This window comes from Eisenibacter elegans DSM 3317 (assembly GCF_000430505.1).
In the GTDB taxonomy this organism is placed as follows: Bacteria; Bacteroidota; Bacteroidia; order Cytophagales; family Microscillaceae; genus Eisenibacter; species Eisenibacter elegans.
This window is the reverse complement of the sequence record NZ_AUMD01000011.1, coordinates 1-115,343: the sequence shown is the minus strand read 5'-3', so window position 1 is coordinate 115,343 and position 115,343 is coordinate 1. Positions and strand designations below refer to the sequence as shown.

Annotated in this window: 110 protein-coding genes and 7 tRNA genes (1 of these 117 running past the window's edge); 68 read left to right on the top strand and 49 right to left on the bottom strand. The window is 47.3% G+C overall.

The genetic code is table 11. The annotated features are described in order from the left end of the window. Positions 1-316: the 5' portion of an NUDIX domain-containing protein gene (locus tag G499_RS0101155; RefSeq protein ID WP_035726229.1), read on the bottom strand. It extends 185 nt beyond the left edge of the window; the window shows 316 of its 501 coding nt (coding positions 1-316); its start codon is at positions 314-316; its stop codon lies beyond the left edge, outside the window. Positions 317-468: 152 nt separating this feature from the next. On the opposite strand from G499_RS0101155, the gene trxA reads away from it, so the two are divergent. From trxA to G499_RS0101040, 22 genes are all read left to right on the top strand, one after another. After that, a complete protein-coding gene (trxA, locus tag G499_RS0101150; protein WP_026998417.1) occupies positions 469-789 on the top strand; it encodes a thioredoxin in 321 nt (106 codons plus the stop codon). A gap of 362 nt (positions 790-1,151) precedes the next feature. Beyond that, positions 1,152-2,582 carry an MBL fold metallo-hydrolase RNA specificity domain-containing protein gene (locus G499_RS0101140; protein WP_026998415.1) on the top strand — a complete coding sequence of 477 codons (1,431 nt, stop codon included), beginning with the start codon at positions 1,152-1,154 and terminating at the stop codon, positions 2,580-2,582. An 89-nt stretch (positions 2,583-2,671) separates the two neighbouring features. Further along, on the top strand, positions 2,672-2,935 hold the full coding sequence (locus tag G499_RS0101135; RefSeq protein ID WP_026998414.1) for a hypothetical protein: 264 nt from the start codon (positions 2,672-2,674) through the stop codon (positions 2,933-2,935). 149 nt (positions 2,936-3,084) lie between these two features. Next, a tRNA-Tyr gene (locus G499_RS0101130) sits at positions 3,085-3,170 on the top strand. 32 nt (positions 3,171-3,202) lie between these two features. Continuing rightward, a tRNA-Gly gene (locus G499_RS0101125) sits at positions 3,203-3,275 on the top strand. 32 nt (positions 3,276-3,307) lie between these two features. Then, positions 3,308-3,379: transfer RNA gene (locus G499_RS0101120), tRNA-Thr, on the top strand. A gap of 51 nt (positions 3,380-3,430) precedes the next feature. Next, positions 3,431-4,618: an elongation factor Tu gene (gene tuf / locus G499_RS0101115; protein WP_026998413.1), complete on the top strand. Its 1,188-nt coding sequence runs from the start codon at positions 3,431-3,433 to the stop codon at positions 4,616-4,618. A 91-nt stretch (positions 4,619-4,709) separates the two neighbouring features. Continuing rightward, positions 4,710-4,783 (top strand) — tRNA-Trp (locus G499_RS0101110). Between the two features lie 12 nt (positions 4,784-4,795). Continuing rightward, positions 4,796-4,987, top strand: coding sequence for a preprotein translocase subunit SecE (secE, locus tag G499_RS0101105; protein ID WP_026998412.1), 192 nt, complete (start codon positions 4,796-4,798; stop codon positions 4,985-4,987). Between the two features lie 23 nt (positions 4,988-5,010). Further along, entirely contained in the window at positions 5,011-5,565 is a 555-nt protein-coding gene (gene nusG / locus G499_RS0101100; protein WP_026998411.1) for a transcription termination/antitermination protein NusG, read from the top strand. Positions 5,566-5,719: 154 nt separating this feature from the next. Further along, complete coding sequence (gene rplK / locus G499_RS0101095; protein ID WP_026998410.1) at positions 5,720-6,166, top strand: 50S ribosomal protein L11; 447 nt, start codon at positions 5,720-5,722, stop codon at positions 6,164-6,166. Positions 6,167-6,185: 19 nt separating this feature from the next. Next, on the top strand, positions 6,186-6,884 hold the full coding sequence (gene rplA / locus G499_RS0101090; RefSeq protein ID WP_026998409.1) for a 50S ribosomal protein L1: 699 nt from the start codon (positions 6,186-6,188) through the stop codon (positions 6,882-6,884). Positions 6,885-6,910: 26 nt separating this feature from the next. Further along, entirely contained in the window at positions 6,911-7,453 is a 543-nt protein-coding gene (rplJ, locus tag G499_RS0101085; protein ID WP_026998408.1) for a 50S ribosomal protein L10, read from the top strand. A 60-nt stretch (positions 7,454-7,513) separates the two neighbouring features. Next, complete coding sequence (rplL, locus tag G499_RS0101080) at positions 7,514-7,894, top strand: 50S ribosomal protein L7/L12 (protein ID WP_026998407.1); 381 nt, start codon at positions 7,514-7,516, stop codon at positions 7,892-7,894. Between the two features lie 185 nt (positions 7,895-8,079). Continuing rightward, positions 8,080-11,946 carry a DNA-directed RNA polymerase subunit beta gene (rpoB, locus tag G499_RS0101075; RefSeq protein WP_026998406.1) on the top strand — a complete coding sequence of 1,289 codons (3,867 nt, stop codon included), beginning with the start codon at positions 8,080-8,082 and terminating at the stop codon, positions 11,944-11,946. A 115-nt stretch (positions 11,947-12,061) separates the two neighbouring features. After that, a complete protein-coding gene (gene rpoC, locus G499_RS0101070) occupies positions 12,062-16,372 on the top strand; it encodes a DNA-directed RNA polymerase subunit beta' (protein WP_026998405.1) in 4,311 nt (1,436 codons plus the stop codon). An 82-nt stretch (positions 16,373-16,454) separates the two neighbouring features. Then, on the top strand, positions 16,455-16,781 hold the full coding sequence (locus tag G499_RS0101065) for a DUF3467 domain-containing protein (RefSeq protein WP_026998404.1): 327 nt from the start codon (positions 16,455-16,457) through the stop codon (positions 16,779-16,781). Positions 16,782-17,141: 360 nt separating this feature from the next. Further along, positions 17,142-19,589 carry a phenylalanine--tRNA ligase subunit beta gene (pheT, locus tag G499_RS0101060; protein WP_026998403.1) on the top strand — a complete coding sequence of 816 codons (2,448 nt, stop codon included), beginning with the start codon at positions 17,142-17,144 and terminating at the stop codon, positions 19,587-19,589. Positions 19,590-19,763: 174 nt separating this feature from the next. After that, positions 19,764-20,189, top strand: a complete 426-nt coding sequence (locus tag G499_RS21970) for a hypothetical protein (RefSeq protein WP_161627663.1) — start codon at positions 19,764-19,766, stop codon at positions 20,187-20,189. Between the two features lie 10 nt (positions 20,190-20,199). Then, entirely contained in the window at positions 20,200-20,748 is a 549-nt protein-coding gene (locus tag G499_RS0101050; RefSeq protein ID WP_026998401.1) for a GNAT family N-acetyltransferase, read from the top strand. Between the two features lie 21 nt (positions 20,749-20,769). After that, positions 20,770-22,638: an asparagine synthase (glutamine-hydrolyzing) gene (asnB, locus tag G499_RS0101045; RefSeq protein WP_026998400.1), complete on the top strand. Its 1,869-nt coding sequence runs from the start codon at positions 20,770-20,772 to the stop codon at positions 22,636-22,638. A 4-nt stretch (positions 22,639-22,642) separates the two neighbouring features. Then, a complete protein-coding gene (locus tag G499_RS0101040) occupies positions 22,643-23,263 on the top strand; it encodes a NeuD/PglB/VioB family sugar acetyltransferase (RefSeq protein ID WP_026998399.1) in 621 nt (206 codons plus the stop codon). A gap of 2 nt (positions 23,264-23,265) precedes the next feature. Here the strand turns inward: G499_RS0101040 and G499_RS0101035 are convergent, their stop codons facing one another. Both G499_RS0101035 and G499_RS18270 read right to left on the bottom strand, forming a co-directional pair. Next, positions 23,266-24,072, bottom strand: a complete 807-nt coding sequence (locus tag G499_RS0101035) for an XRE family transcriptional regulator (RefSeq protein WP_026998398.1) — start codon at positions 24,070-24,072, stop codon at positions 23,266-23,268. A 259-nt stretch (positions 24,073-24,331) separates the two neighbouring features. Next, positions 24,332-25,102, bottom strand: coding sequence for an alpha/beta fold hydrolase (locus tag G499_RS18270; protein ID WP_035726225.1), 771 nt, complete (start codon positions 25,100-25,102; stop codon positions 24,332-24,334). Positions 25,103-25,423: 321 nt separating this feature from the next. On the opposite strand from G499_RS18270, the gene G499_RS0101025 reads away from it, so the two are divergent. Beyond that, positions 25,424-25,915, top strand: a complete 492-nt coding sequence (locus G499_RS0101025; RefSeq protein ID WP_051295809.1) for a YceI family protein — start codon at positions 25,424-25,426, stop codon at positions 25,913-25,915. Between the two features lie 303 nt (positions 25,916-26,218). Here G499_RS0101025 and hisS read toward each other — a convergent pair whose 3' ends face one another. The 19 genes from hisS to G499_RS0100925 all read right to left on the bottom strand — a co-directional run bounded on the left by hisS (position 26,219) and on the right by G499_RS0100925 (position 46,288). Continuing rightward, positions 26,219-27,604 (bottom strand): histidine--tRNA ligase, encoded by a 1,386-nt coding sequence (gene hisS / locus G499_RS0101020; RefSeq protein ID WP_026998396.1) that lies wholly within the window; start codon positions 27,602-27,604, stop codon positions 26,219-26,221. 267 nt (positions 27,605-27,871) lie between these two features. Then, positions 27,872-28,522 (bottom strand): carboxypeptidase-like regulatory domain-containing protein, encoded by a 651-nt coding sequence (locus G499_RS18265; protein ID WP_161627662.1) that lies wholly within the window; start codon positions 28,520-28,522, stop codon positions 27,872-27,874. An 87-nt stretch (positions 28,523-28,609) separates the two neighbouring features. After that, positions 28,610-28,843 carry a 4a-hydroxytetrahydrobiopterin dehydratase gene (locus tag G499_RS0101010; protein ID WP_026998395.1) on the bottom strand — a complete coding sequence of 78 codons (234 nt, stop codon included), beginning with the start codon at positions 28,841-28,843 and terminating at the stop codon, positions 28,610-28,612. 192 nt (positions 28,844-29,035) lie between these two features. Then, the gene (locus G499_RS0101000; protein WP_026998394.1) at positions 29,036-29,290 is read right to left on the bottom strand and encodes a hypothetical protein; all 255 of its coding nucleotides are present in this window, start codon (positions 29,288-29,290) and stop codon (positions 29,036-29,038) included. A gap of 34 nt (positions 29,291-29,324) precedes the next feature. Beyond that, entirely contained in the window at positions 29,325-29,876 is a 552-nt protein-coding gene (locus G499_RS0100995) for a DUF420 domain-containing protein (RefSeq protein ID WP_026998393.1), read from the bottom strand. Positions 29,877-29,888: 12 nt separating this feature from the next. Then, the gene (locus tag G499_RS0100990; protein ID WP_026998392.1) at positions 29,889-30,626 is read right to left on the bottom strand and encodes an SCO family protein; all 738 of its coding nucleotides are present in this window, start codon (positions 30,624-30,626) and stop codon (positions 29,889-29,891) included. Positions 30,627-30,697: 71 nt separating this feature from the next. Then, positions 30,698-31,024 (bottom strand): cytochrome C oxidase subunit IV family protein, encoded by a 327-nt coding sequence (locus tag G499_RS0100985; RefSeq protein ID WP_026998391.1) that lies wholly within the window; start codon positions 31,022-31,024, stop codon positions 30,698-30,700. Between the two features lie 32 nt (positions 31,025-31,056). Next, entirely contained in the window at positions 31,057-31,827 is a 771-nt protein-coding gene (locus G499_RS0100980) for a cytochrome c oxidase subunit 3 (RefSeq protein WP_026998390.1), read from the bottom strand. A 10-nt stretch (positions 31,828-31,837) separates the two neighbouring features. After that, complete coding sequence (locus G499_RS0100975; protein ID WP_051295807.1) at positions 31,838-32,452, bottom strand: cytochrome c oxidase subunit 3; 615 nt, start codon at positions 32,450-32,452, stop codon at positions 31,838-31,840. 4 nt (positions 32,453-32,456) lie between these two features. Then, positions 32,457-33,386, bottom strand: a complete 930-nt coding sequence (gene cyoE / locus G499_RS0100970; RefSeq protein ID WP_035726217.1) for a heme o synthase — start codon at positions 33,384-33,386, stop codon at positions 32,457-32,459. A 6-nt stretch (positions 33,387-33,392) separates the two neighbouring features. After that, positions 33,393-34,487, bottom strand: a complete 1,095-nt coding sequence (locus G499_RS18260) for a COX15/CtaA family protein (protein WP_035726210.1) — start codon at positions 34,485-34,487, stop codon at positions 33,393-33,395. Beyond that, positions 34,471-36,357 carry a cytochrome c oxidase subunit I gene (locus tag G499_RS0100960; RefSeq protein ID WP_026998387.1) on the bottom strand — a complete coding sequence of 629 codons (1,887 nt, stop codon included), beginning with the start codon at positions 36,355-36,357 and terminating at the stop codon, positions 34,471-34,473. The genes G499_RS18260 and G499_RS0100960 overlap by 17 nt, the downstream gene beginning before the upstream one ends. Positions 36,358-36,393: 36 nt before the next feature. Continuing rightward, a complete protein-coding gene (locus G499_RS0100955; protein ID WP_026998386.1) occupies positions 36,394-37,488 on the bottom strand; it encodes a cytochrome c oxidase subunit II in 1,095 nt (364 codons plus the stop codon). 61 nt (positions 37,489-37,549) lie between these two features. Continuing rightward, positions 37,550-38,869, bottom strand: a complete 1,320-nt coding sequence (locus G499_RS0100950) for a hypothetical protein (RefSeq protein WP_026998385.1) — start codon at positions 38,867-38,869, stop codon at positions 37,550-37,552. 49 nt (positions 38,870-38,918) lie between these two features. Continuing rightward, positions 38,919-39,629 (bottom strand): c-type cytochrome, encoded by a 711-nt coding sequence (locus tag G499_RS18255; protein ID WP_081413619.1) that lies wholly within the window; start codon positions 39,627-39,629, stop codon positions 38,919-38,921. 31 nt (positions 39,630-39,660) lie between these two features. Then, positions 39,661-40,206: a DUF3341 domain-containing protein gene (locus tag G499_RS0100940; protein ID WP_026998384.1), complete on the bottom strand. Its 546-nt coding sequence runs from the start codon at positions 40,204-40,206 to the stop codon at positions 39,661-39,663. A gap of 36 nt (positions 40,207-40,242) precedes the next feature. Next, positions 40,243-41,697 (bottom strand): NrfD/PsrC family molybdoenzyme membrane anchor subunit, encoded by a 1,455-nt coding sequence (gene nrfD / locus G499_RS0100935; RefSeq protein WP_026998383.1) that lies wholly within the window; start codon positions 41,695-41,697, stop codon positions 40,243-40,245. A gap of 89 nt (positions 41,698-41,786) precedes the next feature. Further along, positions 41,787-44,945 (bottom strand): TAT-variant-translocated molybdopterin oxidoreductase, encoded by a 3,159-nt coding sequence (locus G499_RS0100930; RefSeq protein WP_026998382.1) that lies wholly within the window; start codon positions 44,943-44,945, stop codon positions 41,787-41,789. 65 nt (positions 44,946-45,010) lie between these two features. Next, on the bottom strand, positions 45,011-46,288 hold the full coding sequence (locus G499_RS0100925; protein WP_026998381.1) for a c-type cytochrome: 1,278 nt from the start codon (positions 46,286-46,288) through the stop codon (positions 45,011-45,013). 432 nt (positions 46,289-46,720) lie between these two features. Here G499_RS0100925 and G499_RS21640 point away from each other — a divergent pair, with 432 nt between their 5' ends. Continuing rightward, a complete protein-coding gene (locus tag G499_RS21640) occupies positions 46,721-47,002 on the top strand; it encodes a hypothetical protein (protein WP_154658267.1) in 282 nt (93 codons plus the stop codon). Here the strand turns inward: G499_RS21640 and G499_RS0100915 are convergent. Together G499_RS0100915 and G499_RS0100910 are read right to left on the bottom strand one after the other, a co-directional pair. Further along, on the bottom strand, positions 46,952-48,259 hold the full coding sequence (locus G499_RS0100915; RefSeq protein ID WP_026998380.1) for a right-handed parallel beta-helix repeat-containing protein: 1,308 nt from the start codon (positions 48,257-48,259) through the stop codon (positions 46,952-46,954). The two genes, G499_RS21640 and G499_RS0100915, sit on opposite strands and share 51 nt — an antisense overlap. Positions 48,260-48,330: 71 nt before the next feature. Further along, complete coding sequence (locus G499_RS0100910; protein ID WP_026998379.1) at positions 48,331-49,239, bottom strand: toxin-antitoxin system YwqK family antitoxin; 909 nt, start codon at positions 49,237-49,239, stop codon at positions 48,331-48,333. A 240-nt stretch (positions 49,240-49,479) separates the two neighbouring features. Between G499_RS0100910 and G499_RS0100905 the strand changes: the two genes are divergently transcribed. Next, a complete protein-coding gene (locus tag G499_RS0100905; RefSeq protein ID WP_026998378.1) occupies positions 49,480-49,710 on the top strand; it encodes a hypothetical protein in 231 nt (76 codons plus the stop codon). A gap of 39 nt (positions 49,711-49,749) precedes the next feature. On the opposite strand, the gene G499_RS0100900 is transcribed toward G499_RS0100905, so the two are convergent. After that, a complete protein-coding gene (locus tag G499_RS0100900) occupies positions 49,750-50,091 on the bottom strand; it encodes a translation initiation factor (protein ID WP_026998377.1) in 342 nt (113 codons plus the stop codon). Between the two features lie 6 nt (positions 50,092-50,097). Continuing rightward, positions 50,098-51,339, bottom strand: coding sequence for a vWA domain-containing protein (locus tag G499_RS0100895; RefSeq protein WP_026998376.1), 1,242 nt, complete (start codon positions 51,337-51,339; stop codon positions 50,098-50,100). A gap of 299 nt (positions 51,340-51,638) precedes the next feature. Between G499_RS0100895 and G499_RS0100885 the strand changes: the two genes are divergently transcribed. The 3 genes from G499_RS0100885 (at position 51,639) to G499_RS21635 (ending at position 53,117) form a co-directional block, all read left to right on the top strand. Further along, positions 51,639-52,076, top strand: coding sequence for a GNAT family N-acetyltransferase (locus G499_RS0100885; RefSeq protein ID WP_026998375.1), 438 nt, complete (start codon positions 51,639-51,641; stop codon positions 52,074-52,076). Beyond that, positions 52,073-52,819 (top strand): YqjF family protein, encoded by a 747-nt coding sequence (locus G499_RS0100880; RefSeq protein WP_051295806.1) that lies wholly within the window; start codon positions 52,073-52,075, stop codon positions 52,817-52,819. Before G499_RS0100885 ends, G499_RS0100880 begins: the two co-directional genes overlap by 4 nt. A 145-nt stretch (positions 52,820-52,964) precedes the next feature. Next, positions 52,965-53,117, top strand: a complete 153-nt coding sequence (locus tag G499_RS21635; protein ID WP_154658266.1) for a hypothetical protein — start codon at positions 52,965-52,967, stop codon at positions 53,115-53,117. A gap of 54 nt (positions 53,118-53,171) precedes the next feature. Here the strand turns inward: G499_RS21635 and G499_RS20790 are convergent, their stop codons facing one another. Further along, positions 53,172-55,193, bottom strand: a complete 2,022-nt coding sequence (locus tag G499_RS20790) for a M56 family metallopeptidase (protein WP_051295805.1) — start codon at positions 55,191-55,193, stop codon at positions 53,172-53,174. Further along, positions 55,190-55,585, bottom strand: a complete 396-nt coding sequence (locus G499_RS0100865) for a BlaI/MecI/CopY family transcriptional regulator (protein ID WP_035726208.1) — start codon at positions 55,583-55,585, stop codon at positions 55,190-55,192. Before G499_RS0100865 ends, G499_RS20790 begins: the two co-directional genes overlap by 4 nt. Positions 55,586-55,835: 250 nt before the next feature. Between G499_RS0100865 and G499_RS0100860 the strand changes: the two genes are divergently transcribed. The 6 genes from G499_RS0100860 to G499_RS20785 all read left to right on the top strand — a co-directional run bounded on the left by G499_RS0100860 (position 55,836) and on the right by G499_RS20785 (position 61,526). Further along, positions 55,836-56,360, top strand: a complete 525-nt coding sequence (locus G499_RS0100860; RefSeq protein ID WP_026998372.1) for an NADPH-dependent FMN reductase — start codon at positions 55,836-55,838, stop codon at positions 56,358-56,360. Between the two features lie 99 nt (positions 56,361-56,459). Next, positions 56,460-57,047: a hypothetical protein gene (locus tag G499_RS0100855; RefSeq protein WP_026998371.1), complete on the top strand. Its 588-nt coding sequence runs from the start codon at positions 56,460-56,462 to the stop codon at positions 57,045-57,047. A 298-nt stretch (positions 57,048-57,345) separates the two neighbouring features. Further along, complete coding sequence (locus G499_RS0100850) at positions 57,346-57,759, top strand: hypothetical protein (protein ID WP_026998370.1); 414 nt, start codon at positions 57,346-57,348, stop codon at positions 57,757-57,759. Positions 57,760-57,803: 44 nt separating this feature from the next. Beyond that, complete coding sequence (locus G499_RS18245) at positions 57,804-58,574, top strand: 3'-5' exonuclease (RefSeq protein ID WP_051295873.1); 771 nt, start codon at positions 57,804-57,806, stop codon at positions 58,572-58,574. A 41-nt stretch (positions 58,575-58,615) separates the two neighbouring features. Then, positions 58,616-59,434 (top strand): purine-nucleoside phosphorylase, encoded by an 819-nt coding sequence (locus tag G499_RS0100840; protein WP_425387247.1) that lies wholly within the window; start codon positions 58,616-58,618, stop codon positions 59,432-59,434. A 262-nt stretch (positions 59,435-59,696) separates the two neighbouring features. Further along, positions 59,697-61,526: an ATP-binding protein gene (locus G499_RS20785; protein WP_026998367.1), complete on the top strand. Its 1,830-nt coding sequence runs from the start codon at positions 59,697-59,699 to the stop codon at positions 61,524-61,526. A gap of 61 nt (positions 61,527-61,587) precedes the next feature. Here the strand turns inward: G499_RS20785 and pth are convergent, their stop codons facing one another. Beyond that, positions 61,588-62,154, bottom strand: coding sequence for an aminoacyl-tRNA hydrolase (gene pth / locus G499_RS0100825; RefSeq protein WP_035726203.1), 567 nt, complete (start codon positions 62,152-62,154; stop codon positions 61,588-61,590). Positions 62,155-62,321: 167 nt separating this feature from the next. Here pth and G499_RS0100820 point away from each other — a divergent pair, with 167 nt between their 5' ends. Together G499_RS0100820 and G499_RS0100815 are read left to right on the top strand one after the other, a co-directional pair. Continuing rightward, positions 62,322-62,525, top strand: coding sequence for a hypothetical protein (locus tag G499_RS0100820; protein ID WP_026998365.1), 204 nt, complete (start codon positions 62,322-62,324; stop codon positions 62,523-62,525). Between the two features lie 82 nt (positions 62,526-62,607). After that, on the top strand, positions 62,608-62,829 hold the full coding sequence (locus tag G499_RS0100815) for a hypothetical protein (RefSeq protein WP_035726196.1): 222 nt from the start codon (positions 62,608-62,610) through the stop codon (positions 62,827-62,829). A gap of 154 nt (positions 62,830-62,983) precedes the next feature. Here G499_RS0100815 and G499_RS0100810 read toward each other — a convergent pair whose 3' ends face one another. After that, positions 62,984-63,421 carry an organic hydroperoxide resistance protein gene (locus G499_RS0100810; protein WP_026998363.1) on the bottom strand — a complete coding sequence of 146 codons (438 nt, stop codon included), beginning with the start codon at positions 63,419-63,421 and terminating at the stop codon, positions 62,984-62,986. Positions 63,422-63,573: 152 nt separating this feature from the next. Here G499_RS0100810 and G499_RS0100805 point away from each other — a divergent pair. Further along, positions 63,574-63,647 (top strand) — tRNA-Arg (locus G499_RS0100805). Between the two features lie 287 nt (positions 63,648-63,934). Here G499_RS0100805 and G499_RS0100800 read toward each other — a convergent pair. The 4 genes from G499_RS0100800 to G499_RS0100785 form a co-directional block, all read right to left on the bottom strand. Continuing rightward, positions 63,935-64,011, bottom strand: a tRNA-Asp gene (locus G499_RS0100800). Positions 64,012-64,073: 62 nt separating this feature from the next. Further along, positions 64,074-64,150 (bottom strand) — tRNA-Asp (locus tag G499_RS0100795). Positions 64,151-64,309: 159 nt separating this feature from the next. Then, the gene (gcvT, locus tag G499_RS0100790) at positions 64,310-65,401 is read right to left on the bottom strand and encodes a glycine cleavage system aminomethyltransferase GcvT (protein ID WP_026998362.1); all 1,092 of its coding nucleotides are present in this window, start codon (positions 65,399-65,401) and stop codon (positions 64,310-64,312) included. Positions 65,402-65,456: 55 nt separating this feature from the next. Next, positions 65,457-66,884: a hypothetical protein gene (locus G499_RS0100785; protein ID WP_026998361.1), complete on the bottom strand. Its 1,428-nt coding sequence runs from the start codon at positions 66,882-66,884 to the stop codon at positions 65,457-65,459. Between the two features lie 193 nt (positions 66,885-67,077). On the opposite strand from G499_RS0100785, the gene rbfA reads away from it, so the two are divergent. The 6 genes from rbfA to G499_RS21630 all read left to right on the top strand — a co-directional run bounded on the left by rbfA (position 67,078) and on the right by G499_RS21630 (position 71,709). Next, on the top strand, positions 67,078-67,449 hold the full coding sequence (rbfA, locus tag G499_RS0100780; protein WP_026998360.1) for a 30S ribosome-binding factor RbfA: 372 nt from the start codon (positions 67,078-67,080) through the stop codon (positions 67,447-67,449). Between the two features lie 311 nt (positions 67,450-67,760). Continuing rightward, entirely contained in the window at positions 67,761-68,843 is a 1,083-nt protein-coding gene (gene mutY, locus G499_RS0100770; RefSeq protein WP_051295804.1) for an A/G-specific adenine glycosylase, read from the top strand. Between the two features lie 130 nt (positions 68,844-68,973). Beyond that, on the top strand, positions 68,974-69,429 hold the full coding sequence (locus G499_RS0100765; RefSeq protein WP_026998358.1) for a single-stranded DNA-binding protein: 456 nt from the start codon (positions 68,974-68,976) through the stop codon (positions 69,427-69,429). 26 nt (positions 69,430-69,455) lie between these two features. Continuing rightward, positions 69,456-70,829, top strand: coding sequence for a gliding motility-associated protein GldE (gene gldE, locus G499_RS0100760; RefSeq protein ID WP_026998357.1), 1,374 nt, complete (start codon positions 69,456-69,458; stop codon positions 70,827-70,829). Further along, a complete protein-coding gene (gene gldD, locus G499_RS0100755; RefSeq protein ID WP_026998356.1) occupies positions 70,816-71,412 on the top strand; it encodes a gliding motility lipoprotein GldD in 597 nt (198 codons plus the stop codon). Before gldE ends, gldD begins: the two co-directional genes overlap by 14 nt. Positions 71,413-71,550: 138 nt before the next feature. Continuing rightward, positions 71,551-71,709, top strand: coding sequence for a hypothetical protein (locus G499_RS21630; protein WP_154658265.1), 159 nt, complete (start codon positions 71,551-71,553; stop codon positions 71,707-71,709). Here the strand turns inward: G499_RS21630 and G499_RS0100745 are convergent. Continuing rightward, a complete protein-coding gene (locus tag G499_RS0100745; RefSeq protein WP_154658264.1) occupies positions 71,699-72,892 on the bottom strand; it encodes a glycosyltransferase family protein in 1,194 nt (397 codons plus the stop codon). The genes G499_RS21630 and G499_RS0100745 overlap by 11 nt on opposite strands. A 121-nt stretch (positions 72,893-73,013) precedes the next feature. On the opposite strand from G499_RS0100745, the gene G499_RS0100740 reads away from it, so the two are divergent. From G499_RS0100740 to G499_RS0100730, 3 genes are read left to right on the top strand one after another with little or no spacing between them, the layout of a single operon-like run. Continuing rightward, the gene (locus G499_RS0100740) at positions 73,014-73,688 is read left to right on the top strand and encodes a DUF697 domain-containing protein (protein WP_035726193.1); all 675 of its coding nucleotides are present in this window, start codon (positions 73,014-73,016) and stop codon (positions 73,686-73,688) included. Between the two features lie 23 nt (positions 73,689-73,711). Further along, positions 73,712-74,410, top strand: a complete 699-nt coding sequence (locus tag G499_RS0100735; protein WP_026998353.1) for a ComF family protein — start codon at positions 73,712-73,714, stop codon at positions 74,408-74,410. Positions 74,411-74,442: 32 nt separating this feature from the next. Next, entirely contained in the window at positions 74,443-74,991 is a 549-nt protein-coding gene (locus G499_RS0100730; protein ID WP_026998352.1) for a hypothetical protein, read from the top strand. 36 nt (positions 74,992-75,027) lie between these two features. Here the strand turns inward: G499_RS0100730 and G499_RS0100725 are convergent, their stop codons facing one another. Together G499_RS0100725 and serA are read right to left on the bottom strand one after the other, a co-directional pair. After that, complete coding sequence (locus G499_RS0100725; protein WP_026998351.1) at positions 75,028-75,531, bottom strand: hypothetical protein; 504 nt, start codon at positions 75,529-75,531, stop codon at positions 75,028-75,030. 151 nt (positions 75,532-75,682) lie between these two features. Further along, on the bottom strand, positions 75,683-77,569 hold the full coding sequence (gene serA / locus G499_RS0100720; protein WP_026998350.1) for a phosphoglycerate dehydrogenase: 1,887 nt from the start codon (positions 77,567-77,569) through the stop codon (positions 75,683-75,685). A 464-nt stretch (positions 77,570-78,033) separates the two neighbouring features. On the opposite strand from serA, the gene G499_RS0100715 reads away from it, so the two are divergent. Beyond that, positions 78,034-81,153 carry a SusC/RagA family TonB-linked outer membrane protein gene (locus G499_RS0100715; RefSeq protein ID WP_026998349.1) on the top strand — a complete coding sequence of 1,040 codons (3,120 nt, stop codon included), beginning with the start codon at positions 78,034-78,036 and terminating at the stop codon, positions 81,151-81,153. Positions 81,154-81,186: 33 nt separating this feature from the next. Next, positions 81,187-82,662 carry a RagB/SusD family nutrient uptake outer membrane protein gene (locus G499_RS0100710; RefSeq protein WP_051295803.1) on the top strand — a complete coding sequence of 492 codons (1,476 nt, stop codon included), beginning with the start codon at positions 81,187-81,189 and terminating at the stop codon, positions 82,660-82,662. 96 nt (positions 82,663-82,758) lie between these two features. Here the strand turns inward: G499_RS0100710 and G499_RS0100705 are convergent, their stop codons facing one another. After that, positions 82,759-83,748, bottom strand: a complete 990-nt coding sequence (locus G499_RS0100705) for an aspartate-semialdehyde dehydrogenase (RefSeq protein ID WP_026998347.1) — start codon at positions 83,746-83,748, stop codon at positions 82,759-82,761. 348 nt (positions 83,749-84,096) lie between these two features. Between G499_RS0100705 and G499_RS0100700 the strand changes: the two genes are divergently transcribed. The 7 genes from G499_RS0100700 (at position 84,097) to G499_RS0100665 (ending at position 90,957) form a co-directional block, all read left to right on the top strand. Beyond that, positions 84,097-85,335, top strand: a complete 1,239-nt coding sequence (locus tag G499_RS0100700) for an ABC transporter permease (RefSeq protein WP_026998346.1) — start codon at positions 84,097-84,099, stop codon at positions 85,333-85,335. Between the two features lie 267 nt (positions 85,336-85,602). Further along, positions 85,603-86,544, top strand: a complete 942-nt coding sequence (locus G499_RS0100695; RefSeq protein WP_026998345.1) for a hypothetical protein — start codon at positions 85,603-85,605, stop codon at positions 86,542-86,544. Positions 86,545-86,684: 140 nt separating this feature from the next. After that, positions 86,685-87,281 carry a translation initiation factor IF-3 gene (gene infC / locus G499_RS0100690; protein ID WP_026998344.1) on the top strand — a complete coding sequence of 199 codons (597 nt, stop codon included), beginning with the start codon at positions 86,685-86,687 and terminating at the stop codon, positions 87,279-87,281. A gap of 197 nt (positions 87,282-87,478) precedes the next feature. Further along, entirely contained in the window at positions 87,479-87,871 is a 393-nt protein-coding gene (locus tag G499_RS0100685) for a hypothetical protein (RefSeq protein WP_026998343.1), read from the top strand. After that, complete coding sequence (locus G499_RS0100680) at positions 87,868-88,980, top strand: hypothetical protein (RefSeq protein WP_026998342.1); 1,113 nt, start codon at positions 87,868-87,870, stop codon at positions 88,978-88,980. Before G499_RS0100685 ends, G499_RS0100680 begins: the two co-directional genes overlap by 4 nt. A 127-nt stretch (positions 88,981-89,107) precedes the next feature. Further along, positions 89,108-89,884: a hypothetical protein gene (locus G499_RS0100670; RefSeq protein WP_026998341.1), complete on the top strand. Its 777-nt coding sequence runs from the start codon at positions 89,108-89,110 to the stop codon at positions 89,882-89,884. 44 nt (positions 89,885-89,928) lie between these two features. After that, a complete protein-coding gene (locus G499_RS0100665) occupies positions 89,929-90,957 on the top strand; it encodes an acyl transferase (RefSeq protein ID WP_245576622.1) in 1,029 nt (342 codons plus the stop codon). A gap of 88 nt (positions 90,958-91,045) precedes the next feature. On the opposite strand, the gene G499_RS0100660 is transcribed toward G499_RS0100665, so the two are convergent. Beyond that, positions 91,046-91,663, bottom strand: a complete 618-nt coding sequence (locus G499_RS0100660) for a deoxynucleoside kinase (RefSeq protein WP_051295802.1) — start codon at positions 91,661-91,663, stop codon at positions 91,046-91,048. 199 nt (positions 91,664-91,862) lie between these two features. Continuing rightward, positions 91,863-92,915, bottom strand: a complete 1,053-nt coding sequence (queA, locus tag G499_RS0100655) for a tRNA preQ1(34) S-adenosylmethionine ribosyltransferase-isomerase QueA (protein WP_026998338.1) — start codon at positions 92,913-92,915, stop codon at positions 91,863-91,865. A 195-nt stretch (positions 92,916-93,110) separates the two neighbouring features. Between queA and G499_RS0100650 the strand changes: the two genes are divergently transcribed. The 8 genes from G499_RS0100650 to G499_RS0100615 all read left to right on the top strand — a co-directional run bounded on the left by G499_RS0100650 (position 93,111) and on the right by G499_RS0100615 (position 102,906). Continuing rightward, a complete protein-coding gene (locus G499_RS0100650) occupies positions 93,111-94,361 on the top strand; it encodes an ABC transporter permease (protein ID WP_026998337.1) in 1,251 nt (416 codons plus the stop codon). Between the two features lie 308 nt (positions 94,362-94,669). Beyond that, positions 94,670-95,878, top strand: a complete 1,209-nt coding sequence (locus G499_RS0100645; protein WP_211231573.1) for a DUF4271 domain-containing protein — start codon at positions 94,670-94,672, stop codon at positions 95,876-95,878. Between the two features lie 65 nt (positions 95,879-95,943). Beyond that, entirely contained in the window at positions 95,944-96,738 is a 795-nt protein-coding gene (locus G499_RS0100640; RefSeq protein WP_026998335.1) for a uroporphyrinogen-III synthase, read from the top strand. A gap of 192 nt (positions 96,739-96,930) precedes the next feature. Next, positions 96,931-97,920 (top strand): PorP/SprF family type IX secretion system membrane protein, encoded by a 990-nt coding sequence (locus G499_RS0100635; protein ID WP_051295801.1) that lies wholly within the window; start codon positions 96,931-96,933, stop codon positions 97,918-97,920. Between the two features lie 173 nt (positions 97,921-98,093). Next, the gene (porK, locus tag G499_RS0100630) at positions 98,094-99,287 is read left to right on the top strand and encodes a T9SS ring complex lipoprotein PorK/GldK (protein WP_026998333.1); all 1,194 of its coding nucleotides are present in this window, start codon (positions 98,094-98,096) and stop codon (positions 99,285-99,287) included. Between the two features lie 115 nt (positions 99,288-99,402). Next, positions 99,403-100,245, top strand: coding sequence for a type IX secretion system motor protein PorL/GldL (gene porL, locus G499_RS0100625; RefSeq protein WP_026998332.1), 843 nt, complete (start codon positions 99,403-99,405; stop codon positions 100,243-100,245). 54 nt (positions 100,246-100,299) lie between these two features. Further along, entirely contained in the window at positions 100,300-101,895 is a 1,596-nt protein-coding gene (gene porM, locus G499_RS18235; RefSeq protein WP_081413579.1) for a type IX secretion system motor protein PorM/GldM, read from the top strand. Between the two features lie 96 nt (positions 101,896-101,991). Further along, positions 101,992-102,906 (top strand): hypothetical protein, encoded by a 915-nt coding sequence (locus tag G499_RS0100615; RefSeq protein WP_026998331.1) that lies wholly within the window; start codon positions 101,992-101,994, stop codon positions 102,904-102,906. A gap of 188 nt (positions 102,907-103,094) precedes the next feature. Here the strand turns inward: G499_RS0100615 and G499_RS18230 are convergent, their stop codons facing one another. Next, entirely contained in the window at positions 103,095-103,976 is an 882-nt protein-coding gene (locus G499_RS18230; RefSeq protein ID WP_154658263.1) for a type 2 periplasmic-binding domain-containing protein, read from the bottom strand. A 22-nt stretch (positions 103,977-103,998) separates the two neighbouring features. Then, positions 103,999-105,198 carry a lipoprotein N-acyltransferase Lnb domain-containing protein gene (locus tag G499_RS0100605; protein WP_026998330.1) on the bottom strand — a complete coding sequence of 400 codons (1,200 nt, stop codon included), beginning with the start codon at positions 105,196-105,198 and terminating at the stop codon, positions 103,999-104,001. 380 nt (positions 105,199-105,578) lie between these two features. Between G499_RS0100605 and G499_RS0100600 the strand changes: the two genes are divergently transcribed. Together G499_RS0100600 and G499_RS0100595 are read left to right on the top strand one after the other, a co-directional pair. Further along, positions 105,579-106,175: a thymidine kinase gene (locus G499_RS0100600; RefSeq protein ID WP_026998329.1), complete on the top strand. Its 597-nt coding sequence runs from the start codon at positions 105,579-105,581 to the stop codon at positions 106,173-106,175. A 266-nt stretch (positions 106,176-106,441) separates the two neighbouring features. Then, positions 106,442-107,152, top strand: coding sequence for a 2-phosphosulfolactate phosphatase (locus G499_RS0100595; RefSeq protein WP_026998328.1), 711 nt, complete (start codon positions 106,442-106,444; stop codon positions 107,150-107,152). Positions 107,153-107,385: 233 nt separating this feature from the next. On the opposite strand, the gene xerD is transcribed toward G499_RS0100595, so the two are convergent. From xerD to G499_RS18220, 4 genes are all read right to left on the bottom strand, one after another. Then, entirely contained in the window at positions 107,386-108,351 is a 966-nt protein-coding gene (gene xerD, locus G499_RS18225; protein ID WP_051295797.1) for a site-specific tyrosine recombinase XerD, read from the bottom strand. Positions 108,352-108,520: 169 nt separating this feature from the next. Beyond that, positions 108,521-109,123 carry a NifU family protein gene (locus tag G499_RS0100585; protein ID WP_026998327.1) on the bottom strand — a complete coding sequence of 201 codons (603 nt, stop codon included), beginning with the start codon at positions 109,121-109,123 and terminating at the stop codon, positions 108,521-108,523. A gap of 136 nt (positions 109,124-109,259) precedes the next feature. Then, positions 109,260-109,943 (bottom strand): zinc metallopeptidase, encoded by a 684-nt coding sequence (locus tag G499_RS0100580; RefSeq protein ID WP_026998326.1) that lies wholly within the window; start codon positions 109,941-109,943, stop codon positions 109,260-109,262. 145 nt (positions 109,944-110,088) lie between these two features. Beyond that, the gene (locus G499_RS18220; protein ID WP_342663909.1) at positions 110,089-111,234 is read right to left on the bottom strand and encodes a zinc dependent phospholipase C family protein; all 1,146 of its coding nucleotides are present in this window, start codon (positions 111,232-111,234) and stop codon (positions 110,089-110,091) included. Positions 111,235-111,501: 267 nt separating this feature from the next. Here G499_RS18220 and G499_RS18215 point away from each other — a divergent pair, with 267 nt between their 5' ends. Continuing rightward, entirely contained in the window at positions 111,502-112,611 is a 1,110-nt protein-coding gene (locus G499_RS18215) for an endonuclease/exonuclease/phosphatase family protein (RefSeq protein WP_154658261.1), read from the top strand. Here G499_RS18215 and G499_RS0100565 read toward each other — a convergent pair. Then, positions 112,592-112,984 carry a hypothetical protein gene (locus tag G499_RS0100565; RefSeq protein WP_026998325.1) on the bottom strand — a complete coding sequence of 131 codons (393 nt, stop codon included), beginning with the start codon at positions 112,982-112,984 and terminating at the stop codon, positions 112,592-112,594. The genes G499_RS18215 and G499_RS0100565 overlap by 20 nt on opposite strands. 99 nt (positions 112,985-113,083) lie before the next feature. Then, positions 113,084-113,410, bottom strand: coding sequence for a HesB/IscA family protein (locus G499_RS0100560; RefSeq protein ID WP_026998324.1), 327 nt, complete (start codon positions 113,408-113,410; stop codon positions 113,084-113,086). Positions 113,411-113,533: 123 nt separating this feature from the next. Between G499_RS0100560 and mce the strand changes: the two genes are divergently transcribed. Beyond that, positions 113,534-113,947: a methylmalonyl-CoA epimerase gene (gene mce, locus G499_RS0100555; protein WP_026998323.1), complete on the top strand. Its 414-nt coding sequence runs from the start codon at positions 113,534-113,536 to the stop codon at positions 113,945-113,947. Here the strand turns inward: mce and G499_RS0100550 are convergent. Further along, entirely contained in the window at positions 113,944-114,801 is an 858-nt protein-coding gene (locus G499_RS0100550; RefSeq protein WP_245576621.1) for an SDR family oxidoreductase, read from the bottom strand. The genes mce and G499_RS0100550 overlap by 4 nt on opposite strands. Positions 114,802-114,955: 154 nt before the next feature. Here G499_RS0100550 and G499_RS0100545 point away from each other — a divergent pair. Then, positions 114,956-115,343: Rpn family recombination-promoting nuclease/putative transposase (locus G499_RS0100545; RefSeq protein ID WP_026998321.1), on the top strand; the 388-nt coding region annotated here is incomplete at its 3' end.

Sequence of the window (115,343 nt, the reverse complement as noted above, 5' to 3'; positions counted from 1 at the left end):
CTCCGGTAATGTGTACTTCAAAAAACAGCTCCATTGCGTGTAGGGGTGCTTCGAGGTACTCATTCACAAAAAGCAAAGACCCAACGCCTACCTCTAGGCCGGTTTCTTCCAAAAATTCCCGCTGTAGCGCTTGAGTTGCCGGTTCGCCATATTGCATCCCCCCTCCGGGCGGAGCCCACAGGTAGCCGCCTCGGCCAATGTGGGTATGCTTGACCAACAGCAATTCGCCTGCCACCACACAAATACCGCTGACACGCACCCGCAACTGCTTGCCAAAAGCGGCTGTTATCTGTGCTATCTCTGCTGATACTTTCATAGAGGCCAAAGTACGGTATTATCTGCAAAACTGCCAAATAAACGGGCAATCTAGTTGAGCGAAGGCGCATCCTTGGTTTGAACTTTTTGGCTATCAAAGATGTATTGATTATGAATATTCTCTATTACCCCCCTTAATTAATAAATACCGACATGGGAAAAGCATTAGAACTTACCGATGCAAACTTTCAGGAAGTCATCAGTGGTGACAAACCTGTCTTGGTAGATTTCTGGGCCGAATGGTGTGGCCCCTGCCAAATGATAGCTCCTACCATTGAAGAACTAGCCGGTGAATATGAAGGAAAAGCCGTCATCGCAAAGCTTGATGTAGATAATAACCCTAACGCTTCTATGCAGTTTGGTGTACGCAGCATCCCTACCCTGCTGATTTTCAAAAATGGCCAAGTGGTAGACAAGCAAATCGGTGTAGTACCCAAAAATGTATTGGCGCAAAAACTTGAAGCACAAATCTAAGTGCCCCAAAGACTGACTCTGAGCTACATTTCATAAAGCCCCCCACCCCACAAACAGATGGGGGGGGCTTTGCTTTTTGAAGGCAAAAACTTCTGTAGCGCCCTTAGCCCCCAACTATATCAAACAACAGGGGCTAAAGCACGCTCACATCAAGCCGATAGCTCTAGCCTATTGTTTATCCTAAGATTGACTGGATTGGAAGATTCACTGGATTTGATTTTCTTGATGCCCAAGGGCTTTCCGCACGTACAGCCCCCAAACTAATTTTGATTGGGCATCACACAGTCATAAATATTAGCCAAAAAATCCGTTATTTGCAAAGCCTTGGCTTATCCCAAGCCAAGCTCAAAACTACGTTTGGTATGAAATTAACCTTTTGGGGCGCTGCCCAACAAGTAACCGGCAGCATGTTTTTGCTCACCCTTGAGAGTGAGTACAACATTTTGATAGATTGTGGAATGGATATGGCACACGGCGAAGCTGTTGAAACAGCTCACTATGGGCTATTCCCTTTTGAAGCCTCCCAGATACATGCCGTTGTGTTGACCCACGCCCACCTCGACCACTCCGGCTTCTTACCCAATCTCATCCGCGAAGGGTTTGAAGGGAAAATATACTGTACGGCTCCTACCCGTGACCTGACCCAGCTCCTGCTGGAAGATGCCGCCTCGCTCAATATGCGCAAGCTCAAACGCGCTGAGAAGGAAAAATACCGCGCCCGCAACAAAAAACGCGGCTTCAGCCCCGATATCAATACTGACCGCCTCTATATGTTGCCGCACGTAGCCTCGGCGCTGAGCCATTTTGAAGTCGTGCCGTTTTCTCAACGCATTCGGCTCACCAAGGATGCCTGGCTCACCTTATTGCCCGCAGGGCATCTACTGGGCGCAGCCAGTGTAGTGATAGAAGTAAAAGAAGGAGAAGAAACCAAGCGCCTCTGCTTCTCAGGAGACGTAGGTCGGTTCAACTATCCGCTACTGCCCGATCCACACCCCATGCCTCAGGTCGATTACCTTATTAGCGAAAGCACCTACGGCAGCCGCCGCCATGAAGACACTGAGAGTCCGGAGAAATTACTCTATGATATCATCAAAGAAGCCTGTATCGACAAACCCGGCAAGCTGATTATCCCGGCTTTTAGCGTTGGCCGCACACAAGCCTTATTATATACACTCAAAAAACTCTGCGCTCAGGGGCTGATGCCTCCCATCAAGATATATGCTGACAGCCCCTTGGCTTTTATGAGTACCAAGGTATATGCGCATTACCCCAAGTGGCTCAACCAAGAAGCCCAAGACTTCCTCAAACAAAATACTGAGCTCTTTGACTTCGAGAACCTTATATATGTAGAGAATATGCGCGACAGCAAGACCCTGGCCACCCAGCGCGAAGCCTGTGTGATTATCTCCTCTTCTGGTATGATTCACGGAGGCCGCGTAGAGCATCACGTCCGCAAAAACCTCTCAAACCCCAACGCCACCATTCTCATGATTGGCTATGCTGCTGAGGGAACCCTAGGCCACGAACTGCTCAACGGACGCAAAAGCCTAGAAATAGCCAAAAACAAAGAAGTACCCGTCTTGGCCAACATCCGTAAGATTGACATCTTCAGTGGCCATGGCGATTTGGACGACCTGCTATACTTTGTAAGGCAACAACCCACCGACCAACTCAAAAAAGTTTTCTTGGTTCACGGAGAAGTCAACGCCATGCAAGACTTCCGCCAAACCCTTGCTCAAGAGGGATATACACAAGTAGAAGTACCCCAAAAAGGAGATGCCTTCGAGCTCTAATTCTACAAAAAGCAAACTTTCCTTCCAAACACACTTCCATATTTACAAAACTCTGCGTACCTTTGCAGAACATTAGCACATAAAGCGCCATGAAGCAGTATTTTTACCTCCCTATCATCGCTTTAATACTACTAAGCACCGCCTGTGGCGGGGGAGAAGTTGCCACCAATGACAATAACGCCCCCAATACTGAAGAGACCCAGATGGACAGCCTGATGGAAATCTCCGTAGATGAAGAATTAAACCTGCCCATAGAGCAGGAGCGAAGCATCAGCGACACCACTGACCGCGCCCCCGTAATTCCTGCTCCTGATGAGCTAGAAATACCTACCAAAGAGGGAGCGGCAAGCTAAAACAATAGCAAAACGGGCAAGCAAGAAAATAGTTTGAAAAAAATCAACTAAAAGTTTGCAACTAAAAAAAAAAGCCCTTAACTTTGCATCCACTTTACAACACACACGTAATCGTGTTGTAAAATCAAGAAAAATCTTGAACTATTTTTGGGGAGATACTCAAGTGGCCAACGAGGACAGACTGTAAATCTGTTGGTGTATACCTTCGCAGGTTCGAATCCTGCTCTCCCCACCACCTATATATACCTCCAAACCACTATATTATAAGCGGGAGTAGCTCAGTTGGTAGAGCGACAGCCTTCCAAGCTGTAGGTCGCGGGTTCGAGCCTCGTCTCCCGCTCTTATAATTTCTTAATCTTAACATATTCATTAGCCGACGTAGCTCAGGGGTAGAGCGCTTCCTTGGTAAGGACGAGGTCGGGGGTTCAATTCCCCCCGTTGGCTCTGAAGGTTGTATAGGTTGTACTTTTTCAAACTTTAAATCGGTAATTTTCAATGGCTAAAGAAACGTTTGACCGTTCCAAACCACACGTGAACATTGGTACTATTGGACACGTTGACCATGGCAAAACTACACTGACTGCCGCTATCACTAAAGTATTGGCAGAAAAAGGCTTGTCAGAAGCTAAATCATTTGACCAAATCGACAACGCACCTGAAGAGAAAGAACGCGGTATCACTATCAATACTTCACACGTAGAATACCAAACTGCTGCTCGTCACTATGCACACGTGGACTGCCCAGGCCACGCCGACTATGTGAAAAACATGGTTACTGGTGCTGCGCAGATGGACGGTGCAATTCTTGTTGTAGCCGCTACTGACGGTCCAATGCCCCAAACTCGTGAACACATCCTTTTGGCTCGCCAAGTAGGTGTTCCTGCACTTGTAGTGTTCATGAACAAAGTAGACTTGGTAGACGACGAAGAGCTTCTCGAGCTTGTAGAAATGGAAGTACGTGAATTGTTGAGCTTCTACCAATTCCCTGGCGATGACATCCCTGTTATCAAAGGTTCTGCTTTGGGTGGCCTCAACGGTGAAGCACAGTGGGTTGACAAAATCATGGAATTGATGGACGCTGTAGACAACTACATTCCTCTTCCTGAGCGTGCTGTTGATAAGGACTTCTTGATGCCTATCGAAGACGTATTCTCTATCACTGGTCGTGGTACTGTAGCTACAGGCCGTATCGAGCGCGGTGTAATCAACTCTGGTGACCCCGTTCAAATCTTGGGTATGGGTGCAGAAGACTTGACGTCAACTGTAACTGGTGTTGAGATGTTCCGTAAGATTCTTGACCGTGGTGAAGCTGGTGATAACGTAGGTCTCTTGCTACGTGGTATTGAGAAAACTCAAATCCGCCGTGGTATGGTTATCTGCAAACCTAAGAGTGTAACTCCTCACTTCCAGTTCAAGGCTGAAGTATACGTATTGTCTAAAGAAGAAGGTGGTCGTCATACCCCATTCTTTAACAAATACCGCCCTCAGTTCTACCTACGTACTACTGACGTAACTGGTGAAATTTCTCTTCCTGATGGCGTAGAAATGGTTATGCCTGGTGATAACATCACTTTGACAGTAAACCTTATCAATGCCGTAGCACTCGAAAAAGGTCTTCGCTTCGCTATCCGTGAAGGTGGCCGTACCATCGGTGCAGGTCAGGTAACTGAAATTCTCGCATAGTAGATATTCATTGCCCAAAAGCGCCCTTGGAAAAAATCACAAGGGCGCTTTTATATTCTCAAAATAAGTGCTATATTTGCACTCCCAAATTACGGGCGTAGTTCAATGGTAGAATAGCGGTCTCCAAAACCGTTGATGGGAGTTCGAATCTCTCCGCCCGTGCCAAATACTTTCCCCATGAACAAGCTTATCTCATTTGTAACCGATTCATTTCACGAATTGCGCTACAAAGTAACTTGGCCAAAATACAGCGAACTACAAAGCAACTCGACACTAGTGTTGGTTGCCTCGCTTATTTTTGCATTACTCATCGGAGCCATGGACTTTGTCTTTGATGGGTTTATGAATTGGTTCTACGAATCATTCTAAGAAGCTACTGATATACAACAACTATGAGTGATTACAGATGGTATGCGGTCAGGTCTATTGCCGGCCAAGAAAAGAAAGCCATTGGCTATCTTGAGCTGGAGCTAAGCCGCAAAAACCTGCAAGATAACGTACCCCAAATCCTTATCCCAACAGAGAAGGTGTATGAGGTGCGTAATGGCAAGAAGAAACTACGCGAACGTAGCTATTTGCCTGGATATATCCTCATCCAAGCTGATCTCAGCAACGGAGAGGTGATTCCCGTAATCACGAATGTACCCGGTATCATCGGCTTCCTTGGTAGCGAGGCCGGCGCATCTAAAGAGCCTATCCCGCTACGCCAAGACGAAGTAGACCGCATACTTGGCAATGTAAGCGCCAAGTCGGACGAAGAAGAGAAGCTAGAAACGCCGTTTATCGTAGGCGAGCACGTCAAAGTAACCGACGGGCCATTCAACGATTTTACGGGCGTGGTTCAAGAAGTATTCGAAGAGCGTAAGAGACTGAATGTAATGGTGAAGATTTTTGGTAGAAATACGCTCGTAGAACTTAACTATATGCAGGTAGAAAAGCAAGACTAGCACACTACCACCTCCATACGCACCCATCTTCTACGTGTTCATCAGCAAGGCAATATCCGCGAACACTGTTGCCCTGCGTAGCTTCCTGATTGTGAGCACGTAATCTCTTCATATATTCAAAATAAGTTGACTTATACTTTATTACCATACAACTATGGCAAAAGAGATTCTTGGGTATTTAAAGTTGCAAGTTAAAGGCGGGCAAGCCAACCCATCCCCCCCCATCGGCCCTGCCTTGGGTAGTAAAGGGATTAACATCATGGAGTTCTGTAAGCAGTTTAATGCTCGTACACAGGACAAAATGGGTCAGGTTTTGCCGGTAGTAATCACTTACTACAAAGACAAGTCCTTTGAGTTCATCATTAAAACCCCTCCCACTCCGGTGTTGCTTAAAGAAGCACTCAAGCTCAAGTCCGGCTCTGCCGAACCCAATCGTAAGAAAGTTGGTGAGCTGCCTTGGGACAAAGTCAGAGAGATTGCAGAAATCAAAATGCCTGACTTGAATGCATTCACGATTGAATCGGCCATGCGCATGGTAGCCGGTACCGCCCGTAGTATGGGTATAAAGGTAACAGGCAAAGCCCCATGGGAAACCGAGTAACCGATAACCACTTGGAGAAATGGCAAAATTAACGAAAAAACAAAAAGAAGCGCTACAAAAATACGACCAATCAAAGGCTTACTCTTTGGAGGAGGCCGTGCGTGTGGTGAAAGAAATTAGCAACACCCGCTTTGATTCTTCTGTCGATATTGATGTACGCTTAGGAGTAGACCCCCGCAAAGCCGACCAAATGGTGCGCGGTGTAGCTTCGTTGCCACACGGAACCGGTAAAGCTGTTCGTGTATTGGTACTCTGTACTCCAGACAAGGAGGAAGAAGCCAAAAACGCAGGCGCTGAGTTCGTAGGCTTAGATGACTATATCGAGCAGATTGAAAAAGGTTGGACTGACATAGACGTGATTATCACCATGCCTACTGTCATGGCCAAAGTAGGGAAACTGGGTCGCGTATTAGGACCTCGAGGCTTGATGCCTAACCCCAAATCTGGCACTGTAACGATGGATGTAGGTGCTGCCGTGCAGGAAGTAAAAGCTGGTAAAATCGACTTCAAAGTTGATAAAACCGGTATCATTCACGCCAGCATCGGAAAAGCTTCTTTTGCACCCGAACAATTGGTAGAAAACGCCATGGAGCTGTTGAATACACTCAACAAACTTAAGCCTTCTGCCGCCAAGGGTACTTACATGAAGTCTATCTACCTCTCCAGTACTATGAGTCCTTCAGTAGCAGTGGACAAAAGCACTGTTCCGGGCTTATAATTTGTAGACGCTAAACGCATAGAATCATGACAAGAGAGGATAAAGCTCAAGTAATCGAAGAACTGAAAGAGAAGTTTGCCAATACAACGTATTTCTACATTGCCAATGCCGAAGGCATGACCGTGGAGCAAATCAATAGCTTCCGCCGCGCTTGCTTCGAAAAAGGCATCGAATACAAAGTATACAAAAACACGCTCATCAAGAAAGCCTTAGAATCACTCGAAACAGACTATACACCTTTCAATGAAAAGGTGCTCAAAGGTGTTTCAGGTGTGATGTTTACCAACGAAGCAGGTAACTTGCCTGCAAGGGTGCTCAAGGAGTTTAGAAAAGGTGCTAACAAACCGGTGCTCAAAGGTGCTTCCATCGACTCTTCATTTTATTATGGAGACGATTCCTTAGACGCGCTGACCAAGATCAAGTCTCGCGAGGAGTTACTCGCCGATTTGGCTGGTATGTTGATGTCGCCTGCTCAAAACCTTGCTTCTGCCTTGCAAAGCAGCGGTGCCAAGCTTGCTGGTGCGCTCGAAGCCTACGCCAAGAAATTGGAAGAAGGCAGCGCTCAATAACCCCCCCCCCTATACGCTTAAATTCCCATTTTAACCGATTTTATTTTAATCACAAATATCATGGCAGATTTAAAAGAATTCGCTGAAAAGTTAGTAAACTTGTCTCTTAAAGAAGTGACTGAGTTGGTTGGCATCTTGAAAGATGAGTACGGCATCGAGCCTGCAGCTGCTGCTGTAGCTGTAGCTGCCCCTGCTGGTGGCGATGGCGGTGCTGCTGCTGCTGCTGAGCAAACTTCTTTCGACGTAGTATTGAAAGAGGCCGGTCCTAACAAACTGAAAATCGTGAAAACGGTTAAAGAAATGACCGGTGCTGGCTTGAAAGAAGCGAAAGAAATGGTAGACGGCGCTCCTAAAGCAATCAAAGAAGGTGTTTCTAAAGACGAAGCAGAAGCTTTGAAAGCAGCTTTGGAAGCTGACGGCGCTGTTGTTGAATTAAAATAACCGCGTCAGAATTGCGAAATCTTTGAAAATATTCATATATTGCGCAATTCTTTCAGACCTGGCATCAAAAGTCAGGTCTTTTCGTCATTTCAAAACATTTGGGGCTACACACTAGTTAGCTCCAAATGTATTGCTATGACACCCCCTTTTCTCCCCCTCCCTACTCCAAGCGCTAACAACTTATGATGCAAACTTCTCATCTCTACGGAAGGCACAGTTTTGCCAAGGTAAAAACCATCGTCGATTACCCTGACTTCTTGGACATTCAGCTACAATCCTTTAAAGACTTCTTTCAGATAGACACTCCGCCTGAAGAAAGAAGAGACGAAGGGCTTTTCAAGGTGTTTTTTGAGAACTTTCCTATCTCAGATTCCCGCGAAAATTTTGTACTGGAGTTTGTGGACTATTCTATAGACCCTCCCAAGTATTCCGTTGATGAGTGCATTGACCGTGGGCTTACCTATTCCATTCCACTCAAAGCCAAACTCCGTCTTTCTTGTAACGACGAAGACAACGAAGAGTTTCAGACCATCGAGCAAGAGGTATTTTTGGGCAATATTCCTTATATGACCGAAAAAGGCTCTTTTGTCATCAATGGTGCTGAGCGGGTCATTGTATCTCAGTTGCACCGCTCTCCAGGGGTGTTTTTTGCGCAAAGCAAACACACCAACGGTACCAAGCTATACTCTGCCCGTATTATCCCCTTCAAAGGGTCTTGGATTGAATTTACGACCGACGTAAACAACGTCATGTATGCTTATATCGACCGTAAAAAGAAATTCCCAGTAACTACCCTCCTACGGGTGATTGGGTATGGTACTGACAAGCAAATCTTGGATCTCTTCAATCTTTCGGAAGAGATTGAGGCCAATGCCAAAAACCTCAAAAAAGTAGTGGGGCGTAAGCTAGCCGCACGGGTATTGCGTACTTGGACAGAGGACTTTGTAGACGAAGATACCGGCGAGGTAGTATCTATTGTCCGAAATGATGTGCTCTTGGAGCGTGATTCTATCATCGAAGCCGAAGACGTAGAGGTAATCGTAGAATCAGGTAGCCAAACCATCATCTTGCACCGGGAGGATGTCAATATTGCTGACTTCTCTATCATCTACAATACGCTCCAAAAAGATAATTCTAACTCTGAGAAAGAAGCCTTAGAGACCATCTACCGCCAACTTCGTAACACAGAAGCCCCTGACGAGCAGACGGCACGAGAGCTGATCCAGAGTTTGTTCTTTAGCGAAAAACGATACGACCTAGGCGAAGTAGGGCGCTACCGTATCAACAAAAAACTTGACCTGACTATCGACAGCGAAGTACGTGTCTTGACAGAAGAGGACATCGTGTCGATTATCAAATATCTTATCGGCCTTATCAACTCTAAGGCTGTGGTCGATGATATTGACCACTTGAGCAACCGCCGCGTACGTACTGTAGGCGAGCAGCTCTATACACAGTTTGGTGTAGGCTTGGCACGTATGGCGCGTACCATCCGCGAGCGGATGAACGTGCGTGACAATGAGGATTTCAAACCTGTGGATTTGATCAATGCCCGTACGCTCTCGTCGGTCATCAACTCCTTCTTTGGAACCAACCAGCTGTCGCAGTTTATGGATCAGACCAACCCCTTGTCTGAGATTACCCACAAACGCCGTATGTCAGCGCTCGGCCCCGGAGGCCTTTCACGCGAGCGTGCAGGCTTTGAGGTGCGCGACGTTCACTATACGCACTATGGCCGCCTATGTACCATCGAAACCCCTGAAGGCCCCAATATCGGTCTGATTTCTTCGCTTTGCGTACACGCCAAAGTGAACAGTATGGGCTTTATCGAAACCCCTTACCGCATCGTACGAGAGGGTAAGGTAACCGATGACCTAATTTACCTGACTGCCGAAGAAGAAGACAACCACTACATCGCTCAGGCCAACTTGCCTATCGATGAAAAAGGAAACTTCTTGCGCGACCGACTCAAAGCCCGATTTGAGGGAGACTTCCCTGTGGTGGAGCCGGATACGCTGACTTATATGGACGTAGCGCCAAACCAAATCGTATCGGTGGCGGCTTCTATGATTCCATTCTTGGAACATGACGACGCCAACCGTGCCTTGATGGGCTCAAACATGCAGCGCCAAGCCGTGCCTCTATTCCGCCCACAAGCCCCTATCGTAGGTACTGGACTTGAAGGCCGCGCCGCGCTCGATTCCCGCGCACTAGTAGTAGCCGAACACGACGGCGTAGTAACTTATGTGGATGCTACCAAGATTACCATCCAATATGACTACACCGAAAAACTGAGCCTTATTTCTTTTGACGACAACATCGTTACCTACAACTTGGTGAAGTTCCGCCGTACCAACCAAGATACCTGCATCAACCTCAAGCCTATGGTTCACAAAGGGCAACGCGTCAAACAAGGCGATGTGCTTTGCGAAGGATATGCCACTGAGGGTGGAGAGCTGGCTTTGGGTGTCAACCTAATGGTCGCCTTTATGCCTTGGCAAGGATACAACTTTGAAGATGCGATTGTTATCTCTGAAAAAGTAGTGCGCGAAGATATTCTGACTTCACTACACATCGAAGAGTATGACCTCGAAGTACGCGATACCAAGCGTGGGGAAGAAGAGTTGACCTCTGAAATCCCGAACGTTAGCGAAGAGGCTATCAAATACCTCGACGAAAACGGTATCGTATCAGTAGGTACTCGTGTACGCGAAGGCGATATCCTGATTGGTAAGATTACGCCCAAGGGCGAAAGTGATCCTACTCCTGAGGAGAAACTATTGCGTGCTATCTTCGGAGATAAGGCCGGCGATGTGAAAGATGCTTCTCTCAAGGCGCCCCCATCAATGAACGGAGTCATTATTGAGACCAAGCTCTTCTCAAGACCCAAAAAAGACAAAGACTCTCGCGATAAAGCCAAACAACAAGTGCGTGACCTGATGGCCGAGTACAGCAAGGACTTGACCAAAATCCGCCACATTATGCTTGAAAAAGTAACGACCCTGCTCGAAGGCAAAACCTGCAAGGGTATCAAGCATAAGTTTGGAGAAGAGATTATGAGCAGCGGAGTGAAATTCACTCGCAAAAATATAGAGCAGAATCTGTTCCCTGATAAGAACGTCTTCCGCGACGAGAGCAGCTACAACGTACCCGAAGAAGTAAATCTCATCGGTGACCTACTGCTCGACAATGCTACTGATGATGCCGATACAAACGAAACGCTGGTGGCGCTAGTGAAAAACTACAACAAACGCCGCAACGAAATTTCGGGCAACTTCAAGCGCGAACGCTTTGCCATCGAAGTAGGAGACGAACTGCCTACGGGTATTGTCAAGCTGGCCAAAGTATACATTGCCAAAAAACGTAAACTACGTGTGGGTGATAAAATGGCCGGTCGCCACGGTAACAAAGGGGTTGTCTCTAAAATCGTTCCCGAAGAAGATATGCCGTTCTTGGCCGATGGCACTCCGGTAGATATTGTACTCAACCCACTAGGCGTACCTTCGCGTATGAACTTGGGGCAAATCTATGAGACTATGCTCGGCTGGGCAGGTAAGATTCTGAATAAGAAATATGCCACCCCAATCTTTGACGGCGCTACCGAAGAGGAAGTAGCCAAAGAAGTAGCCGCCGCCGGAATACCTGCATTTGGACGTACAGTCTTGTATGATGGCTTGACGGGAGAGGCCTTCGACCAACCCGTTACGGTAGGTATTATTTATATGCTCAAACTCGGCCACTTGGTGGACGATAAGATGCACGCCCGCTCTATCGGCCCTTATTCACTCATCACCCAACAACCTCTTGGCGGTAAAGCCCAATTTGGTGGGCAGCGCTTCGGGGAAATGGAAGTATGGGCATTGGAAGCCTTTGGTGCTTCACACGTCTTGCAAGAGATTCTGACCGTTAAGTCTGATGATGTTATCGGTCGTGCCAAAGCTTATGAAGCTATCGTGAAGGGAGAAAATATCCCAACCCCCAATATCCCTGAGTCATTCAACGTATTGGTACACGAGCTTCGCGGCCTCGCCCTCGAAATCACGCTGGAGTAACCCTCTGGCAGGAGTACAGCACCGAAGCGGTAGTTCCCCCTTCGGTGCCCAACTCTGTTTAAGAACGTAAACAGGCACAAAAGGCATACAATCAACCCTACAAACTTTTCAGCAGATGTCGTTCAAAAAAAATAAAAAACTCACCCACGATTTTAAGAGCATTACCATTAGCTTGGCCTCTCCGGAGTCTATCTTGGACTCTTCGTATGGGGAAGTAACCCAACCCGAAACCATCAACTACCGTACTTACAAACCCGAAATGGGCGGTTTGTTTTGCGAGCGTATCTTCGGGCCGGTAAAAGACTGGGAATGCCACTGTGGTAAATATAAACGTATCCGCTACAAAGGCATCATTTGCGACCGTTGCGGGGTAGAAGTAACAGAGAAAAAAGTACGCCGCGAGCGTATGGGACATATCGAGCTGGTGGTACCTGTAGCGCATATCTGGTATTTCCGCTCATTGCCCAACAAAATCGGCTACCTCCTGGGGCTTCCTACCAAAAAACTAGATCAGATTATCTACTACGAGCGCTATGTCGTCGTACAACCGGGAACATTGGCCGAAGAAGGTGTCAACCAACTGGATTTCCTCACCGAGGAAGAATATTTGGCGCATATGGACAAGCTTCCACGCGAAAACCAAATGCTCGACGATGCAGACCCGAATAAATTTATTGCCAAAATGGGCGCTGAAGCATTGGAAATGCTACTCAGCCGCATCAATTTGGAAGAGCTATCTTACGAATTGCGTGACTCTGCCTCTAAAGACCGCTCACAACAGCGTAAAGCCGAAGCCTTGAAGCGCCTGCGTGTGGTGGAGGCTTTCCGTGATGCTAAAACTCGTATCGAAAACCGCCCCGAATGGATGATTATCCGAATGGTGCCGGTCATTCCCCCTGAGTTGCGCCCATTGGTGCCTCTTGACGGTGGGCGTTTTGCTACTTCTGACCTCAACGACCTCTACCGCCGCGTAATCATTCGTAATAACCGCCTCAAGCGCCTCATCGAAATCAAAGCCCCAGAGGTAATCTTGCGTAATGAAAAGCGTATGCTCCAAGAGGCTGTAGACTCGCTCTTCGACAACTCGCGCAAGGTCAATGCCGTGCGTGCAGATGGTAACCGTGCCCTCAAGTCGCTTTCTGATATGCTCAAAGGCAAGCAGGGCCGTTTCCGTCAGAACTTGTTGGGTAAGCGTGTAGACTACTCCGGCCGTTCGGTAATCGTTGTAGGCCCTGAGCTGAAGCTCCACGAATGTGGTCTGCCCAAAGATATGGCTGCCGAGCTTTTCAAACCCTTCATCATCCGTAAGCTCATTGAGCGCGGTATTGTGAAGACGGTAAAGTCTGCCAAAAAGATTGTAGACCGCAAAGACCCTGTGGTTTGGGATATCTTGGAGAACGTACTCAAAGGACACCCAGTGTTACTCAACCGAGCTCCAACGCTTCACCGTTTGGGTATCCAAGCTTTCCAACCCAAGCTTATTGAAGGTAAAGCTATCCAGCTACACCCACTGGCCTGTACGGCGTTCAACGCTGACTTTGACGGTGACCAAATGGCGGTACACGTACCCCTTGGCCACGAAGCCATTGCTGAGGCATCGCTGTTGATGTTGTCATCGCATAACATCCTCAACCCTGCCAACGGAGCGCCTATCGCCGTACCATCACAAGACATGGTACTGGGGCTGTATTACCTCACCAAAGGCCGCCGCAGCACCGAAGACTACAAAGTCCCCGGTGAAGGTCTTCGCTTCTATTCTACAGAAGAGCTGGTAATTGCCTACAATGAGAAAAAACTTTCTAAAAACGCCTATGTGCACGTCAAAATCAAGACGCGCAACCAAGAAACAGGCGAATATGAGGTGAAAATGATTGAAACAGTGGCCGGACGTGTCATCTTCAATCAGTTTGTACCCGAAGAAGCCGGCTTTATTGACAAGCTGCTTACGAAGAAAGAGCTACAGAAAATCATCGCCTTTGTCTACAAAGTAGCCGGGGTAACCAAGGCCGCCAAATTCTTGGATGATATCAAGTATCTTGGCTTCCAAACGGCTTATAAAGGCGGGCTCTCTATCGGTATTGGGGACGTAATCATCCCTGAGGAGAAAAATGAGCTGGTAAATAAAGCCAAAGAGCAGGTAGAAGAAATTCAGAACTACTACCAAATGGGTCTGATTACGGACAACGAGCGTTACAACAAAGTAATTGACGTATGGACACGTATCAACATCCAGCTCACTGAAACCCTAATGAACCAAATGGAGAACGATAAGCAAGGCTTCAACTCCATTTATATGATGATGCACTCTGGAGCGCGTGGCTCTCGTGAGCAAATTCGTCAGCTGGGCGGTATGCGTGGTCTGATGGCCAAGCCTCAGAAAAACCTCCAAGGCTCTGTAGGGGAGATTATCGAAAACCCGATTATCTCTAACTTCAAAGAAGGTTTGGACGTAATCGAGTACTTTATCTCTACCCACGGTGCGCGTAAGGGTCTGGCCGATACAGCTTTGAAAACTGCCGATGCTGGTTACCTCACCCGTCGTCTGGTAGACGTAGCGCAGGATGTTATCGTCAATGAAGAAGACTGTGGTACACTGCGTGGCATTACCATCACTGCCCTCAAAGAAAACGAGGACATCATCGAGCCATTGGCCGACCGTATCCTCGGTCGTGTATCAGTACACGATGTGTATGATCCGTTGACCGAAGAGCTGATTCTAGCCTCAGGCGAAGAAATCACTGAAGAGATTGCCGAGCGTATTGAAGAAACAAGCATCGACGGTGTCGAAATCCGTTCTGTACTGACCTGCGAAGCCAAGCGCGGCGTGTGTGTAAAGTGTTACGGACGCAGTCTCTCCACAGGCCGAATGGTCAACAAAGGAGAAGCTGTAGGAGTCATCGCCGCACAGTCTATCGGTGAGCCCGGTACACAGCTGACACTCCGCACTTTCCACTTTGGTGGTACGGCTTCGAACATCATCTCTGAAGCAAGCATTTTGGCTAAATTCGATGGTATTGTACAGTTTGAAGAACTGCGCAGCGTACCTACCGTAGATTCCGAAGGAGAGCCTGTAGAAGTGGTGATGGGTCGTGCAACAGAAGTGCGTATCGTACAGCCCGAAACCAACAAGGTGCTCATTACCTACCACGTACCGTATGGTGCATTCTTGAAAGTAAAAGAAGGCGAAACCGTTACCAAAGGTCAGTCTATCTGCTACTGGGATGCCTACAACGCCGTTATCTTGGCTGATGCCGATGGAGAAATCAACTTTGAGGCCATCATCGAAGGCGTTACTTATAAAGAAGAGGCCGATGAGCAGACTGGTTTCCGCGAGAAAGTCATCATCGATACCAAAGATAAGACCAAGAACCCTACCATCAATATCAACACGGTAAGCGGCGAAATCCGCTCGTTCAACATCCCGGTAGGCGCTCACTTGGCCATCAACGATGGCATACAAATCAAAGCCGGACAGGTGCTGGCCAAGATTCCTCGTGCTATTGGTAAAACCCGCGACATCACCGGTGGTCTTCCACGAGTAACCGAGCTTTTTGAAGCCCGTAACCCGTCAAACCCTGCGGTAGTAAGTGAGATTGACGGTATCGTAGAGTACGGAACAATCAAGCGTGGTAACCGAGAGATTTTCGTAGAATCTCGTGACGGCGTACGCAAGCGTTATATGGTGCCACTATCAAAGCACATCTTGGTTCAAGATAAAGATTTTGTGCGCGCCGGGCAGCCCCTTTCTGACGGAGCCATTACCCCTGCCGACATCCTTTCTATCAAAGGACCTACTGCCGTACAAGAATACTTGGTGAACGAGATTCAGGAAGTATACCGCGTACAAGGGGTGAAAATCAACGATAAACACATCGAGGTGATTGTTCGCCAAATGATGCAAAAAGTCGAAATCGTTGAGCCTGGAGATACCAACTTCCTACCCGGACAGATTGTCGACAAATTCACCTTCCGCGAAGAAAACGACAGCATGTTCAACCGCAAGGTCGTGGTAGAAGCCGGAAACTCTAGCCGCTTCAAGCCTGGGCAAATCATTACTGCCCGCGAGCTACGCGACGAAAACTCCAGCCTCAAACGCAAAGACCTAGCATTGGTAGAAGTACGTGATGCCGAAACTGCCGTATCGATGCCTACACTTCAGGGTATTACCCAGTCGTCGCTCGGTACTAGCAGCTTTATCTCGGCGGCCTCTTTCCAAGAAACCACCAAGGTACTCAGCGAAGCCGCTATTAATGGCAAGCGCGACTACCTCTTGGGCTTGAAAGAAAACGTTATCGTAGGGCACTTAATCCCTGCCGGTACGGGTGTCCGCGAATACGACGATATCATCGTACACTCTCAAGAAGAGTATGACAAGCTGGTAGAAAACAAGCGCAAAGAGCGCCAAAAGAAAAAACAGCTTAACTAAATAACCCCAAAGCCTTGTGAGCCAAAAGCTTACAAGGCTTTGTTTCTGAAAACTAATCGCTCACCTTATTCCCACAAATCTGATGAACATAGAAGAGCAAGACCTTCAAGAGCCTAATCCACACAATATAGAGCTGCCTGCTGAGTTGGCCGAAGGAGAATATGCCAACCTGGTGATGATTCTACACTCCAACGCTGAATTTGTGCTGGATTTTATCCGTATGATGCCTGGTTTGCCACAGCCAAGAGTCAAATCGCGTGTTATCTTGACCCCCGAACACGCCAAACGCCTAGTAGCAGCCCTCAACGACAATATCCGACAGTATGAGGAAACCTATGGTGCCATTCAGATGCCTCAAGATACCTCCAAAACTCCTATTCATTTTAGTGGGCAAATGGGCGAAGCATAGCCGGTAGAAACGTTGTCTCTCTGACTTGATGCCGTTTTGGCTTACAAACGCAGTAAGCCAAAACGGCATTCTTATACCTCTATGTTATCCATATTGTCCTACTACTCCCCTGTATACCACACCAGTGTGCGCCCTTCCTTACCATTATGCGCCCATAGCTACCTTCGCCCGCCCATTCCCTACCCAAAAACAAGCTACAGAGGCGCTAATACAAAAATCGGTTGTTTTATTTTCCAAAAGCTTTCTGTAACTTTGAAGCCTTTGGATAATTAGCCAAATACTGTCTCAGACCCAATTTTTCAGACCATACCCGCCTGTAGCTTCTTCGGCTTATGAAGGCGGTATTCTTGCTTTTGACTTATGAAAATCTCCCTGCATTGGCTTCGCGACTACATTGAATTGCCCGAAGAGGCAAACACCGTTGCCCAACACCTTACCGGTAGCGGACTCGAAGTAGAGTCTGTTGAACCTTTTGAGCGCGTCCGTGGCGGACTGGCGGGCGTAGTCGTAGGAGAAGTACTGACTTGTGTGCCACACCCCAATGCAGACAAGCTCCGCAAAACCACGGTAGATGTAGGGGCTGCTACTCCGCTCGAGATTGTCTGTGGAGCACCCAACGTAGCCGCCGGCCAAAAAGTATTGGTGGCGCTCGTAGGCACAACCATCTACCCCACTGAAGGCGAGCCTATTACCCTCAAAAAAGCCAAGATTAGAGGAGAAGCCTCCGAAGGAATGATTTGTGCCGAAGATGAGCTGGGGCTTGGAAAATCGCACGCAGGGATTTTGGTGCTTCAAACTGAACTTCCCAACGGTACGCCCGCCGCCGACTATTTTGACCTCCGCTCTGACGAAGTATTTGAGATAGGGCTCACACCCAACCGCGCCGACGCAGCCTCACACATAGGTGTAGCCCGCGACTTGCGCGCCCTGCTCCAACGCCCCATCCGCACGCCTGATACGAGCGCCTTTGTGGTTCAAAACCAAGATTACCCCGTCAGCATCAAAGTCGAAAATACAGAGGCCTGCCCACGCTATGCTGGCGTAACCATCAGCGGTGTAACGGTGGCTCCCTCGCCCGAATGGCTACAACAACGCCTCAAAGCCATCGGCCTCAGCCCAATCAACAATATTGTAGATATCAGCAACTATGTGTTGCACGAAATGGGGCAACCCCTCCATACCTTCGATGCCGACAAAATCCAAGGGCGGCAGGTCATCGTTACTACCCTACCCGAGGGCACACCCTTTGTAAGCCTAGATGGCCAAACCCGCAGCCTCAGCGCCCTAGATCTGGTCATTGCCGACGGCAACCGCCGCCCTATGTGCCTAGCAGGGGTGTTTGGCGGGGTTGATTCGGGTATTACAGCCCAAACCCGCAATGTATTCCTCGAATGTGCTTATTTCTCTCCTGAATATATCCGCCGTTCTTCGCTCAAACACGGCCTCAAAACTGATGCCTCGTTCCGCTTTGAGCGTGGCGTAGACCCCAACCAGACCGTAGAAGCACTCAAAAGAGCTGCGCTGCTTATTCAAGAGTTGGCCGGTGGAACAATCAGTATGGATGTGCTAGACCTCTACCCACAGCCTATCAAAGCTACAGAGGTAACACTCAAGTATGCCCACATCAACCGCCTGATAGGAGTAGCCATCCCCCACGCCCAGATTCAAGAAATTCTCCAAAGCCTCGATATCCAGCTCTTACAAACTACTGCCGAAGAGCTGATCGTCGCCGTGCCGCCTTACCGAGTAGATGTACAGCGCGAAGCCGATGTAATAGAGGAGATTTTGCGCATCTACGGCTACGACAATGTGCCCCTACACCCCCACGCTTCCGCTGATTATTTGGCCAAATTCCCTGTAGTAGATGCCAATAAGCTCCAACAGCGTCTTGCACATGGCTTAGTAACACAGGGCTTTTTGGAAATTATGACCAATACCCTCACTGCGCCCCGTTATGCCGATGCCGTAGCCGGGCTAGAGCGTGATAAGCGGGTGTATATCCTCAACAAGCTAAGTGAGGAGCTGGAAGTAATGCGCCAAACACCGCTCTTCTCAGGGTTAGAAGCCATTGCCTATAACATCAACCGCCGCCAGAAAGACTTGCGCTTCTTCGAATTCGGTAAGGCGTATCACCGCAACCCTGAGGCCGATGCTGAGGCTTCGGTAGACCAAAAATATCGACAACAAACCTTGCTCTCATTATGGCTCACAGGCAACAGCACTGCCGAAAGCTGGCAAAACCCCACCAAAGCCCTGAGCTTCCACGAAGCGGCAGGAGTTGTGGTACGCCTGCTGGAGCAACTAAACTTGCAAGGACAGTTGAACACCCAAGACGCGCCAACTGATTTGTTTGAATACGGCCTCACTTGGATGTACCGCAAACATCCGGTAGCCAAGTTGGGCTTGGTAAAAAAATCTTTGGCCAAACAATTGGACATCAAACAAGAAGTTTGGTACGCCGAGCTTGATTGGGATTACCTCTCGGCCAAATACCGCCCCGAAGTACAATACCAAGAGGTGGCCAAGTTCCCCGAAGTGCGTCGCGACCTTTCGCTTGTGTTAGACAAACACGTTAGCTATCGTGAGATAGAAGCCTTGGCCTACAGCAAGGAGCGCAAGCTGCTCAAACAAATGAATGTGTTTGATGTGTATGAAGGCGATAAGCTTGACACTGGCAAAAAAGCCTATGCTATCAGCTTCATCCTACAAGACGAGCAACAAACACTGACCGATAAAGTGATTGACAAAACAATGCAGAAGCTCATGCAGGCTTTTGAAGAACAACTAGGAGCTTTTATCAGAAAATAGTATTTTTGCAAAGACCCTTCGTACTACAACCCTGTAGTAGCTCACTGTGAGCGCACCGGAGCAAGTCCTAAACTTGGAAAACCTGTCGCTCACAGCTCCTTTCTTATCTTTGTCTCCACACCCTGCCTTTCTGTTATGAGTGGCAATAGTTTTTCACAATCATTCGCATATACGATGTATTCATTCGCAAAATTGAGGTATTTGGTAGCATTGCTACCCCTAACCTTATTCAGCGCTTGCTCGCTTTTAGAAGAGGATTTTGAAACCCTTGGCCGCTTTGAGGGTTCTTATATCGTCTCCGAAGCTTGTGGCGGTGGCTTAACTGATTTTTACACCATTACGGTACGGCGTGCTGGTAGCAACAACTTAATCATTGAAAATTTCTTTAACCAAAAAATCGAAGCCCGCGCTGTGCTCAATGGAGATAATTTTAGAATCGAACCCCAAGCCGTTCGTAGCGAAACTGGTCGCATTTATGATATTGAAGGTGCCGGCGTGTTTTCGGATGACGGGCAAAACATCAGTTTTTCTTTTCAAATACGTAACAGCGGAATCAACCGCCTTGAGCAGTCCTGTGCCGTTACAGGCGAACGTTTATAACCATCTGTTTATGGCCGATAATCTATACATACGCCTCGCTACTCCTGAAGATGCGCCCCAACTGGCTACCTTGGCTGCCTATACCTTTGATGTGGCTTACCCCAATGTAAGTGAAGAAGACCGTCAATATATGGACGAGTACATTGCCGAAGCTTTTCACCCCGAAGCCATCCGCAAATCTTTGGCCGATGCCCGTATCAGTGTTTGGCTCGCCCTCGACGGCCACCATATGGTCGGTTATGCCAAACTAGTCCGTTATCAGTACCCAAGCCACCAGCGCCTAGGCCCTTGGGCCAACCTAGAAAAGCTTTATCTTAGCCCCCAAGCACAGAACCAAGGCGTAGGCAGTCAGCTAATGCGGGTAGTGCTCGACACCGTACAACAGGAGCGCTTTGAGCGGCTATGGGTAGGGGTTTGGGGCAGTGTAAATCAAGGTGCTGTGCGTTTTTATGAGCGATGGGGCTTTGCTCATACAGGACATTATGACTTCAAAATGGGCGGCAAAGTCTACCAAGATTGGTTGATGGAGCTGCCTTTGCCCGCGCAAACCTATTCCTAAAGCACGCTTACAACACCGCTTATGTGTGGAATCGCTGGCTGGTTTCAGCCCCAAAACAGCCCCCCACTGTTTACTCTTGAAGGTCTTGCGGCGATGACAGCCCGCCTCGCACATCGGGGACCCGATGCAGAGGGGCTTTTTGCTGATCAATACTGCGCCCTTGGACATCGCCGCTTGAGCATTCTCGACCTCTCGGCTGCCGGCCAACAACCAATGATTAGCGCCTGTGGGCGCTATGTGGTGGTATACAACGGCGAAATTTACAACTTCCGCGAGCTGGCACACACACATCAGCTTGCCCTTCAAGGGCGCAGCGATACGGAAGTACTACTTGCGTTGTTTGCCAAAATGGGCGATGCTTGTGTACATCAACTCAACGGAATGTTTGCTTGGGCTATTTATGACACCCACCACCACCGCATCCACCTCTGCCGCGACCGCTTGGGTATCAAGCCGCTCTATTACTATTGGGACGGGCAGCGGCTCGCTTTTGCCTCTGAGCTGAAAGCACTCAAAACATTGATGGGTCAGGCCAATATCCCGCTCCAACACCATACCGAAGCTCTGTCCTACTATTTGCAATGGGGTTTTATCCCAGCTCCTTATACGGCTTACACGCATATATATAAGCTTCCCCCTGCACATCAGGCAACCCTCACCATAGAGGGGCAATGGCAACTAGCTCCTTATTGGCAACTTCCCACCCCCCGCTTTCCACTGATAACAGACTTGCCCACGGCTACTGAGCAGCTACAGGATTTGCTGCGCAGCGCTGTCAACTATCGGCTGATTAGTGATGTGCCTGTAGGGGTGTTTTTGAGTGGTGGCATCGATTCGAGCCTAGTGGCAGCTCTAGCCGCAGAGGTGCAAGCAAGCCCTATCAAAACTTTTTCGATTAGTTTTGTCGAGGCTGATTTCGACGAAGCGCCCTATGCCGAAGGGGTGGCCAAGGCTTTGGGGACAACACACCAAACCTTCAGGCTTTCGTGGCAAGAGGCACAAACCCGCCTCGCCCAGCTACCTCAGCTCTACGATGAGCCTTTTGCTGATTCGTCGGCCTTGCCTACTTTGCTGCTGTCTCAGGCGGCTCGGGCAGAGGTGAGTGTCGCCTTGGGAGGCGATGGCGGGGACGAGCTTTTCTGGGGTTATGGTCGCTATCCGTTGGCTTCCCGTTTGCAATATCTAAAGGCCTTGGGCAACCTACGGAGGATGACTGGACAAGGACTATCCCTGGCCGCAGACCTCCCCCTGCCTAGTATGCAAAGAGCCCGCTTGGCCAAGGCTGGACAACTTCTACAGCTGCCTACTCAGCACCGTCAAGCCTATCTCTTTTCGCAAGAACAATTGTTTTTCAGCCCTCAACAAGCCGCCGAACTAATGGGCAAACCAAACCCCAGCCTCCATTGGATGTATGAGCCGCCGGCTAAACTTAGCGCTGCCACGCGTCAGAGTTTGTGGGAACTACAATATTACCTGCCCGACGACTTGCTGACTAAGGTAGACCGTGCGAGTATGGCCTGCGGGCTGGAGCTGCGGGTTCCGTTGTTGGATTATCGGGTAGCAGAATGGAGTATGCAGCTCTCGCCCAAGCTGAAGCGCTTTCAGGGTCAAGATAAATACTTACTCAAACAAGTGTTGTATCGTTATCTCCCGTCTGTGATGTTTGAGCGCCCAAAACGCGGGTTTGCTATCCCACTCGCAAAATGGCTGCAACAAGATTGGCACTACCTCATCGAGCAACATTTATCAACAGAAAACATCCGCCGTGTGGGTTTGGTAGACGAAACCTTGGTACAACAATATGTACAGCGTTTTGAATCTGGGGAATATTGGCGGTATCACCAATTGTGGGCACTGATTGTGTTACATCAATTTTTGGAGCAAGGATAATCGCATGATGAAAGAATGGCTGTTTTTTCCGGCAGGAGCCAATGCCATAGAGGCCTTGACTTGTCTTGGTGCACAAGATCGATTATTGGGTTTTGTAGACGATGCCGCCGACAAGCAATCATCACCACTATTAGGTTACCCCGTTTGGGGGCGAGAGGCTTTGGAAATCTATCCTCAAGCTCAAGTATTGGCCGTACAGGCCAGCCCCAATAGTTTCAGGCAACGGCAAAAAATTGTGGAAAGCCTAGCCATCCCCCCTGCACGCTATGGAACCCTGATTCATCCGACAGCCCAAGTATCTCCCCATAGCCACATAGGTCATAACTGTTTGTTGATGGCTGGGGTAGTCATCATGCCGGGAGTACACCTTGGCAATCACATCATTGTGTTGCCCTACACGGTGCTACATCACGATGTATTGGTAGAAGACTACACTTGGATAGGCAGTCATTGTGTAGTAGCTGGTGGGGTGCGCTTAGGTCGTCAAGTATGGCTAGGCAGCGGTTCTCGCATTTTGCAAAACCGAACCATCGGGGCTGATGCGATGATTGGTTTGGGCAGCAACGTCATAGATGATATGCCTCAGGGCGCAACTGTAGCCGGCAACCCTGCGAAAGGGCTGTAGCCCTATGCTTTGGCCTTGGTAAATGTTTTGAGTTCTTGTACTTCCTCTTCTAGTCGGTCAAAGGCCTCGCGCAGCTCGTGGTAAGAGTGTACTTCTTCGGGTAACTCGCGGCTGATATAGGCTGAGAATTTCCAAATCTCCAATACCTCTTCTGCCGGAATTTCATAGGGGCGGTATTGGATATTGGTCGACTTGAGCAACAATGTCGCTCTATCTTTGATGCGGTTATAGACCTTCTTGAGTACAATTCCCTCATTTTTAGACACCACAATACAGGTTTGCCCATCGCGCAGGTCTGTCCAGTTGGTTACATACTCCCCAATGACGATGGTATTGGGCAACAAGGGTAGCATCGAGTCACCAGTAATTTCAAAAGCACGGTATGTTTTGCCTTGGGGCAAGAAAGGCAATTGATATTTGGGCAGGTTGCTCAAATAATTAGGGTCTGAATACCCTGTAGTATATCCGGCGCGTGCCTTCTCAGGAACTAGCTCCACGTTTTCGTTATTTTCCTTATCTACAGTAATGGTCAAGATGCGGAGATTGTGTGCAGAAGCATATTTGCTTACTTCGCGCTGGCGGGCAATATCCTCCTCACGCATACGGGAGAGGTCTACATTGAGGAGTTGGTCTAGGGTAATATTGAAATATTGTGCGATGCGATTCATCACCACTAATTTAGGCTCTGCCCGGCCATCTTCATAAGAGCTTACGGCGCTACGCGTAATCCCCAAGGCATCGGCAAGATTTTCTTGGGTTTGGCGGTTGTTGCGCTCGCGCAAGTATTTTAGGTTTTTGCTCAAAAACATAGTAAAAATCCGTTAGGGTGAAGGCCTGCAAAGGCACAAGTACTCCAATTGCCAACAAAATTAACTTTTTTGAAATAAAGTAGCAAATTTTTTGGCAAAAATTTTAAAGCGTGCCATATTTTTGTTACAGCACGCTTGTTTTATGAGCAAATTTTGTTAATCTAAGATTACCATACGCCAAAACTCGTGTCTCGAAAGCTGCGTGATGGTTTGTTATCTCTGAAACCTCTACCCACGCCATGGGGGCACAGGGAGCAATTTATTGTTGTATCTTGAAAGTTTCAAACTTGACCTCTTCAAAGGGCTTCCACAGCCCTAGGGGTTGGGCCAAGCGATTGGCGATACAAGCCAAGGCAAAGGGATTGTGTACTACGCCACAGTGGCTGCTGGGTACTTCTATGTTTTCGATGTAGCGATGTATACTTTCGTCTTCTACGCAGTATTGCCAAGGAACAATCCCATCGCTCTTGCTATAAATAGCCGTAGTAGGTACTGGTGGCGGTGTTTTGAGCGACTCTAACAAGGATGGTGGCAGTGGCTTACCTCCTTTGATAAGGTCATAAATCCAGACCATATTATTGTCTTTGGTGATGCCCTTGAAAGGAGAGGAGAGCGTGATGACCTGCCTTACAAACTCAGGGTGCTCCTTGGCTAACTCACGGGCATAGATGCCGCCCAAACTCCAACCAATCAGGGTTACGGGCTTGCCCCCACTGGTTTGATAGATATTCTTGAGTCTCAGGCTGATGATTTTCTGAATTTCTTCATAATCGGCCAAATTACGTCCACATTCCCACGGGAAGGGGTCATACCCCAAGTCTTGAATGAAATCGCGCATAATCACCGTAGACAGGTCGCTGGCCAAGAAGCCTGGCAAAACCAACACAGGATGGTTCTCCCCTCGGGGGAAAGGCTTAAGCGTTTTGGCCAAGGGCAGAAAAGTAAGTGCATAAGCTCCAGCCTCCAATACAGCGCGCAGCTCTAGTGCTAGAAGCCACCAAGAAGGACTTTGAATATCTTTAGAATCCATAATTGTATTGAGCAGAAGATAAAACCATCAAAAGTATGCGAATTTCCCAAACTTATGTAGGACGCACAATGTTTAATAGACGTTATAACACGTATAACCTCTAACAATAAAATACCGCTAAATAGGGTGGGGTGGTTTAGTGCTTGGTGAATGGCAGGCTTTGCGCTATTGACAAAGATAATTTGGCTAAACTACATCAAAGCCTGAATAGCATTAGATTTTCTACCTGAAATCCAAGTTTAACAACGAAAAGCTATGATAAAAAGTTCAGTTTCCTTTTTCAACACCCTCGTCTGGACGGGGTGCTTTTGCCTTTTGATAATGCAAACTACCGCTCAAACTACCTGGAAAGTCAAACAAAGTAGTGTTACTTTCCACATCCGCAATGCAGGCCTACGGGTCGAAGGGTCTTTTAGCAACCTAAAAGCTCAACTGAGTTTTGAGCCTAGCCAGCTAGCGCAAAGCACAATAGAGGCCTCTATCCCAAGCAATACCATCAATACTGGCATTGCGATGCGCGACAAACATCTGCGGGCGGCAGACTACTTTGATGTCGACAAGTACCCCACGATTACGATGAAGTCACAAAGTTTTAAGGCCTTAGGAGGGCAAAAGTATAGTGGTGTATTCACCCTCACGCTCAAAGGAACAAGCAAAACAGTTACCTTACCCTTTAGCTTTCGACCTCAAGAGAAAGTCGCTGTTTTTGAGGGAGAGCTGACACTCAACCGCCGCGATTATAATATAGGGGGCAGTAGCTTGACTCTAAGCAATGACCTGACAGTGTTTATCAGGATAGAAGCGGAAAAATAGTCCTGTACTGTTTCGTATAGATTTAGATAGCCTTTGAACACCCCTGATTTCAATTATTATACACCCCGAAGGGGGTGAAATATTTACAAAACATTATGGGGTTGAGAGCACGCCCCTCTGGGAGCGTATGCTTTGTGTATCACTTCATCATAAATATCAGCCTCTCAAAAGGTCGATTAACGCCAGCGCTCCCCCATCGTTCGAAGCAGGGGGTTACCTACGGTAACTGTTTGGCAGTCGGGACTATTTTTCCAAAAATATCCAGAGGTGTATAACCCGTGCATTCAGCGAATCAACTCAGTATTAGGCTTGTTTTACGATAGTAACGACCTCATCGAGCGTGTAATTCTGCTGCTCTCCGGTTTGCATATTCTTCAGGCCAAGGCGTTGTTGTTGGCGCTCCTCCTCTCCTATCAGGATGACAAATGGAATTTGCTTAGCATTGGCATAGTTGAGTTGTTTTTTGAGTTTGGATGCTTCAGGGTACATCTCTGCACGGATACCTTCATTGCGTAAGGCTTGCAAAAGCGGTAAGCTATAGCGCATGGTGTCCTCATCAAAATTGGTAAACAATACCTGCGTAGCTTGTTGTACTGTTTCGGGAAACAACTGTAGCTCTTCCATTACATCAAAGATACGGTCTACCCCAAACGAGAAGCCTACCCCTGACACCCCTTCTAAGCCAAAAGTACCCGTAAGGTTGTCATAGCGCCCACCTCCGCTAATGCTGCCAATGGCTACATTGTTGACTTTCACCTCAAAAATTGCCCCGGTATAATAGGATAATCCCCGTGCCAACATCACGTCTAGTTGTGTGTTGAGTGCGCTATCCGCTTGTGGGTTTTGGGTAAAATCTTGCAGGTATGCTAGCATTTGTTTCAGCTCAGCCACCCCTTGTAGGCCGATAGCGCTGTTGGCAAGTAAGGTTTCGAGTTGGGCTAGGATTTCGGTATTGCTACCGTTCAGGTCAAACAATGGCTGCAATGCGGTGATAGCCATTGCATCAAAACCACGCTCTTGCAGTTCTTCATTGACCTTGGCTTGGCCTATTTTGTCGAGCTTGTCGATGGCTACGCAAAGGTCGGCCTCGCGGCTGGGCGCACCGATAGCTTCGGCAATGCCAGTGAGAATTTTTCGGTTGTTTATCTTAAGTGTAAAATCTTGAATACCAAGGTTTTGAAGCACTTCATTGACCATCAATACAATTTCGGTCTCACAGAGCAGCGAGTCTGTCCCGACGACATCAGCATCACACTGATAGAACTCTCGGTATCGCCCGCGCTGTGGGCGGTCGCCACGCCATACAGGTTGAATTTGGTAACGTTTGAAGGGGAAGGTCAGTGTCCCCCGATTCATCACGACATATCGGGCAAAGGGCACGGTCAAGTCATAGCGCAGAGCGCTGTCGGCCATTTCTTGAATGACTTGCTCTCCCTTTTGGCGATAATCTTCAGGGCTGTAGTTGCGCAGCGAACCGGCGTTGAATGCTCTGAAGATAAGGCGGTCTCCTTCTTCGCCATACTTGCCTGTCAAGACATCGAAGCGCTCGATGGAGGGTGTTTCGAGCGGCAGGAAGCCAAATTTTTGAAACGTACGTTTGATGGTATCGAGAATATAATTGCGCTTTACCATTACCTCCGGCCCGAAGTCGCGGGTGCCTTTGGGAAGTGCGGGTTTTTGCTTGCTCATATTTGAATGATAAATAATGCGTAGTGAATGTGAGTGTTGATGATAGCGCAGCTTGGAGTATGCCGTGTATGGAGTTGTACGTGTGTACACAGCTTAAACATTTGGGCACGAGGGTGCGAAGCAGGCAAGCGCTGAGCCAAGTAATTCCCCGCACCCAATAGGAGGGATAGCATGATTTGGGTCATTCGGCGCGAGGGCTATAGGTGATGGCTCGGCTCGAAGGGTAAGCCAAAAACAAATATGAAAAGTGCCTTTATTGCGTAGCGCTTATTTGGCTTTGTTGTATTGTTGGAATCGCTCTTTTTTCAGCTCCCCACGCTTCACAGATTTAAAGAACTCTGCCCAAGCAAAAGGGTTCATGAGAGAAATTCCCTGTAATGAATTGCGTTGTTCGAGTTGCTGAACCTGCATCTGGGTATAATACCGATAATTGAGACGGCCATCCATCGGCATTGTATAGGCCCAGTAGGTCAAGAGCTGGCGGTTGAGGTTTTCGCGTACTTGGCGTACCTGCTCTTCGTCGGGTAGTTCGAGGGCTAGGAATGCTTCTTTGAAAAGCTCTTCGGTAGGATATGGCAAAATTTCGATGACGGGCAGATTCGTTACATCTTCTCTCAATTCAAAGACTACCGAGTAGCTCTCGCGCTTGTCCAAAGGAACGATATAATATTGCTTCTTATAGCCTACATAGCTCATAATAATACTATCGCCGGGCATCACAGGCATCACAAAAAAGCCATCATAATTGGTAGATGTACCACGCCCTGCTTTGGGGATGTATACATTGACACGCGGCAAGGGGTCAGACTCTTCTCCAGCTACCACGACTCCTGAGAGTATCAAGAACTGACGCTCTCCTTGTGCTTGAAGCCCTGTAAGGCTTCCGACAAGCAGCAGGCAGCATATTGCTAGTGTCAAAAATTGCAAGCAGTTTATTGAGAGCTTAGGCATATTGTTATTTTTTGAGCTAAAATAAGGCTTTTATCAAGCATTTGCAAACCCCTGCTATGCCAATAATGTATCTATGGCTTTGGCAAGCTCATGGTCTTTTTGGGTAACGGTATTGCCTGCGTCGTGGGTAGTCAGTTCTATGTCGACTTTGTTGTAGACATTTGCCCACCAAGGGTGATGATCCATTTTTTCGGCCAGTAGTGCTACTTGAGTCATGAAGCCAAACGCTTCCACAAAGTTAGCAAACTCAAAGGTTCGCTTGAGTTTATTGTCTGTTTCTATCCACATAAAAGTTGCGCGGTTTAATGATGTTATACTCCATGGACATCGTACCAATATTCACTGGATTCACTGGGTCTGGTTTTATTGATTCTGAAGGGCTTTTGGCGCTTACTCCTCCCAAGCTGAAATTGGGCAGGTGTGTGCTAAAAATCGTAGAGAATCAAGCAAGTCTTTGACTCAAATACAACTTGGTATAAGCTAATAGGCTCGCCGGCTACGAAGGCGTAGCTGGCGGCTACGACGATACCAAAGCAAGGCTATCGCAAGCACCACCAAGTAAGGGAAAGCAGCTAAATACAAGATGCCTGCGTTAAGCCCTCTGGCTAAGCCTGCACCACCATCACTGATATTGCTTTCGATAGTAGCACGACACATCGCACACTGCGCCCAAGCAGTGGTAGTGCTCAACATTCCCAACAGGGCTAACACAAAAACTCGAAATACGTATCTCATAATTTTTTAACAAGTGGTCAAGCCTAAAGGTTCGTCAGTGTACGTAGTAAGGGCTAATCATCCAGTAGACCAATACGCCTGTGGCGGCTACATACACCCATACAGGGTATGTCCATTTGACAATTTTCTTGTGTCGGCTGATTTGTTGTGTCCAAGCGTAGTAAAGTGCCATCAGCACTAGGGGCACCACCACCATCGCCAACAAGATATGTGTAATGAGAATAAAGAAGTAAATCGTTCTCAGGATACCCTCACCGCCATAGGGTGTGGAGTCAGCATTGTTGTGATAGATCACATAAGACACCAAGAACACCGAAGACAAGACAAAGGCCGTCGTCATGGCAGCTCTATGGTAGGCGATGTTTTTTTGGCGAATAAACAGTCCTCCTGCCAGCAGACAGACAAAAGTAGCTGAGTTGAGTATGGCGTTGAGGTGTGGCAATAGCGACACATTCAGCCCTTCGATGCGGGTAGCCTTAGAGCCAAAGAGTAAAAAAGCCACCACCAAGGGTATCGCTACAGACAAGATACCGATTACCCACATCGGTTTGCGGTTTTGGCTTGCGTTCAGCGTTGATTCTTTCATGAGTCGGTGTGGTTAAAACTGTTCTTTCAACAAAATACTGATTTCTATCATCAAGCGGTCAACATCTTCGCTATCGAGGCCGTTGTATATGCCCCTCACACGGCCTTTGTTGTCTACAAGTAGCATCTGCGCGGCGTGTGTAAACTCTGGAGTTACTTCCATTTCTTCTTCTACAGCATTGACTTTGTATCCATGATAAGCCAAGTCATAGATGGCGCGTTTGTCGCCAGTAAGGAAATGCCATTTGTTGGGCAGCGCCTCATAGCGCTCGGCATACTCCTTGAGTATTTCGGGGGTGTCATACTCAGGGTCTACAGTAAAAGAGACTAGCTTAAGTCGGTTTTCCTTGCTGAAACGCTCCTGTATACGCTGCATTTGAGTAGAGAGCCTTGGGCAAAAATCAGGGTTACCACAGCGCGTGAAGATGAAGTCAGCTACATAGATGCTTCCTCGTAAATCTTCGGCACGGACGAGCGCCTTGTCTTGGTTTTGGAATGCAAAGCCATCCACTTCATGAAAGAGGGTATCCAAAATCCGGCCTTTTTGTGTTTGCAACAGCTCGGTAGTTTCCGGATTAAGGAAAAGTGTATCTCGATAGCTGCCCCCATCCACCGGAAACTCAGCGATGATGCGGGTATAATACAAGGGCAGAGCATAATGATTACGCCCAAAGACTTGTAAGAAAGCATAGATAAAAACCGGAAGCCCAATGATAGTCATGAGCAGTCCGGCCTTTTGTAATTTATTCATACGTACACAATGAACTGCGGGCTAATGGAGTAAAACATTTACTCTCATAACCCGCCTGTCATCTAAATTGTTTAGGAGCCAAAAATCACGCTAAATAAAGACGCGCCTTCCGTCAAGAGCGCAATCAATAGCCAGGCAATGAAAAGCATAGGCAGCACGATTGTCCAGATAAGGAATTTTACTTCGTGGCGCAAGTGCATAAACTCAGCTACGATGTAGAAAGCCTTGGCAATAGTCAGGAGTACGAAGACCCCTACTCGGAAAGTATTGGCGGGGACAGTGAAGGCAATCAAGAACTCAAGCGCTGTCAGTCCCAACAAAATCCAAAAAGTTCTCCAGATGATTTTGGTTTGGGGTTTTGGGATTTCCCCTGTAGTATGGTCAAATGTTTGTGCCATGGTTTTTTGATAGTTAAGCAGGTGAAACCAAATTATACCAAGTAGAAGAAGGTAAATACGAATACCCACACAAGGTCTACAAAGTGCCAATAAAGCCCTACTTTTTCAACCATTTCATAAGGCTCTGCGCCTGGATCAAGCGGGCGGTCAGGGCGGTCATAAATGCCCATGATGACATTGTAAAAAATGATGATATTGATTACGACACCGCTGGTTACGTGCAAGCCGTGGAAGCCTGTGATAAAGAAGAAGAGGTCAGCAAAGGCTGGGGGGCCGTATTGGTTTTGGATGAGATTGGCTCCAACAATGACATTGCCATAAATATCTTTGGCTCCGCCGGGGCCGCCGTGGATGAAGTGAGTCCATTCCCAAGCTTGGCTGGCCAAGAAAGTGATGCCGCCGATGATAGTCCAGAACATCCATTTTTCTACATCCTTACGGTCGCGGCGATGCCCTGCCTCTACGGCCAATACCATCGTTACGCTACTCATGATGAGGATGAAGGTCATAATCCCTACGAATACTAGAGGGAAAGAGCCTGAGATAAAAGGGACGGCCTCGAATACTTTTTCGGGAATAGGCCAATATTCTGTTGAAAAGGTAAAGTCTTTTACAGAGCCGCTGTAAGCAGGGTAGGCATAGCGGATAGTTCCGTAAGTGATTAGCAAGGCTGAGAAGGTAAATGCGTCAGAGAGCAAGAAAAACCACATCATCAGCTTGCCCCAGCTAGCCTTGAGGGGTTCGTTCCCGCCGTTCCAATCGATGCCTTTACGCTCAGTGTTAATTGTCGCAACGTTAGCCATAGTGTTTGTCTTAGTGATTTAAGAGTAAAAAGCCGAACAAATATAACCATAAAATATCTAAAAAGTGCCAGTAAGTAGCGCACATTTCTATCCGAGCAAGGTTTTGGGAGTGTACCCGGTAGCGAAATGCGCTATAAAGCACTACAAATAAGAAGATTACTGCGCTGACGATGTGTAGGCCGTGTACGCCGGTAATCACATACAAAAAGGAGCCGGAGGGGTTGGCAGAAGCACCGGCAAAAAACACCTTGTTTTGTACCAGCTCTCCCCAAGCCATAAACTGCGAGACTAAGAAGCCCGAGCCCAACACGCTGGTCAGGCTGATGGCTAGCTTGAGTGCTCCCATATTATCCCGTTTGGCCGATAGGTAAGCCCAGTGCATGGTAGCACTGCTCAAGACAATAAGTACAGTACTGACCCAAAGCAGCGTTGGCAGGTCAAACTCCAGCCAGTTACCCTCAGCCTTTCGGACAATATAGGCGCTTGTAAAAGCGGCAAACATCATCACAATCGAGACAATCAGCAGCCACATTCCAAACTTTTGGGGGTGCATCGAGAGCGTCTCTTCCGGTTCTTCGATTGCGCTATAAGGCGCTTGGTATTTCAAGTCTTCTTGCAAAGCCATAGTATTATAATTTATCCATCAAAAAAGCTATCTGCACCACAGGCAAGTATATAAAAGACCCAAACATAATCCGCTTGGCCTCGGCAGAGGCTTCGAGTGTTGTCGGGTTATCTACACACAAGCGCATCAAGCGCAAAGAAGGCCACATAAACAACAGGCCACAAGCCGAAGCCACCAACGCTGAAGTCAGCCCGGTTGTCCCGATAAATGCCGGCAACCAACTCATAGGGATGAGAAAAAAGGTATAGAGCATCATCTGAAAGGCTGTGTGCATATTGCGCCCCTGCGCCGAGGGCAGCAGCTTAAATCCGGCTTTGCGGTAATCTTGGTCTAGTACCCAAGCAATCGCCCAAAAATGGGGGAATTGCCATAGGAACTGCAAAAAGAAGATGGCCAATGCTTCGTAAGTAACTTGGTTGGTTACGGCTACCCAGCCCAATAGTGGTGGGAGCGCTCCTGGAATAGCCCCTATAAAAACGGCTACTGGCCCAACACGCTTCAGAGGGGTATATATAAATCCATACAACACCATAGAGAGCAACGCCAGCCCGGTAGTGAGGGCGTTAGTGGTTGCGCCCAAGAGCAGTAGCCCTGAGGCTCCGACAATCCAAGTATACAACTTAGCCTCTTGGACAGATATTTTGCCTAAGGGCAAGGGACGGCCTTGAGTACGCCCCATCAACTTATCCAAATCTTTTTCGATGATTTGGTTGATGATAATAGAAGCACCCGACACCAAGAACCCACCCAAACAAACACCCAGAAAGCTTACCCACTGGAGGCTCGCACCGGAGCTTGCCAGCAAATAGCCAAAAGCTGCCGAGAAAGCCACCAAAAATGACAAACGGGGCTTAAGTAGCGCAACATATGCACGTACTTTTGCGGTAGCAGGGAGGCTTACCTCTTTGACTGTCTCTATATCTGTTGTAACCATAAATACTTATACCAAGTTTTTCTCCAGTTTTGGTGTAGCTTGTGGTAGCAATTGTACATTACTGACTAGGAGCAACATCGAAAACTGTATTCCCAAAATAATCACCGACAATACAAGGTGTAAGGGTTGTAAAAACGGTGGAACGCCAAAATAAGACATCCCAACACCCGAAACAATCGACAGCAGCACCGCCAAGAGTAACCCACTTGAGAGGTACTTCAGTACCAGATGGGCTTTTTGGGAGGGTCTGAAGGTCTGATAACATAACCAGGCCACTGTCAACAATACTATCCAAGAAAAAGAGCGGTGTACAAAAAATACAGCGCCTATGGCCGACTCCCAAGTACTGCGCCATTGCGGGCCAAGGCTAGCCATCAATAGGTCTAGCTCTTCGCGTACTTGTGTGCCCATAATCAATTGGGCTACCATCGCCACAATACTCAACCAAAGTACCCATTTGAGTTGGGGTACTTGCCAGACCGAAGTATTGGGTTCATTGGTGTAGGTGTATGTCCGTAAAAACGGATACAGCAATAGCCCAACAATCACCACTGCCAAGAGCATATGGACAGTGATAGTGCCTGGTAGTAGGTTGGTAGACACTACAATAGAGCCTATCCAGGCTTGTACCAATACCAGTAGCAGTGCTGCTACCGAAAATAGTACAAGGTAGGTATCTGTACGCCAATAACGTAATGAGCTGATGGCTGTCGCCAAAATCAGTAAGCCAATGACTGCGCCCAGTAAGCGGTTGAGGTATTCAATCCAAGTTTTTACCGGATTGAAAGTCTCTTCTACATACATCGCCGGGTCATTGAGCATTCTATCGGCCAAGTTTACCCAGCCTAAGCGGCCAATGTATCCAGCGATACGCTCATTTTTTTGTTTACGTTTTTGTGCATACACATCCTTATAATTGCTAGGAAGTTGGGACACATCCGTAGGTGGAACCCAACTTCCAAAGCATTTTGGCCAATCGGGGCAGCCCATTCCTGAGCCTGTGCTGCGCACTATCCCGCCAACCAATATAAGTAGGTATACCGCAACCAGAGTTGTGAGGCTCAGGTTGCGGTAAAGTGCATAATTATGCCTTTTGTTCATGAACGATTACCTCGTCTTTTTCCTGAATCTCTTTTAATTCATTCTCATAAGCGCTGTTAGAGCTTGGAGTCTGAGAAAGAGGGATATGTTGTGGAATAAAGTCAGTAAAGCCGTCTTTGTCAGCATTTGGCTTGCTGTAGTCATATGCCCAACGGTATACGTAAGGAATACGACCAATCCAGTTGCCGTGGCCAGGGAAACGCGGTGTTGTCCACTCCAGCGTTGTTGAGTTCCAAGGGTTGGCAGGAGCCAAGCGGCCACGGAACATGCTGTAGAAGAAGTTGAACGCGAAGAGCGCCTGAGCAGAGAACGTAATGATAGCAGCCACACTGATAAAGGCGTTCAGGTCGGTAAAGGTACTGAACGTGTCGAAACCTGTAAATGAGTAGTAACGGCGTGGGAAACCTGCAATACCGATGTAGTGCATTGGGAAGAACACCATATACACCCCGATAAAGGTCAACCAGAAGTGGATGTATCCTAAGGTCTCATCCATCATACGGCCATACATCTTGGGGAACCAGTGGTAAACCCCAGCAACAAAGCCGAAGAAAGATGCACTACCCATTACGATGTGGAAGTGAGCTACAACAAAGTAGGTATCGTGTAGCTGGATATCGAGGGCGTTATTACCCAAGATAATACCCGTTACCCCTCCAGAGATAAACACCGATACCAGACCAATAGAGAACAACATGGCCGGTGTAAAGATGATATTTCCTCTCCAGAGTGTAGTGATATAGTTAAATGCTTTTACGGCAGAAGGTACTGCGATAATCAAGGTCAAGAACATAAAGATAGACCCGAGGAATGGGTTCATCCCTGACACAAACATGTGGTGTGCCCATACGATGAACGACAATACCGCAATACCAATCATAGAACCCACCATCGCACGGTAGCCGAAAATAGGCTTACGCGCATTGGTAGCAATAATTTCAGAGGTAATACCCAATGCAGGCAACAATACAATGTATACCTCAGGGTGTCCTAAGAACCAAAACAAGTGTTGGTACAAAACAGGGCTACCGCCTACGTTGTGTAGGGCTTCGCCACCGATATAAATTTCAGACAAGTAGAAGCTTGTGCCAAAGCTGCGGTCAAATACCAACAACAAAGCAGCAGCAAACAATACAGGGAATGACAACACGCCGATGATGGCTGTCAAGAAAAACGCCCAAATAGTCAATGGCAGACGTGCAAAAGACAAGCCCTTGGTACGCATGTTAATCACTGTACTGATGTAGTTGATACCGCCCATCAATGACGATACAATAAAGAAAGTCATTGCGATGAGCCAGTAGGTCATACCTGCTCCGGAGCCAGGCATTGCTTGAGGCAAGGCGCTCAACGGAGGGTATACCACCCAACCACCCATAGCGGGGCCTGTTTCGAGGAACAACGAAGCAAGCATAATCATACTGGCCAAGAAGAAGAACCAGTAGGACAGCATGTTCAAGAAGCCTGAGGCCATATCGCGTGCACCGATTTGCAGCGGAATGAGGAAGTTACTGAAAGTACCGCTCAAGCCTGCTGTCAATACAAAGAATACCATGATGGTTCCGTGCATTGTTACGAGTGCTAGGTAGTAGTTGGGGTCAAGCTTACCGGTGTTGGGGTCAAGCCATCCGCCCATGATGGGGCTTAGGAAGTCCAGCCGCATCTCGGGGAAGCCGAGCTGCAAGCGGAAAATAACCGACATCGCTCCACCAATGAAAGCCCAGAACAAACCTGTAATCAAGAATTGCTTGGCAATCATTTTATGGTCTGTGCTGAAGATATACTTCGTGATGAAGTTATCTTCGTGATGCTCGTGTGCATGGTCGTCATGCAGGTGTACATCGGAAGTGTGTGTAGTTTCAACAGCCATTTTTCCGTAAAATTTTAATGATTCAGTATTCTTCTATTAGATACCTGCTTTTACTATTTGCTCAGCTACTTCGGTGTTGGCCGCAGGCTTAGCTTCTAGTTCTTTGGCAGGGGCTTGCTTACCGGCAATATTTTTCTTGATATATTCAGACATTCCCTTGCCTTTGTAATCAGGGTTTTGCTCCAAGAAAGGTGTTTGGGCAGCATACCATTTTTCATACTCTTCTTTCTCTTCAACCACCACAATAAACTTCATCGCGAAGTGTCCGCGTCCACAGATTTCAGTACAAGCAATCTCGTAGTTGAAGTCAGGATTGCCAGTTTCTGTACGCATCTGCGCTGTAGTTTTGGTAGGGACAAAGTGAAACTGTGTGGGATAGCCCGGTACGGCATCCATCTTGAGACGGAAGTGAGGGGCAAAGACACTGTGTAACACATCACGTGCACGGATTTTGAACAATACTGGCTCGCCTACAGGGATGTGGATTTCGCCCACCATGAAATCATCTTCAGAGGCCTTGTCTTCAAAGTCGATACCCATTTCGTTGACATTATCAATCAAGCGGAAGTTATAGTTTCCTAGCGCTTGGTCTTTGCCGGGGTAGCGTACTTTCCACGCAAATTGGTGTCCCATGATTTCGAGTACATTCGCCTCTTTGGGAGGAGCTGTCATGATTTTCCACCAAACATTGTTGCCATAAAGCACCATACCTGTCAAGATGATAGCCGGGATAATCGTCCAGATAAACTCCAGCTGAGTATTATCGTGAAAGAACGATGCCTGACGACCCTCTTGGTATTGATAGCGGTATGCAAACACAAACAAAGCCGTATTGGTGATGAAGAACATGGCCAAGATAATGACCATACATATCCAGAACAGTGAGTCAGTTTGCATGCCGTGCTCAGAAGCTACAGGAAGCATAAAATCTGACGCTGTTTTGGAGGTGTACCAAGCAAAGAGCACATAGCCTATGATGGGTACAATCAGCATTAGGGCGGCGTTGATACGGTTGGCCATCCCTACTTTTTCTTTTCCTTGGACAATCGACACGAGCGTCTGTATTCTGAACAACATCAAGAAGATGGCCAGAATTAACACCCCGGTAAGTCCTAGAATGATATTTACCATAGTTTCGATCAGTAATTAGTTTCTTACTCTATTAATGACATGTATATCGAAATTGTTTGCCTTAGGCAACTTCGTGATGCAAACTTTCCTTGAGATAAGGGTCGTTTTTGGGATACAAATTGGCCTTGGCTAGGTTAGTGGCTACTACAAAGGCAAAGCCACAGCCAAACATCAAGATGCAACCCAATTCTACCAAGCCAAAGTTGGCATAAGGCCCTACTGTACCGGGCATAATCATGATGTAGAAGTCCAACCAGTGGCCAATCAGAATTGCTCCGGCGATAATTTTCAACAAGGTCATCTTACGCTTGGCGTTGCGTGTCATCAAGCCCAAGAATGGAACAATGAAGTTGAGGGCAAGCGCGCCAAAGAATACAGGGTTGTATACGCCGTTGTGCAACACGAGGCGCTCATGGAAGTAAATCGCTTCCTCGGGAATGTTGGCGTAGTAATATAACAAGAACTGGCAGAACCAGATGTATGTCCAGAAAATACTGAAGGCAAACATAAATTTACCCAAGTCATGTAGGTGGTCTTCTTTGACTACATTGAGGTAGCCAGCTTCTTTCAAGAATACCACTGTCAAGGTAATTACGGCCAACCCGGTTACAAACCAGCTGGCAAATACATACCAACCAAACATGGTGCTGAACCAGTGTGTATCGATAGACATCACCCAGTCCCAAGCCGAAGTAGAGCTTGTAACACCAAAGATTACCAAGAATACGGCAGACATATACACGTTCTTGTTGTAGAACTTGGTGCTGCCTTCGCTAAAGTCTTGGATTTGAAGTTGGTCTTCGGCCAGTGAGTTGCGGCGGATAATCATAAAGAGTAAGTACCAAGCCGCAAAATAAATCACCATGCGGATTAAGAAGAAGGGCGTATTGAGATAAGGGCGTTTGCCTGCGATGATGGCATCGTAATGCTCTCCACCTACTTCGTACAGCTCCTTGTGTGTCCAGTGGAAAAGATCGTGGCCTGCCACAAAAAACATTATCAAAAGCAATGCTCCTGTAAAGGGCAGGAAGTAGCCGAAGGTCTCAGGGATGCGGCGCAAGGTTGTTACCCAGCCTGCATAGGCTACATAATTGACAGCCACAAAGAACACTCCAACCAAAGAGATTCCTGTAAAGAGGACACCGTGTAGCCAAAGGTTGGCAAATACACGCTTAGACCAATGGAAGCCGTGGCCATCGCCGCCGCCGCCGAGGGCGTGGTGCGCATCTCCGGGATGTTTTAGGCCGAAGATTGCCATTAGGATAACTCCCAATATAAACAAGCCTGCACCCACAGCCATCCCCAGAAGGAGTTTCTTGCGCAGCTCCGGCGTAAAGGTATATTGTTTTTCGTTTTCGATAGAAACGTGTGCTTCTGCCATGATTAGTGCTTTTTTGATTCTACAAAAAATGTTGGATTAGTAAGGTGAATTATCGCTGCGCAACGGTATTGGTGGTTTCAGCCTCTTTTTTGTCATCGGCTTTTTCCGTTCCGTCTTGCTTATCATCGGCCTTATCCTCATCTGTTTTTGCGTCTACCCCTTGCAATTGATTCACATAGTGAACAATTTTCCAGCGATCCAGCGGAGTAATGAGTGAGGCATGTGGCCACATACGGCCTTTGCCGTGTGTGATAACGTGGAAGATATGGCCGTTGCTTTTGGTAATACCTTCTAAGTTGGCGACACCTTTGTATCGCTCTGCTACTTTGCCGTCACCGGCGCCGGTAGCGCCATGGCAAGGCGCACAATAAGAAGTATAGAGGCGCTTTCCGTCGGCCAGTACCTTATCGGTAGGCTTCAAAGGATTGGTCAGCTCCTTGGCTGCGCGCTCATAGTCGTCTGCGGGTATATTAGCATACCAAAGCAAATCTTTGATACGGCCATCTTCTCCATAAACGCCGTTGCGGTTATCGCGTCGGGCAATGGTATTGGGTACTGTGGGGCGTAGATTGTGCTTCAATGCCTCTCCCTTGATGGTATTGGCAGGGTTGGCTTCTACTTGGGTAAATGGTTCGTAAGCACCAGACACATACATCTGTGGAGCAAACTCCTGACCCGGATGGTTGGGGTCTTTGGAGCAGGCGCTAAGCGCCAGCCCGATGAGTGCGATGGTACATACAAGCAAGTTTGATGTTTTCATAGTCAATATCAACAGTTGCAGTCTCTAATGATTAGTGTTTTTTGGTTAAAACTTCTTTGGTGTTTACAGCTTCAGCGCCGTGTTCTTTCAAAGCAGCTTCTAATTCTGTTTCTGAAAGCACATTTTTGCCAACTTCAATAGCCATGACAAACTTGTCGTCAGTGCTGCGGGGGTCAAACATAAACGCTTGTTTTCCGGGGCCTAGGCCATTAGAAATCAAAAATGTACCCACCATACCAAGAGCTGCACACAATACGGTAAACTCGAAAGTTACTGGTACCATCGTAGGAGCGGCCACGAAGTTCTTACCACCTACAATCATCGGCCAGTCAATACTGAGCATATATACTTGCATCAATATGGCCAAGGTAGTTCCGGTTGCGCCAAACAAGAAGGCGGCTTTGGACAAGCGCGAGCGCTTGTAACCCAAATAAATGTCCAAGTTGTGAACAGGGTACGGCGTATACACATCGTGTATCTTTACACTCTTGGCTTTGAGTTGCTTCACAGCCTTGAGCAAGACATTCTCATCATTGAAAATGCCTACCAAAAATTTTTTATTGCTATTGTCTGCCATTGCTTTACGAATGTTTATGCGTTGTCAATTGATACCTTAAGCGTTGGTGGCTACTTTAGCTTCTTCAGCCACCTCAATCAAGCCTTTTTCACGAATAGCTTCGTTAGAAGATGCAAGAACAGTCTTTACTTCGGCCATGTTAATCATTGGCAAAAACTTCGCAAACAGGAAGAAGAGCGTAAAGAATAGGCCAAAGGAGAAGATATAATCGCCAACGTCTACATAAGTAGGGTAGAACATCGTCCAGCTTGAAGGCAAGAAGTCGCGGTGTAGTGAGGTTACAATAATTACGAAACGCTCAAACCACATTCCGATATTCACCACAATAGAAAGCCCAAAGGTTACATAAATATTGCGGCGCATTGAGCGGAACCAGAAGAACTGTGGAGAAATTACGTTGCAAGTCATCATAGACCAGTAAGCCCACCAATAAGGCCCAAAAGCACGGTTGATAAAGGCATATCGCTCATACTCTACTCCTGAGTACCAAGCTATAAAGAACTCGGTCAAGTATGCAATACCTACGATAGAGCCTGTCAAGAGGATGATTTTATTCATCGACTCGATGTGTGCCAAAGTAATATATGGCTGAAGCTTGAATACATATCGGGTAATGAGCATCAGGGTCAATACCATCGCAAAACCTGAGAAAATCGCTCCGGCTACGAAGTATGGCGGGAAGATAGTCGTGTGCCATCCTGGAATTAAGGAAGTGGCAAAGTCAAAGCTTACGATAGTGTGTACTGAAAGTACGAGCGGCGTAGACAAACCAGCCAACACCAGCGCAACCATTTCGTAGCGCGCCCAAGTCTTGGCGGAGCCATCCCAGCCAAAGCTGAGCAAGCCATATACGAAAGCAGAGATGGGGCGGCCTGCGGCTTTGGCACGCTCGCGGATAGTGGCCAAATCAGGGATAAGGCCGATATACCAGAACACCAAAGACACCGTCAGATAAGTACTGATGGCGAATACGTCCCATACCAACGGCGAGTTAAAATTCACCCATAACGGGCCGTAGGTATTGGGAAGAGGTAGCGCCCAGTGAGCCAACCAAGGGCGACCCATGTGCATCAGAATGAAAGAGCCCGCACAGACAACGGCGAAGATTGTCATCGCCTCAGCGGCACGGTTAATAGAAGTTCTCCATTTTTGGCGGAAGAGCAACAAAATCGCTGAGATAAGCGTACCGGCGTGACCGATACCTACCCACCATACGAAGTTGGTAATGTCCCAAGCCCAGCCGATGGTTTTGTTCAATCCCCACTCACCAATACCGAACCACCAAGTACGGTAGAGTGTGTAGCTACCCCAAGCAAGGGCAGTCAAAGAAATGAGCATCGCCAGCATCCAACGTGGGTTGGGGGCGGCCTCTACTTGGCGACAAATATCCTCGGTTACGTCGGCATAGGTCGTTTCGCGTTTCTTACCGGGATTCGCCTCGTCGTCCTTGCGGAGTACAAGGGGTTCTCTTATGGGTGAAGTAACTTGCATAATATTGTCAGTTATGAGTGAATACGATTCGGGTAAAATAGGCTAAGAAGGGGCAAAGGCCGGTGGTCTCTGCCCTTTTCAGAATTAGATTATGCTTTTTGTCCTTTATTGAGGTCTTCTTTATCCAAGTTGCGAATCTTGGTTAGGTAAGTAACCTGCGGACGCACGTTGATTTCTTCGAGTACGTGGAAGGCGCGTGGCTCTGTGATTTTGTAAGTAGTTTCAGCGGCGTGGCCGTGATCTGCTTCTTTCACTTCAGCCTTGATAGCCAAGAGTTTGCTAATAGCGCTCTCCTTGTCGTTCATATCGCCAAAGGTGATGGCCTGAGTAGGGCAAGCCTCTGCACAAGCAGTCGAAACATCTCCATCTACAAGAGCGCGTTTCTGCTTTTTGGCTTCAAGTTTGCCCGCTTGGATACGCTGCACACACATCGTACACTTCTCCATTACCCCACGAGAGCGTACTGTAACATCAGGGTTAAGTACCATCTTACCGAGGTCAGATGTTTGTGGGTAGTTGGCGGCAGTGAAACGGTCGTCGGCGGCATAGTGGAACCAGTTGAAGCGGCGTACTTTGTATGGGCAGTTGTTGGCGCAGTAGCGCGTACCGATACAACGGTTGTAGGCCATTTGGTTCAAGCCCTCAGAGCTGTGTGTGGTAGCCAATACTGGACACACAGTCTCACAAGGAGCGTTGTTGCAGTGTTGACACATCATCGGCTGGAAAATCACCTGTGGGTTCTCAGAGGCTTGTTCCAAGCCCTTGAGGTCTTCCACTTCAGCATCGCTGCTATAGTAGCGGTCAATACGAAGCCAGTGCATTTCGCGGCTGGTCAGTACTTCTTTCTTGCCTACTACCGGGATGTTATTCTCTACCTGACAGGCTATCGTACAAGCACCGCAACCAAAGCAGCTGTTGAGGTCGATAGTCATCCCCCAAGAGTGGTTGGGGTATTTGTGTCCTTTCCAGAGAGAGATTTCTGTTGGTTTTTTATCTCCTTCAGAGGTAGCGATTTTGATTTCGTATTTTTTGAGGTATTTCTCAAAGTCTCCTTGGTAGTCGCTCAAGTTGGCCTCACGAACGATATGGCGCGCCATAATGGTGTTGTGGGTTTGGGTTTGGGCGATGGGAGATTTCTTACCTACTTTCTCGATGCTCACTTCGGCAGCAGTCCAAGAGAACATTCCTTGTTGGATGCTGATCCAAGGAGCGACGTTTTGTCCTACGCCTTCGGCTACTTTACCGGCTTTGCTGCGGCCATAGCCTAACGCCACTGATACCGTACCTTGGGCTTGGCCGGGCTGTACGAGTACTGGAAGTTCCAAGCCTACTTTTCCTTTAGGGGTAACCTTTACGACATCGCCTTGCTTGATACCCATTTCGTTGGCCATAGACTGAGGCATAGCCACGTAGTTGTCCCAAGTTGCTTTGGAGATCGAGTCAGGCATTTCTTGTAGCCAAGGGTTGTTGGCCATAGCCCCGTTGCCGATGGATGTTTTTTCATAAAGCTCGATTTCGATACCTTGGCCGTCGGCTTTGTAGTTCTGACGGATAGCGGCAGCAACAGCGGCCATATCTCCGGCAAACGCTATTTTGGCACCAGCTTTAGGCTCATCGCCTTCGGCTTTGTCCTCGGCCTTGGCAGCTGCTTTGGCAGTAGTTTCAAAGATACCATCGTGTAGCGAGATATTCCAGAACTCTTGCGCAGAGCCGATTTTATCTTGTTTGGAGAAGATATTCTTCTGCCAGAATTTAGTCAAATATGCGTAGAAATCTGTCTTATTACCAGCCCAAGTGAGCAAGCTTTCTTGCGCTTGGCGGGTTTTGAAGAGCGGCTGGATGGTAGGCTGCGCCAAGCTGTAGAAGCCTTGCTTAGGCTCTGCATCATTCCAAGACTCTAGGTAGTGGTGGTCGGGGCATACAAATTTGCAAGCCTCGCTGGTTTCGTCAAGTTGGGTAGCCAAAGAGACACTCAAAGGCATTTTGGCGATGGCGGCTTTCAGGGCTTCGCCTTCGGGGTAGTCATAGACGGGGTTAGCTCCGTAGAAAATAACTGCGTCTATTTTACCGGCTTTGGCATCATTGACGAAGGTGCTCATCGCGGCATCATCTCCTTGGCGCACCAATAGCGGCGTGTTTAGGTCGATGGTGTTGCCATAGTTACCCAAGTAATCATTGATAGCGTTGACTACAGTTTGGACAGCAGGGTCATTGCTGCTACTTACTACCAAGGCTTTGCCTTTGGCAGCGTTGAGGTCTTTGGCCGCCTTGGTCAGCAGCGCGTCTGTGCGCTCATTGGCAAACTTAGTGCCTTTGCCAGTCAGCTTCTCATACAAAGCCAATACGGCTAGGCCGCTTTGCGAAGGCTTCATCACACCGCGGTAATCCGCATTGGCACCCGAAAGCGAGAGACGGGTTTCAAACTGATAGTGGCGTGACATCTTTTTCTTGTCATTATTGACGCGGCGTGTTTGGGCATACTGGCGGGCAAATTCTGCTGGAGAAATCCAAGTGCCCAAAAAGTCTGCGCCAAAGCTTACAATCACCTCTGCCTTTTGGAATTGATAGCTAGGTACTACGGCTTTGCCAAAAGAGGTTTCGTTGGCTTTGCGGATGCCGGCAGCAGATTGTGTGTCGTACATCACGTGGGTAGCCGCAGGGTATTTTTCGATAAAGTCAGCAATGACTGCTTTGGTAGCAGGGCTGATAATCGTTGGAGACACAATGCGGATAGCATTGGCCTTGGCTAGTGCTGCCACTATTTTCGCATCAGCGTCCTTGGCTTCTACAGCGCTGCCACCCTCCAAGAAAGTCTTGTAGCGGGCATCATCATATAGCCCTAATACAGAAGCTTGGGTGCGGGCGCTAGTACCGCCCATAGTAACGCTTGATAGTTTGTTGCCCTCTATTTTGATGGGGCGGCCTTCGCGTGTCTTTACCAATATGCTGGCGTAGCTGCTTCCGTCAAAGAAAGTAGAGGCATAAAAGTTAGGTACGCTAGGGTCAACATCTTCGGGCTTGTTCAAATAAGGAATGGCATATTTCACCGGCGCATCACAAGCAGCCAGCGAAGCAGCAGCCACACTAAAGCCCAAGAGCTTCAAGAAATCACGGCGAGAGTTGTTTTCCGGATTGTTGCTTTGCTCTTTTATAGGGAGGAATTCGGGAAATTCATTGGCGGCGTTTTTTACAAACTCCGTGTCATTGGTCAATTCTTCGATTCCTTTCCAATATTTTTTATGTTCCATGTTTGTCTTCGTGAAATGTCCAAAAAAATTGTGTTTGTTCAAATGAAAGTAGTCTTCTGATCGACTTAGTAGTGACACTTAGCACATTCCAGACCACCTATATCTTCTACACGCATAGGTTTTTTGGAGTTGGCTTTGTGGGTTTCCAGTAGTCGGTCGTAGTAGGCATTGCCTTCTGCTTTTACTACTGTTTCACGGTGGCAGTCAATACACCAGCCCATTGTTAGGGTTGAGCGCTGCTGTACTACTTCCATTTGCTCAATTTCACCGTGGCAGTTTTGGCATTCCAATCCGCCTACTTCTACGTGCTGGGCGTGGTTGAAATAAGCAAAATCAGGGAGGTTATGAATACGCACCCACTCAATGGGTTTGTCGTTTTCGATGGCTGCGTAGATTTTCTTGATCTCAGGAGATTCGCGCTTGATGGCGTTGTGGCAGTTCATACAGGTATTGGCTGCAGGAATGGTAGCCGATTTGCCCTTGCGCACGCCTGTGTGGCAATACTCACAGTCTATTTCGAGCTCGCCGGCGTGAAGTTTATGAGAGAAGGCGATAGGCTGTGTGGGGGCGTAACCCTGTTGGATACCGATGCCAATCAATCCGTCGAGGACGGCCTTGGCTACTACCAACACAAACACAACGGCTACTCCGCCTATGAATATCTTGCTTTGGAAAACCGCAAGGATGTTGAATTTCTGATTGAGCACCTCTTGGTCAGACTCGTCTAGCTTGCCACTTTGCTCTTGTTGCTTGAGGTAGCGGGTCAAGATGGTGATGAGCAAGAACAATACGGCCAAGATCAGCACCAATACAAAGGCCAAAACGCCCAAAATAATAGGCACATAACCAGCTAGAGCGCTATCACCACTGCCCGAAGCAGTCTTGTCATTATTTTCTCCGGGGGTAGTAGTAGCAACAACAGCATTACCTGCATCTACAGAGTAGGCTAGGATGGCACGAATATCATCGTCAGACAGCTCGGGGAAGCTCTGCATCTGGGTTTTGTTGTATTGCTCGTAAATTTTTACGGCATATTCATCGCCAGAGGCAATCACTGCTTGAGAGTTGCGAATCCACTTGATAAGCCAAGCCTCATCGCGGCGGTCTAAGATGCCTTTCAGACCCGGCCCTACCACTACTTCTGCCGTAACGGCGTGGCAAGACTTACACTTTTGATTAAAGAGTTTTTTGCCGTGTTCGAGGACGGCAGGGTCGGCAGCCGCAGTGGCTCCATCGTCTTGTCCGCCATCTTGGGCAAAAACGCTATTGTTTACCGAAAACAGTAGCAATAGCCCCATCAAAAGCGCACAAGCATAACGGGAAAGGTTTCGTGCTGAATACATATTTGAGTTGCGTGTTTGGTAAGTATAATGAGTGCGTTTCATAATTTTCTTATAAACTCCTTGTTTTTGACAAGCTTTAGCAACAAAGTTATCGATTGGAAGTATTACTATCATCTATCTATCTGTAGATAGTTTTTGTTTGGCCTGAAGAGGGGAAAAAATGAACTCAGTCAGGTCAAAACCAATCGATTTCTTGGCTCAAGCAATCAAAAAACAGGGGGATGCTTTGCTATGCAAATCTACTATCAAAAAATATTTATTCAAACATTCGTCACTCTCTAAGCCACAACGAGCTAAGGACTTGAAAAGGTTTGGAACAAGTCTAAACCACAATAAACTGATAATCAGTTATTTACACTGATTAAAAACTATTTAGAACAACTCTAAATAAGTAAAATGTACATGAATTGCCTCTGAAAGGCTTGCATTTTTGTGTGCCAACTCGATTTGAACGCTCAGGCGCATCTCTTCTGGCTCTCGTTTGTGATTGTGGTAATGGCTTGGGACTTCTATTTGGTTTTAGTACCCAAAGAAGACCGTTTTGACTATTTCAAATACACCCTCAGTCCTTCAAGCATTGACTTGCCTTTGTCAAACTACTTTTTGGTCGGGCAGGCTGGTCGTCAGTTGAGCAAGCACCCCCTTGCCTTGGGTGTAGCGCTCCTATTCTTCTTCGGGCTTATACTGGTATGCGCCTATGTCTGTGGGGCTTAGCCTTGGCAGGCCGCGCAAATCGACCGGTAGGCGGGGGGAGGCCACAACGCCTACAGCAGGAGACTCGGGTTTGAGCCTGAAATCGCGCCCAGAAGGGTTTACAAACAAGGGGTTTTGGTTTTGGATATTGCCCCCAATGACCGTATTGCTACGCCACAGGTTGCCTTCGGCAACAAGCTGTAAGCCGGTGGCTTGTGTTGACAGCCGCAGTTCTTCGTTGCGGCTTCCCCAGATGAGGTTGTGTTGTAGGGTCAATGTGGTATTGCCCTGCCCTTCGACCAATATTAGCCCTAGCGCAGGGGATGTGCGCACGAAATCAAACTCAAAGCACGCGATTGTATTGTGAATAAGCTCATAATTACCCCCTGCTTGCAGCGAGATGCCCGCGCTATAACAGTCGCTGATAAGGGTATTGCTCAAGGACAACACCCCTCCTGTGGCCGCAATACCGTGATGGGTATGGTGTTGGAGCTGGAGCTGTGTGAGCTGTGCGGTTGCGCCGTGTGCGAGGCTGATGCCCGTATTGGCACGCAAAATATCAACAGCCTGTAGGCGCACTATGGCACCGGCGCGCAGCCGTATGCCCTGCCACTGCCCAGGGCGGCTTTGAAAGGCTGGCTCCCGCCGCACTCCCTCCATCCGAATGCGCCCTTGGGGGCTGCCTAGGGCCGTCAGTTGCCCTTCGACGAGCAAGGAGGCTTGATTGAAAAAAAACACCCGCACACTGTCAGCAATGGTCAGATGACCTTCAGGGGCTATGCGCAATGAGTCCATTATCAAAAAATTGCTCCCCTTGGGCCAAGTACGCGCCTCTCGGATGACTTCGCCGCTTAGGGTGGTTACGGGGATAGCCCAGGCCAATAGCTTGAGATTTTGTTGTCGTTGATTGTAATTGAATACGATAGAGTCGAAGGCCAATACCGTACCGGGCATCATCCCGTTGGTTAACTGCGCCTCTACAACAATCAGCAAGCTGTCGCCACGTAAGATTTCGACTTGCTCGAATACTTGCCCTCGCCGACCTCTGACGAGCAAGGAAAAGCCCGACTGCGCTCCCACGCTGATTTGGTCTATCAACAATGCGCCGGGGTTGGGGTTATACACCATCAGGCGCTTGGCCGGGTTGCGTAGGGAGGTCAATAGGGTGTCAAATACAATCGCCTCTTCCGAAAAGCGCAGCGAGGCCGAAGGGTCTTGTAGGCGCAAGGTTTCGGCAGGTTTACAATGGCTCAGGCCAAGGCCAGTAAAAAGCAACAAGAGCCATAAAAGAGTGGCTTTTATACGCCCAAAACAGGGTTTAGGTGTTGAATACACAGGAAAGATATGGGTTATTTTGTTTTCTTTGCTTCATAAATCAAATTACCCCCTGCATCCCATTCGCGCAATACAAAGGGGGTATCTTCCTCATAAAAATAGCGTTTGTATTGGTGTTGGGCTTTGCGTTTGCCATTGGGGTGGTACTCTGTCCACAGCCCAACTTTCTCGCCATATTCGTACTGGCCCTGCATACAGAGATTTCCGTTTTCGTAGAAGGTACAATAGTTCCCGTGTTTGGTTCCGTGGGCAAAAGGCACAACCTCCTTGATTTTGTTGCCGCCATAGTAGCTGATGTCTGCATCTTTGAGCCAACCAAAGTTGTAGGTCAGGCGCTCCAACAAGATGCCATCTTTGTCATAGTTATACCAAGTTTCGTTGCGGACACCATAATACAAAAAACCTTCTTCGAGTGTTTGCCTACCCATCACCTGCCGATAATATCCGTGTAGGGGGACAAGCTTTTCGCCTTTTTTGAGGCGTGCTTGGTAGCGGTCATAGCTATCGGTACGGACAGCCTTGGCGCGGTAATCATAATAAAAAATCTCTTGTGCGTAGGGGTCTTCGGGAGTACCGCCACGTTTGGGATACCTAAACTGAATCGTAATCTGGCTGTTGCGCATTACCTTGCCCCTCTTGGTCTTGACACCCATGTAGACGCGCTTTTTCTTTTTATCGCGCTTAAGTTTTATTTTCTTGATTTTAAACTCAAAGTCCTGTTCGTCTATGGTTTCGAGATTGGTAGACACCAGCTCGGGGATACTATCGCTCTGTAGGCGCTCATAGGCCGGGGTTTCGGGTTTGTATTTGAGCTTTTGGGCAAAACTATGGTTTAGCCCTACCACACACAGCAATACCCACAGGCTTAGCCGCTGACGAATATTGCCAAATACCGGATAATGGATAGCAAGAAGGTTTGACATAGGTTTTGAGAAAATAAAAGCGATTTTTGGTAACATTTGGCTTCGACAATAAGTTTCTTACTTAGTTTTGTTTGCCAATAATAATTCTTGATGATTTGATTGGGTTTTTCTATCAGATATTGGTTACAAAACAAAAGCTCTTACTGAAATACTTCCTAACTAAATCAACGTGATGGCCTTCATTGAACCAATCTCAGCCATTGCACAAAATATTTCTTTCATTCAAAATCTGTTATACTTATGGACAATCAATATACGCCTAAATTTAAGATTTACAAACGCGCCTTTGTGTGTAGCTGTTGCAAAGAAAGCTCTTTTATGGGCATAGTAGGCTATAGCACCCAATATCCCAACATCTGCGATTTGTGTTTGGTCAATGAGTTGGATGATTCAGAAGAAGCCGTAGATGCGACCCAACCCATAGACCAACACCAATCCCTGACACTTCCTGTGGTACAGCCAAGCTCTTAATACAGGGCTTAGCCCCTTACTCCAGTTTTATCAGGCGGCTTAACCGCCTATTTTTTTAGCCTGATAACCTTCTGCTACCAATAGCTGCACTACTTTGTCGACAAAATCCCCTTGTACCAGAATTTCGCCGTCTTTGGCGCTCCCTCCCACACCACACTTCGTCTTGAGCCATTTGCCAAGCGTTTGCAGGTCTTCGTCTGTGCCTACAAATCCGGTAATGGCCGTAACCACCTTTCCTTTGCGGGCTTTGGCATCGCGGCTTACGCGCAGCTTTTGCTGGGCAGGGGCTAAGGTCTCTACTATTTCGGGGCTGTCTTCTTGGTATTCAAAATCAGGGTTGGTAGAATACACAACTCCTTGTCGGTTGTTTTTTTTGCTCATTGCTTGTTATGTGTTCATTTTGATTTTAATGCCTTGTAAGCCTTGTATTTCGGGCAAATCCGCACCTTGTGGTGCTATCAACCAAAGCATTGGGCAAACAGCCTTTTGCTCAGGGATAGCGGCATAGCCATCGGTAAAATAAACCATCGCATCAGGACGATAAGTCTCGTTGGCATAGCGTATGGGCGCATCAAACGCTGTTCCGCCGCCGCCACTGATTGTTTCGGGAGGCGTTCCGTTATAGAAATACGTTTGGTGAATTTCGGTATCACATTCGACCACGCAAATCTCTGCTCCTTGCCGCCAAATGTGTGCCATTTCTGCAAAAAAGAGTTTGAGCTCTTCCATCCCTATACTGCCCGAAGTATCGATAGCGACCAAAATCTTCTGTTTACGCTGGATTTTGATTCCCGGGCTTGTACCATAGCGCTTTGAGGGGCGGCGCAAGGTGTTGCGCAGCCGTGTTCGGGCACTGCTATACGTAAAAAGGCGCAAGATACGCCGCCAATCAACGCTGGGCTGTAGGCTACGTTCAAACTGCTCTAGGTACTCCGAAAGCCCTTTGGGCATATTGCCGTAGTTTTTGTTACGCACTCGGTCAATGGTCTCTTTCAGGTGTTCGTTGAGCAGGCCATCTACAATTTGGCGCTCTACATTGCTCAAGCCCTCAAAACTCTCCCAGAGACGGTGTTGTTGTTGGTAGCGGTGTGCTTGGTCTAGCAAACGCTTGAGTACCTGCCACGACTGGTGTTGCTGTGCTTCTGGGCTGTTGGGCTGGTCTACAAACTGTTGGTAGAGTTGCATCAACACCTGATAGTAGTGGTCGAGGCTCTCGTGTGCTGGCAGCGCCAACTCCGGAAAGCTTTCGAGCAAGATAGCCCCTTCAATAAGCTGCTCTGGCAAGATATACTGATTGACGACCAAGTCTGCTGCCACATTAAAAATCAGCTTATGCTGGAAATCCTGAATGCGTAAGACGTGTTTGAAGACCAAATGCAGGATTTCGTGCTTCAGTCCCCCCATCTTATAGTTTAGACTATGGAGGTCTTCTTGCCAAAAAATGGGGTTGATATGCAAAATCATAATATTCTTGCCCTTATCATAACTTACGGCCAAGGTCGGAATACGGGGATTGGGTTTGCGCACCAAACCGGTGAAAAAATGACCATAAAAAGGCTCTTGAATAAGCATCCGGAAGCTCACCTCTGCGATGCTATCTAATAGTTGGGCGGTATTGATGACGGTCATAAGAAAGGGGTAAAATCAGGTGCCTTTTCGTGAAGGCAGAAAATGGCGCTTGAATGACTATATAGTGCTGTCTACTGAAACAAGACTGTATTTGTTTTGCTTTAATCACATTTAGCTGCAAAAGGTAGCCATAGGCAAAAGAAAGTTACGGCTTTTTTGGGCAAAATCAAAAAAATGATGACCTTGGTGATGTCCCAGGGCTTTGTAGCTTTTGTCAAAAGCTACAACCTATGCCAAAATATACCATAGGCGCATAGTCTTGTTTATTTACCCCGATTAGGTTCTCATATTTCCTACAAATGTATACCACCCTCCACATCACACAACCCGAACAATTAGCCCAAGCCCATCAAATAAGACAACAAGTATTTGTGATAGAGCAAGGCGTGCCCTCAACACTGGAGCTTGACCAACACGAGTCCAGCGCTCATCACTATCTCTTGCTCCACACCCCCACGGGCAACCCTTGCGGAGCCGCTCGTTGGCGCTATACCGACAAAGGCATCAAGCTGGAACGCTTTGCTGTGTTGGCCGCTTACCGCAACCAAGGCGCGGGTTCTGTCTTGCTTAGAGGGGTATTGGACGATATCGCTCGACAAGCTCCCAAAAGGACTTTGTGCTACCTACACGCCCAGTCGCCTGCGGTGTCGTTTTACCTGCGTGCCGGTTTTGTGATTAGCGGAGAAGCTTTTGAAGAAGCGGGCATCGAACACTACCCAATGCTTTTACCCTTATGACCCCAACAAACACACCCCTGACCCAACAACCTGTTTTCCTCAAAGCCCGATGGGAATATCTGGCTATGGCCAATTATGTGATTGACCCTAAGGTGCTTATCCCTTATTTGCCTCGCCATACATACCTCGACTATTGGAACGGGCAGACATATGTAAGTTTGGTGGGATTTATGTTTAGAGATACCCGCGTTTTGGGGCTGCCTATCCCCTGGCATCGCCACTTTGAGGAAGTCAACCTACGGTTTTATGTGGTATTCAAACATACTGATGGTAGTTGGCGGCGTGGTGTGGTGTTTGTGCGCGAGATAGTACCCAAATACGCTATTGCTTGGGTGGCCAATGGCCTCTATAGAGAACATTATAAGCGGATGCCGATGGGACACGAAATCATTCACCAAGCCGACAGGCTGTCGGTAACCTATACTTGGGGCAAAAAACAAAACCCGCACAGTTTCCGGGTGGAGGCAGACCCTCGCCCACAGCCGCTTAACCCCAATTCTGAAGCAGCATTCATCACCGAACACTACTGGGGATACACCCGATACAGCGAGCAAACTACCTTGCAGTATGCCGTTGAGCACCCTACTTGGGATGTGTTTGAGGTACAGTCATACCATATCCAGCTGGATACAGCGGCCCTCTACGGTCAGGTGTTTGTGCCCTATTTGGAGGCCGCACCTAGCTCGGTGTTGCTGGCCAAAGGCTCCGAAGTCAAAGTTTACAAAGGGGAAAAATGCAAGTAACATTTTGGTCATTTTGCGCAAAAATCAGGTATTTACCTGAGGCCAAATACAGTCTTTGAGCCTTGTAAAGTCCCCTCATTAGGGGCTAACTTTGTATTGCAAAAATGACACACACCCACTACCCTTGCGATAGTAGCATTTTAAAATGAAAAGATACGACACCCAACAGCTCCTACAGTCGCTCAATGAGACCGTAACCGAGCTAAAACAAGTACGTGAAATTCGTACGGCTATGCTCGAAAAAGTAAAAGCAACCCTAGAGCAAGTAAGCGCCTTGGAGCAAGCCAAAAAATCTTGATTTGGAAAAAAGCCTGCTGGAATCCCAAACTCCTGGCAGACTTTTTTATGGGGCTTATTCTGCCCAAATCTTACGGTACTTTGGTTCTAAATCAGTAGGTATTTTTTTTCCGAAAAGCTTTTTGACTTTTCCGTCCTTGATGATAATCTCTGAGCCGTTACTGTAGGAATCTTCTCCTTCTTTTAGAAGGCCATCTTTGCGCATTTCGCTGATTAACAACTTGTGTTTGGTTTTAGTATCCATCTTTGAGCGAAAAACGAAAGCCATAGTCGCATCAGGGATTTCAGGAATTTCGCTAAATACCAAGTTCTCGGCCCAACGCTGCGCATTTTCGGCAAATTTTTCAGCCCACTCGGCTTGGCGTTCGGCCCATTCTGCTTGGCGCTCCGCCCATTCTGCTTGGCGTTCGGCCCATTCGACACTTTCCTCAAACTGAAAGTTGAAATTGCCGGCATCTTCGTAGTTAAAGAAGCGTACACTGTTTTTGACTTCATCGATTTGAGACTCATAACGGGCATAATCTTTGGGCTCAATAGTTTGCCCTCCGTCTTGTAGCTCTAAGATATTGCCGTCTTTGTCAAGTTTGATAAACAAACCGTCTCTTTGCCAAGTAGTCTCTCCAACCTGCCCTCTCATCATAATGGTTTTTGAACCTCTCAGACTATCCCTGTTGACTTGGCGGACGGCTGCCAAGCGTCGTTCAATGTTTTGCTTTTTGGGGTCAAGCCGTATGTTGATGGTCTGTTCGGGGTTGTTGGGTCGGATGCGCACCTGCTGCTCATCAATCTGAAACTCATCAGCATACTGCTCATAAGCTTCTTGCGGAATCGGTTGCCCATCTTTAAAAGCCTGTACTTGCCCGTTTTTATCGACCACAATCATAAAGTTTTGGCCAAAGCGGATAGTATCTCCAGGTAGCCATGGCAGTGTTTGAGCTGTTGGCATCAGGTCATTTTCCTTGTTTTTGAGGGCATCGATATAGACTTCTTGGGTCTGTAGTTGATCCATATCATTGATGCCGGCCTGTGCGCCCCAAGCAGCCACCCCCAAGAAGAATACCAGCAAGCAGGCAGCCCAGAATCCTTCGGTAAAGGTGGCCTGTGTGCGTGGTTGTTGCATCACACGCTTCACACGCGTCAGCAAAGAGCCTCGCGTACCCGAAAAAGCCAAGGCCGGCACTCCCAAGCGCAGTTCCTCAACGGCTGCCAGCGTACGGGCAAAAGTAAGGGGGTCTTGGGTAATTTGTAGCGCAATATCATCGCAACAGTGTTCGCGCTCTTCTCGAATGCGGGCGGCAATCCACCACATAGCCGGATGAAAGAAGAGCACAATCTCTACTACCGATTGCAGGAGGTTGACCAAATAGTCGTGACGGCGGATGTGCGCCAGCTCGTGTGCCAATATCATTTCGACCTGAGAGGCTGATAGCCCAGCCAGTGCCCCTATGGGTAATAAGATGACCGGCTTCAGAAAGCCGATGGTCATTGGTACTTGTACCAGGGCCGACTCCAATAGGTTGACCGTCTTACGGATACCGATGCGTTCGGCCAGGGCCTGGGTTTGGTTCTGCCAATGTGTGGCAGCAGCAAAAGTTTTGTAGTGCCGGATACGCTGCAAGTAGGCAATACCGCCCAATAGGCGCAGCATCAACACACCTACCCCCAGCAACCATAGCGTTACCAAGAGCGGTAGTTGTTGCTCGAAGTAATGTTGATATGTCTGTAAATACTCCTCCAAAGTTTGGGGCGACGATGCAGCCACAGTACCCACGAAGACATAATCAGCTGCCGTTTCGGGCAGGGTATAGGCAGTAGCAGTGTTTATTGTAGCATCAGCAGGTTTGGATTCGGCGCGATAAATCGTCCAAAAAGTACCCAAGCAAAGGCAGCACAAGGCCACCAACGCTGATACCGACACCACATAGCGCACCCGGGCGGAGTTTTTGCGCAAAAAAATCAAGGCCAGAGCCAACAACATCGCGATGGCTACGCCTTGCCATAGGGCGTGTAAGAGTGTCCAACCCAGGGCCTCGGTCAATTGGGTAGGTAGTGGCTGAAAATTCCAAGCAGTTTTCATTGAGCACCTCCTTTTTGTTCTAGTTCGTCCAAAAGTTTACGAATTTCGTCAAGCTCGGCCTTGCTCGTTTTTTTATTGCCAAGTGCCTGCATGACTAGGTTCATGGCTGAGCCGCCAAACAGACCCTCAACCAGCTTGTTGAGCATCGTGGCCTGCAAATCCTCTTGCTTAATCAAAGGACGGTACAGGTGGCTTCGTTGGCTTTCATTACGAGAGAGCAAGCCCTTCTCAACCATAATCTGCATCAGCTTGAGTGTAGTGGTATAGCCTACCTCATCGTTGCGTTTGGCGTTGAGCGCCTCGTGTACTTGCCGTACAGTGGCCTCTTGCCGTCGCCAAAGCTCTTGGAGTATCTCCAGCTCTGCTTCGGTGGGTTTGGGAATTTGTGCCATAGGTTTGCGGTGAAATTAAAGGAAGTGAAAATGTATAGTTTAACAGTACGAATTGAATCGTAGGACAAATATATACGAAGCTAATCGTACTAGCAAATATTTCGTACGAAATTTTTCGTTGTTTGAATGCTTTGCAATTATGTCACTCAAAATCAATGTGTTATGTTTGTTAAAAAACCTTTTCTGGAGGTGCTATGTTTGAAAAGCTACAATTTCTCGTTTTTTGAGCATATTATCCAAGCCCCAAGATATGACCACCGTAATTGTTGGTACCAACCGCCCCAATTCGCTCTCGCGCAGCTTTGCCGAATATTATGTAGACCTCTTAGAGGCGGCTCAAGTAGCTGTACAATTGCTCGACCTAAGTCAGTTGCCTGAAGATTTTATTTTCTCGGCGCTTTATCAGAACAGCGGCAAAAACCCGGCTTTCCAACCTTTTCAAGAGATGATAGATCAATCTGAGCGACTGGTCTTTGTAATACCCGAGTACAATGGTTCTTTCCCCGGTGTGCTCAAAGCCTTTGTAGATGGCTTGCGCTACCCCGACACCCTACAGGGCAAAAAAGTAGCCCTTGTAGGCTTAGGTTCTGGTATCCAAGGGGCCAGCCTAGCGCTCAGCCACTGGGGCGACATTTTGAGCTATTTGGAAGCCAATGTACTGGGCTTTCGTGTCAAAATTCCGCAAGTACATACAGTGCTCAAAGACCGAAAGCTCAACAGCCCTTTCCATCAGGAACTGCTCCAAAAACAAGTGCAGCTTTTCCTAAATTTCTAATCGTTGATTAAACCTTTGCCCTAGGCTTGCATCTATAGTCTGTAACCTCGTATATTCGGTTGCTGTACTTAATTATTCAACATCAAATTCTCAAGCCTTATGCAAAAACGACTGTCAGCCTTTTTACTGATTGCGATCCTATCTATCGCCCTACTCCCTACAGAGCTTTGGGCGCAAGGCCGTGGAGGCAACCGCAGCCCCGAAGAGATGGCCGAACGCAAAACAGCCAAACTCGATGAAGTAGTCAAGCTGTCGGATGCACAAAAGACAACCATCCGCGCCGCACACCTCGAAGCCGAACAAAAGCGCGCCGAGGTAAAAGCCCGTATCAAGGCCAAATACCCCGATAAAGAGCAGATGAAAGCCAACCGTGGCCAAGTAAAACAAGAGTTTGGCCCCGAAATGAAAGCCATCAACCAAGCCCGCAAACAGACCATTCAGGCAACATTAACCCCCGAACAACAAGAGGCCTGGAAAGCCTATAAGGCCGAACAGCGCCAAAACCGTGGTCAAAGTAACCGTATGCAAGATGGTAACAAGGGCGGCAACAAGGGTGGCCAAGGCGGCAACAAAGGCGGTCAAGGTGGCAACAAAGGTGGCCAAGGCAAGGGAAAAAGCCAACCTGATGATGCCAACGAAGATGTATATGATATCGATGAGGACGACGACGATGAGTACGGCCTATAGTTAGGCTCAAAAGTCTACAACAGACGGTTTACAGCAGGTGTTGGCTGCCCCAAGTCGAGAACGCTAAAAACATTACTTGCTATATACCCCCCTCTACAAAACACCCGTACCCTGTGTATGGGTGTTTTTATTTTTTAGGCTCAAAATCAGACACTAATTTTGAAAAACAAAGAAAAAATAGTACTTTAGGAGTGTGGGTTTATACAAAGTATCTCTCCTGTTGTTTTAGCTATTTAACAAGCCGCTGTAGCGCATAAGCCCACACTAAACACTCACTACAAACTAACTTGATAGGATTATGCACAACAACATTGTTTATTTCAATGAGAAGTTCTGCCAAATCACCTACGATACGGACAGCAACATCATCACAGCCCGTTGGTACGGGTATCCGCTGCTGGCCAATATTCAGCGGGGAATGGAGGTTTATCTTGATATTATGCAAAACCACCAATGCAACAAGCTTCTCTCTGACCTTGGCAAGGCCAAAGGAACCTTTACGGTAGCCAACGATTGGATAGCCAACGATTGGATGCCCCGCGCTCTCAGAGCCGGATACCGAGCCTGCGCTATGGTTTATCCTGATGATGTGTTTACTAAATTTGCCCTCAAAGAGCTGAATCAGAAGTATGAAAAAGCACGACTCACCAACTTTGTGCTGAAATATTTCCACAAAGAAGAAGATGCCCTGTTATGGCTGATGGCCATCTAAGCATTCTTTGCTATCTTTACAGCCTGACCTGTTTATGGCTTTTTATGTGGACAACCCAACAACTGAGCAATATTTTATTCTTAGACATCGAAACTGTCCGGGCGACAGCCAAGTTTGAGGAGCTTTCGGAAGACATGCAGCGCCTTTGGGAGCTGAAATCCCGAAGCCTCAAACTCGAAGACCAAAGCCCGGCAGAAAGCTATGCAGACCGAGGAGGCATCTATGCAGAATTTGGCAAGATTGTCTGTATCAGTTTTGGGATGCTCCACGGCCTTGATAGCGCACAGCCCAGTCTGCGGCTAGGTTCCTTTTATGGTGCTGATGAGCGCGCTATCTTGGCCGACTTCAAACAACTGCTGGATGAAAAACTCAGTGGCGAAAAGTACCGCAATCTTGTATTGTGTGCACACAATGGCAAAGAATTTGACTTCCCCTATATGTGCCGCCGCTATATTGTACAGCAGATTCCGCTCCCCAAACTGCTCCATATACAAGGTAAAAAGCCTTGGGAAATACCCCACCTCGATACGATGGATTTTTGGAAATTTGGCGACTGGAAAGCCTCTACCAAGCTGGAGCTACTCTGCCATCTCTTGGGCATTCCCTCTCCCAAAAGCGATATGGAAGGCAGCCAAGTCAATGAGGTTTTCTGGGACGCGCAGCATCATCGCAAGATAGCCCGCTACTGTGAGCAAGATGTAGGCGCTATAGCCCAGCTGATGTTGCGTTATTCCCTACAACCCCTGATTGCAGCAGAACATATCAGCTACTCCATTCCTGAGAACCCTACGTTAACAGACGACACACAAGCTTAATTATATTTATTCTTGATTTTTCACCCTTCTTACTCTATATCATAGTGATAGCAGAACTCGAAGCAGCGTTGGCCTACATCCGCCAACAAACTGACCTGCGCCCCAGCGTAGGCATTATTTTGGGCACAGGCTTGGGCGGTTTGACCCAAGAAATCAATATCAGCCACACGATAGACTATGCCGATATCCCGCACTTTCCGGTATCTACGGTAGAATCACACAGCGGCAAACTTATTTTTGGTACTATTGGCTCACGTACGGTCGTGGCTATGCAAGGGCGCTTTCACTATTACGAAGGCTACTCCATGCAGCAGGTTACGTTTCCGGTACGGGTATTGAAAATGCTCGGCATTGAGACCCTGTTTGTGTCTAATGCTGCCGGTGGGCTCAACCCTACCTACCAAAAAAGCGAGTTGATGATTATCAATGACCACATCAACCTACTACCTGAAAACCCTCTGACAGGCAAGAACTTAGACCAGTTTGGGGTACGTTTCCCGGATATGTTCCACGCCTACAGCCCCAGCTTGATTGCAAAGGCTCTGCAAATAGCGCCTTCGCTGGACGTAAAGGTTCACCAAGGGGTGTATGTGAGTGTATCGGGACCTAACCTCGAAACACCAGCAGAATACCGTTACCTAAATATCATCGGAGCAGATGCGGTGGGTATGTCTACCGTGCCAGAGGTCATCGTAGCCCGACATATGGAGTTGCCTGTATTTGCTGTATCAGTGATTACGGATTTGTGTTACGAAGGGGCTATTCAGCCTGTTACGGTGGCAGAGGTTATCGAGGCAGCTCACAAAGCCGAGCCAAGTCTCACCAAACTAATGTGCCAGCTCATCGAACAATTGGAGTAGGCCTAAACTATTGTGCTGCGCCAAAATAGGTGATTTATGCGCCACATTGCCAAGCATTTTGGGCGTGAAATAGGCCATACACTACCGCTTGGGTGCTCACACAAGCAAGGGCAGAGGGCCCTGCTTCCACAAAAACAATGGAGAATCAAGGGTTTACCTTGGCTCTCCATTGGGTATCAAGCAAAGCTATGCTTTTTCGTTCGACTGTTGTCTATTTATCCGGCTTTTTCGTTTATCCCTTGCCAAACCTAAACCCCAAGCCATGTTTCGACGCTTTCAGTCCTTACGTCATCAGTTTTTGCTTACTTTTTTGGTATTCAACCTTATCTTGGGCTTGATTGCTTTGATAGGTTGGTGGCTATACCAAAGGGATTTGAAGGCCATGCAGCGCTTCCAAACCCTCGAACATACCCTGCTAGAGTTGGTTCACCTGATTTATACAGAACACCACCTGCTCTACGCCACCAACGATACAGATGAACAACCAAGCCTAACACAACTACGCTCGCGTAGGCTGCGCTTCGAGCAGTTACAACAAAACCTAGACAGCACCTGTAGCTCGACCGTAGCCATAGGCAAACCTTGGGGAGCGCTCTGCGACTCTATTCAACAACTCAAAACATCGCTTCAAACCTACGACAGCCTATTTATTACGGCCTACAATCGCCGCCAACTCCCGCAAAACTTCCTCACCGACCAAGGACTTGAGGCCGCCATGTATAGGCAAATACGTCAATGGCCTACTCAACAAGCCGCTACCGAAACACAACAACGCTTGTTAATCTACTTTTTGACCCACCACGACAGTCTCGTGCCTAGCTTAAAGTCAGATTTAGAAGCCCTAGCGCCAAGCATCCAAGCCCATCGACAAGCCTTACACACCTTGGATAGCCTGCAACAAGCCTACAATCAACATCAATCACCTTTGGCGCTATCCACTGCCCAACAAAAGCAAACCTCCGAACGCCTGTTCCGCTTTGCCTCCCAGCTCCACGAGCTGGCCGAAGCCCAAAAACAACGGCTATTTTATACCTTCTTGCTTATATTGGGTATCTCGGCGGTCTTTTGTACAGCAGTAGTTTATGGGTTCTCCAGCCGATTGGTCGGTATTATGCTCCGCCTCTCCGAAACTATCCAACAGATAGTACGCGAAACTTTTGGCAAGGCCTTGCCCAGCCCTGCCAAAAGTGAGAACGAAGTACGGCAACTGATGCAAGTTTTTTATGGGATGATTAATGAAGTACGCCAACAGCTGGAGGAAATTCGGGAAACTACCCAGGCTATGGAGCTTCAAAACGAAGAACTGAACCAAATCAACCAACATATCAGCGCCTCGGAAGAACGAATGCGCCGCCTCAACAATGTCAAAGACCGCTTTTTCTCTATCATTTCTCACGATCTCCGCAGCCCGCTGCGCTCTCTTTTGGGCTTTACAGACTTGATACGCCATCACGCTGCAACGCTAGAGCCACCACAGTTGGAGCTATTGGCTACAAACCTCGAAAAAGATGTAAAACGAGTGCTTGATTTGCTCGAAAACCTGCTCAACTGGTCTTTGTCTCAAACAGAAGAGATTGATTTCAAACCCGAAACCGTTGGGCTCAGCCAAATCATTGCCGAAAACACCGCTCTGTATGAACAAGGGGCTCAAGAGAAAAAAATCAGCCTTGTGCTCCAACTCGACAATATCGCCCAAACAAAAGTATGGGCAGATGCCAATATGTTGGCTTTTGTGGTCAGAAACTTGGTTTCTAATGCGCTCAAATTCACCAACCCTGAGGGAGAAGTACGTGTAACAGCCCAAATCTCCACAGAGGAGGTTCGCGTAAGTGTTTGGGATAATGGTATCGGAATAAGCCCTGAGGAATTGGAAAAGCTCCTACACTCCGACAAACACATCTCTACCCCGGGCACAGCACAAGAGAAAGGGACAGGCTTCGGGCTATTGCTATGCAAAGATTTTGTACAGCGCAACGGTGGGCAGCTTAGTATCCAAAGCAAGACCGCCCAAGGAACAGAGGTGGCCTTTACGATTCCCCTAGCCCTTCACCAAGCCACTACTGACACCAACCTAGGTCGGCAAAAACCCTAATACCATACACAAAGCAGCACTAAAGCCCCATCTGCTTCCCCCATCTCTTCTACGCCACGCCCTACTTTTTGTTAAATTGATTCATCGCCTGTTCCAAGCCAATGGTCGTGATGGCTAACAGCGCATCACAAGAGGTCTGTAATGGCTCTAGCAAGGTGTCGAGCTGCTCTTTAGAGAAATTGCTAAGCACATAGTCTGCTTGTTGGCCTTTCGCATACTCATTGCCAATCCCAAAACGGAGACGGGCATACTGTTGTGTGCCTAACACATCTTCGATATTTTGCAAGCCATTGTGCCCACCGGCAGAGCCTTTGGAGCGTAAGCGCAGCTTGGCATGTGGCAATGATACATCGTCGGTAACGACCACAAGATTATCAACGGTTATTTTTTGCGCCTGTAGCCAATAGTTGACGGCCTTCCCGCTGAGGTTCATATAAGTATTGGGCTTTAGCAAGACCAAGGTACGGCCTTTATATTTGGCTTCGGCCACTTCTCCGTGGCGTTGTTGTTCGAAATTGACCCCTAGTTTATCCGCCAGTTGGTCAAGCACCAAAAAGCCGATATTGTGTCGTGTTAGTTCATATTCCCCGCCGGGATTGCCCAGCCCTACTATCAGATATTTATTCATAATCCGTACAAAAAACCTGTTTCTTTAACTGTTACAAAGATATAATACCCCTTAGAGCGGAGCAATGTAAAAACTTTTAATTTTTTTTCACATTGATGGGTTACCATCTTGAGCTTGGGGTATAAAAGACGAAATTCAAACAAACACAAACACAAACATTTTCATTTATGAAAAAGACCTTGTTAGCTTTGTTGTTCGCCTTCGGCGCAATGACCTTCACAGCTTGTGGATCAGCTGAAACTAAAACTGATGCAGCTGAAACTACTACTGAAGAAGCTCCTAAAGAAGAAGAAGCTCCTAAAGAAGAAGCTCCTAAAGAAGAAGAAGTAGTAGAAACTGCTGATTCTACTAAAGTAGAAGAGAAGAAGTAATTTCAACTCAAGCCGGTTGTCCATACAATCGGCTCTCTGTATTGCACTTAATTTATCTATTCACATAAACACAACAATTGTCATGAAAAAGACACTATTGGCTATCTTGTTCGCTTTTGGCGCAATGACTTTCACTGCTTGTGGCGGTGGCAACGAAGCTACTAACGAAGCTCAAACTGAAGAGACTACTGAAGAGACTACTGAAGAAGCTCCAGTTGAAGAAGCTCCTGCTGAAGAGGCTCCTGCTGACTCTGCTGCTACTGAGAAAGTAGAAGAAGCTCCTAAAGAAGAAAAAGCTAACTAATTAGCCCTTTCATCATTAGAAAACGCGAAGTACGACTACTTCGCGTTTTTTGTTTTATACCAAGATTCGCTCGATTTGAGCATTCACGGGGCTTGATTTTCTTGATAATCAAGGGTTTTCAGCGAATACATTTCCCAAACCTAAGCACCCTATTCTACAAAGTAGGCGCTTCGGCAACCGCTTTTACGACTACCTCTATATTGCCTCTCGTAGCCAGAGAATAAGGACACACTTGGTGGGCATCATCTACTACTTGCTGAGCTTCGGCTAGCGAAAGGTTGGGCAGGTGTACTTCGAGTATGGCAGCCAATCCAAAGCCTCCTTCGGCACGTTTGCCTAGGGTTACTTGTGCTCGAATAGCCGCCCCGCTCACATTGCGGCCTTTGGCTACTGCGCCAATAGCACCACCAAAACACGCCGCATACCCAGCCGCAAACAACTGCTCAGGGTTTGTAAATTCGCCTCCGGGGCCTTGCATCGCTGTCGGCATGCGTACCAACAAATCAAGTACACCGTCTGATGATTTTACTTGGCCATTGCGGCCTCCAGTGCTGACCACCTCTGCGGTGTAAATAGGAGTGAGATTGCTCATAAAAATTGGGGGAGTAGATTAGAAAATAACATCGGCCTCGGCCTATGCCCTTAGATGCAACACCTGAGACCAAACACTAGGGCAAGTTATAAAAAAAATATCCATCAACGGATGTCTGTATTAAGATTTTGCTTACTTTTGTAAGCTCAAAAGCACCCGTGGCGCAATTGGATAGCGCATCAGATTTCGGCTCTGAGGGTTGAGGGTTCGAATCCTTCCGGGTGCACATCATTACCACAAACTACCGCAGTTTGTGGTTTTTTAATGCCCTATTCACGCCACTGGACATTTTTCAAACCCCACCGTTAAAACTGTGGGCTAAGCCTCATTTTATCGCCAAAATGAGGCCTCAGCTTGTCTCGGAGCTACTTTTCCAAAAATGTCCAGTGGTGTGTGTACCCTATTTTATACCTACTGCTAAGAACGCCCCTCAACAGCCGCTTTGTGGCTATCTATAATCACACACTTATGTGTAAAAACAAAAAGCAGCACACTCTGATGAATGTGCTGCTTTGGCGGAACGGACGGGACTCGAACCCGCGACCCCCTGCGTGACAGGCAGGTATTCTAACCAACTGAACTACCGCTCCTGAGAGAAATTCCGAAAATTCAAGGGAGAAAAAAGCAGTGCTTTTTTGAATAAGCACTGCTTTGGCGGAACGGACGGGACTCGAACCCGCGACCCCCTGCGTGACAGGCAGGTATTCTAACCAACTGAACTACCGCTCCTTCCTTGAATGTGAGTGCAAATGTACGCGCTTTGGGTTTACTGTCCAAACTTTGGCTACAAAAATTTTGCAAAAACATAATAAGCCCTTGATAGTGAGCTTATTTTTTAGCTCCCCCAAGACTGGCTATACAGCTTGGGAAGCTAAAAAGGCGTTATTGTTATACAAAGGGCAACTTGGTTACTACGGCCTGATAGTCTTTATTGCGTACGCGAATGTGGATAGTAGTGTCGGGCTTGGCAAGCTCGGCAGGCACATACCCCATTCCGATGCCAATATTGAGCAAGGGCGACATTGTACCAGAGGTTACACGGCCAATGACTGTACCTTGTGCGTCAACAATCTCGTAGCCACCACGCGGGATAGCCTTATCTACCATTTTGAAGCCCACAAGTTTTTGGGCTACACCCTGCTCTTTCTGAGCTTTGAGGGCTTGGCTGTTGATAAAGTCTTTGGTAAACTTGGTAACCCAGCCAAGGCCGGCTTCGATGGGCGACGTGGTATCGTCGATGTCGTTGCCATAGAGGCAGAAACCCTTTTCGAGGCGCAGGGTATCGCGAGCGCCAAGGCCGATGGGTTGGATGTTGAAATCCTTGCCAGCCTCAAAAACTGTACGCCATACCTTTTCGGCCTGAGCGTTGGGCACATATAGCTCGAAGCCTCCGGCTCCGGTGTAGCCTGTGGCTGAGATAATGACATCGGGCACACCGGCAAAAGTAGCTTTTTGGAAGGTGTAATATTCCATATCGGCCAGCCGCACTTCGGTCAGGCTTTGCATCGCTTCGATAGCCTTGGGGCCCTGTACGGCAAAGAGCGAGGTATTTTCGGAGATATTTTCGAGCTTGGCATCAAAGGTATTGTGTTGGTTGATCCACTGCCAGTCTTTGTCGATATTGCCAGCATTGACCACTAGTAGGTACTCTTCGGAACCCATACGGTACACCAGCAGGTCGTCGACGATACCGCCCTTGTCGTTGGGGAGATAACAATACATCACCTTGCCGTCATAGAGCTTGGCAGCGTCATTAGACACTACATACTGGATGAGATCTAGGGCTTGCGGGCCACGCACCATAAACTCGCCCATGTGTGATACATCAAACACGCCCACTCCTTGGCGTACGGCAAGGTGCTCTTCTTTGTCAGAGCTATAACGCACAGGCATCGAGAAGCCGGCAAATTCGACCATCTTGGCACCCAGTTCTTCGGCGTGTAAGCGGTCGAGGGCTATGGTTTTTATGTTGTTTGTCATCAGATTTGTATTGATTTGTTTGAGCTATGAGTACGTATTAGAAATCCTCCAGCGCCTATTTCTGCTGCTTGTTATTTTGTAAATGATAAATGTGACGCTGCTTGGGATTGGCTTGGTACTGAGCAGCCAAGAGCGGTAGTTTGTCAAATACCCGAGGCATTACCTTGGCGTGGTCGATGATCAGCTGGGGAGGGTTTTGGGTAAAGTTTTCTTGAATGTTGACCAACACATTGTACTTGTCCAGCGATTCGAAGTGCCTTTTGGCCAAGCGCCAATTGAGGTATGGTGTAGCTGCGCTGCCATAAAAGTAGTCGCCAGGGTTATTCCCCGTAATAAACAACTTTTTATCTTGAGCCAAATCTGCCGAAACACTAGGCTGTGTTACCAATTCGTTGGGATTGACCCAGGCCTGCCCATCGGCAAAATGAACACTGCTATTGTAAGAAAAAAACAAGACTGAAAACAGAAATAAGGTAAAGACCAACTCCTTGGCTAGGGTACTGCGCAAGAGCAAGAAGTAGTGGCTTATCAAAAAACTAGAAGCCGGGATGGCCATTATCCAACTACTGGGCGAGATAGAAGACCCCAAGAAAGCCGCCAACACACTGACCACCCACCAGAGAATCATCACGTTTTGGCAGCGCAACTGGTAGTTGGTGTAGCGCGAAGGCCCATAAAGCCTGCGGATGGCCAAAAACAACAAGAGCAAATGCCCCACAAACAACAAAAACAAGTCCTTGACTTCCATCAAGAGGCGTGGGCTGAGGTAGAATAGCGGGTGAAAATAATTGAGATACAGCTCATACTCTCGGTCGCTCATATAAAAGACCAAGAACATCACCAAGATAGAAAACACAAAGGCAAAGCTCATCGAAATATAACCTACCAACTTGGTGGGAGTATATAAAAAAAATACGATTACCGGTACCAACAACAAAAGCAAGGCCGGCAAATATAACAAAGTAGCCACCCCTAGGTAGATGCCTATTTCGACATAGGACTTACCTCGACGCTTTTCGCTGACCTCGCTAAAAATTAGGTTGATGACCCAAATCAACAAAGTGTTGGCCATCAAGGCTGGAGAGAGCGTATAAAAATCCATAAATGAGCACATCAACACCACATAAATCAGCGCTGGTAGCATGGTCAAATCTTGGTATACCTCTCTGCGCAAAAACAGTTGGTTGAGCATCAGCGCCTGTACAAATACCAAGGCCATTGCTAGGAGCTGATAGACCCAACGGGCTTTACCAACCAACAAGTCTAGCAGCCAATATATACCAGCAGCCAACGGGCTGATATCATCCCACACATCGACATATAAAAAATAACCTTGGTGTAGGCGCTCCCCAATTAACATCCTCAAAAGCTCCTCGCGCAATAATGGCAGCCCATATACAAACACTGGCAGGTAAAGAACCAATAACAGCAAGAACAAAAAAAAGTATTTGTATAGTGAGCTGATGCGGAAAAAGCTAATCATAGTCGGGGTTTACAAGTTAAGTGTGTCATTTGAAACCAGTATCGAACACCGTTCCTCACTTTGCGCCAAAGGTTTAGGCTTTTTTTCGTACCTTTGTGCAATAATAGTATCTCTGTGCCCGCCTAATCTGGTCGGATTAGGCAGCACGAAAATACTAAAAACTTATCATCAAATACAAAAAAGCACAAAGGTTATGGAATCACAACGTCAGCAAAAAATGGCACGCCTGCTCCAGCGCGAGCTTGGGGAAGTTTTCCAACGCGATGCCGTGCATTTGTTCAATCAACAGTTCATTACCATCACCGGCGTGCGGATCACTCCAGACTTTGGGCAGGCGCGGGTTTACTTGAGCTTCTTGATGGACAAAAACAAAGACCAAGCCCTCGAAGATGTACAAGCGCAAACCAAAACCTTGCGTCAGTATCTTGCCCAGCGTATCAAAAACCAAGTACGCATTATCCCTGAGTTACAGTTTTTCTTAGATGATACCCAAGAGTATGCCGCTCGCATTGATGAGCTGCTTTCGAAGCTGGACATCCCCCCAGCTGACGAAGACAAGCACTAAAGCTATCTCTTTCCACCCAATTACCATTGGTTTGGGAAATCAAATCCTGTAAATCCCAAAATCTTGTGGATTTTGATATAATTGACTTGTTGTTATGAAGTGCCCGTGTTTGCTCACGGGCATTTTGATTGCGGTATGGTGTACGTTGAGCAAACACAAAGCCCCTTGGCGCAGTTGTGTTATCACCATTGTGTACCGAGATTTATTTGATGCGCAAAGATGTTCAGTACATATATTGCCCCAACCAATTTTGATGGGCAATATTGCTTATTCCTCGTTTTCCCTTACTTATCTCCGCAGCACCAACTGCCATGCATTCCTCATTGACTCTAGCTCACCCCGCCTCTGAAAGCTTTACGGCGCTGCTTTTGGACTGGTTTGAAGCCAACCAGCGCGATTTGCCTTGGCGACATACCCACGATGCTTATCATATCTGGCTTTCCGAAATCATCTTACAGCAGACCCGCGTACAGCAAGGCCTGCCCTATTATGAGCGTTTTGTGTCAGCATACCCCACCATCCAAGACCTAGCACAAGCTCCAGAGCAAGAGGTCTTGCGTCTTTGGCAAGGGTTGGGGTATTATAGTCGTGCCCGCAATATGCACGCTGCCGCTAGGTATATTTGGGAGGAGCTTGGCGGGCAATTCCCTGACAATTACCAAGCCCTGCTCCAACTCAAAGGAGTGGGTAAATATACTGCGGCTGCCATTGCAGCCTTTGCCTTTGGAGAGCCGGTGGCGGTGGTCGATGGGAATGTGTATCGGGTATTGTCCCGTGTTTTCGGTATCGAAACAGACATCGCCCAATCCAATGCCCATCAAGTTTTTGCGGCGGTAGCCCAAGCCCATCTCCCCCCAACAGATGCAGCCCGCTACAACCAGGCTTTGATGGAATTTGGCGCACTCCACTGTACCCCCGCCAAACCCAATTGCCTCTTCTGTCCAATGCAGGCTGAGTGTGTGGCTTTTGCCAAGGGATGGCAACAAAAATTACCCATAAAGACCAAAAAAATAACACAAAAAACCCGCTACTTCCACTACCTCGTATGGGAATTTGAGGGGCAGCTCGCCTTGCGAGAGCGCCAAGACAAAGACGTTTGGCAGGGGCTCTACGACTTTGCGCTCTACGAACATCCCCAGCGCCAAACCCCCGAAGAAGTATTGGCACACATTGCCCCCCCAAGCCTAGCTACGCTCCAAAGTAGGTCCAAAGTATACAAACACCTCCTGACACACCAGAAGATCTATGCTCAATTTTGGCACTTCAAACTCCACCAAAAACCTGAGAACCTCCCCCATAGCCAAGGCATCCAGTGGTTTGATGCAGCGGCCTATGAGGCTCTGCCCAAGCCTATCCTGATACACAATTACTTGCAAGATATTTTCGCAAATTAATTCCAAAATATTTGCTACTTTTGCGATGAATTTGCTAATATTAGCCTGTCAACAAAAGCGGCGGTGCCAGAGCTTATCCTTGTGGCCGCAACCTATTATTACTATCCATCTCTAAACTTTCCCTAAACCTATGGCAAGCTTAAACAAAGTCATACTCATCGGCAACTTGGGCAACGACCCCGAAGTGCGTGAGTACAACGGGCGTAAAGTGGCCAATTTTTCTTTGGCTACTAATGAAGTATACAATGACAGCAATGGCCAACGCCAAGAACGAACCGAATGGTTTCGTGTCTCGTTTTGGGGCAATACCGCCGAAGTCGTAGAGCGATACCTCAAAAAAGGCTCACAGGTATATGTAGAAGGCCGGTTGAGCACCCGCGAGTACCAAACCCAAGACGGCAAGACCCGGTTTTCACTCGAAGTAAGTGGCCAATCAATGACTATGCTCGGCAGCCGTAGTGATAGCGGCGGCGGCAATAACTATACCCCCCCCAACAGTGGTAACTACGGCAATAGCAATATCGGCAGTACCCAAGCCGTGAGCGAGCCATCAGCCCCTAGTGGAGATGATGATTTGCCCTTCTAACTATTTTTGACCAAAATCTCCAAACCTTGGACAACCCAGACCCTGATAGTTCACTCCTGATTGCTGCCCTTGTTCTTAACAATACTGCCCTTCCGGCGTGGCAAGCACCTCTAGGGTTTTACCTGCTTAGTATCCTCTTGATGGGGATACTTTTGCTGCTTTCGGCCATTGTGTCAGGCTCAGAAGTGAGCCTTTTCTCGCTCTCGCCTGAAGAGCTAGAACACTGCCAACAAAGCAATACCCCCACCGATCGCCGTATAGTAGCCCTGCTAGAACAACCACGCCTGCTCTTGGCTACTATCTTGATTTTCAACAATCTCATCAATGTTTCGATTGTTACGCTTTCTACTTTTATCACTTGGCAAATTGTAGGCAGCAAAACCCCGGAAGGGGTGGTAGTGTTGGGGCTTACAACGACGGTTACCCTCCTGATTTTATTCTTTGGAGAGCTGCTGCCCAAGGTATATGCCAATCGTTGGCGTTTGAGCTTCGCCCGTACAGTAACCCCGCTCATAGGCTTGGCCGTAACGGCGTTCAAACCCTTGTCTTTTTTGCTGATGTCGATGACACACCTCATCGAAAAACGGGTACAACACAAGGGCTATCGCTTCTCTACTGATGAGCTAGATACAGCTATACAAATGACCACTGACAAGGCCAGCGAAAAAGAACGCGAAATCTTGAAGGGCTTGGTCAACTTCAGCCACCTGACGGCCAAGCAAATTATGACAGCACGCCTCAATATTGTCAGCCTTAGCAAAGAAGCTAGTTTTGCCGAAGTACTCGAAAGTATCAAAGAACACGGCTATTCCCGCGTGCCGGTCTATGGTGATACCATCGACCGTATCGAAGGGATTTTGTATATCAAAGACCTACTCGAACACCTCGACCAACCACCGCTTTTTGATTGGACGAGCCTGCTGCGCCCCAGCTACTTTATCCCCGAACAAAAACGCATCGACAAGCTACTCAAGGACTTTCAAGAAAAACGTGTCCATATGGCGATTGTTGTTGATGAGTATGGAGGTACGGTAGGGTTGGTAACGATGGAGGATATCATTGAAGAAATTGTAGGTGAAATCAATGATGAATCGGATGAGGCCGACAAAGACCGCCTCTTTATCAAAGAAAGCGACCACAGCTTCTTGTTTCGTTCACACATCCCTTTGGTAGACTTTGCCAAGGTGGTAGGTGTCGAAAGTCATTATTTCGACCGAGCCAAGGGCGACAGCGAGTCGCTGGGGGGCTTGTTGATAGAGATGAGCTCGGGTTTGCCTAAGCTTGGCGATGCCATCAGCTTTGAGCAGTTTGTCTTTACGGTAGTCTCAGTAGATAGCAAAAAAATCAAAGCCATCCGTGTGCAAATTCAAGAAAAACAAAACGCCCATGAGAAAAGATAAACGCCTTGGCCTAAGTTGGGCCGCTGTGGTGGTATTGTTGTTATTTAGCCAGTGTGGCAGCCCCAGCTATGTCCCCAAGCCCAAAGCTTACAACCGTATAGACCTGCCTGTTGCGGCCTATCAGGCCTTGGCCAGTGATACGCTGCCCTATCAGTTTGAGTATTCCGCATATGCCCATATCCGACCCGACTCATCGCACATCGCCGAGCCTACTTGGATACATATTGTGTATCCAAACTTTCAGGCCGACATCCAGATCACCTATAAGAATATCGCCCAAAATCCACAATATTTACAAGAGTACATCGACGATGCGCATAAACTAACCTCCAAACATCAGGTAAAAGCCTATTCCATTGATGAGACCATCATCCGAACCCCTTTGGGTAAAACAGCTGCTGTATATGAAATAGAGGGGGATGTGCCTAGTCAATTTCAATTTTATATGACCGACTCCACCAACCACTTCTTGCGTGGCGCAGTTTATTTCCGCACATCGACCAAGAACGACTCTCTAGCCCCCATTATAGAATTTCTCAAGAAAGATGTGCTCCAACTTATCAATACCGTAACGTGGCGATAGTTGGGCTGGATATGGGGTGATTTTGTGTGTTGAGGTTTCTACATCAAAAAATTAGGCAAGAAATACTGATGCGTGCGGGTTATTCGTTATATTTAGCAATTAGTAACCAGTCCATACTTTTTCAAAACTTGATTTGTTATGTTCCAGCCAACCAAAATCAGTACACGCCTTTCGTGGATGTTGGGCGTAGAGTCGGAGCTACAGCCCTCTGCCGACCAACGAGCCAGCAAAACAGCCAAAGCACGCCAACAGCAGCCGCAGAAGTCTAGCCGAATTGTGGATACCTTTAAAAGCTGAGTGTCCAATGTTTCGTAGCCTGTTGCAAGGTCAAGTATTCGGCCTCACCCCATAAAGCCTCTTTCAGAGGCTTTGCTTTTTTGGGGGGAGGGTATATTTTGTTCCAAAGCTGTTCGGGCGCTTCCTGCCAATCTGTGAAGCAAAATCTTGAAGCCGGATACTGCGTTAAGAACTGCGACCAAGCTTCATTGTGCGTAATGAGCATTGGCTTGCCCAATGCCAGAGCCTCATACATACGTGTAGGAATACGTGCGCGCAGGTTTGATGTAAGTCGATAGGGCAACAACACCCAGTCGGCAGCCTGCATGTAAGCCATACAGCGCCCATGAGGTACGGGCTGCGTGCCATCTCCTTCCCTTATCCAATAAATAAGCTCAGGATATTGAGCGGCCAAACTATGGAGCTTTTGGGCATACATTTCTTGTGGTGCATATCCGACTAAATACAGCTGTACAGGATAGCCAGCACTAGACAGCGCCAGCGTTTGAGCTATCGCTTCGGTGATACCATAAGGTTCAGAAAGCGTGCCAGTACACACCAAGTTTAGCTTTTTTTCAGAAACTGTGGCCGGCGGAGTCTTATGCATCTCCACAAGCGCCTTATTGGGCAGGATAAATACTGGCGCTTTGGTGTTGCCAATGCCGCCACTAATCCAAGGAATCTCCTCGGCATAACAATATTCCGCAAGCCACAACTGCGCCAACGAAGGATAGACCATTCGCTCTAGGGTTTCGATAAGCCATGTCAAGGGTTTGCGCCACAAATAGGGATAGGTGCGGCCATAGCGCAAGTTGTGGCTGTAGTTTTCTTGCATATCATAAACCACCTCACAACCCACCCAGTACTTATATAAACAAGCCCAAGGCAGCAGCTCTAAGGCACAAACAACCACTACCTGTGGACGCAAACGCCGGAGAGTACGCCAAAATTGCCACCAAGCCCACAGTCTACGCCAGCCCCAGCGCCGCCCTAAGCGCAGCGGATGTGTATGAAAGCCATCAGGCATTGACTTAGGCATCGTTACACTGCGCCCAAATAAATGAATGGATGTTTGTGGTAGGCAATACCGAACACCCAAGGCTAGTTTTCCGTACATCCGAATGTCATCCAATGGCTTGAGTACTGAAGCCAAGAAAATCAACGGATTAGTGGTCTTATTAGCGGTATTTTTAATATCTTGCATTCAATAAATTCATCATAAAACCAGTGCTGCCTAGCACCTTAGAAGCCAACAACCAAGCCCCACTCCCTTCATTAATTATTACATTCTACATAACAACCTTTCATACACAAACAATTCGATTATGGAAAAAAGCAGAAGACAGCGCGGTGAAGACGTTATCAACTCACACATCTTATGGGCTATGGGAGCAGGCGCTATCCCTTTGCCTATGCTTGATATAGCGGCGGTAACGCTCATCAAGTTAGATATGATCAAGCAGTTGTGTCATATCTATGAGATTGACTACTCCGAAGAATCAGGCAAGGGCATCATCACCAGCCTAGCCGGAAGCACATTGGCCAAAATCGGGGCCTCCTTTCTCAAGGCTGTGCCCATTATTGGCGGTGTTTTAGGTTCCTTGTCGATGGGGGTTATCTCAGGAGCCTCTACCTTTGCCATTGGCCAAGTATTTCTCAATCAATTTGAACAAGGCAAAGGCATCAGCGATTTTGACACTGACTCCTTGCGTACCTTTTATGAAGAACAATTTGAAAAAGGTAAGAGCTATGTAGAGTGGCTCAAAAAACAAACCGGCCTTGGAGAGGACGCTTCCAAACAATCGTCCAAGCGTGAAAACCCTACTACTAAACCCTACAGCAACCCAAGCGCTACTCCTGCCGGCAGCGGCAGTAGCAGCAACCCTACCGCCGACGTAATTGGTGAGAAGCTCCGCATCTTGGCCGACCTCAAAAGCAAAGGCATCCTATCGGAAGAGGAATACAACCAAAAACGTGCCCAGCTTTTGAGCCAAATCTGACCCTGACGCTAACCAATTAGATTATGACTCCATTTCAGTGGGCAAGTTTATGGCAAGACTTCGTAACAATGCTTTTCCCGCATTGTTGCCTTACTTGTAATGCTGCACTGACCTCCCAAGAGCAGCAAGTATGTGTAACTTGTCAGGCGAATTTACCCACCACGGATTTGCACCAATATCAGCCCAACCCATTACATTACAAGCTCTCGGGCAAGGCCGAGATTATGCATGCGATGGCCTATCTGCAATTTAGTAAAGGAGGTAAAGTACAACGGCTACTGCATAGCCTCAAATACCACCATAACCCTGAGCTAGGCCGCCTGTTGGGGCTTTGGTATGGGCATTATCTGCGGGGACAGGGTTGTCAATTTGACTTTGACCTCATTACTGCCGTTCCCTTACACCCCAGTAAGCTGCGCAAACGCGGCTACAACCAAAGCGCTGTCTTTGGACAGGGGCTGGGAGAGGCCTTGCAGATTCCATTTGAAGAGCTACTCATACGCCAACGACATACCGAAAGTCAAACCCGTAAAACCCAAGCCGAGCGCTGGACCAATGTGGCCGAGGTTTTTGCACCAGCGCGTACTCCCTTATCAGTCAAACACTTGCTCTTGGTAGATGATGTCATTACTACCGGAGCTACCTTATCGGCCTGTATCCAAGCACTCCAAGCCGCCGGTGTGATGCGCCTCAGCATTGCAACCATCGCTACGGCAGGCTAATCACTGTCTCTACCACCCTTGATTCCTGTTTTATGTTACAGAATAATTTTAACGAATACAAGCAATTACGCCCAGAAACCCAACTCAACGCAGAGGGCTTCCAAGAATTGGTATTGCTCTACCCTTTGCTGTATGTCTTACAATCAGATGATAGGGTGGATGATTTTGAGCGTGCGTTTCTGAATGCGATGGTTACACATCGTAATCAGCTTCAGGATACAGCCCAGCTTGATGCACTCAAACAAGAACTTGCCTTTATGCAGCGCCACCGGGGCTATGCCGAAGCTATTCTGCTAGATACGCTCAAGCATTTGGTACATACCCTTGACCTCCAGCGCCCTGTACTAGACTGGATGGTAGCTGCCGCACAGGCCAGCGCCAATGATTTTAGCAACAACCTCCTCTATAGTACCCACGTCCCCCAGTGGCTACGACTACCTCGATGGGTATTAGGCGGATTTTTACACGCCAATACCGAGAAAAAATTTATTTCGGAAAATGAAAAAGAAGCTATTTTGTATATCCTCAATAACATAGATGCACTAACCCCTGAGAACAAAGAATACCTATCGGGGCTGTAATAAGCTCCGAATATCCTGAAAGTAATCTCAAAAAGGTTACTGTGTTTGTAGCTGTTTGGGATCGATGTAGCGAATTACCCGGCCAAGCGCCAACTCCACACTCCACATTCCCACCAATTGATTGTTTTCTATGTAGGGTGCCAGAAAAAGCACTTTGTTTTCTTTTTTAAAGAGTTTTACATTGGCCGCCGGAGCTTCTACTTGTTGCTCAGCACTATACTGATATGCCTCTAGTAGTTGTAGAGCATAGGGGTGTAAGGATGTAACAGTTGTATCTTTGAATCGAACGACCTGTATTTTACCCTCATATTGTGTGGTAATAGAATCTTGGCAAATAGGGTTTTGACGGATACGAGCAATCATTTCCTGACCTTGGGCAAAAACCCAAGACGTAATCTGTCCATCGGTTAGGCGCTTGATTTGGCGAGTGGCTTGCTCTTCGGCGATGGCGTTGCGGTCATATTTTTTATCAAAACAAGCCACAAGGCCTCCTCCTAATACAAGCGCCAAAAAGGCTAAAGTCAAGGTTTTTGTATTCATACAACAAAGATAAGGCTGTTTGGTGAAAAAGCCGTCGGGGTTCTCCAACGGCTTCTACTTTTTCAGATTTTGTGCTCCATCCCCTTTGTTCATATCAGGCTACTTGGTTGATAACCAGACTAATCACTCGGGTAAACTCGTCAACAGGCCATCAATACAAAACTCTAAACTTGATGGTATGCCCAATATTTTTGAGGTCTGCAATCACCCCTTGCTGGTAGGAGCTGTCGATGTCAGTAATCACATACCCCACGTGTTCGTTGGTTTTGAGGTATTGCCCCAAGATATTGGCCTGATGTTGGGCGAGTACTTGGTTGATTTGAGCCAAAATACCGGCGGTGTTATGGTGTATGTGAATGAGCCGGTGTGCGTGTTGTTGTTCGGGAAGCTGCAGATTGGGGAAATTGACACTGCCGAAAGTATCGCCCTTGTTGATGTAATTGATGAGTTTGGCCGGCACAAACTCCGCGATATTTTCTTGCGCCTCTTCTGTGCTTCCGCCGATGTGTGGCGTGAGGATGACATTGTCTAGCCCAAGCAAGGGTGATTGGAAAGGCTCATCGTTGGTTTTGGGTTCATATGGGAATACATCGACACTAGCACCACGCACTTTCCCACTTTTGATGGCCGCTACAAGCGCGTCAATATCAACCACAAAGCCACGGCTGAGGTTCAGAAAGATGACCCCCTCTTTCATCAGGCCAAACTCGCGCTCACCGATGATGTTTTGATTCGTTTTGCGTCCATCCACGTGAAGCGTAACAATATCGGCCACCTGTAACAAATCATCTAGGCTGGCTACTTTTTTGGCATTGCCCAAGGCCAGTTTCTCAACGGTATCATAGTAGTAGACTTCTAGCCCAAGGCTTTCGGCAATCACAGATAGCTGGGCGCCGATATTGCCATAGCCTATGATTCCTAGTTTTTTGCCACGCACTTCGTAGCTGTTTTTGGCTGATTTGTCCCAAATACCGGCGTGCATCTTCCTATTGGCTACAAAGGTATTGCGCATCAGCAAAATCATCTGCCCCAGCGCCAACTCTACTACGCTGCGGGTATTGCTATAGGGAGCATTGAATACAGCAATGCCGCGCTTGAGGCAGTCGTCGAGAGCGATTTGGTTAGTACCAATACAAAACGCCCCGATGGCCATTAGCTTGTTGGCGTGCTCAAGCACCCGAGGGGTAACCTGTGTTTTGGAGCGGATACAAAGGATGCTGACGTTTTTGATACGTTCGCACAACTCATCTTCATCAAGCCCTCCGGCCACTATATCTACACTGTAGCCCTCTTCTTGGAAACGCGCTACGGCCTTGGGGTGGATATTTTCGAGTACCAACACGCGGATACGGTTCTTGGGGTAAGAAAGCGCTGCCGGCAGTTGGTTGTCAAATAAAAATTCATCTAGGCTGGGAGCAACATGGTCGGCTTTTTCGGAGACGGCATCGCGCACTACGTTTTCGGTGAAAGCATAAAACTTGTTGGCCAGCCCTGCCTCTCGAATTTCGTAATCGGTATAGCCATCCCCCAACACATAGACATCACCTTTTAGGTCTAGTGCTCTGATTTGCAACACCTTCCCTTTGTCCTTACAGAGTAAGATATCCTCCCTGTAGCCAATGATATTACCTTGTGCATCATACCGGAATTCGTTGGCAAAGATATGGTCTTCCTTGATACCAAAGGGCATCACAATAGGGGCAATAAACTCCCGAAAGCCACTAGAGATGATGTAGATATGATCGGCATAGTTTTGTAAAAAGGCTTTGTTGCGCTGAAAAGAGGCTGATACCTGTGCCCTCAATCGCTCGACCAGCAAAGGTAGATGTTGTCGGTTGGCTTGTAAGCGCTGTATGCGGCTGTTGAGCGACTCTGAGAAAGTCAGTTTACCTTCCATCCCTTCGTTGGTGATGCGCCGTATGTCGGCCAACCTTTGAGCCCGCTCCGGATGAGTTTCGAGCGCAATAGCAGCCAGCTCGTCCAGCCCTTCGACCTTGGTGAAGGTGCTGTCAAAGTCGATGATAATGTTCTTTTTCAAAATTTTTTGCGCGTTTTGAGACAAGGAGTAATTGGTTTATAAGGCAAATTAAGAAAAGTAGCCCAATCACACTAGAAATAAACAGCATAAGCCACAAAAACCCTCAAATTGTATCAATAAAACTTTAGTAAAGCCAATTTTATGTTGAACACAGCGCTCGACACTGTTGTTTACTGTCCTTTTGTTTGTATTCAGACCAAAAAAGTAATCGTGTTGCTTTTGTCTTGTAAATACACAGATAAGTTGTTCAGTACAATATCTTTATAGTTTACAACAACAACCAGAAACACAAAATCGAAGTATATTCTGATTATTTCTAAAAAAAGACATATTGTATAGGCTATAATCCATACTACAGAATTTTTTAAACACGAAAAACATCAAAGCATTTTTTTTATCAAAACTTTCTCGTAAAATTACGGGCAATAGTTAATACAAAAATAACTCACTTAATCAAACAACTTATGAACAAATCTTTACTGTTATGTTTGACTTTGCTACTCTCCTTTGTATATATGGGAGTGTTTGCGCAAAGCAGAACGGTAAGCGGGGTTGTTACCGATGAGAACGGCGACCCAATCCCTGGGGTAACCGTAGTAGTGAAAGGCACTACTCAAGGTACCGCTACTGATATCAATGGACGTTACTCTCTTAATGTACCTGAAGGTGCTACACTTGTATTTAGTGGTGTAGGTTTGAGTCCACAAGAGATTGTTGTAGGCAATCAGACTACTATTAGTCCAACTATCAACCCTGACGTAAAATCTCTTACAGAAGTAGTGGTGGTAGGGTATGGCACTATGGATAAAAGAGATCTTACAGGCTCTGTATCCACCGTAAAGGGCGCAGAGATTGCTACCCTTCCTGTACAGAGTTTTGAACAAGCGCTTGCAGGTCGTGCTACTGGGGTGAATGTTACTATGCCCAATGGTGTATTGAATAACCCTCCTATCATTCGTGTACGAGGTACAAACTCCATTACATCCGGCTCTTCTCCATTAATTGTAGTAGATGGACTTCCCATTGTATCAGGTCAAGCATCTCAGATTGGCTTTACGGTTAATAACCCCTTAGGAGATATTAACCCTAGCGACATTGAGTCTTTAGAAGTCTTAAAAGATGCCGCCTCCTCAGCTATTTATGGCTCTAGAGCTGCCAATGGTGTTATTTTGATTACAACCAAAAAAGGGAAAACAGGTCGCCCACAAGTGAAATACGATACTTGGATAGGGATTACGGAGGCTTTCCGCCGGTTTGACTTGCTTAATGCTGAGCAGTTTGTAACCATCAAAAATGAAGGTGCTGTAAATGCTGGTAGAGCGCCATATACAGCCCTAGGTATTGATAGTGTTCGGGGGGGCTTTGTGAATACCAACTGGTATGATGAAGTATATCGCCAAGGCATTCAACATAGCCACCACTTGTCTATCTCTGGCGCAACAGAACAAACTCGTTACTATTTTGGTGTAGGTTATACAGACCAAGAAGGGATGTTGAAAGCTAACAACTTTCGCCGCACTACCCTCCGCGCCAATATCAGCCATAAAGTAAACAATTGGCTGACAATGGGCGCTAACTTGGGCTATACCAGTTCTTTTAATCAAAGCCCTAATACAGGCTCTCGTGGTGCATTTGCTACTGGTGGACTTGGCCGAGCCCCACTTGTGTTGCCTCCTAATGTGCCCGCTCGATTTTCTAATGGTGCTTACAACATTGAAGCTGGAAATCGTATAGGTCGTTACGCCAACACTCCAGCGATGGGTAACTGGTTTAATCCTTTGGTAGATATTGAGTTGAGTAAATTCACTTCTGAGAATCAACGTATTATTGCTAATGGATACCTAGAAGTTAAGATTGTTGATGGTCTTAAAATAGGTACATACTATGGCATTGATGCACTCTCTGTGGAGGATATCGATTTCCGTAATCGTATCCATGGCGAAGGTGCGGCTAACAATGGTACTGCTACCAATGCCTATACCCGTAACTATACTTGGAACTGGCAGAATCTTGCTACATTTGATAAGACCTTCGGGGATCATTCACTCAACATCGTGGCTGGGATGGAAACACAACGTACTACACTTGATGTCTGGGGTGGCGCTCGTCAAAACTTGACTGATGGCTTTTTTGTAACCTATCAGGGAAATTTTATTCAAAATACTCCTCCTCCTGCTTTACAAACAGAGAACGGTTTTGTATCATTTTTGAGCCGCGCTAACTATCGATTCAAAGAACGGTACTTGTTCTCAGCCAGCTTACGTCGTGATGGGTTTTCAGCGTTGTCTGCCAACAACAAGTATGGTAATTTTGGTGGTGTTTCTGCTGGTTGGCGGATTTCTGAGGAAGGGTTTTTCAAAGATGCTAACGCCCTATCTTTTGTAAATGAGTTTAAAGTTCGCGCTAGTTGGGGACGTGTAGGTAATGTAGCGATTCCAAACTTTGCGTCTCTCAATCTATATAACGCCGGCTTATATGGTGACTTATCCACTTGGTTCTTTTCACAAGTAGGTAATGATAACCTACGTTGGGAAAGCAGCACAAAGTTAGATGTTGGTTTTGATGCGGCTTTTTTCAACAATCGTATTGACCTGAGCTTTGCATACTACAACAACGTTATTGACCAGTTGATTATCAATAACCCTCAAGCACCTTCAAGAGGTATCCCTAATAATGCTATCGCCCAAAATATTGGCAAAATGCAAAACACAGGTATTGAGTTGGCTATAAGCTCAGTAAACATTAATCGTAATGGGTTTATGTGGACAAGCACATTTAACTTGACCACCAACCGCAACGAAGTTTTGGCTTTAAATGAGCAAAACTCTGATATAACGTCAAGTACAGGTGGCCTAGAGCTAACCAACATTACTCGTGTTGGACAACCAATTGGAAGCATTTATGCAGTGCCCTGGGTTGGGGTAAACCCCGCCAATGGTCAGGCGATGTTCCGCAATGCACAAGGGCGAATTGTACAATATAATCACGCAGCGCCACCAGCCAGCCGTTGGACATTTGTAGACGATGGAGGTGTAGCTTCGTCTCCAGCAGGTGATCGCATAGTAGCAGGTAATACTAATCCCCGCTGGTTTGGTGGTTTAAACAACACCCTAACCTATAAGGGTTTTGACTTCAATATTTTCTTACAATACTCTGGTGGTAATTTCATCTACAATGGTACTCGTGCAGGCTTGCTTGACCAACGTACTTGGAACAACAGTACAGAAGCGTTACAACGTTGGACCTCACCTGGGCAAAATACTACTGTCCCCCGATTAGTACAAGATGATAACATCTCCAATGGTTCCGCTTTCGCCATTACCCGAAATGTTGAAGTAGGCGACTTCTTGCGTGTGCGAAATATTGCCCTAGGCTATACTTTCAAACAAAACTTCATACAGCGTGCGGGGCTCAGTTCTTTACGCATGTATGCGCAGGTGCAGAATGCCTTCCTATTTACCGATTACACAGGAGCCGACCCAGAGGTTAGCACCAATGGAGATAGTAACCTTGCCCCTGGTATTGACCGCAACTCTACTCCTCAAGCACGTACTTATACCTTCGGCTTGAATGTAACCTTTTAGTGTCTGAGTACCTACCAAAACATTAAATCATTTATGAACATGAGATATTTCATCAGTGCTTTTGCACTTAGCTTCATCATCTTATTAGCCTCTTGTAATAGGCTATTGGAGCCTCAACCTGTTACACAGTTGCCTGCCATGGATGCTTTTACCTCTCCTGACCGCATCTTGGCTAACTTGCGTGGGGTGTATGCTGGCGTGAAGTCTGGGCAGTTTTTAGGCGGGCGTATGTTGGTATACCACGATACCCGTGGTGAAGACTTAGTCAATATCACCAACAACGGGGTAACAGCTCTATTCTCTTTTAATCACGGACAAACAGCTGGTAATGCCGAGCCACTCAACTGCTGGAATGCTGGCTACACAGCCATCAACCGCTGTAACGTTTTCCTAAAAGGGCTGGATGATAACCCTAACGTTATCTCTGCTGAATTAGCGACCCAATACCGCGCAGAAGCTCTCTTTTTACGTGCACTTACTTATTATATGATGGTGAATTTATATGCACGTCCATTTGCATTCAATAATGGCTCATCTCCAGGATTACCCTTGCGTATCAGTGCTGAGATTGCACCGGGAGGCTCGGATTTACCTCGTAGTACCGTTGCTCAAGTATACACACAAATCCTAGCAGATTTGAATACAGCAGAACAAAATCTGCCTCTTACTTATGGAACCCCTCTATTAAGAGTTACACGTGCCCACCGAAACGCCGCTATTGCATTAAAAGTAAGAGTATACCTGACTATGCAACGCTGGGGTGATGCTATTACAGAAGCCCAAAAACTTGTTCCCCAAACATCAGCTCCTTTTGCTGCTACTACTGGTGTTGCCAACGCATTGGTAGCCAATGTGGCAACTGTTTATCAAGCACCTTATACCACGGTAGAGTCTGTGTTTTCATTTCCTATGGGAGACAATGATGTACCAGGAGTGCAAAACTCCTTGGTAAGTTATTATGTACCCACTGGGTTAGGTGGCCCAATTGGAGATTATGCCATTCGCAATACTGGGGTAGGAATATTGGCAGATCCTGTATGGACAGCCAATGACGCACGCCGTACTAACTTTATCCGAACAACAGGGACGGGAGCTAACACCATCTTCTGGTGTGTGAAGTTTCCAACTAACCCTCCTGCCAAAGATTTTGTACCGATTATACGTTATGCGGAAGTATTGCTCAATTATGCTGAAGCGCTCGTGCGTCAAAACAATGCCATAGATGCTACAGCCATTAACTTGCTCAATGCTGTTCGCGGACGTTCTGCTCCAACAGCTACTTATACGGCTAGTGATTTTGCAAATCCTGCAGCCCTACTAACAGCTATTATGAAAGAGCGTCGTATCGAATTGCTCTGTGAAGGCTTCCGTGGTATTGATGAAACCCGATTGCTCCAGCCATTACCAGCTAAAGGAACTCTTGCTGCTGTGCCTATCAGTGCCCAAAATTACATCTGGCCGATACCACAGTCTGAGTTAGATAATAACCGTTTGATGACTCCAAATTAGTCTCCTCCTCTTTCTTCATTTAACTAATCAAAACCCACCCCTTGTTGAGGGGTGGGTTTTTCGATTATAGGCTGTTGTTAAGCTATTGCTTAGGTGCTATACCAAGTTTTGCGCCCGTAAGTATTCGGCTATTTGTACGGCATTGGTGGCTGCGCCTTTGCGGAGGTTGTCGGAGACTACCCACATGTTGAGCGTGCGGGGTTGGCTCTCGTCGCGGCGGATGCGCCCTACCCATACGGCATCGTTGCCGTGTGCGTCGAGGGGCATCGGGTATTCGAGCTGCTGGGGGTCATCTTTGACAATTACCCCGGGGGCATTGCAGAGGATTTCGTATACATCGACCATCTCAAAGTCTTGGGCAAACTCCACATTGAGCGACTCGGAGTGGCCACCGATAACGGGTACTCTGACCGTAGTGGCGGTTACACGGATGCTGTCGTCGCCCATGATTTTTTTGGTCTCCAAAATCATCTTCATCTCCTCTTTGGTGTAGCCGTTTTCTAAGAACACGTCGATATGAGGTAAGATGTTGAGGTCTATGGTATAGGGATAAGCTTTGGGGCCATCGATACCGGCGCGTTCGTTCATGAGCTGCTCGACGGCATTTTTACCTGTGCCGGTTACGGACTGGTAGGTAGAGACCACAATGCGCTCCACTTTGTAGCGTTCGTGTAAGCCTTTGAGCGCTACGACCATCTGAATGGTAGAGCAGTTAGGGTTGGCGATGATTTTGTCGCCCTTGGTGAGTACGTGTGCGTTGACTTCGGGGACGATGAGCTTGTGGTCGGGGTGCATACGCCAGGCCGAGGAGTTGTCGATGACGGTAGTGCCTACCTCGGCAAACTTAGGGGCAAATGCGAGGGAAGTGCTGCCTCCGGCAGAAAACAGCGCGATGTCGGGGCGCTGCGCGATGGCATCGTCCATAGAGCAGACGGTGTAGGGCTGCCCTTTGAAGATAATCTGGCTCCCTACCGAGCGCTCAGAGGCTACGGGGATGAGGGTGCTGACGGGGAAGTTGCGCTCCTCCAAAACTTTTAACATTTCGCGGCCTACCAAGCCGGTAGCGCCTACAAGTGCGAGTTTCATAGGTGATGGTAATCAAATGTTGTGGGAACTATGAGTGTCAAAGAAGCGCTAGGGGCTGCGTCGCTTTGCGCTACTGGGGCGCAAGCGGCTTAGGGATAGGCGAGCAGTACCCCGCAGCGAAGCGAGGAGTACAGCCGCCTAGCCCGACCCCGAAGGGGGAAGCCCCAAATCATCCAACATGTCAGTACCGATAAAGCGGCCTAACAGATGTTGGAGAGCCATAACGACTTTGATGTGTACAAAGATACAGCAAAAGCTTGCATCTGTGGTGTTGCTTGAGTGTACAAAGACTAACTTTGTGTCAGACTTGTTGTAAGTTGTGCTCCCTTAGGGTATATTTGTACAATTATGGGAATACGCGAAAACATTCAAGAGGCACTCAAAGCAGTACGGGCCAACTTGCTACGTACGATCCTGACTGCCCTCATCATTGCCATTGGCATTATGGCACTGGTAGGCATTCTGACGGCCATCGACAGTATCAAGGCTTCGGTAGATAACAGCTTTGCAAGCCTTGGGGCTAATGCCTTTGATATCACGACCAATTCCAACCGAGGGCGTGGCCGCCAAGGGGGACGTGAGGAAAAGGTGCAGCAGGCCATTGATTTTTATCAGGCGCGTACTTTTCAGGAAAAGTTGCGCTACCCGGCCACCGTGTCGCTCAGTGTAGAGGTAAGTGGCGCAGCAGAGGTAAAGTATGGGTCTAAAAAAACTAACCCCAATACGCGGGTGTTGGGGGTAAATGAGCATTATCTGACAGCCAACGCCTATGACTTGTCGGTAGGCCGCAATTTTTCGGAGCTTGATGTACAACAAGGCACGCCGGTAGCCATTATAGGTCATGAGCTGGTAGAAAGTGTTTTTGGGAAGCAAAGCCCGCTCAACCGCTCTATACAGCTCCAAGGGCGCTATTATCAGGTAGTGGGCGTGTTGAAAAAGACGGGGGGATCGATGGGCAACTCCGGGGCTGACCGCAGCGTATTGCTCCCTATTGAGGCGGCTAGGCGTATTCCGACTCCTTTTTCGATGAACTATGAGCTGAAAGTAATCCTTGATGATCCTAACGATATGGAGGGCGCTATTGGCGAATCGACGGTGCTGATGCGCAAAATCAGGCGCGACCGCCCGGGCGCACCCAACTCTTTCAGTATAGAACGTAGCGAAACGCTGGCCGAACGCCTCAATAACATCACGGGCTACCTCAAGGCCGGTGGGGGTGTGGTAGGGTTGGTTACTTTGGTGGGAGCTGCGATTGGGCTGATGAATATTATGCTGGTTTCGGTTACGGAGCGTACCCGTGAAATTGGCGTGCGCAAGGCGCTAGGCGCTACCCCTAACCGTATCCGACAACAGTTTTTGATGGAGGCCATTGTCATTTGCCAAATTGGCGGCGCTGCCGGTATTGTGTTGGGAATCAGTATTGGTAACCTCGTGGCGGCGCTTATTGATGCGGGCGGATTTATTATCCCGTGGCTTTGGATTTTTATGGCCGTCGTGATTTCGGCCATTGTTGGGGTTGTTTCAGGGTACTACCCAGCCTACAAAGCCTCCAAATTAGACCCCATCGAGTCCCTGCGTTATGAATAATGAACTAAAATACGATAATTTTTTGTGCAAAGCTTTTGATGTTTATGCGCCAAAGTTATATTTGCTGTAATAACGCTTGCATCTTACATATACTAGAGGATGCGCAAAATATGTTTTTGTAGCAAACCCTACGATAAATTACACTCGAAGCCTTGTTTTTCACCATCAAACACAAAACACAATACCGTATCTTAACCTTTTACCTATTATCTATTGTCGTCTGACGAAGTTAATCTGCTTTTACTATTACTAATAATCCTAAGAAAAATGAGTGATCATAGCGAAAAAACATTCTTTCAAGACTTTGGCCAACAAGGAAATGGCAGAAGTAATGTCCCCATCATTGTCATTTCAATATTGGCTTTGCTGCTTGTTGTATCGTTGATTTTCAACTATACCCTTGCTAGCAAAAATACTTCTAGCACTCGCGAGCTAAACGAACAAAAGGAGAGTATGCGTACCCTCCAAACAGCGCTGACTACTACCGAGGCGCAGATGGAAGAGCTCCGTGAAGAGCAAGAGCGCCTGCTAGACAGCCTCGAAACACAACGCAACGTATTGGAGTCGAAAGTAGATTCTGTAAATCGATTGCTCAACTTCGCCCGACGTGATGCTCAAGGCTCTAAAGCCCGCGTAGCACAGCTCGAAAAAGAGCTGAAGGCGCTCAAAGGACAGCTAGCCGAAGTACAACAAAAGTACGAAGAGGCTGTAGAGTTGAATGCGTCGATTGCGGAAGAATACCGTACACAAATCGAACAACTGAATTTGCAGATACAAAGTTATGATGCTGAAAATCAGCAGCTAAGGGCTGAGCTAGAGCAATTCAAGGGAAGCGCCGACAACCGAACCGCGCTATTTACGACCTTAGTCATTGCTACGCCAGGGCGCAACCGTAACAATGGTAACTTTGATGCTACCTATAACCGCCGCCGCGTAGAAGCCATTGAAGTAAAATACCGCTTAAGCCGCGCCCCACGCCCTACCGAAAATATAGCTATCCGCTTGTTTGACCCCAACAACCAAGAAATCACCGTTTCGGTACAAGGCCGTAGCGAAGTCAACGCCGACCCAGTCAGCAAGACCCGCCTGATAGCCCCCGAAGCAGGCTTCTCCTTTGGTCGTGGTAACTACGAAGTACGCATCTATGCCATCGAAACAGGCAAAGAAGGCAGTGTAGAGATTGGACGTGCCAAATTTGAACTCAAGTAAGCTGATTTGCGTTCTTAAAATAGTACTACACAAAGTATACAAGGTAGATTGTTGTATAGCGATACAACAATCTGTCTTGTTGTTTTATTACAATTAAGCACCCAGTTTTTCTATTATTCATCCAAATCAAGGAGGTAACAATCGCAAGAAACAATTACAGAGGCCCTCGCGGGAGAGTCGAAGAGCCCTATCGCATTAATGAACGTATCAATGCCCCACAAGTACGCCTCGTGGGCGAGAATGTAGAGCAAGGAGTGTATAACACCTCCCAAGCTCGTAGTATTGCGCAAGCACAAGGCTTAGATTTGGTCGAGATTTCTCCCAAGGCAGACCCACCGGTGTGCCGTGTTATCGACTATTCTAAGTTTAAATATGAGCAAAAGAAAAAACAAAAAGAACTCAAAGCCAAAGCCCAAAAAGTGGTGGTGAAAGAGGTGCGTTTCGGCCCTAATACTGATGACCACGACTTTGAGTTTAAGCTCAAACACGCCCAAAACTTTTTGAAAGAAGGTGCTAAAGTAAAAGCTTATGTCCATTTCGTGGGTCGTACTATTATGCACAAGGAACGTGGAGAGGTACTTCTGCTCAAATTTGCGCAAGCCTTAGAAGAAATTGGCAAAGTAGAACAACTCCCCAAACTGGAAGGCAAACGGATGATTATGATGATGGCTCCCAAGCCCGCTACTCCTGCCAAAAAGAAGAAATCTGCGGAAGAAGAAGATGATGCCTCTGAGTAAACAGTAGCCTATGTGCTGTTTGCAAATACGACTAGACATTTTAGAAGCCCACAGTTAACGCTGTGGGTTAAATGAGTACAAGGCTTTAAGCCCATATCAAAGCTTTTTGTTGATATGAGGCTTTCGTTTTGCACATACACTATTTGACACCCAACCCTCTGTGTTTGGGTGTTTTGTTTTGAGCCCAATGTTTGGATATGCATTTCCCCAAAATCTCCCCCCAAAAATACTGGCTCATCGGGAGCACTATCGGCTTTGTGTTAGGGCTGTGGTTGCCCTTTGTGCTGATGCTCAACTACTACCCGCTGTTTCGCTTCGGAATGTTTGCCGAACCTATCCGGCAAGCAGCTCAGGCCGAATACTTTGTGGTATGTAGCGCAGGCCAAAGGCTACAGCCCGAAGCCCTACAGCTGAATCAGGAGTATTACGACTATATTGTCCGACATTACTATTACCGTCAGCAGGGCGTTGCGCTGTTGCGTATTTTTCAAAGTCAGTATCCACAACAGACCACCGACTGGGTGCTCTACCGGCTTTCGGTCAATCAGCCCGATACGCTTGACATCATCACCCTAAAACAAGCCGAATGAGTCGACCCTTATACCTCTCCAAGAAAAGTGCCTTGCTAGGGTTGTTGTTAGGGCTGGCGGGGCTGAGTTTGGCTGCCTATGGTTTATTTTTGTGGGCAATGAACCTGCTGCTGACACAGCCCGAAGCTGACACTCTTTGGCACAGACTGGCCGACCAGGCCTACCCTCGTTGGCGCGTAGAGCTGGCGCGGCTTGGTCATCCTTTTTTTGCGCAAAAAGCTACTCAAGTTGGCTGGCGCTTGGGCCTTTCGTGGCTCGTATTATTACTAGGAATGGGTCTGTATCGGTGGCATCCGGCCTGGCCACAACAATGGCGTCGTTACTGGGCCGGCCACCTAAGCCCTCAAGCCGCCGGCTGCCTACGGGCTTGGTATTGGCTTGTATTTGGGTATTGTACTTATGATTGGTGTTGGGTGTTGGCCAAGCTCGAATCTCTACGGCCATTTTATAGCCCTACGGGTATTTTGGGGTTAGTACAAATGCCCCTTCCTACTACGGAGTGGCTCTGGGCGCTGTGTGGACTGATGTATGGCGCAGCAATCTGGGCGTGGGTGCGTCCCAAGGCCGCAATAGCCGCTAGCCTAGCCATCGTTCTTTTTGTCTTGTTGCAGGGTTGGCTCTACAGTTTTCATAAGCTTGACCATACTTTCGCGCTCTTTACCCTGCTGAGCTATTGGATATTGGTGGGCTATTGGCAACCACAATGGCCAGTGTGGGGGGTGCGTTGGATGCACCTAACGGTCGTATGGGTGTATGTATCCGCAGGTTTAGAGAAAATATTGGTTGGAGGCTGGGCCTGGTTTCAGCCCGAAACATTACAGACCTACCTCCGCCTACATGAGCAGCCGCTTGGTCTATGGCTGGCGCAATACCCTTGGCTTTGTAGCCTGATGGCTGTAATGGCTGTTGGCCTTGAGCTAGCCTTTGGGCTGGTACTTTGGCGGCTTCGGTGGCGCTCTTGGGTGGTTTTGGGCGGCATCCTGTTTCACCAAAGTACCTATCAACTAATGGGTGTGGGCGGCTTATTGTCGCCTTGGCTGTTGTGCTACGGTTGTTTGTGGATACCTTTGCCCAACCAACCAGCGGTCATCGCTCCTAATGGTAGATAATCAGGAAAAAATAAAATCCATAAACCAAAGCCGCTTGATTTTTGTATTGAACAAAAGAACTGCTACAGACAAATCTGCTTGATCCACACCTAAGCATCTTATTATCAACTTTTTTCCTTCTTAATTTATGAAATATCTCAAAACAATTACCCCTAACCTACGCCTAGCCACACTGTTAGTGCTTGTGTTGAGCTTTCAGGCCTGTACTATAGAACAGCATATTCATTTTAAAGAGGACTTTTCGGGGAAATTGTCCCAAAAAATAGACCTCTCCGGCCTCAAGATGATGGGCGAAATGTTTAAGCAGAATAACGAGGATACAGAAGACGAGTCAGCACAGTTTACTCCTTATGGGGATATGTCTGAGCTTGATAAAAACCTGGGCCAAGCAGTAGATTCGCTAAAGGAGATGTTTGCCCAAAAAGGGATTGATGGCATCAATAACTTGCAGCTAAAGTCTGATAAAGAGGGGCTGATAGAGCTGGTGTATGATTTTGAGAACCTCCAAGCTCTCAATGGGATGTATACCGGCCTAAAGACTGACGGGATAATGCCTTCGTTTTTGGCTAACGAAACCCGTACCGTGCCTGAGCAGCCCAACAACAAGCTTAGCTTCCAACGAAAAGGCAAAAAACTGATTTTTGAGCTCCCCAGCATTCGTCAAGGAGGGCTTGATAACGACCCTATGCAAGAAGACCTTGGCAGCAACCCAATGGGCTCTATGATGACCAATATGTTCAAGACCAAAACCACTATCTCTTTTGAACGCCCCATCGCCAAGGTCAAGGTCAAAAATCTTGATGAGTCGATGAGTGTCCGGCAGCAAGAGCGTAGTTATACCATTGAGAGCGACTTGACCAACCCGCCCAAACAACCCGTTATCATTACTTTCAAACTCAAGTAAACACCACTCCGGAGTCGCTATCGGCTCCGCTTTTGCCCGATACGATGTCTCTATCTCCCGAATCTCCTGATTTTGTCATACAATTCCGGCAGGCCTTGCTTTGTCATCCGGTCAATACACCCGTGCCCGATGCTTGGGTGATGGCGCTTTTCCACTACCAAGCCCAAAACAACCCTGTCTATGGTCAATTTATCGCCTACCTTGGGGTAGACCCAACAAGTATTAGCCAGATTACTGATATTCCTTTTCTGCCCATAGAGCTATTCAAAACCCAAAAAATCTTGACGGACAGCGCTCTAACAGCCGATAGACTCTGTTTTGAGAGCAGTCGCACCACCGGACAAACAGCCAGCCGGCACGAAGTACCCAATACAGGCTTCTACGAACAAATAAGCCAGCTAATTTTTGAGGCTCAATATGGCGCGCTCACAGGCTGGCATATCTTGGCGCTCTTGCCTTCTTATTTGGAACGGGGCGGCTCTTCGTTGGTGTATATGGTACAGCACTTTATCGGGCAAAGCCAATCGCCCCTGTCAGGCTTTTTCTTACACGATACAGATGCACTGCTTGAACGGTTGGGGAAGGCCTTGGCTGATAAAACCCGCCGTACGCTCCTTATCGGAGTAAGTTTTGCCCTACTTGATTTGGCTGAAGCTCAGGCACTTGACTTGGCAGGGGTCGTTGTAATGGAGACCGGCGGGATGAAAGGTCGCCGTGCCGAAATCACCCGTCAAGCACTACACCAACAGCTCCAAAGGCGTTTCAACACAGACACCATTCACTCCGAATATGGGATGACCGAGCTGCTATCACAGGCATACTCACAAGGCCAAGGGATTTTTACATTGCCACACAGTATGCGTGTGCTTATCCGCGAGCCCAACGATCCTTTCAGTTATCAAGCCCTAGGGCGTAGTGGTGCGCTCAATATCATTGACCTCGCCAATATTGAATCTTGTGCTTTTATTGCAACACAAGACCTTGGCCAATCGATTGATAACCAAAGCTTTAGTGTATTAGGCCGTATGGATAATAGTGATATACGGGGCTGTAACTTGATGGTCAGTGTTTAGGGATTGACGAGTTGCGATTGATGAGTTACGAGTTTGGATTGAATCGTAACTCGTCAATCGTAAATTCCAAATCGTAAATCATAAGCCTCTAAACCTCTAAATGTAGTTTATCAGCTATTGTACGTATGATACGTTCTTGGACAGCTCCCTCCTCTCTAAAGTCAGCATCATTGACATCAATGACTAGCAGCTCCGAGAAGTCGTAATTTTTGAAGTAATGCTCATATTCTTGGTTGAGCAACTCCCAATATTGCCTAGGGACAGCCTGCTCAAAGTCTCGTCCGCGCTCTTGAATACGTTTGATGGCATTGTCGACATCAATCTGTAGGTATACCATCAGTTTTGGGCGAGCCACATGTTCGAGCATATTGAAGAGCAGTTCTTCGTAGAGCTCAAACTCCTCTTGAGACATCTTGCCCTGCAACATCAGCAAACGCGCAAAAATAACATCGCCATAGATGCTTCTGTCCATCAAGCAGCTATTGGGCAATGCCGCCGCTTCTTTGAGCATCCGAAAGCGTTTATTTAGAAAATAAACCTGCATTGGGAAGCTGTAGCGCTCTTGGTCGTGGTAAAATTTGGCCAGCAGCGGATTGTCATCTACCGGCTCTTTAAAAAAGCTGAAGTTCAGTTGGCGGCACAAAATTTCGCCCAGCGTAGTTTTGCCTGCGCCAACCACTCCATCAACACAAATCAATGAGTCCATAGTGCTATCGACTAATACATTTTGCCTAAAAAACACGGGATAATAGTCCATGCTTTAAGAGTATGGTTCAGCGGGCACTTGCCCAAACAGGGAAGCCCCGCAGAGATTAAACTTATTTTGAAAAAACAACAAGGCTGACCCTAGCACCTGCCGGTGTGTCAGCCTTTTGATAAAAGCTTCTTGGAATATCCTTCTTCGCTTAGATAATCAACATCGCATCGCCATAACTGAAGAAGCGGTATTTTTCTTTAATCGCCTCTTGGTATGCCTTCATGACAAGGTCATAGCCTCCAAAGGCGCATACGGTCATCAGTAGGGTCGACTCAGGTAGATGAAAGTTGGTTACCAAGGCATTTGGAATCTTAAACTCATAAGGAGTGAAGATAAACTTGTCCGACCATCCGTCGGCTTCTTTCAAATGCCCACTGGCTGATACTGAGGATTCGAGCGCCTTGAGCGATGAGACCCCTATGGAACATACCCGCTTTTTGTCGTCGAGAGCGCGGTTGACCTTGTTTACTGTGCTGCTTGGGATGGTAAAATTCTCCGAATCAGCCTTGTGTTTGGTCAAGTCTTCTACTTCGACATTTCTGAAAGAGCCCAGGCCAATGTGTAGCGTAAGTGGTGCGATTTCTACTCCCAGTATTTCCAGCCTTTTGACGAGCTGCTTGGTAAAGTGTAGCCCTGAGGTGGGTGCAGCTACAGCGCCTACGTGTTGGGCGAATATAGTCTGAAAACGCTCTCTGTCGGCGGGTTCGGCTTTTCGCTGGCCGTGGATGAGCTTGGGCAACGGCGTTTCTCCCAGCTTGTCGATTAGCTGGTAGAAGTCGTGATCGTCTTTATCATATAAAAAACGGATGGTACGCCCGCGTGAGGTAGTATTGTCAATCACCTCGGCCACTAGCTCGCCATCTCCAAAAAAGAGCTTGTTACCTACGCGAATTTTGCGGGCAGGGTCAACAAGTACATCCCAGAGGTGGTTGGTAGGGTTCAGCTCCCGAAGCAAGAAAACTTCTATCTGAGCGCCGGTCTTTTCCTTGCTGCCATAGAGCCTAGCCGGAAATACTTTCGTATCATTGACCACAAAAACATCGCCCTCGTCAAAATACTCAATAATATCTTTGAACATCCGGTGTTCAATCTTACCACTATCTTTGTGGACGACCATCAGTCGAGACTCGTCGCGGTTGGGCGCTGGGTGTAGCGCCACCAGACTATCGGGGAAGTCAAACCGATACTCAGAAAGTTTCATCATGTGTGGGGAACCTTTGATTGCTGTAAGAGTTTTTTAATAAAAAAGCATTGTCTAAAATCTAAGCCGCTCGTTTTGCGAAGCGCGTAACTAGGGCTTACATCTCAAATAAATAGGCAAAATTAGGGAATAGTTCCGTAGCTTGGTTATTTTTGTGTGCTAAAAAATACGACTACCTACTGATTGCTTCAAAAAATGATATTTGTACTTCGTCAAATCTATGAAAGCTTCCGCTTTGCGATGCAGGCGCTACGAAGCAACCTCACACGCACAATCCTATCGTTATTAGGTGTTACGGTGGGTATTTTCGCTATTGTGGCTGTATTTACGATAGTAGACTCGCTTGAGCGCAGCATTCGAGAGGACATGTCCTTTATTGGCACCAATGTGATCTACATTCAGAAATTCCCTTGGTCTTTTGATGGCCCAGACTACCCTTGGTGGAAGTACAACCGCCGCCCCAATAACAGCATTGACGAGTTCAAATTTTTAGAAAAAAACACCAGCCACGCCCAAGGAGTAACCCTTTTGGTACAGCGGGGCAACGGAGTAGTCAAACACAAGAGCAACAGTATCAGCAATGTTTTGGTACAAGGTGTTTCGTTTCAATATGCTCAGGTGCGGGAGGTCAATATTGCTTCGGGGAGGTATTTTTCACCTCAAGAGATTGAGCGTGCTCGAGCGGTAGCCATTATTGGCGCAGATCTGGCCGAGAGCCTTTTCCCCGGCCAAGATCCCGTCGGCAAGTCTGTTTCTTACAAAGGGCTGCGTTTTGCCGTTGTTGGCGTAATGCAGAAAGAAGGCGCTAATATTTTTGGTGATACCTCCAATGACATCCGCTTTATTGTTCCTTACGGAGCGATGGCCAAAATCTATGCTTTTGGTCGCCGTGGTATTAGCCCTACGATTGCCCTCAAAGGACGAGATGATGACGCAGGCTTGGTAAAGCTGGAGAATGAAGTACGCGGCCTACTCCGTGCTAAAAGAGGGCTCAAGCCCACTCAGGAAGATGATTTTGCCATCAACCGTACCGAGTTTTTTGCCGATGCGATTACCTCCCTCTTCGGTGTTATTAGTTTTGCCGGCGGGATTATCGGCAGCTTTTCTATTCTGGTAGGAGGCTTTGGCATCGCCAATATTATGTTTGTGTCTGTCAAAGAACGTACTAACCTCATTGGTATTCAAAAATCCTTGGGCGCCCAAGACTATTTTATCCTAGGGCAATTCTTGTTCGAGGCTGTCTTGTTGAGCCTCATTGGCGGCGTAGTCGGAGTAGCGATGGTATGGGGACTGACCCTTATCCCCCAAGATATCCTAAGCCTGAATATGAGCGAACGCAATATGATGATAGGCTTGCTGGTGGCTGTTGTGGTGGGGGTATTGTCGGGAGTGGCTCCTGCTTGGATAGCCGCCCGTCTCGACCCTGTAGAAGCCATTCGTTCTTGAACTTGTAGTGGCAGTGCTTTTCTCAAAAAACCCTGTTCACTGTTCGTTTTCCTAGCCTATTGCCATACTCCAATGTAAATTATACCCAATCAACATTGACTTGAGCAATATATCCGCTGAAAATCCTTGAGAATCAAGAGAATCAAATCAAGTAAATCCTCAAATCAAGAAAATCTTGGTATGGTTTGGGAAATTAATCTGCGGAAAATCATCAGTCATCAAGAGAATCAAATCAAGTAAATCCTCAAATCAAGAAAATCTTGGTATATATTTGTGGAGTTATGATAACAACAAGTACAGCACCAACATTGAGCACATTGCTACGCCTCTGCCTTATTTTAGGATGCTGGTGGGCGCTTGGCTTGAGCACTGCCACCGCTAACGCCAAAACCGACCTGCCCCTCCAATACACCAAGGTCTATGACATCGCCCATACTTGGCAAGTATATGACGACAATTACCAAGCATATGTGCCTTATATTGCCCGCCGCCACGGCAACACCAAAACCGCCAGCCTATGGCTTGACCTACAGCAATACGAAGGCTACCACCTCGCCCTATACACCCCCAAGGATGTAACCTTATTTATCAACCAAAAACTGGCGCAGATGTATTCAAAAGAGGCTTGGGTGATTTTGCCCATCGACAGCCTCCGGCAGGTGTATCCCACAACACCCAAGCTATTTTTTACCATCTATGACCAAGAGCTGCGCCTCCCTTTGGGTAAGATCTGGATTGTCAGCAAGGCTGTACAGCCGCGCCAGCTATCCAACCGCCAAAAAGAAAACCTACAAACAAATACGCAAAGTCTTCAAAATAAAACCACAAACCCGCTCCTGCCCAACTTAGGCGACATCAAAAACTTTATTGGCATCTTGCTGGTGCTCCTGTTGTTGTTTTATGCATTGATGCGTAACCTCGCCCCCCGCACATTTGATTTTTATCATGGATTACGCAGCAATTTTTCTTATACCAGCCCCTTTGAGAGCAGCACAGCCCCCATCAACATCCTTGGACTTGGTAGCCAAGGCATGCTCCTGCTCCATAGTTTGTTATTAGCCCTGTTTTTTACCTTGGGCCAACGAGACATCCTAGGTTTATTGTCCTTCCGCATCCAGTTTGTGCAAGGCTACGAACTCCTAGCCAACTTTAGCAACTTCTTTATTGCCAGCGGCCTGATATACTTGCTCTTAGGTGCCAAATACGCCCTGCTCTCCGTCTTCAGCCTTCCGATGAATACCCGCAACCTAGCCGCCAAACACTTTAGCGAATATGTGCGCGTAGCCAACTGGTTCTACCTTATCTGCACCTGTGCTGCATTAACGGCCTTTTTTGCCGAAACAATGCCACAGCCCGCCTGGATATATACCTTCGTAACCTTCCACATAGCCCAAAGCTTATGGGTTGGCTATCATACAAATCGAGAAGCGAAAAATAATAGTTTGTATTTATTTTACTATCTTTGCATCACAGAAATCAGCCCCCTACTCATTGGGGTAAAGTTTCTCTTATTTTAAAAATTCCAAGACAGACAACCCAGTCAGTTTAGTTCTTAAATTGCCCACGGAAATTTTCAGAGCGCATGAGCGAGATGCAAACCAACACAATCAGAGACAGCCGCTTGAAAAAAGTAACCAGCCTTTTAGTTTCACAACCTCCACCCGCTGATTTGCAAAAATCACCCTACAACATTTTAGCCCAAAAGTATAAAGTTAAGGTTGATTTTCGCCCCTTTATTCACGTAGAGCCGGTTTCTGTCAAGGAGTTTCGCAAACAGAAAATCAACATCCTCGACTATACAGCAGTCATCTTCACAAGTCGAAATGCTGTAACTCACTTCTTCACGATGTGTAAAGACCTCAAGATAGAAGTGCCTCCAGAGATGAAATACTTCTGTGTGTCTGACCAAACAGCCTACTACCTCCAGAAATACATCACTGTACGCAAGCGCAAAGTGTTTGTAGGCGAAAAGACGGCCTCCGATCTCTTCGATGTGTTCAAGAAACACAAAAACGAGAAGTATCTCTACCCCTGCTCCAACATTCGTAAAGACGATATTCCGGCTTTCTTAAAGCAAAGCAAAATCGAACACCAAGAGGCTGTCATGTACAAAACAGTCTCCAGCGATTTATCGGATCTTTCGGATGTAAACTACGACATTATCGCATTTTTCAGCCCCTCCGGTATCCAATCTCTTTTTGAAAATTTCCCCGATTTCAAACAAAACGACACCCGTATCGCCGCCTTTGGACCTACTACCGCCCAAGCCGTACGCGATGCTGGCCTAATATTGGACATCGAAGCCCCTATGCCCAATGCGCCCTCTATGACCGGCGCTATCGAAGAGTATATCAAACTGGCCAACAAGATTAAATAACCCCCTGTCTGCCAATACCATCAGATACCCCTAAGGGCTGCTTTGCCAAATAGAAGGCTTTGTAGGGCATAAAGTTTGGAAATTAAGCGTTTCTAAGTTTTATATTCTGCAAAGCCTTCTTTATCTTTAGTGCCAAATCACGCAAAGCCAAAACGATAGCCAACCTTTTTTGGTTGTTAGGACTAAAACAGTATGAGTGCAAAACTACCCTTCTTCATCTATCTGTATGGGTTCGGCCTATGGTTATTTACCAGCCTGCTTTGCTACCCCTTATACGCACAGCAAGACCCTCAATTTAGCCTGTTCTTGCTCAATCGCCAATACCTGAACCCCGCCTATACAGGTAGCGAGTATGAGCGCAACATCTCCCTCACTCACCGCAGCCAATGGGCAGGCTACAATCCCTCCTTCGACCAAGGCGGCGCTCCCGTTACGCAAGTGCTGTTGGCCTCTACCCGTATTCCCCTCCTGCGTAGTGGCATCGGGCTGACAGTGGTCAACGATGCCATCGGCGCACAAATCAACCGCGAAGTACAACTCTCCTATGCCTACCATTTCAAACTCCCCATAGCCGAGCTATCACTAGGCCTGAGCGGCGGCATCCAGTCCCGAGGGCTTGACTTCAACAGGCTGCGCCCCGTCGACAATAACGACCCCATCATCGGCCAAGGAGATGCCTCACAAATACTACCCGACCTCCACGCCGGAATTTATTATAAAAGAGAGCAACTTTTTATAGGCGCAAGCGTAAGACACCTCAACGAACCTAACTACAACTTCGGATTCAGTGACCAACAAAACCTACTCAAACGCAGCGCCTATCTTATGGCTGGCTACGAATTTCGCTTGGCCTACGCTTGGTATCTTACCCCTTCAGCGCTTATCAAATCAGATTTCAGCAACTTTTCAGTCGATATTAATGCCATTGCAGCCTACCAAACCTACAACACCAAATTTTGGGGTGGCTTCGCTTATCGCTACCAAGATGCCTTCAGCGTAATTGTTGGCTCAGATTTTGCCGTGGGCAATAATCAAATGCGTCTAGGATATGCCTTCGACTATGTCCCCCAAGGGCAAGTTGCTAAATCTCCTACCTCTCACGAGATTAATGTGGCATACATCTTGCCTGTGGCTCCCTTGAAAAAACCTACTATCATAAGAACTCCACGCTTCAGATACTAAGATGATAACCTGTACGTTATACCCCCGAAACTTAACCCTGAAAACATCGGAAATTTTTCGTTTTTTTGAAAATTAGTATGAAGTTTGCACCCAAGAGAGTAACTACCACAAAATCAATAAAGTGTTCGTAAGTTTTTAACCCACAAACGTGTATAATAAATTTTATAGGTGTTATGAATAAATCAAGGTCGAATTACCGATGGATGCTGCTGACGCTTCTCGGCTTTGCTGTTTCCTTGCAGAGTTGCGGATTGTTTGGCAAGAAAAACAAGGACAGCCTTGAAAGCCGCATCAACGGTTCAAGAGGCGAGATATACTCCTTCAGCGATGTCCGTAAGAACTATAGCCAGTATATCCCCAGTGGCATGGTGGTAGTCCCCTCCGGTACTTTTCACATGGGGCAGGCTGATGAAGACCCAGCCTCTTCGCAAATCAACTACAACAAGCAAATTACTATTAGTGCCTTCTTTATGGATCAGACAGAAGTTACTAATAACCAATACCGCTTCTTTGTAGACCTCGCCATCGCTTACTCAGGTGGTGACCCTGAATCCGACGATGCCGCCGAGAGCATCCCTTCTGACTACGAAGAGGAAGTAATGAACAAGATTTTTGAAAACCAAGCTACTGGTAGCCTTGATGTGCCTAGCTTTGATGATGTCAAAAAGAAAATTCACCCCGATGTAGACCTCTGGGTAAAAGAATATGCCCACCACATGGGCGACCCGCTGATGGAGTATTATTATATGCACCCAGCTTTTGACGACTACCCTGTAGTGGGTGTGGATTGGTATGCAGCCAACCTCTTCTGCCAATGGCGCACGCTACACTTGAGCTACTACAAGCAAGTTCAAAAAGGTGAGCCTTATGCCGCACCACGCTTCCGCCTACCAACCGAAGCAGAATGGGAATACGCCGCACGTGGCGGCCGCGATATGGCCAAATACCCTTGGGGCGGCCCTTATGTACGTAATACCTTAGGATGTATGCTCGCCAACTTCAAACCCGGGCGCGGCAACTACTACGACGACGGTTTTGCCTACACAGGCCCAGTAGCCCAGTACTTCCCCAACGACTACGGTCTCTATGATATGGCCGGCAACGTAGCCGAATGGTGTCAAGATGCTTACTATGAGTCTTCAGTACCAGTAGTGTGGGACATCAACCCCGTGTTTAACCCGCCTACCTCCGAAGAAGCTGGTGATTTGCGTAACCGCCGCGTCGTAAGAGGTGGCTCTTGGAAAGACATCGCCTACTATTGCGAAACAGGTACCAAAACTTGGCAACACTGGGACTCGGCCTCTACTTCTATCGGCTTCCGATGCGCCATGACTTACCTCGGACGTTCTTCCGGCGACGAGTTTTAAGCAAAAATGAGTTGGGTTTGTTGCATCGTATCGATGCAACACTTAACTTTAGAACACAACGAACCACATACACAATTATCATATCCATTAATTATCACTTAAATCTTGACTAACAATGAGTGCAAACAAAATGAGTACTTATGAGTGGGTATACGCTCAAATCGTTCCTCGTGTAACCAGCGCAGGGGCAGCCCTTGTAATCGTGGGTGCCTTGTTCAAAATTATGCACTGGCCATTCGCAGGCGAAATGTTGACCGTAGGTCTACTTACAGAAGCTTTCCTGTTCCTTTTGGGTGCAGGCCAGCCTATTCCTAATGAGCCACACCGCCACAACTGGGAACGCCTATTCCCCCAACTCAATGACCCTACCTCTAAAGGTCTAGACCTCAGTAACCTCGGAAACCTCCCCGCTGCCAAAACTCCCGGTCAGGATGTCTCTGTCGTTACCAAAATGCAAGCGCTTGAAAAAGCTCTCGCCGACAAAGTAGATGGCAAGATGATTGACCAGTTTGGCAAAGGAATGACTGACCTCTCTGAAAATGTCTCTAAAATGAGCAAACTAGCTAACGCCTCTGTTGCTACTGAAGAATATAGCAAAAACTTGAAGCTAGCCTCTAATGCTATCGTAGAAATGAATAAGTCTTTCCAGACTACCGTAACTACCATGCAGTCGCTCTCCAACGCATCTAATGATGTGAAAGCTTATCACGCACAGTTGAAGCAGTTGACCGATAACCTCAGCGCCCTCAATACAGTATACGGCGAAGAAGTGAAAAACACAAGCAAGAATATTCAGCTTATGGGACAATACTACCAACAACTATCTGTTGCTATGCAGAGTGTCTCTGAGTCTAGCAAAGACACCGAGAAATTCAAGCAGGAGCTTTCCGGCCTCACCAACAATCTTACTTCCCTCAACAAAGTGTACGGTGGTATGCTGGCAGCCATGAAAAGCTAATTGGGTTGTATTCAAATAAAATATTTGTCGAACCAATAAAAACAATAGCATACTATGGCTGGAGGAGCAAAAGAAACCCCAAGACAGAGAATGGTGGGCATGATGTACTTGGTACTAACAGCGATGTTGGCACTCCAAGTAAGCTCGTCCATCATGGATAAGTTCATATTCCTAAACGCAAGTTTGGAGAACTCATTCATCGCAGCCGAAAACTCTATCATCGCTACTTTAGAACAAATTGATAAAGAAGCTAAGGAAAGCCCAGAGGACAAAAAGCTGCAAGCGAATGTGAAACGTGCCAACGAGCTTCGCACAAGGTCAAAAGAAATCATTGACTACATGAAGGATCTTAAAAAAGAGCTGATTGAGTTTGCCGGTGATGGCATTGACGAAGATGGGGTAGTGAAAAACCCCAAAGAAGAGATGAAAGTGGAGCAGACAATGGTTGGCCCTGTTGGCGCTAAAAATGGTAAAGGCTATGAGTTGGAAAGCAAAGTCAACGGCTTTGTTCAGTGGCTCAATACCACTTACAAAGAAGAGCTTGGTGCTGACCACCCACTACCTATTTTGGCCGAAGGCAACCAAAACAAAGCTATCTATCGCAATGACCCCATACAACGCGATAAGGATTTTGCCAACGCCAGCTTCCAAGCTACTCCTGTAGTAGCGGCTCTAGCAGTATTAACGCAGCTACAGTCTGAAGTATTGCGCTACGAGCAAACCATTCTCAAAAAATTAGGTGCTGAAACAGTTCCCTTCGATGATTTGGGCGTGGCCGTAGCCGCAGAGTCTAACGTGCTTTTCCCTGGCGAAGAATTCAAAGCTAAAATGTTCCTATTTGCCACCACATCTGCTAAGGTAGATATGACTTTCAACGGCAGCCCCATCGAAGTAAAGAACGGTGTCGGTGAAATCACCCAAAAAGTAGCTGGTGGCGGCGGATATGACGGTGAAGGTAAGCGCAAAGTAGCCTGGAAAGGTACACTTTCTTTCAAATACAAAGGCAAGGATAGCTTGTTTACCTATGAAGGAGAATATGTAGTTGTAGCGCCTAACTTCCAAATCGTTACAAGTACGCCTCCAGTATTGTATCTCAACTGTGCCAACGGACTCTCTACCATTTCTAACCTTGGAGCTAACTACAACCCTCAATTCAACGCCTCTAATGCTCGCGCAATCCCTGGAGGTAAAAAAGGTGATGTGGTGGTTGTTCCAACCTCACTAGGTAAAGTAGTAGTTACTGTAACGAACGGTGGCAATATGTTGGGTGATAAGGAGTTCCAAGTGAAGCCTGTTCCCCCTCCAACAGTAGCTCTAGTAGGCCCTAACGGCCCCATTGATACAGAGAAGCCGATTCGTGTAGGTGGTACTTTGAGTATCCAAGCGATTCCTGACCAAAACTTTGCTGAATTGCTCCCCAACGAAGCTCGCTATAACGTAACCTCAGTAGAAGTTACTCAAGTGCGCGGCGGAGCAGCCGTAAAATCACAAACTTTTGGCGGTGGAGCGATCAACTTCGGAGCCTTTGACATCCGTGCTGGCGACGGCTTCAGCGTGAAAGTGCTGGGCGTACAACGCGCAATGTCTACTGGTGGTGTAGAAAATGTTGACTTGAAGCGTGGCCGTATTATCAGCTTCTTTGCCCGATAATCTTACAAACCACGTGTGATATGTACGAAAGTATGCCGTCTGTACGTTTTTGATGAGCAGATGGCATACTTTTTAAAGTTCAAAACGGTGATTGTTATGAAAAATTTATTTGTCTTTGGTATAGTTCTGATAAGCCTACTGAGCTTGTCTATGCCAAGCCAAGCGCAAATTGGTGAGCTGGGCTACAACCCCCTCTCTATCAGAGCTGATGAAGAGCTGCGCTATATCTACGGACAGCCTATCTATGAGGCCGACGTAATGTACCGTACGACGCTCTGGCGCAAAATCAACTTAAAAGAAAAGCAAAACCTGCCCTTCTTCTCGCAAGGTAATGAAATCACAGCCTTGATTATTCGTGGCGTACGTGAAGGCAAAATCACACCTTATGACTTTGACGGTGGGCCTTCTTCGGATGGGGTATCTAACCCTATCGAGCTAGAAGACTTCGAGAAAAAAATCGAAATTGATGATCCTGACATTGGCGTAGTACCGGCCAAACCCCGCGAAATGTCAGTGCTTGAAATTCGTGAAGACCTGATCTTCGACAAGCGCCGCTCACGTATGTATTATGACATTCAGACGGTAACTGTTTTTATTGAAGCCGCCGCATTTACAGATGGAGGGTCTCTGGCCTTCGACCGCCCTGTGGCTACTTTCAAATTTAGCGACCTTTACCGTTATTTTAAGGAGATTTATGACCAATCGCAGTACGAAGACCGTACTGATGACACCGGGCGCACAGTCGCTAGGGGTGGTACTGCTCAGGCTGTACGTGGGCATTGGGTAAACCCTTATAACCCTCGCCGCCACATGAGCTTGGCTGACGCTTTCGAGCTGCGCTTATTTAGCTCTCGTATCGTAAAGGTGATTAACCCTGAAGACAAAAATCTAGTTGAAATCATCAGTGATGAATATCCTGATGCTCCAGACAAAGCCCGCCGCGTATTGGAGCTTTCACAACAATATGAGTATGATTTGATGGAGTATGAACACAATTTGTGGGAGTTTTAACGTTGTATGAATGAGGCTCTTTTGGCCTTGCACTTTTTATTATTCAAGAATAAAGGAGCTGCTTATAGCAGCTCTTTTTTTATTGTAGTTTTTCTAAATTCACCTACAGCTTATGTGGCTCGGTTTTGGGGCTGCTCACAAAGTACCGCATACTCTCTCAGCGCCAAAGCTCCAAGCTGCTTTTCCCACTACAGCTGTGTGGCTTCTTGATAACATTGATGTATTTGAGCTTCGGATAGCATAGGAGTTGCGCCACAACGCATCAAGGTGTTGGCTGTATGTCTGAACTGTACTTCGCTAAATATGGCTTGGGTACTCCAGCGGACATTCTGAAGCCAAGCCTCGGCCTCGGTCTCCAACAAGCCAAATCGTTGGGCAATTACTTGCGCCAGCGCCGGATTGAGACGCAAGGCTTGTGCTTCTTTTGATACCAATCCGTGTAATTGTTTTAAAGTAGCAGCTTGTTTATGAGCCCATTGCTTATTAGCAGCCATCAAAAAACAAGGCCAAGGCGTTGGGCATATGTCAATTCGCTTGAGCAGCCCTTGGGCAACATAGGGCTGTGTCATCCAGCGCTCCCACAAAATCACTTGTGCTTCATCGGCCTGTATTGCTTTGACAGCTCCCTCTATCCCTCCTACAACCTTAAACTGCTCTTCCTTTAAGTTTTGCCCACGTTGTTGGGCTTCAACCATTGCCATCAGATGCGACCCAGAGCCTAAGCGACTCACTGCGTAGGTAGATTGTGTTAGCTCGCTCATCTGCTCATAAGGCGCATCGGCACGCACAAAGCAGCCCCATTGTAGTGGACTTTCTACATAAATGCCGATGATGGCAAGCTGACTGTGTGGTTTGAGAGCCTCTTTGACGATACCCTCTGTAAGGGCGATAATCACATCCGCCTTACCTTGATGTAGGGCTTCGAGCATAGCACCCGTACCACCGGGATAGTCTTGCCACTGCAAATGGATGCCCTGAGGAACTAATGATTGCTTGTGGATTAGTTCGTACCAAGGCAAGTTAAAATGCTCAGGTACTCCGGCTATTGTCCAGGTGGAGGTAGTCGACATACACTTAACGTTAGGGGTGGTGTTATTTCGCCCATCGATATACTGCCCAGCAGCGTAGCGCCAAGGCGAGCATTATGGGTATTAGACTCGGGTGTAGCGGTTGTGGATGTAGCGGCCAAGTAAACAATACCAACGCATACCAGATAGTGGCCAAAAGCGCATAGAAGCGCGCATAGTCGGGCAACTTCTTGCTCCCCAATACCACTATCATCCAAAGGGTGTGTAAGGGCACAGCCCAAGTCAAGTTCCAGTTTTGGGGCAAAGCTTGGTGATCAGTACCTACCCAAAGCAATACAAAAAAGCACCCTATCAGTCCGACAGTGCCAAGCAGCAACGAGTCCGTCCAATAAGACAAACGACGGCGGCGATAGTCGAGCCAGGTCATTGTAGCCGCAAAAACCAAAATCAAGATGCCTAGTATCCATGGGCCAGTCAAACCAGTAGGAACTGTAGCCTCAGGGGGGGCTTCTAAGAGCGAGGTTGTACGGGCAACGAAAGGTTGTGTTTTGCCATCTATGCGGATAGTAGCTTGGTCAAAAGCTTGTTGGAGGTATTCGGGCAAAAACAAATACTCGGCAGGTTTGGCGACCCTGTCTGTAGGCAAACCCAGAAGCAGATTGATCCCAAGGTCAATCCATGGGCGGTGTGCCAGATACGGATGGATGAGGTCGCGGAAAGTCTGCTTTTCGGGAAAGCCTTCATAGCTCCACCCAAGGTCTGCTCCTAAGGTTTTTTGAAACAAATCCCGCACCCTAGTAGAGCAATTATCAAAAAAGAAATCGTAGGGGTAATACTTGTTTTCGGGCAGCCGGTTGGTTTCTAATGCCTCAAAAATAGCCTGTTTTTGGGCTTGCGACAGATTGAGGACTTGCTCCGAAAGGCCACGCCCTTCTTCGGCATAGAGATACATCAGCCCTGCATAGCCTCGTGAAGCTTCTAGCTGATATGGCAAACGACCACTGGCAAATTTGAGATAGAAATTGGGGGTGTCAAAATCAAAAACACCATAATTGTAAACCAAATCCATTCCCATCAGCGGGTCATATACACGCACAGCACTATGCCCAAAAGCGGCATAAAGCGGCTGCCCGGCAGTGCCGGTGATGAGACTGATTTGAGATTGCTCAGATAATTGTGGATAATGCTCTTGAGCATAACTCCAGAAGCTATAGGTAGACAATACCCATAGGCATACCAAATGTATGAATATAGTGAGGCGCATTTTGAGGTCAGAAAAAGTGGCTTTATGTGGCAGCAAATTAGGGATTGCCTATCGGATTTACAAGCAATTGAGTAGGTTCGAAGGCCTTACTAGCAAATATGTACCATCTTCATCCAAAAGACATCAGGAATCTTCTGTAAGTATTGCTTCAACCCTTGTAGGCTTAGGCCTAAAAATACGCCAAGGAAAAAATCATTAAATATCAGCATAATCATCTAATTATCAGTATATTATATTCATATATAGTCTACAGTATTGCGCTAGCTAGCCAATATTAGATGCCCGATATTGGCTCAAAAATACCTACCTTTGCAGATAAACTATTTGTCTTGCTCTTTTCCTGACTTCCGCAACAACTCCGTTTGCGGCGACTAAAAGATATGTTTTTAGAACCTAACCTCGACCCCAAGGCCGAACAATCATCTCAAGGCTGGATAGAAGTCATTTGCGGCTCTATGTTTTCGGGTAAAACAGAAGAGCTCATCCGCCGCCTAAACCGCGCCAAGATAGCCAAACAACAAGTAGCTATTTTTAAACCTTCTATTGACAAGCGCTACAACGTCAGCCATGTGGTTTCTCACGATGCCAATGCCATTTACTCCGTTCCGGTACAACACTCCACCGACATCCTGACACACATCACCCAAACACAAGCGACAGTAGTGGGTATTGATGAAGCACAGTTTTTTGATGAGCAAATCGTAGAGGTGTGTACCCAGCTAGCCAACAAAGGCAAACGCCTCATTGTCGCCGGTTTGGATATGGATTTTCAAGGGAAGCCCTTCGGGCAAATGCCAGCATTGATGGCCGTGGCAGAATTTATCACCAAGCTACACGCTATCTGTGTCCGATGTGGGGGCGTAGCCAGCTATTCTTACCGCTTGATTGGCTCCGAAGAACAGGTCGTATTGGGCGAAACAGATGTGTATGAAGCACGCTGCCGCAATTGTTTTCACAATGAGGCCTCAGCGGATTAAGCACTATTTATCAACCCAAAAACATCTGTGATTTTCGGCTTAATATTTTTGCCACACCTCTCTGACTGGAAAGCCCACAACTTCGCAGCGGGCGGAGGTAGGCAAAAACTCGGCTTTACATTCCTATTATCTCAAAGTCAGACCTTTGCGGGCTGCATTTTCGAAAATATCCGCTGGCATCTACTTTTGCTAGCACACCCCTGCACAGCAAATCACTGAAAATCAATTATATACCGACATATTTTATCTATTCTTGTCCCAAATATATGCGTACACTTGATGTTTGCCTGACCCCAGATTTGCTACCCTTGTATCCTTTGGGGGGTAAAATTGCCGTAGTCATAGATGTTTTGCGAGCCACCTCTTGTATGGTAACGGCTTTTGCTCACGGGGTAGCCGCTATTATTCCTGTAAAAGAGCTGGAAGTCTGCCGTGATTGGCAAGCCAAGGGTTTTTTGGCCGCTGCCGAGCGTGGTGGGCAAAAGGTCGAAGGCTTTGACCTAGACAATTCGCCTTTTAGCTATATGCAAGCCTCCCTCCAAGGGCAAACAGTAGTTATGACGACCACCAATGGCACTCGCGCCATCGAAGACGCACACGAAGCCGAGGCGCTCATCATTGGGGCTTTCCTCAACAAACAGGCCGTTATCGACTATCTCTATCAGGCTACGCAATCGGTTGTCCTTATTTGCGCAGGCTGGAAGGGTCGGGTGAATATGGAAGATATGCTTTTTGCTGGAGCTGTGGCCGAAGCGCTCCACTCTAGCCACCAACTAGCCGATGATTCGTCCATACTCAGCCGCAGTGCCTATCAACAAGCCAAGCCACAACTCAAGCAAGCCTTAGAGGGCTGTGGGCACTTTGACAGGCTCAAGGGCTTTGGCGCTGAAAAAGACGTGGATTTCTGCTTACAAGAAAACCATTATGCCCACATATTGCCCATTCGCCAAGGAGACCGGCTTGTTCGCCACCAATAAATTGCTGGTATTTTCACGCCTCTGGACATTTTTCAAATTACCCCCAAAATGAGGCCTCAGCTTTTCTCGGAGCTGGAGCTCCGAGCTACTTTTCCAAAAATGTCCAGTGGCGTGTGGTATTTTTTATCTACACTAGCAGTCTCTCACAAACAATACCTTATCACCACACCTTGAAGCTTCTCCACACTTGCGCGGGGAGCTACTTGGGCTTGGGTGTCTAAGCCACAACAGATTTAATCTTCTCCGAGCTTATCTTCAGCAATATTTGGACTCGGAGGAGCCTCCGTTGGTGGTTTTGCGGCAGCCCTTGGATGGAAATCCGTCAATACTTGGCGGAGATAGTCGCGGTCTAGATGTGTATAAATTTCTGTAGTCGTGATTGACTCGTGCCCGAGCATTTCTTGTACGGCGCGCAAATCAGCGCCTCCTTCTATCAGGTGGGTAGCAAAAGAATGGCGAAAAGTGTGTGGACTGATATTTTTGCGCAAGCCCGCCTTCTGTCCCAACTCTTTTACAATCATAAACACCATAATACGCGAAAGCGGCGTACCATTCCGGTTCAAGAACACATAATCTTCGTATTCCGATTTGATGGGGATATTTTTGCGGATATACTCCAAATAGATTTTGAGATAATGTTGCGCGGAGCGCCCAATCGGCACAAAGCGCTCCCTATTGCTCTTGCCTATAATTTTGATAAAGCCGATGTCTAGGTATAAATTACTGATTTTGAGGTTAATCAATTCGCTTACACGCAGGCCGGAGCTATAGAGTACCTCTATCAGCGCACGGTCGCGAGTACCTTTGGGGCGCGAATGGTCGATGACAGCAATGATGGCATCTACTTCTTCGACCGAAAGCACATCCGGTATTTTCTTGCTCATTCGAGGGCCTTCGACCAAGCCCACAGGATTTTCTTGGATGATATTTTCGGTCATCAAAAAACGATAAAAGCCTTTTATGCCCGATAAGATGCGCGCACGGGAAGCGTCGGCCACACCAAGCTCGGCCAAATACGCAAGAAATTCACGGAGGTGTGCCGGGGTAAGCTCGGCAGGAGAGAGCGAAAGTTGTTTGAGCTGGCAATAATCAATCAACTTACGGATATCTCGAAGATAAGCTTCCACAGAATTTGGCGACAGCCCTCTTTCAAGCTTCAAATAGTTTTTGAAAGGGGCAAGGTAAAGAGTCCAATCCAAAGGAATTATTCGTTTAGTGTTACTGAGTAACAGTATAGGTGATGTGTCGGGTGAATACGGATAGGAGGCAATGGTATTGCTTATCGAGTAGGGGGTTAAAGCAAGGAGACGTAGGGCGGCTCTGTGATATTAAGCAACACCATACGTCTCAAGGAGTAGGGGAATATGATTAAACTTCTTCGGCAACGACTTCCTGTACCTCGTCAGGCAACATACGCTTGAGCAAGTTTTCGATACCGGCTTTGAGGGTAATCATAGAAGAGGGGCAGCCGCTGCAAGCGCCTTGCAAAGATACTTTGACTACACCTTCATCGTAAGAGTGAAACACAATAGCACCACCATCCGACTCTACAGCGGGGCGCACATATTCATCTAAAATACCTTTTATTTTTTTAACTACCTCCGAATCAGTCGTTTGGCCTTGCTGGAAAGCGCTTTCATAATCTTTCATCATTTGAACACTGAAAAGTGGCTTTTCGGTTTCAAAGTATGTTTTGAGAAAGCTTTTGACTTCTCCGGCTACCTCGTGCCAGTCGGTGGTATCGTCCTTGGTGATGGTAATGAAGTTATTCATCATAAATACCCGTTGTACAAAACCAAATTCTTGGAAAAGGTTTTGCGCCAAGGGGGCTTGCGCAGTGCTGGCTGCGTCGGGGAAGTCAAATGTTACTCCATCAGGAACCAGCATTCGGTTGAATACAAACTTCAGAGATAGGGGGTTGGGGTTGGCTTCTGTATAAATAGAAAGGGGGAGTTGCGTAGTAGATTTCATATCAGAAAGGGATAATCTGAGAGACTGTTTTAGATTGGGGTACAATTGTACATAAGGCAAACAAAAAATCCGGCGGATAAGTTTTATCTGCCGGATTTGTGCGAAAAAATATACGTTTTTGAACTAAGCGATGGCGCTAGTCGCGTCCCATAAAGATAGACACATAATACAAGAGCATTGCCAACGAACCGAGAGCAGCCACCACATAGGTCATTGCTGCCCATCGTAGCGCATCAGAGGCCATCCCATATTCTTGGGGAGAGGCAATGCCTCGGGCTTCTATCCACGCTAGAGCGCGGCGACTTGCATCAAACTCTACTGGGAGGGTGATAAAGCTGAAGAGCGTAATGACCCCATAGCAGGCAATGATAGTCAGTAAAATCGTCGATGCGCTGAAGAGGTTGTACGCAAATCCGAACAAGCTTGCGATGAAGATAAAGTTCATCACACTGGCGCTAATGTTTTGTAGGGGAACCATCGCCGATCGAAATTCCAACATACTATAAGCAGTGGCGTGTTGCACGGCGTGGCCACATTCGTGAGCAGCTACAGCAGCTGCGGCAGCCGAATTGCCATAGTATACATCTGGGCTAAGATTGACAGTACGGTTACTAGGGTTGTAGTGGTCGGTCAATTGCCCTTCCACACACATCACATCCACGTCATAGATGCCGTGATCGGCCAGCATTTGTAGCGCGATTTCGCGCCCTGTCATATTGGCACGTAGCCCTACCTGCGAATAGCGTCTGAATCTAGACTTGAGAGTTTGGCTAACAATCAAGCTCAAAAGGAAGAAGAATCCTACAATAATCCAGAACATAGGTTTATCGTGTTTTTAGGTAAGAGATAATATATGCTTTGCTTAATCATTAAACTGAAAACAAAGCTTTCTTGTTCCAAGACTGAAAATAATGTGCCAAAAAAGGATGCCTGACAATTTGTCGTGGGAGTTTGTTTTTGTGGGGTTAGTGTTGGTGGTCGGTACAGGTATTGTGTAGGTGTTGCCTTGGTTTTTCGAAATCATAGTTGAGTAGCCTCTGAAAATCAGGGCTTTGGTAGTCTACCTCGGCGCTGTGCCCGTGGTCGCAGCGACAGGTTCGGATTTGATGATTGTGTGCAAGGTTGTCCATTATTTTGCTCTGCCAAGGCATCATCAAATAACTGAGTGTTTCGTGTGGACGAGCCAAGATACGTTGTTCTTTTTGGCGTTCTTCTTCCATTTCTTTCATTTCTTCTTCGAGCACTTTCTTGCTGATGAGCCCTTCGAGGTCAGGCTTACCTGCGTCAACCCAACAGGTATACCAGAAATCGCCAACCATTTTGATAGAAGCCCTGAATCTCCGTTCTACTTGTCCAGCCAACATATTGTGGTAGGCTTCCGAAAAGGGGCGGGAATAGGTTTTGATGGTAGAGCGCCCACGCTGCTCAAAACTATACTTTTTGCTTTCGTCAAAGCGCTCTGTCAGGATACGTTCAAAATCAAACACAGAATCTAGCGCCATATGTGCATTGATAACAGCCTCCCATGCGGCCAACTGTGTGTTTTCGAGATAGCGTGCCTGCCCCACAAACAAGTCATACTCATTTGAAAATAGCTCGGGCAGGCGTGATTCCCAAAAACCGTGGATGCCCCGTTGGTTGGTAAATTGCCCGTTGTAGTTTTCGGTTGTATGTAGGGGCACGTTGATGTCGGCCACATAATGCCCCAAATCACTAGAAAGCCTGAGGATTTCGCGCGCATCGCGGCGCTCAAAGGCACGTGTAAGGCGGTGTTTCATATCCTCTACATTCCAAGGTCCTGTGCCATACTCTAGTAGGGTATCTGCTCCAAACTCGGCTACGGCATCTTTCCAATAGCGCGGCAGCTTGTGGATGGCGGTTCCTTTGCCACCATAGTACTTGTCATAGACATCGGCATCGATAAAGTGTTTGGGTGCTTCCCCCTCTACCGCATAACGACGCGCATCTGGGTTTACGGCCTTTTCGGTGATATAAATGATGTAGTATTTGTAAAACACAATCATTTCAGGGGGCAGGGTAAATACTGCTGTTCTGTTGATCAGCCTATGTCCAAAAAAGCCCCAAGCTTGTGAATAGTTTGGTATTAGCATCAGAAAGATGAATAACCAGCAGAAAATCAGTTTTTTGCGTAAAAAAATCATACAACACTCGGCTTCAATCGTGGCTTATAATTTATTTTGAGAGCTAAAATAATGAATTTGAGCCGATTGTATATGCTAACAGCGGTTATTTTATTGTTACAAGTGATTAGGTGAATCTTTCAGACCTATACATTGGGGCTGTATCATCCCATATTTTTAGTATTTTTGGCCTTGGCACTGTTTTTTGGTGGCATTGTTGCTGCTTTTTATCTCAAAATGGAAGAACTACTACCTAGACCTTTCTGGAGCGGCTTTCGGGTGCGCTTCAATATTTTACTCAGTATCATCACATTGATTGCCTATGCAACTACGTATATCCCTCCGACAGATGGCTGGTGGTGGTTAGGGTTTATCCCTTTTGGTATTCCGGGGCTTTTGTTATTGCATTTGGGGGTGATTGCCTACTGGCTATTTGTCAATCCCTCAAAAGCATTGATTTCGGGATTGACATTGTTGGTCGGGATGAGCTTTGTAAAGAGTACTTTTACCTATACCTTCCCTCCTGAGCGGCCAGCAACAGCCAATCATTTTGAGGTTTTGAGCTACAATGTACATATTTTCAATGTATATGAAACACCCAATGAGGCCAACAAACAAAAGAGCCGAGCGATGATTGACTGGGTGGCCAAGCATCCTGCGCCCATCAAATGTTTGCAAGAATACTACCATTCCGACCAATCGGAGCTGTACAATACCTTGCGCCCTATCGCTCTAGAGCGGGGTTATAATGTATATGTGAATTCGATAGAAAACCTGCGGGATAAGCGTGGCTTTTTTGGAGTGGCTATTTTCAGCAAATATCCTATTGTGCGGGCAACAGAAATTCCATTGGGCAAAAAATCGCACCAGAAGGGTATCTTGGCCGATGTACAGATTGGCGCAGATACGGTTCGAATCATCAATGTGCATTTACAATCGATGAGTATTGATGAAAACCAACTATTTGATGCTATCGAGGACGAAGAAACACGCCGCGCCTATGCTGAGACGGCCCAGCGAATCCGCCGGGGAATGGGCATCCGCGCTACTCAGGTACAGCTCTTGCTCCAAGATTATATCCTCAACAGCCCCTATCCGGTAGTGATTTGTGGCGACTTCAACGAGATGCCCTACAGTTATGCCTATATGCGCCTACGCCGCCATTTACATGATGCTTTTGGCTATGCCGGCAGGGGTTTTGGGTTTAGCTACAACGGTAGGTTGTCTTTCTTACGAATTGATTATCAGTTTTTTAGTGAAGGATTACGCGCCAGCACTTTCCGTACACGCCGCGATATTACCTACTCCGACCATTTTCCGCTAGAGGCTACTTATTATATTCCTTAGGGAAACTCAACTCTATGACCATGTCCACGGCACTGATACGTAATTGTAACATTTGCTCCAATCCGGCTTCTGTGTGATATCCCTCTTGGCAGTGCGCACCAGATTTTATATAATAATAATAAAATTTTTGATTTCGCTCATAAAGGCGTTGTTTGTCGGGTTTGCCCAACAACAGCTGTATTTGCGCTTGATTGAGGCCTTTGAGACGCTCTCTTTGCTGGTATAGTGATGAGACAAGCGCTTCACGCTGCCCTTGGCAAGCATATCGGTCAGCTTTCCAGACCTTGGTATCAAAATTATCCAGATGCGGGGCTGTTTCGCATCCGCTCAGTAGTATCAAAACCAACAAAGTCAAAAGTAGATGAATACGCATATTTTCAAAGTTTTCGGTAGCCTACGATTACAAACACAATAAAAGCCGGCCTTAGAAAAGCCGGCATTTAACTATTAAACTATACATTATGAAAAAAAGCTATACAGCAAAACTCTCGCCACAGCCACAAGTTCTAGAAGCATTGGGATTGATAAACTGAAACCCTTTGCCGTTGAGGCCGTCACTGAAGTCGAGCACTGTACCCAAAAGGTACAAAAGACTTTTCTTATCCACAAGTATCTTGACATTTTTGTCTTCGAAGACCTCATCAGTAGCCTGTATTTGGTCATCGAAGCTAAGGTCATACATCAGACCAGAGCAGCCGCCACCCTTCACAGAGACGCGTACGTTGTGCGCTTCTGTATAGCCGTCTTGTTGACGGAGTGTGGCCAATTGTTCTTTGGCTTTATCGGTAACTTGTATCATAAGGCAAAAATTGTTTTCTTGGTTGAGCAGACAGAGGCAGGCCATCAATTCAAAGTTATTTGACCTAACTTTGTAATGAGTACAACCTCATTGCAAAATAAAAAGTTTCCAAACATTTTTCCAATGCTCAAAGTAGAACATATCGGCATCGCGGTCAAGGATTTGGCCAGTGCCAACGAATTATTCAGCAAACTACTCAATACCAAGCCTTACAAAACCGAGACGGTAGCGTCAGAGGCCGTCAGTACTTCTTTTTTTGCCGTAGGCGAAACCAAGATAGAATTGCTGGAGGCTAGCGCACCCGACAGCGCCATCGCTAAGTTCATCGAGAAGCGTGGCGAGGGAATCCACCACATTGCCTACGAAGTAGCCGATATTGAGGCCGAAATGGAGCGCCTTCGTGCCGAAGGCTTTACCCTGCTCAACGACAAACCTAAGCGTGGCGCAGACAACAAGCTGGTTTGTTTCCTACACCCCAAGTCGAGCAATGGTGTGTTGGTAGAACTGTGTCAAGAGATTCGCACCCCAAGCCACTAAATCAGCTTTAGCCCGCTCAGTGCTTCGCTTACTTCCCAAAGCTTTTCGGCTTTTTCGGGGTTTTGTGCCAAAGCGCTGGGCGTTCGAGGTCGCTTTTTGTCAAAGTATAGGCCATTGTATTGCGCAGCCTCCGCAGCTGTAGCAAGATACAGGCTGGTTTCGGCTCCTTTTTGGGCGCTAATCATCATCGGGCGCGCCAACTGAGCCAATACCTTAAAAAAGCCTGATGATGTAGAAGCAAACCCTGTGGCTACTACCCCCGGGTGTAGGCTGTTGGTAGTGATATTAGTGCCTTCCAATCTCTTAGCTAAACTCTTGGTAAACAAGATATTGTGTAGCTTTGAAAGGCCATAAGCCTTCATAGCACTGTATCCACGTTGGAGTTGGAGGTTGTCAAAATCGAGTTGGTTGCTAAAGCGGTGTGCTTCTGAAGCCACATTGATGACACGCGCCTCGGGAGCGGCCTTGAGCATCTCAAACAACACCTGTGTGAGGGTAAAATAGCCCATATGATTGACGGCAAAGGTCTGCTCCCAGCCATCGGCGCTCAACTCACGACGGTTGCCAGCAATAAACCCGGCATTGTTGAGCAGGATATCAATATGTGGATACGCTTGTTGGATGGGCTCAGCTACTGCCCGAATCTGCGCTTGGGAAGCCATATCAGCCACAAAAATCTGTATGGACTCGTTGCCTGTTTGGCGAATAATTTCTTGGCGGGTAGCCTCCCCTTTTTGGGGGTTGCGCACAATGAGGCCTAGTTGTGCGCCTTGGCGCGCCAACTCCAAGGCCGTTACTTGACCAATGCCAGAAGTGGCTCCGGTAATAAGGCAGATTTTTCCTTGTATTGTCATGAGTGTTAAAATGGGGTTGGTTTGGGTTGTCCTATCCAAACCTATTTACACTCCAAATAGTTGGCATTGATTGCCAAATATATCTGTAGACACAGCCTCACATCCTGTACTTCATAATTCTCTACTTCATAACATTAACCTTATTTACAACCCTATGACTCCTGACAAGCCTTACGGTCGCTATATCGACCTTTTCACTGATTTTGGCTTCAAGCGTATCTTTGGTACTGAGCGCAACAAAGACATCCTTATCGACTTCCTCAACACCTTGTTAGCCAATGACTTGCCGCCTATCAAAACCCTAACCTACCTCGACAAGGAAAAGGCGGGTAAAAAACAAGAAGAACGTAAGGCGATTTTTGACCTCTTCTGTGAGGGTGAAAACGGCGAAAAGTTCATCATCGAACTCCAACGGGCGGCGCAAAGCTATTTCAAAGACCGAAGCCTCTATTATGCCGCCTTTGTCATTCAGGAACAAGGCCGCAGGGGTAAAAATTGGGACTACTCCCTCACACCCGTCTACAGCATCTCTATCATGGATT

Coding starts and splice junctions, on each gene's coding strand:
- G499_RS0100560 (WP_026998324.1), bottom strand. CDS start 113,410: ATGATACAAGTTACCGATAAAGCCAAAGAACAATTGGCCACACTCCGT.
- G499_RS0100905 (WP_026998378.1), top strand. CDS start 49,480: ATGGACAATCAATATACGCCTAAATTTAAGATTTACAAACGCGCCTTT.
- G499_RS0100850 (WP_026998370.1), top strand. CDS start 57,346: ATGCACAACAACATTGTTTATTTCAATGAGAAGTTCTGCCAAATCACC.
- G499_RS0100600 (WP_026998329.1), top strand. CDS start 105,579: ATGTTTTTAGAACCTAACCTCGACCCCAAGGCCGAACAATCATCTCAA.
- G499_RS0101065 (WP_026998404.1), top strand. CDS start 16,455: ATGAACATAGAAGAGCAAGACCTTCAAGAGCCTAATCCACACAATATA.
- G499_RS0100705 (WP_026998347.1), bottom strand. CDS start 83,748: ATGAAACTCGCACTTGTAGGCGCTACCGGCTTGGTAGGCCGCGAAATG.
- G499_RS18245 (WP_051295873.1), top strand. CDS start 57,804: ATGTGGACAACCCAACAACTGAGCAATATTTTATTCTTAGACATCGAA.
- G499_RS21635 (WP_154658266.1), top strand. CDS start 52,965: ATGAAAAGATACGACACCCAACAGCTCCTACAGTCGCTCAATGAGACC.
- G499_RS0100885 (WP_026998375.1), top strand. CDS start 51,639: ATGTATACCACCCTCCACATCACACAACCCGAACAATTAGCCCAAGCC.
- G499_RS0101135 (WP_026998414.1), top strand. CDS start 2,672: ATGAAGCAGTATTTTTACCTCCCTATCATCGCTTTAATACTACTAAGC.
- G499_RS0100990 (WP_026998392.1), bottom strand. CDS start 30,626: ATGAATAAATTACAAAAGGCCGGACTGCTCATGACTATCATTGGGCTT.
- G499_RS0101025 (WP_051295809.1), top strand. CDS start 25,424: ATGCAAACTACCGCTCAAACTACCTGGAAAGTCAAACAAAGTAGTGTT.
- G499_RS0100565 (WP_026998325.1), bottom strand. CDS start 112,984: ATGCGTATTCATCTACTTTTGACTTTGTTGGTTTTGATACTACTGAGC.
- G499_RS0100785 (WP_026998361.1), bottom strand. CDS start 66,884: ATGATTAGCTTTTTCCGCATCAGCTCACTATACAAATACTTTTTTTTG.
- G499_RS0100910 (WP_026998379.1), bottom strand. CDS start 49,239: ATGTCAAACCTTCTTGCTATCCATTATCCGGTATTTGGCAATATTCGT.
- G499_RS21630 (WP_154658265.1), top strand. CDS start 71,551: ATGTTCCAGCCAACCAAAATCAGTACACGCCTTTCGTGGATGTTGGGC.
- porK (WP_026998333.1), top strand. CDS start 98,094: ATGAATAAATCAAGGTCGAATTACCGATGGATGCTGCTGACGCTTCTC.
- gcvT (WP_026998362.1), bottom strand. CDS start 65,401: ATGACAAACAACATAAAAACCATAGCCCTCGACCGCTTACACGCCGAA.
- G499_RS0100595 (WP_026998328.1), top strand. CDS start 106,442: ATGCGTACACTTGATGTTTGCCTGACCCCAGATTTGCTACCCTTGTAT.
- rplA (WP_026998409.1), top strand. CDS start 6,186: ATGGCAAAATTAACGAAAAAACAAAAAGAAGCGCTACAAAAATACGAC.
- G499_RS0100995 (WP_026998393.1), bottom strand. CDS start 29,876: ATGAAAGAATCAACGCTGAACGCAAGCCAAAACCGCAAACCGATGTGG.
- cyoE (WP_035726217.1), bottom strand. CDS start 33,386: ATGGTTACAACAGATATAGAGACAGTCAAAGAGGTAAGCCTCCCTGCT.
- G499_RS0101010 (WP_026998395.1), bottom strand. CDS start 28,843: ATGTGGATAGAAACAGACAATAAACTCAAGCGAACCTTTGAGTTTGCT.
- G499_RS0100695 (WP_026998345.1), top strand. CDS start 85,603: ATGAGTGATCATAGCGAAAAAACATTCTTTCAAGACTTTGGCCAACAA.
- G499_RS20785 (WP_026998367.1), top strand. CDS start 59,697: ATGTTTCGACGCTTTCAGTCCTTACGTCATCAGTTTTTGCTTACTTTT.
- G499_RS0100550 (WP_245576621.1), bottom strand. CDS start 114,801: ATGACAATACAAGGAAAAATCTGCCTTATTACCGGAGCCACTTCTGGC.
- G499_RS0100980 (WP_026998390.1), bottom strand. CDS start 31,827: ATGGCTAACGTTGCGACAATTAACACTGAGCGTAAAGGCATCGATTGG.
- G499_RS0101050 (WP_026998401.1), top strand. CDS start 20,200: ATGGCCGATAATCTATACATACGCCTCGCTACTCCTGAAGATGCGCCC.
- G499_RS0100855 (WP_026998371.1), top strand. CDS start 56,460: ATGCAAAAACGACTGTCAGCCTTTTTACTGATTGCGATCCTATCTATC.
- G499_RS0100685 (WP_026998343.1), top strand. CDS start 87,479: ATGCATTTCCCCAAAATCTCCCCCCAAAAATACTGGCTCATCGGGAGC.
- nusG (WP_026998411.1), top strand. CDS start 5,011: ATGAGTGATTACAGATGGTATGCGGTCAGGTCTATTGCCGGCCAAGAA.
- tuf (WP_026998413.1), top strand. CDS start 3,431: ATGGCTAAAGAAACGTTTGACCGTTCCAAACCACACGTGAACATTGGT.
- porM (WP_081413579.1), top strand. CDS start 100,300: ATGGCTGGAGGAGCAAAAGAAACCCCAAGACAGAGAATGGTGGGCATG.
- G499_RS0100925 (WP_026998381.1), bottom strand. CDS start 46,288: ATGTATTCAGCACGAAACCTTTCCCGTTATGCTTGTGCGCTTTTGATG.
- G499_RS0100955 (WP_026998386.1), bottom strand. CDS start 37,488: ATGGTAAATATCATTCTAGGACTTACCGGGGTGTTAATTCTGGCCATC.
- G499_RS18270 (WP_035726225.1), bottom strand. CDS start 25,102: ATGGATTCTAAAGATATTCAAAGTCCTTCTTGGTGGCTTCTAGCACTA.
- G499_RS0100725 (WP_026998351.1), bottom strand. CDS start 75,531: ATGAATACAAAAACCTTGACTTTAGCCTTTTTGGCGCTTGTATTAGGA.
- rplL (WP_026998407.1), top strand. CDS start 7,514: ATGGCAGATTTAAAAGAATTCGCTGAAAAGTTAGTAAACTTGTCTCTT.
- G499_RS0100880 (WP_051295806.1), top strand. CDS start 52,073: ATGACCCCAACAAACACACCCCTGACCCAACAACCTGTTTTCCTCAAA.
- G499_RS0100865 (WP_035726208.1), bottom strand. CDS start 55,585: ATGGCACAAATTCCCAAACCCACCGAAGCAGAGCTGGAGATACTCCAA.
- G499_RS0100740 (WP_035726193.1), top strand. CDS start 73,014: ATGGAAAAAAGCAGAAGACAGCGCGGTGAAGACGTTATCAACTCACAC.
- G499_RS0100735 (WP_026998353.1), top strand. CDS start 73,712: ATGACTCCATTTCAGTGGGCAAGTTTATGGCAAGACTTCGTAACAATG.
- queA (WP_026998338.1), bottom strand. CDS start 92,915: ATGAAACTTTCTGAGTATCGGTTTGACTTCCCCGATAGTCTGGTGGCG.
- G499_RS18215 (WP_154658261.1), top strand. CDS start 111,502: ATGGAAGAACTACTACCTAGACCTTTCTGGAGCGGCTTTCGGGTGCGC.
- G499_RS0100960 (WP_026998387.1), bottom strand. CDS start 36,357: ATGGCTGTTGAAACTACACACACTTCCGATGTACACCTGCATGACGAC.
- G499_RS0100665 (WP_245576622.1), top strand. CDS start 89,929: ATGTCTCTATCTCCCGAATCTCCTGATTTTGTCATACAATTCCGGCAG.
- G499_RS18260 (WP_035726210.1), bottom strand. CDS start 34,487: ATGAACAAAAGGCATAATTATGCACTTTACCGCAACCTGAGCCTCACA.
- G499_RS0100985 (WP_026998391.1), bottom strand. CDS start 31,024: ATGGCACAAACATTTGACCATACTACAGGGGAAATCCCAAAACCCCAA.
- G499_RS0100585 (WP_026998327.1), bottom strand. CDS start 109,123: ATGAAATCTACTACGCAACTCCCCCTTTCTATTTATACAGAAGCCAAC.
- rpoC (WP_026998405.1), top strand. CDS start 12,062: ATGTCGTTCAAAAAAAATAAAAAACTCACCCACGATTTTAAGAGCATT.
- G499_RS0101035 (WP_026998398.1), bottom strand. CDS start 24,072: ATGTTTTTGAGCAAAAACCTAAAATACTTGCGCGAGCGCAACAACCGC.
- G499_RS0100680 (WP_026998342.1), top strand. CDS start 87,868: ATGAGTCGACCCTTATACCTCTCCAAGAAAAGTGCCTTGCTAGGGTTG.
- G499_RS0100860 (WP_026998372.1), top strand. CDS start 55,836: ATGACCACCGTAATTGTTGGTACCAACCGCCCCAATTCGCTCTCGCGC.
- trxA (WP_026998417.1), top strand. CDS start 469: ATGGGAAAAGCATTAGAACTTACCGATGCAAACTTTCAGGAAGTCATC.
- porL (WP_026998332.1), top strand. CDS start 99,403: ATGAGTGCAAACAAAATGAGTACTTATGAGTGGGTATACGCTCAAATC.
- G499_RS0100975 (WP_051295807.1), bottom strand. CDS start 32,452: ATGGCTTTGCAAGAAGACTTGAAATACCAAGCGCCTTATAGCGCAATC.
- G499_RS0100730 (WP_026998352.1), top strand. CDS start 74,443: ATGTTACAGAATAATTTTAACGAATACAAGCAATTACGCCCAGAAACC.
- G499_RS0100745 (WP_154658264.1), bottom strand. CDS start 72,892: ATGCAAGATATTAAAAATACCGCTAATAAGACCACTAATCCGTTGATT.
- G499_RS0100710 (WP_051295803.1), top strand. CDS start 81,187: ATGAACATGAGATATTTCATCAGTGCTTTTGCACTTAGCTTCATCATC.
- G499_RS0100820 (WP_026998365.1), top strand. CDS start 62,322: ATGAAAAAGACCTTGTTAGCTTTGTTGTTCGCCTTCGGCGCAATGACC.
- G499_RS0100950 (WP_026998385.1), bottom strand. CDS start 38,869: ATGGCAGAAGCACACGTTTCTATCGAAAACGAAAAACAATATACCTTT.
- G499_RS0100900 (WP_026998377.1), bottom strand. CDS start 50,091: ATGAGCAAAAAAAACAACCGACAAGGAGTTGTGTATTCTACCAACCCT.
- G499_RS0100640 (WP_026998335.1), top strand. CDS start 95,944: ATGAGCGAGATGCAAACCAACACAATCAGAGACAGCCGCTTGAAAAAA.
- G499_RS0100895 (WP_026998376.1), bottom strand. CDS start 51,339: ATGACCGTCATCAATACCGCCCAACTATTAGATAGCATCGCAGAGGTG.
- nrfD (WP_026998383.1), bottom strand. CDS start 41,697: ATGCAAGTTACTTCACCCATAAGAGAACCCCTTGTACTCCGCAAGGAC.
- pheT (WP_026998403.1), top strand. CDS start 17,142: ATGAAAATCTCCCTGCATTGGCTTCGCGACTACATTGAATTGCCCGAA.
- G499_RS20790 (WP_051295805.1), bottom strand. CDS start 55,193: ATGAAAACTGCTTGGAATTTTCAGCCACTACCTACCCAATTGACCGAG.
- G499_RS21970 (WP_161627663.1), top strand. CDS start 19,764: ATGTATTCATTCGCAAAATTGAGGTATTTGGTAGCATTGCTACCCCTA.
- G499_RS0100615 (WP_026998331.1), top strand. CDS start 101,992: ATGAAAAATTTATTTGTCTTTGGTATAGTTCTGATAAGCCTACTGAGC.
- rbfA (WP_026998360.1), top strand. CDS start 67,078: ATGGAATCACAACGTCAGCAAAAAATGGCACGCCTGCTCCAGCGCGAG.
- G499_RS0100670 (WP_026998341.1), top strand. CDS start 89,108: ATGAAATATCTCAAAACAATTACCCCTAACCTACGCCTAGCCACACTG.
- pth (WP_035726203.1), bottom strand. CDS start 62,154: ATGAATAAATATCTGATAGTAGGGCTGGGCAATCCCGGCGGGGAATAT.
- G499_RS18255 (WP_081413619.1), bottom strand. CDS start 39,629: ATGAAAACATCAAACTTGCTTGTATGTACCATCGCACTCATCGGGCTG.
- asnB (WP_026998400.1), top strand. CDS start 20,770: ATGTGTGGAATCGCTGGCTGGTTTCAGCCCCAAAACAGCCCCCCACTG.
- rplJ (WP_026998408.1), top strand. CDS start 6,911: ATGACAAGAGAGGATAAAGCTCAAGTAATCGAAGAACTGAAAGAGAAG.
- rplK (WP_026998410.1), top strand. CDS start 5,720: ATGGCAAAAGAGATTCTTGGGTATTTAAAGTTGCAAGTTAAAGGCGGG.
- G499_RS0100930 (WP_026998382.1), bottom strand. CDS start 44,945: ATGGAACATAAAAAATATTGGAAAGGAATCGAAGAATTGACCAATGAC.
- G499_RS0100635 (WP_051295801.1), top strand. CDS start 96,931: ATGAGTGCAAAACTACCCTTCTTCATCTATCTGTATGGGTTCGGCCTA.
- G499_RS0100580 (WP_026998326.1), bottom strand. CDS start 109,943: ATGTTCTGGATTATTGTAGGATTCTTCTTCCTTTTGAGCTTGATTGTT.
- G499_RS0100810 (WP_026998363.1), bottom strand. CDS start 63,421: ATGAGCAATCTCACTCCTATTTACACCGCAGAGGTGGTCAGCACTGGA.
- G499_RS18230 (WP_154658263.1), bottom strand. CDS start 103,976: ATGTCGACTACCTCCACCTGGACAATAGCCGGAGTACCTGAGCATTTT.
- secE (WP_026998412.1), top strand. CDS start 4,796: ATGAACAAGCTTATCTCATTTGTAACCGATTCATTTCACGAATTGCGC.
- G499_RS0100700 (WP_026998346.1), top strand. CDS start 84,097: ATGGGAATACGCGAAAACATTCAAGAGGCACTCAAAGCAGTACGGGCC.
- G499_RS0100715 (WP_026998349.1), top strand. CDS start 78,034: ATGAACAAATCTTTACTGTTATGTTTGACTTTGCTACTCTCCTTTGTA.
- G499_RS0101140 (WP_026998415.1), top strand. CDS start 1,152: ATGAAATTAACCTTTTGGGGCGCTGCCCAACAAGTAACCGGCAGCATG.
- G499_RS0100815 (WP_035726196.1), top strand. CDS start 62,608: ATGAAAAAGACACTATTGGCTATCTTGTTCGCTTTTGGCGCAATGACT.
- mutY (WP_051295804.1), top strand. CDS start 67,761: ATGCATTCCTCATTGACTCTAGCTCACCCCGCCTCTGAAAGCTTTACG.
- mce (WP_026998323.1), top strand. CDS start 113,534: ATGCTCAAAGTAGAACATATCGGCATCGCGGTCAAGGATTTGGCCAGT.
- G499_RS0100940 (WP_026998384.1), bottom strand. CDS start 40,206: ATGGCAGACAATAGCAATAAAAAATTTTTGGTAGGCATTTTCAATGAT.
- G499_RS0100765 (WP_026998358.1), top strand. CDS start 68,974: ATGGCAAGCTTAAACAAAGTCATACTCATCGGCAACTTGGGCAACGAC.
- G499_RS18220 (WP_342663909.1), bottom strand. CDS start 111,234: ATGCTAATACCAAACTATTCACAAGCTTGGGGCTTTTTTGGACATAGG.
- G499_RS0100605 (WP_026998330.1), bottom strand. CDS start 105,198: ATGCGCCTCACTATATTCATACATTTGGTATGCCTATGGGTATTGTCT.
- rpoB (WP_026998406.1), top strand. CDS start 8,080: ATGCAAACTTCTCATCTCTACGGAAGGCACAGTTTTGCCAAGGTAAAA.
- G499_RS0101040 (WP_026998399.1), top strand. CDS start 22,643: ATGATGAAAGAATGGCTGTTTTTTCCGGCAGGAGCCAATGCCATAGAG.
- G499_RS0100650 (WP_026998337.1), top strand. CDS start 93,111: ATGATATTTGTACTTCGTCAAATCTATGAAAGCTTCCGCTTTGCGATG.
- G499_RS0101000 (WP_026998394.1), bottom strand. CDS start 29,290: ATGAGATACGTATTTCGAGTTTTTGTGTTAGCCCTGTTGGGAATGTTG.
- gldD (WP_026998356.1), top strand. CDS start 70,816: ATGAGAAAAGATAAACGCCTTGGCCTAAGTTGGGCCGCTGTGGTGGTA.
- hisS (WP_026998396.1), bottom strand. CDS start 27,604: ATGAGCAAGCAAAAACCCGCACTTCCCAAAGGCACCCGCGACTTCGGG.
- G499_RS0100660 (WP_051295802.1), bottom strand. CDS start 91,663: ATGGACTCATTGATTTGTGTTGATGGAGTGGTTGGCGCAGGCAAAACT.